At 70.8% G+C, this 98,749-nt stretch carries 98 protein-coding genes and 1 tRNA gene; 43 read left to right on the top strand and 56 right to left on the bottom strand.

The window, feature by feature from the left end:
- On the top strand, positions 1-285 hold a 285-nt coding region (locus AC3RX1_RS16185), incomplete at its 5' end, for an HNH endonuclease signature motif containing protein (protein ID WP_491502300.1).
- A gap of 35 nt (positions 286-320) precedes the next feature.
- On the opposite strand, the gene AC3RX1_RS16180 is transcribed toward AC3RX1_RS16185, so the two are convergent.
- The 5 genes from AC3RX1_RS16180 to AC3RX1_RS16160 form a co-directional block, all read right to left on the bottom strand.
- On the bottom strand, positions 321-1,019 hold the full coding sequence (locus AC3RX1_RS16180; protein ID WP_491502299.1) for an O-methyltransferase: 699 nt from the start codon (positions 1,017-1,019) through the stop codon (positions 321-323).
- Positions 1,019-1,456: a YdeI/OmpD-associated family protein gene (locus tag AC3RX1_RS16175; protein ID WP_491502298.1), complete on the bottom strand. Its 438-nt coding sequence runs from the start codon at positions 1,454-1,456 to the stop codon at positions 1,019-1,021. The genes AC3RX1_RS16180 and AC3RX1_RS16175 overlap by 1 nt, the downstream gene beginning before the upstream one ends.
- A gap of 70 nt (positions 1,457-1,526) precedes the next feature.
- A complete protein-coding gene (locus AC3RX1_RS16170; RefSeq protein WP_491502297.1) occupies positions 1,527-2,492 on the bottom strand; it encodes a CPBP family intramembrane glutamic endopeptidase in 966 nt (321 codons plus the stop codon).
- A gap of 107 nt (positions 2,493-2,599) precedes the next feature.
- A complete protein-coding gene (locus AC3RX1_RS16165; RefSeq protein WP_491502296.1) occupies positions 2,600-3,655 on the bottom strand; it encodes a DUF1648 domain-containing protein in 1,056 nt (351 codons plus the stop codon).
- The gene (locus AC3RX1_RS16160) at positions 3,652-4,035 is read right to left on the bottom strand and encodes a GntR family transcriptional regulator (protein ID WP_491502295.1); all 384 of its coding nucleotides are present in this window, start codon (positions 4,033-4,035) and stop codon (positions 3,652-3,654) included. Before AC3RX1_RS16160 ends, AC3RX1_RS16165 begins: the two co-directional genes overlap by 4 nt.
- Positions 4,036-4,153: 118 nt before the next feature.
- Here AC3RX1_RS16160 and AC3RX1_RS16155 point away from each other — a divergent pair, with 118 nt between their 5' ends.
- Positions 4,154-4,654 (top strand): DUF4442 domain-containing protein, encoded by a 501-nt coding sequence (locus AC3RX1_RS16155; RefSeq protein WP_491502294.1) that lies wholly within the window; start codon positions 4,154-4,156, stop codon positions 4,652-4,654.
- Here AC3RX1_RS16155 and AC3RX1_RS16150 read toward each other — a convergent pair.
- Positions 4,618-5,400 carry an AraC family transcriptional regulator gene (locus AC3RX1_RS16150; protein ID WP_491502293.1) on the bottom strand — a complete coding sequence of 261 codons (783 nt, stop codon included), beginning with the start codon at positions 5,398-5,400 and terminating at the stop codon, positions 4,618-4,620. The two genes, AC3RX1_RS16155 and AC3RX1_RS16150, sit on opposite strands and share 37 nt — an antisense overlap.
- A gap of 71 nt (positions 5,401-5,471) precedes the next feature.
- On the opposite strand from AC3RX1_RS16150, the gene AC3RX1_RS16145 reads away from it, so the two are divergent.
- Positions 5,472-5,978 carry a VOC family protein gene (locus AC3RX1_RS16145; RefSeq protein ID WP_491502292.1) on the top strand — a complete coding sequence of 169 codons (507 nt, stop codon included), beginning with the start codon at positions 5,472-5,474 and terminating at the stop codon, positions 5,976-5,978.
- A gap of 49 nt (positions 5,979-6,027) precedes the next feature.
- Here AC3RX1_RS16145 and AC3RX1_RS16140 read toward each other — a convergent pair whose 3' ends face one another.
- Genes AC3RX1_RS16140 through AC3RX1_RS16130 form a run of 3 tightly spaced genes read right to left on the bottom strand, consistent with a single transcriptional unit; the run spans position 6,028 to position 9,117 of the window.
- Positions 6,028-7,290 carry a histidine--tRNA ligase gene (locus AC3RX1_RS16140; protein WP_491502302.1) on the bottom strand — a complete coding sequence of 421 codons (1,263 nt, stop codon included), beginning with the start codon at positions 7,288-7,290 and terminating at the stop codon, positions 6,028-6,030.
- Positions 7,291-7,321: 31 nt separating this feature from the next.
- Positions 7,322-7,978, bottom strand: a complete 657-nt coding sequence (locus AC3RX1_RS16135) for a nucleoside triphosphate pyrophosphohydrolase (RefSeq protein ID WP_491502291.1) — start codon at positions 7,976-7,978, stop codon at positions 7,322-7,324.
- Positions 7,975-9,117: a Na+/H+ antiporter NhaA gene (locus tag AC3RX1_RS16130; protein ID WP_491502290.1), complete on the bottom strand. Its 1,143-nt coding sequence runs from the start codon at positions 9,115-9,117 to the stop codon at positions 7,975-7,977. Before AC3RX1_RS16130 ends, AC3RX1_RS16135 begins: the two co-directional genes overlap by 4 nt.
- Before the next feature lie 135 nt (positions 9,118-9,252).
- Here AC3RX1_RS16130 and AC3RX1_RS16125 point away from each other — a divergent pair, with 135 nt between their 5' ends.
- Together AC3RX1_RS16125 and gdhA are read left to right on the top strand one after the other, a co-directional pair.
- Entirely contained in the window at positions 9,253-11,928 is a 2,676-nt protein-coding gene (locus tag AC3RX1_RS16125; protein WP_491502289.1) for a phosphoenolpyruvate carboxylase, read from the top strand.
- Between the two features lie 111 nt (positions 11,929-12,039).
- Positions 12,040-13,416, top strand: coding sequence for an NADP-specific glutamate dehydrogenase (gene gdhA, locus AC3RX1_RS16120; protein WP_491502288.1), 1,377 nt, complete (start codon positions 12,040-12,042; stop codon positions 13,414-13,416).
- A gap of 52 nt (positions 13,417-13,468) precedes the next feature.
- Here gdhA and AC3RX1_RS16115 read toward each other — a convergent pair whose 3' ends face one another.
- From AC3RX1_RS16115 to AC3RX1_RS16090, 6 genes are all read right to left on the bottom strand, one after another.
- On the bottom strand, positions 13,469-14,068 hold the full coding sequence (locus tag AC3RX1_RS16115) for a gamma carbonic anhydrase family protein (protein WP_491502287.1): 600 nt from the start codon (positions 14,066-14,068) through the stop codon (positions 13,469-13,471).
- 40 nt (positions 14,069-14,108) lie between these two features.
- The gene (locus tag AC3RX1_RS16110) at positions 14,109-16,601 is read right to left on the bottom strand and encodes a bifunctional lysylphosphatidylglycerol flippase/synthetase MprF (RefSeq protein ID WP_491502286.1); all 2,493 of its coding nucleotides are present in this window, start codon (positions 16,599-16,601) and stop codon (positions 14,109-14,111) included.
- Positions 16,601-17,920, bottom strand: a complete 1,320-nt coding sequence (locus tag AC3RX1_RS16105; protein WP_491502285.1) for an alpha/beta hydrolase — start codon at positions 17,918-17,920, stop codon at positions 16,601-16,603. The genes AC3RX1_RS16110 and AC3RX1_RS16105 overlap by 1 nt, the downstream gene beginning before the upstream one ends.
- A 112-nt stretch (positions 17,921-18,032) precedes the next feature.
- Positions 18,033-21,662 (bottom strand): transcription-repair coupling factor, encoded by a 3,630-nt coding sequence (gene mfd, locus AC3RX1_RS16100; protein WP_491502284.1) that lies wholly within the window; start codon positions 21,660-21,662, stop codon positions 18,033-18,035.
- A 44-nt stretch (positions 21,663-21,706) separates the two neighbouring features.
- Positions 21,707-22,291, bottom strand: coding sequence for an aminoacyl-tRNA hydrolase (gene pth, locus AC3RX1_RS16095; protein WP_491502283.1), 585 nt, complete (start codon positions 22,289-22,291; stop codon positions 21,707-21,709).
- A 71-nt stretch (positions 22,292-22,362) separates the two neighbouring features.
- Entirely contained in the window at positions 22,363-22,971 is a 609-nt protein-coding gene (locus AC3RX1_RS16090; protein ID WP_491502282.1) for a 50S ribosomal protein L25/general stress protein Ctc, read from the bottom strand.
- 218 nt (positions 22,972-23,189) lie between these two features.
- Here AC3RX1_RS16090 and AC3RX1_RS16085 point away from each other — a divergent pair, with 218 nt between their 5' ends.
- The 5 genes from AC3RX1_RS16085 (at position 23,190) to AC3RX1_RS16065 (ending at position 27,686) form a co-directional block, all read left to right on the top strand.
- On the top strand, positions 23,190-23,312 hold the full coding sequence (locus AC3RX1_RS16085) for a hypothetical protein (protein WP_491502281.1): 123 nt from the start codon (positions 23,190-23,192) through the stop codon (positions 23,310-23,312).
- Positions 23,313-23,410: 98 nt separating this feature from the next.
- On the top strand, positions 23,411-24,865 hold the full coding sequence (gene gnd, locus AC3RX1_RS16080; RefSeq protein ID WP_491502280.1) for an NADP-dependent phosphogluconate dehydrogenase: 1,455 nt from the start codon (positions 23,411-23,413) through the stop codon (positions 24,863-24,865).
- A gap of 2 nt (positions 24,866-24,867) precedes the next feature.
- Entirely contained in the window at positions 24,868-25,338 is a 471-nt protein-coding gene (locus AC3RX1_RS16075; protein ID WP_491502279.1) for a VanZ family protein, read from the top strand.
- Between the two features lie 93 nt (positions 25,339-25,431).
- Positions 25,432-26,160 carry a response regulator transcription factor gene (locus tag AC3RX1_RS16070; protein WP_491502301.1) on the top strand — a complete coding sequence of 243 codons (729 nt, stop codon included), beginning with the start codon at positions 25,432-25,434 and terminating at the stop codon, positions 26,158-26,160.
- A complete protein-coding gene (locus AC3RX1_RS16065) occupies positions 26,157-27,686 on the top strand; it encodes a sensor histidine kinase (RefSeq protein ID WP_491502278.1) in 1,530 nt (509 codons plus the stop codon). The genes AC3RX1_RS16070 and AC3RX1_RS16065 overlap by 4 nt, the downstream gene beginning before the upstream one ends.
- Here AC3RX1_RS16065 and AC3RX1_RS16060 read toward each other — a convergent pair.
- From AC3RX1_RS16060 to AC3RX1_RS16045, 4 genes are all read right to left on the bottom strand, one after another.
- Positions 27,680-29,245 carry a ferredoxin--NADP reductase gene (locus tag AC3RX1_RS16060; protein WP_491502277.1) on the bottom strand — a complete coding sequence of 522 codons (1,566 nt, stop codon included), beginning with the start codon at positions 29,243-29,245 and terminating at the stop codon, positions 27,680-27,682. The two genes, AC3RX1_RS16065 and AC3RX1_RS16060, sit on opposite strands and share 7 nt — an antisense overlap.
- Before the next feature lie 6 nt (positions 29,246-29,251).
- Entirely contained in the window at positions 29,252-30,286 is a 1,035-nt protein-coding gene (locus AC3RX1_RS16055) for a ribose-phosphate diphosphokinase (RefSeq protein WP_491502276.1), read from the bottom strand.
- Complete coding sequence (gene glmU / locus AC3RX1_RS16050; protein WP_491502275.1) at positions 30,261-31,733, bottom strand: bifunctional UDP-N-acetylglucosamine diphosphorylase/glucosamine-1-phosphate N-acetyltransferase GlmU; 1,473 nt, start codon at positions 31,731-31,733, stop codon at positions 30,261-30,263. The genes AC3RX1_RS16055 and glmU overlap by 26 nt, the downstream gene beginning before the upstream one ends.
- Position 31,734: 1 nt before the next feature.
- Positions 31,735-31,806: transfer RNA gene (locus tag AC3RX1_RS16045), tRNA-Gln, on the bottom strand.
- Positions 31,807-31,872: 66 nt separating this feature from the next.
- Between AC3RX1_RS16045 and AC3RX1_RS16040 the strand changes: the two genes are divergently transcribed.
- On the top strand, positions 31,873-32,370 hold the full coding sequence (locus AC3RX1_RS16040) for a MarR family winged helix-turn-helix transcriptional regulator (RefSeq protein WP_491502274.1): 498 nt from the start codon (positions 31,873-31,875) through the stop codon (positions 32,368-32,370).
- Between the two features lie 21 nt (positions 32,371-32,391).
- Here the strand turns inward: AC3RX1_RS16040 and AC3RX1_RS16035 are convergent, their stop codons facing one another.
- Positions 32,392-33,018 carry a flavin reductase family protein gene (locus tag AC3RX1_RS16035; protein WP_491502273.1) on the bottom strand — a complete coding sequence of 209 codons (627 nt, stop codon included), beginning with the start codon at positions 33,016-33,018 and terminating at the stop codon, positions 32,392-32,394.
- A 61-nt stretch (positions 33,019-33,079) separates the two neighbouring features.
- Here AC3RX1_RS16035 and AC3RX1_RS16030 point away from each other — a divergent pair, with 61 nt between their 5' ends.
- Together AC3RX1_RS16030 and AC3RX1_RS16025 are read left to right on the top strand one after the other, a co-directional pair.
- Positions 33,080-33,253 (top strand): hypothetical protein, encoded by a 174-nt coding sequence (locus AC3RX1_RS16030; protein WP_491502272.1) that lies wholly within the window; start codon positions 33,080-33,082, stop codon positions 33,251-33,253.
- Positions 33,254-33,505: 252 nt separating this feature from the next.
- Complete coding sequence (locus AC3RX1_RS16025) at positions 33,506-33,847, top strand: DUF1905 domain-containing protein (RefSeq protein ID WP_491502271.1); 342 nt, start codon at positions 33,506-33,508, stop codon at positions 33,845-33,847.
- A gap of 9 nt (positions 33,848-33,856) precedes the next feature.
- On the opposite strand, the gene AC3RX1_RS16020 is transcribed toward AC3RX1_RS16025, so the two are convergent.
- Complete coding sequence (locus AC3RX1_RS16020) at positions 33,857-34,720, bottom strand: DUF4037 domain-containing protein (protein ID WP_491502270.1); 864 nt, start codon at positions 34,718-34,720, stop codon at positions 33,857-33,859.
- A 44-nt stretch (positions 34,721-34,764) separates the two neighbouring features.
- Here AC3RX1_RS16020 and AC3RX1_RS16015 point away from each other — a divergent pair, with 44 nt between their 5' ends.
- Entirely contained in the window at positions 34,765-36,582 is a 1,818-nt protein-coding gene (locus AC3RX1_RS16015) for an ABC-F family ATP-binding cassette domain-containing protein (RefSeq protein ID WP_491502269.1), read from the top strand.
- Between the two features lie 37 nt (positions 36,583-36,619).
- Here AC3RX1_RS16015 and AC3RX1_RS16010 read toward each other — a convergent pair whose 3' ends face one another.
- The 9 genes from AC3RX1_RS16010 to rsmA form a co-directional block, all read right to left on the bottom strand.
- Positions 36,620-37,528, bottom strand: a complete 909-nt coding sequence (locus AC3RX1_RS16010; RefSeq protein ID WP_491502268.1) for an ABC transporter substrate-binding protein — start codon at positions 37,526-37,528, stop codon at positions 36,620-36,622.
- A 21-nt stretch (positions 37,529-37,549) separates the two neighbouring features.
- On the bottom strand, positions 37,550-38,266 hold the full coding sequence (locus tag AC3RX1_RS16005; protein ID WP_491502267.1) for an ABC transporter permease: 717 nt from the start codon (positions 38,264-38,266) through the stop codon (positions 37,550-37,552).
- Positions 38,263-38,943, bottom strand: coding sequence for an ABC transporter permease (locus tag AC3RX1_RS16000; protein ID WP_491502266.1), 681 nt, complete (start codon positions 38,941-38,943; stop codon positions 38,263-38,265). The genes AC3RX1_RS16005 and AC3RX1_RS16000 overlap by 4 nt, the downstream gene beginning before the upstream one ends.
- Positions 38,940-39,764, bottom strand: a complete 825-nt coding sequence (locus AC3RX1_RS15995; RefSeq protein WP_491502265.1) for an ABC transporter ATP-binding protein — start codon at positions 39,762-39,764, stop codon at positions 38,940-38,942. The genes AC3RX1_RS16000 and AC3RX1_RS15995 overlap by 4 nt, the downstream gene beginning before the upstream one ends.
- A gap of 28 nt (positions 39,765-39,792) precedes the next feature.
- Positions 39,793-40,095, bottom strand: a complete 303-nt coding sequence (locus AC3RX1_RS15990; RefSeq protein ID WP_491502264.1) for a DUF427 domain-containing protein — start codon at positions 40,093-40,095, stop codon at positions 39,793-39,795.
- A gap of 92 nt (positions 40,096-40,187) precedes the next feature.
- Positions 40,188-41,507, bottom strand: coding sequence for a GNAT family N-acetyltransferase (locus AC3RX1_RS15985; RefSeq protein WP_491502263.1), 1,320 nt, complete (start codon positions 41,505-41,507; stop codon positions 40,188-40,190).
- A gap of 45 nt (positions 41,508-41,552) precedes the next feature.
- Positions 41,553-42,482: a 4-(cytidine 5'-diphospho)-2-C-methyl-D-erythritol kinase gene (locus AC3RX1_RS15980; RefSeq protein WP_491502262.1), complete on the bottom strand. Its 930-nt coding sequence runs from the start codon at positions 42,480-42,482 to the stop codon at positions 41,553-41,555.
- A complete protein-coding gene (locus AC3RX1_RS15975; RefSeq protein ID WP_491502261.1) occupies positions 42,479-43,546 on the bottom strand; it encodes an aldo/keto reductase in 1,068 nt (355 codons plus the stop codon). Before AC3RX1_RS15975 ends, AC3RX1_RS15980 begins: the two co-directional genes overlap by 4 nt.
- 96 nt (positions 43,547-43,642) lie before the next feature.
- Positions 43,643-44,497: a 16S rRNA (adenine(1518)-N(6)/adenine(1519)-N(6))-dimethyltransferase RsmA gene (rsmA, locus tag AC3RX1_RS15970; protein WP_491502260.1), complete on the bottom strand. Its 855-nt coding sequence runs from the start codon at positions 44,495-44,497 to the stop codon at positions 43,643-43,645.
- Between the two features lie 68 nt (positions 44,498-44,565).
- Between rsmA and AC3RX1_RS15965 the strand changes: the two genes are divergently transcribed.
- Together AC3RX1_RS15965 and AC3RX1_RS15960 are read left to right on the top strand one after the other, a co-directional pair.
- A complete protein-coding gene (locus tag AC3RX1_RS15965; RefSeq protein ID WP_491502259.1) occupies positions 44,566-46,026 on the top strand; it encodes a sugar porter family MFS transporter in 1,461 nt (486 codons plus the stop codon).
- Between the two features lie 91 nt (positions 46,027-46,117).
- Positions 46,118-46,426, top strand: coding sequence for a DUF2171 domain-containing protein (locus tag AC3RX1_RS15960; protein WP_491502258.1), 309 nt, complete (start codon positions 46,118-46,120; stop codon positions 46,424-46,426).
- 33 nt (positions 46,427-46,459) lie between these two features.
- Here AC3RX1_RS15960 and AC3RX1_RS15955 read toward each other — a convergent pair whose 3' ends face one another.
- Both AC3RX1_RS15955 and metG read right to left on the bottom strand, forming a co-directional pair.
- Positions 46,460-47,347 carry a TatD family hydrolase gene (locus AC3RX1_RS15955; RefSeq protein ID WP_491502257.1) on the bottom strand — a complete coding sequence of 296 codons (888 nt, stop codon included), beginning with the start codon at positions 47,345-47,347 and terminating at the stop codon, positions 46,460-46,462.
- A 41-nt stretch (positions 47,348-47,388) separates the two neighbouring features.
- Positions 47,389-48,963, bottom strand: coding sequence for a methionine--tRNA ligase (gene metG, locus AC3RX1_RS15950; RefSeq protein WP_491502256.1), 1,575 nt, complete (start codon positions 48,961-48,963; stop codon positions 47,389-47,391).
- A gap of 63 nt (positions 48,964-49,026) precedes the next feature.
- On the opposite strand from metG, the gene AC3RX1_RS15945 reads away from it, so the two are divergent.
- From AC3RX1_RS15945 to AC3RX1_RS15935, 3 genes are read left to right on the top strand one after another with little or no spacing between them, the layout of a single operon-like run.
- A complete protein-coding gene (locus tag AC3RX1_RS15945) occupies positions 49,027-49,713 on the top strand; it encodes a FadR/GntR family transcriptional regulator (protein WP_491502255.1) in 687 nt (228 codons plus the stop codon).
- Positions 49,710-50,039, top strand: a complete 330-nt coding sequence (locus tag AC3RX1_RS15940; protein ID WP_491502254.1) for an L-rhamnose mutarotase — start codon at positions 49,710-49,712, stop codon at positions 50,037-50,039. The genes AC3RX1_RS15945 and AC3RX1_RS15940 overlap by 4 nt, the downstream gene beginning before the upstream one ends.
- On the top strand, positions 50,036-50,941 hold the full coding sequence (locus AC3RX1_RS15935; RefSeq protein WP_491502253.1) for an amidohydrolase family protein: 906 nt from the start codon (positions 50,036-50,038) through the stop codon (positions 50,939-50,941). Before AC3RX1_RS15940 ends, AC3RX1_RS15935 begins: the two co-directional genes overlap by 4 nt.
- Here AC3RX1_RS15935 and AC3RX1_RS15930 read toward each other — a convergent pair.
- Positions 50,916-51,884, bottom strand: coding sequence for an aldo/keto reductase (locus AC3RX1_RS15930; protein WP_491502252.1), 969 nt, complete (start codon positions 51,882-51,884; stop codon positions 50,916-50,918). The two genes, AC3RX1_RS15935 and AC3RX1_RS15930, sit on opposite strands and share 26 nt — an antisense overlap.
- A complete protein-coding gene (locus AC3RX1_RS15925; protein WP_491502251.1) occupies positions 51,881-53,176 on the bottom strand; it encodes an L-fuconate dehydratase in 1,296 nt (431 codons plus the stop codon). Before AC3RX1_RS15925 ends, AC3RX1_RS15930 begins: the two co-directional genes overlap by 4 nt.
- Before the next feature lie 155 nt (positions 53,177-53,331).
- Here AC3RX1_RS15925 and AC3RX1_RS15920 point away from each other — a divergent pair, with 155 nt between their 5' ends.
- Positions 53,332-54,195 (top strand): fumarylacetoacetate hydrolase family protein, encoded by an 864-nt coding sequence (locus AC3RX1_RS15920; RefSeq protein ID WP_491502250.1) that lies wholly within the window; start codon positions 53,332-53,334, stop codon positions 54,193-54,195.
- A gap of 1 nt (position 54,196) precedes the next feature.
- Positions 54,197-54,955 (top strand): SDR family NAD(P)-dependent oxidoreductase, encoded by a 759-nt coding sequence (locus AC3RX1_RS15915; RefSeq protein ID WP_491502249.1) that lies wholly within the window; start codon positions 54,197-54,199, stop codon positions 54,953-54,955.
- A 90-nt stretch (positions 54,956-55,045) separates the two neighbouring features.
- Here the strand turns inward: AC3RX1_RS15915 and AC3RX1_RS15910 are convergent, their stop codons facing one another.
- Positions 55,046-56,434: an MFS transporter gene (locus AC3RX1_RS15910; protein WP_491502248.1), complete on the bottom strand. Its 1,389-nt coding sequence runs from the start codon at positions 56,432-56,434 to the stop codon at positions 55,046-55,048.
- Positions 56,435-56,566: 132 nt separating this feature from the next.
- Positions 56,567-57,388, bottom strand: coding sequence for a 16S rRNA (cytidine(1402)-2'-O)-methyltransferase (gene rsmI, locus AC3RX1_RS15905; protein WP_491502247.1), 822 nt, complete (start codon positions 57,386-57,388; stop codon positions 56,567-56,569).
- A gap of 22 nt (positions 57,389-57,410) precedes the next feature.
- On the opposite strand from rsmI, the gene AC3RX1_RS15900 reads away from it, so the two are divergent.
- Genes AC3RX1_RS15900 through AC3RX1_RS15890 form a run of 3 tightly spaced genes read left to right on the top strand, consistent with a single transcriptional unit; the run spans position 57,411 to position 60,759 of the window.
- On the top strand, positions 57,411-59,015 hold the full coding sequence (locus AC3RX1_RS15900) for a dolichyl-phosphate-mannose--protein mannosyltransferase (protein WP_491502246.1): 1,605 nt from the start codon (positions 57,411-57,413) through the stop codon (positions 59,013-59,015).
- 33 nt (positions 59,016-59,048) lie between these two features.
- Positions 59,049-59,543 (top strand): cation:proton antiporter regulatory subunit, encoded by a 495-nt coding sequence (locus tag AC3RX1_RS15895; protein ID WP_491502245.1) that lies wholly within the window; start codon positions 59,049-59,051, stop codon positions 59,541-59,543.
- A gap of 16 nt (positions 59,544-59,559) precedes the next feature.
- Positions 59,560-60,759 (top strand): cation:proton antiporter, encoded by a 1,200-nt coding sequence (locus AC3RX1_RS15890; RefSeq protein WP_491502244.1) that lies wholly within the window; start codon positions 59,560-59,562, stop codon positions 60,757-60,759.
- On the opposite strand, the gene AC3RX1_RS15885 is transcribed toward AC3RX1_RS15890, so the two are convergent.
- From AC3RX1_RS15885 to AC3RX1_RS15875, 3 genes are read right to left on the bottom strand one after another with little or no spacing between them, the layout of a single operon-like run.
- On the bottom strand, positions 60,749-62,608 hold the full coding sequence (locus AC3RX1_RS15885; RefSeq protein ID WP_491502243.1) for a thioredoxin domain-containing protein: 1,860 nt from the start codon (positions 62,606-62,608) through the stop codon (positions 60,749-60,751). The two genes, AC3RX1_RS15890 and AC3RX1_RS15885, sit on opposite strands and share 11 nt — an antisense overlap.
- 44 nt (positions 62,609-62,652) lie before the next feature.
- Positions 62,653-63,489: an aldo/keto reductase gene (locus tag AC3RX1_RS15880; protein WP_491502242.1), complete on the bottom strand. Its 837-nt coding sequence runs from the start codon at positions 63,487-63,489 to the stop codon at positions 62,653-62,655.
- Complete coding sequence (locus AC3RX1_RS15875; protein ID WP_491502241.1) at positions 63,486-64,043, bottom strand: ArsR/SmtB family transcription factor; 558 nt, start codon at positions 64,041-64,043, stop codon at positions 63,486-63,488. Before AC3RX1_RS15875 ends, AC3RX1_RS15880 begins: the two co-directional genes overlap by 4 nt.
- A gap of 453 nt (positions 64,044-64,496) precedes the next feature.
- On the opposite strand from AC3RX1_RS15875, the gene hrpA reads away from it, so the two are divergent.
- From hrpA to AC3RX1_RS15855, 4 genes are all read left to right on the top strand, one after another.
- Positions 64,497-68,504: an ATP-dependent RNA helicase HrpA gene (hrpA, locus tag AC3RX1_RS15870; protein WP_491502240.1), complete on the top strand. Its 4,008-nt coding sequence runs from the start codon at positions 64,497-64,499 to the stop codon at positions 68,502-68,504.
- A 78-nt stretch (positions 68,505-68,582) separates the two neighbouring features.
- Positions 68,583-68,861: a DUF3311 domain-containing protein gene (locus tag AC3RX1_RS15865; protein WP_491502239.1), complete on the top strand. Its 279-nt coding sequence runs from the start codon at positions 68,583-68,585 to the stop codon at positions 68,859-68,861.
- A complete protein-coding gene (gene mctP / locus AC3RX1_RS15860; protein WP_491502238.1) occupies positions 68,858-70,573 on the top strand; it encodes a monocarboxylate uptake permease MctP in 1,716 nt (571 codons plus the stop codon). The genes AC3RX1_RS15865 and mctP overlap by 4 nt, the downstream gene beginning before the upstream one ends.
- A 12-nt stretch (positions 70,574-70,585) precedes the next feature.
- Positions 70,586-71,530 (top strand): quinone oxidoreductase family protein, encoded by a 945-nt coding sequence (locus AC3RX1_RS15855; protein WP_491502237.1) that lies wholly within the window; start codon positions 70,586-70,588, stop codon positions 71,528-71,530.
- On the opposite strand, the gene AC3RX1_RS15850 is transcribed toward AC3RX1_RS15855, so the two are convergent.
- Complete coding sequence (locus AC3RX1_RS15850) at positions 71,514-72,359, bottom strand: sulfurtransferase (RefSeq protein ID WP_491502236.1); 846 nt, start codon at positions 72,357-72,359, stop codon at positions 71,514-71,516. The genes AC3RX1_RS15855 and AC3RX1_RS15850 overlap by 17 nt on opposite strands.
- Before the next feature lie 78 nt (positions 72,360-72,437).
- Here AC3RX1_RS15850 and AC3RX1_RS15845 point away from each other — a divergent pair, with 78 nt between their 5' ends.
- Positions 72,438-73,760, top strand: a complete 1,323-nt coding sequence (locus AC3RX1_RS15845; protein ID WP_491502235.1) for an O-acetylhomoserine aminocarboxypropyltransferase/cysteine synthase family protein — start codon at positions 72,438-72,440, stop codon at positions 73,758-73,760.
- A 38-nt stretch (positions 73,761-73,798) separates the two neighbouring features.
- Entirely contained in the window at positions 73,799-74,830 is a 1,032-nt protein-coding gene (locus AC3RX1_RS15840) for a Gfo/Idh/MocA family protein (RefSeq protein WP_491502234.1), read from the top strand.
- On the opposite strand, the gene AC3RX1_RS15835 is transcribed toward AC3RX1_RS15840, so the two are convergent.
- Positions 74,827-75,198, bottom strand: coding sequence for a PLD nuclease N-terminal domain-containing protein (locus AC3RX1_RS15835; RefSeq protein ID WP_491502233.1), 372 nt, complete (start codon positions 75,196-75,198; stop codon positions 74,827-74,829). The two genes, AC3RX1_RS15840 and AC3RX1_RS15835, sit on opposite strands and share 4 nt — an antisense overlap.
- A 22-nt stretch (positions 75,199-75,220) precedes the next feature.
- On the opposite strand from AC3RX1_RS15835, the gene AC3RX1_RS15830 reads away from it, so the two are divergent.
- Positions 75,221-76,093 (top strand): NYN domain-containing protein, encoded by an 873-nt coding sequence (locus AC3RX1_RS15830; protein ID WP_491502232.1) that lies wholly within the window; start codon positions 75,221-75,223, stop codon positions 76,091-76,093.
- 36 nt (positions 76,094-76,129) lie between these two features.
- On the opposite strand, the gene AC3RX1_RS15825 is transcribed toward AC3RX1_RS15830, so the two are convergent.
- From AC3RX1_RS15825 to AC3RX1_RS15805, 5 genes are all read right to left on the bottom strand, one after another.
- Positions 76,130-77,662, bottom strand: coding sequence for an ATP-dependent DNA ligase (locus AC3RX1_RS15825; protein ID WP_491502231.1), 1,533 nt, complete (start codon positions 77,660-77,662; stop codon positions 76,130-76,132).
- A 66-nt stretch (positions 77,663-77,728) separates the two neighbouring features.
- Complete coding sequence (locus AC3RX1_RS15820; RefSeq protein ID WP_491502230.1) at positions 77,729-78,700, bottom strand: epimerase; 972 nt, start codon at positions 78,698-78,700, stop codon at positions 77,729-77,731.
- Positions 78,700-79,560, bottom strand: a complete 861-nt coding sequence (locus AC3RX1_RS15815; protein ID WP_491502229.1) for an LLM class flavin-dependent oxidoreductase — start codon at positions 79,558-79,560, stop codon at positions 78,700-78,702. Before AC3RX1_RS15815 ends, AC3RX1_RS15820 begins: the two co-directional genes overlap by 1 nt.
- Positions 79,557-80,324 (bottom strand): LLM class flavin-dependent oxidoreductase, encoded by a 768-nt coding sequence (locus AC3RX1_RS15810; protein WP_491502228.1) that lies wholly within the window; start codon positions 80,322-80,324, stop codon positions 79,557-79,559. The genes AC3RX1_RS15815 and AC3RX1_RS15810 overlap by 4 nt, the downstream gene beginning before the upstream one ends.
- Positions 80,325-80,371: 47 nt before the next feature.
- Positions 80,372-82,921: an ATP-dependent Clp protease ATP-binding subunit gene (locus AC3RX1_RS15805; protein ID WP_491502227.1), complete on the bottom strand. Its 2,550-nt coding sequence runs from the start codon at positions 82,919-82,921 to the stop codon at positions 80,372-80,374.
- Between the two features lie 142 nt (positions 82,922-83,063).
- On the opposite strand from AC3RX1_RS15805, the gene AC3RX1_RS15800 reads away from it, so the two are divergent.
- Positions 83,064-83,432 carry a VOC family protein gene (locus AC3RX1_RS15800; RefSeq protein WP_491502226.1) on the top strand — a complete coding sequence of 123 codons (369 nt, stop codon included), beginning with the start codon at positions 83,064-83,066 and terminating at the stop codon, positions 83,430-83,432.
- Between the two features lie 61 nt (positions 83,433-83,493).
- Here AC3RX1_RS15800 and AC3RX1_RS15795 read toward each other — a convergent pair whose 3' ends face one another.
- Complete coding sequence (locus AC3RX1_RS15795; RefSeq protein ID WP_491502225.1) at positions 83,494-84,360, bottom strand: hypothetical protein; 867 nt, start codon at positions 84,358-84,360, stop codon at positions 83,494-83,496.
- Positions 84,361-84,412: 52 nt separating this feature from the next.
- Here AC3RX1_RS15795 and AC3RX1_RS15790 point away from each other — a divergent pair, with 52 nt between their 5' ends.
- A complete protein-coding gene (locus tag AC3RX1_RS15790) occupies positions 84,413-85,507 on the top strand; it encodes a tellurite resistance/C4-dicarboxylate transporter family protein (protein WP_491502224.1) in 1,095 nt (364 codons plus the stop codon).
- Here the strand turns inward: AC3RX1_RS15790 and AC3RX1_RS15785 are convergent.
- Both AC3RX1_RS15785 and AC3RX1_RS15780 read right to left on the bottom strand, forming a co-directional pair.
- Entirely contained in the window at positions 85,464-85,928 is a 465-nt protein-coding gene (locus tag AC3RX1_RS15785) for a DUF3817 domain-containing protein (RefSeq protein ID WP_491502223.1), read from the bottom strand. The genes AC3RX1_RS15790 and AC3RX1_RS15785 overlap by 44 nt on opposite strands.
- A 45-nt stretch (positions 85,929-85,973) precedes the next feature.
- Positions 85,974-86,381: a MarR family winged helix-turn-helix transcriptional regulator gene (locus AC3RX1_RS15780; RefSeq protein ID WP_491502222.1), complete on the bottom strand. Its 408-nt coding sequence runs from the start codon at positions 86,379-86,381 to the stop codon at positions 85,974-85,976.
- Between the two features lie 158 nt (positions 86,382-86,539).
- On the opposite strand from AC3RX1_RS15780, the gene AC3RX1_RS15775 reads away from it, so the two are divergent.
- Both AC3RX1_RS15775 and AC3RX1_RS15770 read left to right on the top strand, forming a co-directional pair.
- A complete protein-coding gene (locus AC3RX1_RS15775; RefSeq protein WP_491502221.1) occupies positions 86,540-87,022 on the top strand; it encodes a pyridoxamine 5'-phosphate oxidase family protein in 483 nt (160 codons plus the stop codon).
- Positions 87,023-87,089: 67 nt separating this feature from the next.
- A complete protein-coding gene (locus AC3RX1_RS15770; RefSeq protein ID WP_491502220.1) occupies positions 87,090-87,989 on the top strand; it encodes an NmrA family NAD(P)-binding protein in 900 nt (299 codons plus the stop codon).
- On the opposite strand, the gene nrdF is transcribed toward AC3RX1_RS15770, so the two are convergent.
- The 4 genes from nrdF to nrdH form a co-directional block, all read right to left on the bottom strand.
- Positions 87,986-88,963, bottom strand: coding sequence for a class 1b ribonucleoside-diphosphate reductase subunit beta (nrdF, locus tag AC3RX1_RS15765; RefSeq protein ID WP_491502219.1), 978 nt, complete (start codon positions 88,961-88,963; stop codon positions 87,986-87,988). The two genes, AC3RX1_RS15770 and nrdF, sit on opposite strands and share 4 nt — an antisense overlap.
- 91 nt (positions 88,964-89,054) lie before the next feature.
- On the bottom strand, positions 89,055-91,214 hold the full coding sequence (nrdE, locus tag AC3RX1_RS15760; RefSeq protein WP_491502218.1) for a class 1b ribonucleoside-diphosphate reductase subunit alpha: 2,160 nt from the start codon (positions 91,212-91,214) through the stop codon (positions 89,055-89,057).
- The gene (nrdI, locus tag AC3RX1_RS15755; protein ID WP_491502217.1) at positions 91,196-91,636 is read right to left on the bottom strand and encodes a class Ib ribonucleoside-diphosphate reductase assembly flavoprotein NrdI; all 441 of its coding nucleotides are present in this window, start codon (positions 91,634-91,636) and stop codon (positions 91,196-91,198) included. Before nrdI ends, nrdE begins: the two co-directional genes overlap by 19 nt.
- Positions 91,637-91,667: 31 nt before the next feature.
- On the bottom strand, positions 91,668-91,901 hold the full coding sequence (gene nrdH, locus AC3RX1_RS15750) for a glutaredoxin-like protein NrdH (RefSeq protein WP_491502216.1): 234 nt from the start codon (positions 91,899-91,901) through the stop codon (positions 91,668-91,670).
- A gap of 390 nt (positions 91,902-92,291) precedes the next feature.
- Here nrdH and AC3RX1_RS15745 point away from each other — a divergent pair, with 390 nt between their 5' ends.
- From AC3RX1_RS15745 to AC3RX1_RS15730, 4 genes are all read left to right on the top strand, one after another.
- Positions 92,292-93,500: an MFS transporter gene (locus tag AC3RX1_RS15745; protein ID WP_491502215.1), complete on the top strand. Its 1,209-nt coding sequence runs from the start codon at positions 92,292-92,294 to the stop codon at positions 93,498-93,500.
- Positions 93,501-93,703: 203 nt separating this feature from the next.
- Positions 93,704-94,006, top strand: coding sequence for a hypothetical protein (locus tag AC3RX1_RS15740; RefSeq protein ID WP_491502214.1), 303 nt, complete (start codon positions 93,704-93,706; stop codon positions 94,004-94,006).
- Entirely contained in the window at positions 93,988-94,494 is a 507-nt protein-coding gene (locus AC3RX1_RS15735) for a MarR family winged helix-turn-helix transcriptional regulator (protein WP_491502213.1), read from the top strand. Before AC3RX1_RS15740 ends, AC3RX1_RS15735 begins: the two co-directional genes overlap by 19 nt.
- An 87-nt stretch (positions 94,495-94,581) precedes the next feature.
- Complete coding sequence (locus AC3RX1_RS15730) at positions 94,582-94,980, top strand: low affinity iron permease family protein (RefSeq protein ID WP_491502212.1); 399 nt, start codon at positions 94,582-94,584, stop codon at positions 94,978-94,980.
- 79 nt (positions 94,981-95,059) lie between these two features.
- Here AC3RX1_RS15730 and AC3RX1_RS15725 read toward each other — a convergent pair whose 3' ends face one another.
- Both AC3RX1_RS15725 and AC3RX1_RS15720 read right to left on the bottom strand, forming a co-directional pair.
- Positions 95,060-95,467 (bottom strand): pilus assembly protein CpaE, encoded by a 408-nt coding sequence (locus AC3RX1_RS15725; RefSeq protein ID WP_491502211.1) that lies wholly within the window; start codon positions 95,465-95,467, stop codon positions 95,060-95,062.
- Complete coding sequence (locus tag AC3RX1_RS15720) at positions 95,464-95,736, bottom strand: metal-sensitive transcriptional regulator (protein ID WP_491502210.1); 273 nt, start codon at positions 95,734-95,736, stop codon at positions 95,464-95,466. Before AC3RX1_RS15720 ends, AC3RX1_RS15725 begins: the two co-directional genes overlap by 4 nt.
- A 49-nt stretch (positions 95,737-95,785) precedes the next feature.
- Here AC3RX1_RS15720 and AC3RX1_RS15715 point away from each other — a divergent pair, with 49 nt between their 5' ends.
- Positions 95,786-97,057 (top strand): DUF445 domain-containing protein, encoded by a 1,272-nt coding sequence (locus tag AC3RX1_RS15715; protein WP_491502209.1) that lies wholly within the window; start codon positions 95,786-95,788, stop codon positions 97,055-97,057.
- Positions 97,058-97,091: 34 nt separating this feature from the next.
- Positions 97,092-97,562 (top strand): SixA phosphatase family protein, encoded by a 471-nt coding sequence (locus AC3RX1_RS15710; RefSeq protein ID WP_491502208.1) that lies wholly within the window; start codon positions 97,092-97,094, stop codon positions 97,560-97,562.
- A gap of 76 nt (positions 97,563-97,638) precedes the next feature.
- On the opposite strand, the gene AC3RX1_RS15705 is transcribed toward AC3RX1_RS15710, so the two are convergent.
- Complete coding sequence (locus AC3RX1_RS15705; RefSeq protein ID WP_491502207.1) at positions 97,639-97,926, bottom strand: hypothetical protein; 288 nt, start codon at positions 97,924-97,926, stop codon at positions 97,639-97,641.
- A gap of 53 nt (positions 97,927-97,979) precedes the next feature.
- Here AC3RX1_RS15705 and AC3RX1_RS15700 point away from each other — a divergent pair, with 53 nt between their 5' ends.
- Both AC3RX1_RS15700 and AC3RX1_RS15695 read left to right on the top strand, forming a co-directional pair.
- The gene (locus tag AC3RX1_RS15700; RefSeq protein WP_491502206.1) at positions 97,980-98,204 is read left to right on the top strand and encodes a FitA-like ribbon-helix-helix domain-containing protein; all 225 of its coding nucleotides are present in this window, start codon (positions 97,980-97,982) and stop codon (positions 98,202-98,204) included.
- A complete protein-coding gene (locus AC3RX1_RS15695) occupies positions 98,201-98,617 on the top strand; it encodes a type II toxin-antitoxin system VapC family toxin (RefSeq protein WP_491502205.1) in 417 nt (138 codons plus the stop codon). The genes AC3RX1_RS15700 and AC3RX1_RS15695 overlap by 4 nt, the downstream gene beginning before the upstream one ends.
- Positions 98,618-98,749 lie beyond the last annotated feature (132 nt).

Genomic DNA, 98,749 nt, shown 5'->3' with positions numbered 1-98,749 from the left:
ACCACCTACCGGGTCCCCAACGCCCTGCGCCGCTGGCTGGGCGCCCGCGACCCGGTGTGCACCTTCCCCGGCTGCGGGCGCCTCGTCCGGGACTGCGAGATCGACCACCGCATCGAATGGCACCAAGGCGGCACCACCGACGCCGACAACACCGCACCCCTCTGCAAACCCCACCACCGTGTGAAGACCCAAACACGGTGGAACATCACCACCACAGCTGACGGCGCCGCCAGGTTCCGTTCACCCACCGGCATCACCACCGACACCGACCCACCACCCTGGTAACCCGTGGCGGAACCCCGGCCCAGGCGGGTCCGTCGTCACGGCTCGATCAGGTCGTCACCGGCGTCGGCCACGTCGGTGAGCACGGCGATCGCGACGCCGTCCCAGCCCTTGCGATCGAGGGTCTGCAGCGCCGTGGCGTCGAAGCGCGGGTCGCTGCCCAGCATGGCGAGACCCTCGCGTGTGCCCACGACGTTCGACGCCGTCTCGGCGTCGTCGGCGACCCGGCCGCCGCGCCCGACGTTGTCCACCACGACGACGGTGCCCGGATGGCCCAGGCGCGCCGCCCAGTCGAGGTACAGCGGGTTCGACTCCTTGTCGGCGTCGATGAAGACGAGATCGAAGGCCCCCAGAAGAGTGAACAGGACATCCGCGGCCCGCCCTACGTGGATCTGCACCCGGCCACCGACTCCGGCGCGATCGAGGTTCGCCCGCGCGACGTCGGCATGCCGCTGCTCGACCTCGATCGTCACCACCTCGCCGTCGGCGGGAATGCCGCGCGCCAGCCACATCGTCGAGTAGCCGCCGAGGGTTCCGATCTCGAGCACCCGCCGGGCGCCCGAGATCCGTGCCAGCAGGTACAGCAGCTTTCCCGCCAGCGGTGTGACCTCGATCGACGGGAGGCCAGCGGCCTCCTGGTCGCGCACCGCCGCCTCGAGAGCCTCGTCGTGCCCGACGAGCGTTCCGCTGAGATACGCGTCGAGCCGACGCCATCCATCCGGAGTCGGATCCGTCATCACGCCAGCTCTGCGAGCACGGCCGCGATCCGGCGCTGGCGGGTGGCATCCTGCTTGGCGTCCGCGACGCCGCGCGCAAGCTCCTTCCGGCGCGTGTACGTGAGCGCATCGAAGGAGTCGCGCGCACCGGCGGTCGCCTTCAGCGCGGCTGCGAGGTCGTCGGGGACCTCCACGACACGGTCTGCCGTGTCGAGCTCGACCTCCGCCTCGACGATGTCGCCGATCTCGACTCCCAGATCGCTGCGCGCCGCCTTCGACAGCCCGATGAGGTTCCGTCCGCCCATCACAGCCAGGCGCAGCCGCGCCGTGCGGTCTCCGATCGTCACGCGCACCGCGGCGCGCTTGCCGCCGCCGAGCTGCGCCACCTGGTCGTCGGTCAGTTCGATCGCCGTCGCAGGTCCCTGCGGTTCCAGCACGGCGCGGATCGTGAGGCCCATGCTCCGATCATGCTCGTCATCCCAGACGATGTCACGCGCCCAAGCCACCACCCCGGGCAGAACCGGGCGGTCACGCCCTCGACGACGCCTCCCGTGCGGGCAGAGGCGCCGGCTGCCGGCGGAACTGCCCCGTCAGGGCGAGGACGACCACGACGACCGCGATCACCGCCCACGCCACCATCCCGAGCGGTCCCACCACGGCCATGTCGACCGGCGCATCCGCCGCGCGCAGCACCATCACGAGACCCGCTGTCGCGTTGAGAGCGCCGTGCGCCAGCACCGCCGGCCACACGGATGCGCTGCGCAGACGCAGCCAGCCCAGCAGCAGGCCCCAGGCGACGCATCCACCCACCATGAACAGCACACCCGTGACGTCGGGCCGATCGAAGTTGTACCCGAGCAGGATGATCGGCGCGTGCCACAGACCCCACACCACTCCGGTGAGAAGCAGCGCCGGCCAGGTGCCGAGCGGTCGCAGCGCCGACAGCAGCCAACCGCGCCAGCCGAGCTCCTCGCCGGCGGCGAGCACGCCGTTGAACACCGCCGCGATCGGGATCATCCCCAGCTGCACGGCGACGAGCAGCCCCACGGGAGGCAGCGCCACACCGGCCGGCGTGGCGGCCCGCAGCTGCTCGGCGAACCCCGAGAACCCGGTCAGGTCAAGCTGCACGAGTCCGAGGGCACCGGCGACGAACACGGTGACGCCCACGATCACGATCGGCCCGAACAGTCCGACCAGCAGCATGCCGACGAACCGCCCCGCAGGCCGCAGCGGCCACATTCCGAGGAACCGCAGACGCGACGTCGGCGGCGTCCGCATCCCGAACACCACGATCAGCATCGCAACCGTCGGGGTCAGCATCATCACGGTCAGCGCGACGCCCGCGTAGGGCGACGCGAGGCCCTCGCCCGACAGCCACAGCGGCAGCGCGACGAGCCACGCGAGCCCTCCGGCGAGGAGCAGGAAGGCGATCACGGCACGCCACGGCACTGTGGTGATGGGCGCTGTGTTGACGGGCACTGCGTTGATGGGCACAGGGCTCCCGGGCACTGCGCTCCCGGGCACTGTGCTCCCGGGAACTGTGCTCCCCGACTCCGTGCTGCCGGGCGCCGCGTTCCCGGCCGCGCCGGACGATGATTCGCTCATCGGTTCTTCCGCCTCTCTTCGGTGGTCGGGGTGGCCGCGTCGCCTCCGCGGGTGCGGAATGTGCTCAGCAGCGCGGCACCCGTGGCCGCGTCGTCGACCGTGACGACGAACGGCCGGCGCCCGCGCCGCGACACCTCGATCCCGTCGCCCGTGCGCAGCACGACGCCGAAGCGGCCGTCGACCGCGAGCCGCAGGCCCCAGCCGCCGAACTCGGCGAACGGATTCACCTGCACGGCCCGCACCGACTCCACCTCGCCGATCGGCACACGGACCAGCGGCCATCCGGCGGCGGAGCGCACCGTCAGCCCGTCGGCGTCGACCCGCACCCGGAACGTCAGCATCGTCATCGAGAGCGCGAGCAGCGCGACGGCCAGCACCGCGCAGATCCAGCCGGCCGCTTCGCCGAGCGCGAGGAGCAGCGCGGCGAGCCCCGCCATGACGAAGATCAACCCGGCGATCACGAAGCGGCCGACCGTCGCGGTCGTGGCCGTGGCGGTCCACACCGCACGCTCCCCCGGTGCGAGCGCCAGCGGCGCCGCATCCGTCGCCGCCTCCGTGCGACCCGCGACCGCCGGCTGCAGGAACCATCCGGCGACGCCGAGCACGACCATCACGCCGAAACCCGCGAACACCCACCCCGTGACGTCGGGAGCGTCGGCAGCGTCGGCGAGGCCCCGCTGCGCTCCCACGCTCGTCACCGTGGTCGTGGCCATCATCCCCGGGAAGCCGAGGTTCGCCGCGCCGAGGAACCGTGCGGTCGGCGACCACTCCGGGCCGCCCGGCGCCGACGGCGGGAGGCGGTGGGAGACGAACGCAAGACCGGAGAACAGCGCGATCACCACGGCCGGAACGCCGAGGCCGAGCACGAGGTACGTCCATCGTGGGCCGAAGCCGTCAGGCCCGCCGCCGCCCGACCAGTGCGTGGCGGCAGGCTCCGGGATCTGCGGCAGCCAGACCGCCACGACGATCGTCGCGAGCAGCGTGATCGCCGCCGGGGCCAGCACCCCCACCCACAGGAAGGCACGGCGGGCACGGCGCACATCGGGTCTCATTCGGCTCTCTCCTCGATCGTCGTCCGCATGTCCGCCGCCGCGTTCGTCACGAGCGCTGCCAGCGTCGCCGGTGAGACGCCGAGCGCCGCGCCGTGGACGACGAGCGCGCGGACCTCCTCCACGAGCTCGGCGAGCGGCCCCGCCGCCTCCGTCACGACGACACCGCGCCCGCGGCGCATGTCCACGAGTCCCTCGTCGCGCAGCTCCTGATACGCGCGCAGCACCGTGTGCACGTTGACGCGCAGCGACGCCGCGACCTCCCGTGCGGCCGGGAGCCGTGATCCGCTCGTGAGCCGCCCGGCGGCGATATCGGCGCGCACCGACGCCGCGACCTGCCCGAACAGGGGCACCTCGCTCGCGGGGTCGATGCGGATCAGCATGGCGCCACTCTATCACTTGTTCTAGTGTCGCTAGAACAATCGCACAAACCGTGCCCTGGTTTGTCGAGCGTCCACAGCCGCCGTCGCGCTCCCCGGCGGCATCCGGCACACTGCCACCATGCGCGTCACTCCCCGCCGTCTCGCCGTCGGCATGAGCCTGTGGCTCCCGAATCTCTTCAGCGGCATCCGCGTGAAGCGGTTCGCCGACGACTGGACGAGCGCGACGGTCGAGCTCCACGTCAACCTCCTCACGCGCAACTACGTCAAGACGGCGTTCGGCGGCTCGATGTCGGCCATGACCGACCCCTACTTCTTCATGCTCGTGATGCATCAGCTCGGCCGCGACTACGTCGTGTGGGACACCCGCGGCGAGATCGAGTTCCGCAAACCGGGGCGCGGCGTGCTCACGGCGCACTTCGAGGTCACGCCGTCCCAGGCGGCCGAGCTGCGGGAGCGCGCACGCGGCGGAGCCAAGGTGCTCGAGTGGTTCGAGACCGACATCACGGATGCGTCGGGCGACGTGGTCGCGCACGTGCGGCGGGAAGTCTACGTGCGCGAGAAGAAGCGGGTCACCGCCGCCGCTCAGTCCGCGCCGGGATCGGATGCCGCCCGCCGGTAGTCGGTGGGCGTGAACCCGAGCACCGTGCGGAAGTCGTTCGCGAGGTGCGCCTGGTCGGCGTAGCCGAGCTGCGCCGCGACATCGGCGAGCGGCACTTCCGGATGCTCGCGCACGCGCTGCGCGGCCTCCTGCAGACGGCGGCGCCGGATGATCGCCGCCGGCGGCAGGCCGACGGTGCGGTGGGCGAGCCGCTGCAGCGTCCGGGACGACATCGCGAGGCGCGCGGCAGCATCCTCGACCCGCAGCACCGCGGGGTACGTCATGAGCACCTCCGCCATCGCGTTCGCCTGCCGCGCTTCGTGCGTGCGGGACCTGACCCTGCCGTCGATCCACTCCCCCAGGATCGTCGCGGCTCGTTCCTCGTCCGCCGGCATGGCGTCGACGACGGCGTCAGCCAACTCCGGAGCGTCGAGCTCCTCCGCGTCGTCGACCAGTCGCGCCGGATGCGCACACAGGGCGGCGAAGGCGGCAGGCCGCAGCAGCGCGCCCACGGCCCAGCCGCGCCCCGCGAGCACGCGCTCGGTCATCCGCGTCGTCGCGCCCACGAGGGTCACCGCGCCGCCTTCGACGACGAGGTTCGCCGCCGGGTACGAGAGCACCTGCTGCCGGGATTCCCGCCCGCGCGGGAGGTCCCATCGGGGAATCCAGTACCAGGCGACGAGGTCGGCGACGGCGGGAGCGGGCGGCAGCCGGCGGAGCACCGGCAGGCGCCGCGGGTGGAGGGTCCCGCGCGTGGGATCGATCACCGGCTCAGGGTAGAGCGGATGTGTCGCGAATGTCCAAGCCGCCCGCCCGGCCCCCGGCCTACCGTCGGAGCATGACCACGACAGAGAACACGACCGGCGTCACCGGCGAGCACACCACTGACGGCCGGCCGAACAGCGCCACGAGCCTCACCCCGTTCCTGGCCATCCCGAACGCGAAGGGCGCCCTCGACTTCTACCGCGACGTCTTCGGCGCTCGTCCCATCGACGTCACCGAGTTCGACGGCGTCGTCGTGCACGCGACCCTCGATTTCGGCCTCGGCTGCCTGCAGATCGGCGACCCGGTCCCCGACTACGGGCTCGTCGCTCCGCCGGCCGGCGACGACGACTGCTACTCCATGGGCCTGTACCTGCCCGACGTCGACGCGGCGACCGAGCGCGCCGTCGCGGCGGGCGCCACCGTCCGCGAGGCGCCGTCGACCTTCGTCTCCGGCGACCGGTTCGCCAGCATCCGCGATCCGTTCGGCGTGCGCTGGTCGCTCATGACCCGTGTCGAGGACCTCAGCGAGGACGAGTCCGCGGCGCGTGTGGCGGAGTGGGCGGCGGCGCAGCAGGGGTGAACCGGACGGTGCCCCGCGGAGACTCGGCGCTGCCCGGGCCGGCCGCCGATCAGCCGAGCGGCTTGAGCTCGAGGTCGGTCTGCCCGGCGGAGACCGTCGCGAACGCGGTGTAGCCGTCCGCGGCGGCGCGCTCCAGCAGCCCCTTGAGGTTCTTCGTGCGGGTCTCCAGCCGCACGCGCGCCCCGTCGGCGACGAGCCGCGCCTTGTGACCGACGAGTTCGACCACGGGCACATCCCGGTCGTGCACGACGACGACGGCACGGGCCGCGGCATCCTCGTCCTGGCCCACGAGATCCACGATCCGCTCGAATCCGATCGAGAATCCCACCGCGGGAACGTCCTGGCCGAGGAACCGGCCGATCATGCCGTCGTAGCGTCCGCCGCCGCCGAGCGAGTACGAGACGCTGGGGTGTGCGAGCTCGAAGATCGTGCCCGTGTAATAGCCCATCCCCCGCACGAGGAACGGATCGAACACGAGCGGCACGCCGCCCGTCTCGTCGCGAGCAGGAAGCGCCGCCGCGACGGCGTCGCCGATGCCGACGAGGTGGGCGACCACGTCGGCGGGTGCACCCTCGGGCAGCGCCGCGCGGATCTGCTCCTCGCCGTAGGGGGCGGAGTCCGAGGTCTCGGGGCGGCGCAGGAACGCCTCGAACGCGTCCACGGCACCGGGGGTCGCGCCCCGCTCGCGGAGCTCGCCCGCCACGCCCTCGACCCCGACCTTGTCGAGCTTGTCGATCGTGATGAGCACTCCCGGGCGCTCGTCGGCGGTGAAGCCGAACGCGTCGAGCATCCACTCCAGCAGCCGCCGGTCATTCATCCGGATGCTGCCGCCGTCGAGCCCGAGCGCGTCGAGGGTGTCGAGGGTCGCCGCCGCAAGCTCGGCCTCGGCGCGGGCCGAGGCATCCCCGATGATGTCGATGTCGCACTGCACGAACTGGCGGTAGCGGCCCTTCTGCGGCCGCTCGGCGCGCCAGACCGGTGCGATCTGGATGCTGCGGAACACCGCGGGAAGCTCGGCCCGGTGGCTCGCGTAGAACCGCGCCAGCGGCACCGTGAGGTCGTAGCGCAGCCCGAGGTCGGTGAGCGCGGACTGGTCGTCGGCCGCGCTGCGGATCGCGTCGGCGTCGAGCCCGCGGCGCAGGATGTTGTACGCGAGCTTCTCGTTGTCGCCGCCGATGCCGGCGTGCAGCCGGGAGTACTCCTCCATCACCGGCGTCTCGATCTCATCGAAGCCATGCGCCCGGTAGCGCTCGCGGATCACGGCGAGCACGCGCTCACGTCGGGTCTTGTCGGCGGGGAGGAAATCGCGCATGCCGCGCGGCGGATTGACGGATGCCACGCCTCTATCCTTGCAGGTCGTCTCCGGCCGCTTCGGCGGAACGGACGTCGGACTGAAGTCGCCGCAGACGCTCGCGCAGCGCGCGCTCGGCGTCCCAGCCGCGGTCGCGCGCGAGCGCGACGAGACCCAGCAGCGCCTCCCCCAGGTCGGCCTCGGTGTCGACGTCGGAGGGGGCCTCCGGCCGCTCGGTCCCGGCGACGCCGGCGGCCCGTCCGAGGAGCTTCTGCGCGAGCGCGAGCGACGGCATCCGTTCACTCACACCCTCGAGCACGCTCGTGCGCGTCCGCTTCTCGACGGCCTTCGCCGCGTTCCACAGCACGAGGACCTCCTCCGGGGTCGTGGCGGTCTCGTCGCCGAACACATGCGGATGCCGGCGCACCATCTTGTCGACGAGTCCGGCCGCGACATCATCGATGTCGAACGGCTCCTCGGCGTCGCGGGAGGCGATCTCGGCGTGGAAGAGCACCTGCCAGAGCAGGTCGCCGAGCTCCTCCCGCAGGTCGGCGCGCGAGCCGTCCTCGACGGCGTCGACGAGCTCGGCGCTCTCCTCGACGAGGTACGGCACGAGGTCGCGGTGGGTGATCTGCTGCGTCCACACGCACCGATCGCGCACGGCGCGCATGATCTCGGCCGCCTCCCGCAGTGGATCACTCGTGCTCATGCCGCCCGCTTCCTGTGATGCCGTGCACGCCACGATACGACGATCGCCGCGAGCACGAGCGAGGCCACGGAGCCGCACAGCACGCCGAGGACCGCTTCGTCGCGCAGTGCGGCGTCGCCGGCGAAGGCGAGGTTCGCGAGCAGCAGCGACACCGTGAAGCCGATTCCGCCGAGAGCCCCCGCGGCGATGAGGTCCGGGAATCGCAGCCGAGCCGCCCGCGGCACCCGCAGAGCGTGCTGGCCGAGCCATCCCGCCCCCGCGATGCCTACGAGCTTCCCGATCGGCAGCGCCACGAGCACGCCCCAGAACACCGGCGACAGTCCGGCTCCCACGTGCGGGATGGCCACGAGCGCGGCCGACAGCGCGAACAGCGGCAGGATGAAGCCGTTGACCCACGGCTCGAGGACATGCCGGGCGCGCAGGCCGGGCTGCTGCGCCACCGCGAGACCGAGCAGCACACCGGCGATCGTCGCGTGCACGCCCGACGCGAGCATCGCGGCCCACGCAGCGACCCCGACGACGACCATCGCCCCCGCCACGAGGTGGGTCCCCCGGCTGCGGCTGAGCACACCGAAGACCACCACGAGCGCGACCGCGAGCACGATCATCCCGATGCTCACGTCGTGCGCGAACAGCACGGCGATGAACACGATTCCGACGATGTCGTCGAGGATCGCGAGGGCGAGCAGGAACACCCGGAGACCGGCCGGCAGTCCGCGGCCGAACACCGCGAGGACACCGAGGGCGAACGCGATGTCGGTCGCGGTCGGCACCGGCCATCCCGCACCGAGGCCCACCGGAGCCGCGATCGCCAGGTACACCGCGATCGGCAGCAGCACGCCGCCCGCGGCCGCGACCGCGGGCAGCGCCGCGCGCCGGGCCGACCGCAGCTCGCCCGCCGTCAGCTCCAGCTGCAGCTCCACCGCGACGGTGAAGAAGAACACCGCAAGCAGCCCGTCGGCGACCCAGTCGCCCACGCTCAGGAAGAACGGCGTGCCGGACACGCCGACATGCCAGTCCTGCACCGCGAGGGCGGCGCCGGCCGCCGGGGAGTTCGCGAGCAGGATGCCGCAGGCCGCCGCCACGAGCAGCAGGACGGCGGGGAACCGGGCAGAGCGCAGGATGGATCGCTTCGTCATGGCACCTCCGTGAGTCGCACCACCGCGGCTCCGGTGGCGGCCGACCAGACTTCCCGGCTCACCGCCGCCCATGCTACCGAGTCGCCGGCGGTAACGCGGTCGGGCACCCGTGCCGGCCGGGGCTAGCGTAAAAGGATGCGCGAGCCCACGCCCACCGAAGCGATCACCCTCGTCGGACGAGACGAGTCGGAGGACGACATCCCGGAGCGGATGCGCGCCGATGTGCGCCTGCTCGGCGAACTGCTCGGCCAGGTGCTGCGCGAGAGCGGTTCCCCGGGCCTGTTCGACGACGTGGAGGCCCTGCGGGTCGCGACGATCCATGCCAAGGCCACCGGGAGCGCCGACGCGTTCGAGAAGGCGGCGGCGATCGCCGACTCGTTCAGCGTGCAGCGCGCCGACGAGGTGGCGCGCGCCTTCACCTGCTACTTCCACCTCGCGAACCTCGCCGAGGAGCATCAGCGGGTCCGGGTGCTGCGCGAGCGTGACGGGCGCCCCGACCGGGAGGACGCCGGCGACTCCGTCGCCGCGGCGTTCGTGCGTCTCGCCGCCGAGATCGGGGACGAGGCGGCCCGCACGCGGCTGGCGGGGCTGCGCTTCCATCCCGTCTTCACCGCCCACCCGACCGAGGCGCGCCGCCGCGCCGTCTCGACGAGCATCCGCCGGCTCGCGGCGCTGCTCGACACGCACGACGCGTCGATCCCCGACGGCGCCGATCAGCGCCGTGCCCGCCGCCGACTGCTCGAAGAGGTCGACACGCTGTGGCGCACGGCGCCGCTGCGCCCCGAGAAGCCCTCGCCGGTCGACGAGGTCACGACGGTGACGAGCGTGTTCGACCAGACGCTGTTCACCGCCGTGCCGCACGTCTACCGACGCGCCGACGACGCGCTGCAGGGCGCGGACGCCGGCCGCTCGGCGCCGGTCGTCACGCCGTTCGTGCGCCTGGGCACGTGGGTCGGCGGCGATCGCGACGGGAACCCGTTCGTGACCGCTGCCGTCACCCGCCGAGCTGCGGCGGTGGCCGCCGACCACGCGCTGGCGGCGCTGCGGGCCGCCGCCGAGCGGATCGGGCGCACGCTCACGCTGGACGGGGCAGGAACTCCGCCGAGCGACGAGCTCACGGCGCTGTGGCAGCGCTACCGCGACGCCGACGACCATGCCGCCGACGAGATCGCCCAGCGCTCCCCCGACGAGCCGCACCGTCGGGTGATGCTCATGATCGCGCGCCGCATCGCGGCGACGGCCGCCCGCGACGCCGACCTGGGATACGCCGGCCCCGAGCGCCTCCTCGACGACCTGCGCGTCGTGCAGTCGTCGCTCGCCGCCGCCGGGGCCTCCCGCGCCGCGTACGGCCATCTGCAGCAGCTCATCTGGCAGGTCTCCAGCTTCGGCTTCCATCTCGCCGAGCTCGAGGTCCGCCAGCACTCGGCGGTGCACGAGAAGGTCCTCGCCGAGCTCGAGGCGGGGGGCGAGCGCAGCGCGCAGACCGAGGAGGTGCTCGCCGTCTTCCGTGCGATCGCGCACATCCAGCAGCGCCACGGCATCCGTGCCGCCGGCCGCTACATCGTGTCGTTCACACGCTCGGCCGACGACCTCGACGCCGTGCATCGTCTCGCCGCGTATGCGGCGCAGGACGGGTCTGGCGCCCCGGTGCTCGACGTCATCCCCCTGTTCGAGACCTTCGCCGACCTGCAGGCCGCTCCCGCGGTCCTCGCCGAGGTCGTGACGCGACCCTCGTTCCGCGCACGCCTCGAGCAGACCGGCAACCGGCTCGAGGTCATGCTCGGCTACTCCGACTCCTCGAAGGACGTCGGTCCGGTCGCCGCGACGCTCGCGCTGTACGAGGCGCAGGAGCGCATCGCCGCCTGGGCCCGCGATGCGGGCGTCGAGCTCACCCTGTTCCACGGCCGCGGCGGCGCGCTCGGCCGCGGCGGCGGCCCCGCCAACAGCGCGATCCTCGCCCAGCCGCCGCACTCGGTCGAGGGCCGGTTCAAGCTCACCGAGCAGGGCGAGGTGATCTTCGCCCGGTACGGCGAGCCGGCGATCGCGATGCGGCACATCGACCAGGTCGCCGCCGCCACCCTGCTCGCCTCGGCGCCCTCCGTCGAGAAGCGCAACAGCGACGCCGCGGCGCGGTTCGCCGACGTCGCGGCGGTGATGGATGCGTCGTCCCGCGCACGCTTCTTCGAGCTCGTGCGCGCCGACGGATTCGCCCCGTGGTTCGCCACCGTGACCCCGATGGAGGAGATCGGCCGCCTCGCGCTCGGCTCGCGTCCCGCCCGCCGCGGACTCTCGGTGGAGTCGCTCGAGGACCTTCGCGCCATCCCGTGGGTGTTCTCCTGGGCCCAGGCGCGCATCAACCTCGCCGGCTGGTACGGCCTCGGCACCGCACTGCGCGCCGTGGGCGACATCCCCCGCCTGCGGCAGGCGTACGCCGACTGGCCGCTGCTGCGGACCATGATCGACAACGTGGCGATGAGCATGGCGAAGACCGACGAGCGCATCGCGCGGCGGTATCTGGCCCTCGGCGACCGCGACGACCTCGCCGCGCTGGTCCTCGACGAGCTCGCCCTCACCCGCGAATGGATCGCGAAGATCAAGGGCGTCGACGACCTGCTGGCCGACAAGCCGATCCTGCAGCGTGCGGTGACGCTGCGCAGCCCCTATGTGGACGCCCTCTCGCTGCTGCAGCTGCGCGCGCTCCGCGCACTGCGTGCGCAGCCGGAGGACGCGCCCGAGCCCGACCCGGATCAGGAGCGCCTGCTGCTGCTGGCCGTCAGCGGCGTGGCCGCGGGCCTGCAGAACACCGGCTGAGAGCCGCTCCTCACGGGCCGCGGTACAGTGAGATCCGCCGCATCCGGCCCGACTTCCCTGCGCGACACGACCGCGCCGCCCCGAACCGTCTGTCAGAGAGTCCCCTTCCGCGTGTTCCAGTCTGCCGAGCCCACCACCGACTTCCACCCCCTCGCCGCCTCCGTCCAGCCCGTGTTCGACACGGTGCGCAGCCGCAGCCCGCACGAGCCGGAATTCCACCAGGCAGTGCACGAGGTGCTGCACTCGATCTCGCCCGTGATCGAGCAGCACCCGGAGTACGTCGAGGCGGGGGTCCTCGAGCGGATCGTCGAGCCGGAGCGCCAGATCATGTTCCGGGTGCCGTGGATCGATGACAGCGGCCGGCTGCAGGTGAACCGCGGCTACCGCATCCAGTTCTCCTCCGTGCTCGGCCCGTACAAGGGCGGACTCCGCTTCCACCCCTCCGTGAACCTGTCGATCATCAAGTTCCTCGGCTTCGAGCAGATCTTCAAGAACGCGCTCACCGGTCAGGGAATCGGCGGCGCCAAGGGCGGCAGCGACTTCGACCCGCACGGCCGCTCCGACGCCGAGGTCATGCGCTTCTGCCAGTCGTTCATGAACGAGCTGTACCGCCATCTCGGCGAGCACACCGACGTTCCCGCGGGCGACATCGGCGTGGGCGGCCGTGAGATCGGCTATCTGTTCGGCCAGTACCGCAAGGTGACGAACCGCCACGAGTCGGGGATGTTCACCGGAAAGGGCACCGGCTGGGGCGGCGCCGAGGTGCGCACCGAGGCCACGGGTTACGGCGCGGTGTTCTTCGCGCAGGAGATGCTGGCGGTGCACGGCGAGTCGATGGACGGCAAGCGCGTCGTCGTGTCGGGCTCGGGCAACGTGGCGATCTACGCGATCCAGAAGGCGCAGCAGCTGGGCGCGACGGCGGTCACGGCATCCGATTCGTCCGGCTACGTCATCGACGACGCCGGGATCGACGTGGCGCTGCTGCGTCAGATCAAGGAGAACGAGCGCGGCCGCATCGTCGAGTACGCGAACCGTCGCCCCGGCGCCCGCTTCGTCGAGGGCGGCCGGGTGTGGGAGGTCGCGGGCGACGTGGCCGTCCCCTCGGCGACCCAGAACGAGGTCACGGGAGCGGATGCCGAGGCGCTGATCGCGAACGGCGTGCGTGCGGTGTCGGAGGGCGCGAACATGCCCTGCGTGCCGGAGGCCGTCGACGCGTTCCAGAAGGCCGGCGTCCTGTTCGCCCCGGGCAAGGCGGCGAACGCGGGAGGCGTGGCCACCTCCGCCCTGGAGATGAGCCAGAACGCCTCGCGTCAGCGCTGGAGCTTCGGCGACAGCGAGAACAAGCTGCGCGAGATCATGGCCGACATCCACGATGCCGCGTTCGACGCGGCCGAGCGCTACGGCGTGCCCGGCGACTACGTCGCGGGGGCGAACATCGCCGGATTCGAGCGCGTCGCCGGGGCGATGATCGCGCAGGGCGTCATCTGAGCCGTCTGGGCTCCGGTCTGAGCCGCTACGCTCCTCGGCTGGGCCGCTGCGCTCAGACGACCGGCCGGTCGTCGGCGTGCCGGGCGAGCGAACGCCCGTAGCGCTCGGTGAGCTGCACCATGAGGTCGGGGGTGTCGCGGTCGAGGCCGAACACGTATCCGGGGAAGTCCAGCTCCTGCTGCAGCTCCCAGATGCGCTCGTGCTCGGTCGTCGGCAGGATCTGCACGGGATCGCCGACGGCGACCCAGCCGATCGGCACGACGGTGCACTCCGGCAGATGCGTGCGCAGGTGCACGACGGCGTTGATGCGCACCTCGCATTCGGCGTCGATGTGCGCGCCATTGAAGATGCGGGTGCCCGTGGCGAGGAAGACCTCCGGGCCGATCGTCGCACCGGAGATGCTCGCCATCGGCCCCACGAGGGTGTGAGCGCCGATGTGCACGGCGTCGGCGGCTGTCGCCCGCACGAGGGCGTTCTCCATGACGATCACGTTCTCGCCGAGCCGGATCGGCCCGCCCTCCGCCGTGATCACCGCGCCGTGCAGCACCTGGCATCCCGGCCCCACTTCGACATCGCCGGAGATCACGGCGGACGGGGCAATGACGGCGGTGTCGTGGATGCGGGGCCGAGCCCCGAGGTGCTCGTACAGCATGTGCCCAGCGTAGCGGTGGCTCCCGCCGCGCGCGCGGAGGTCAGGACCGCGGCGCGAGCCGCCGCAGCAGCCGCACCACCGCGCGCGCCGAAGCCGCCGGCAGGTAGGCGCGCAGGATCGCCCGCGCCCCAGCGGGAAGGCTCGCGGCGTCGGCGTATGCGAGATACAGCGTGCGCAGCTCGGGGTGGAACTTCCGCTTGAACTCGAACAGTGAGCGGAAGCCGTACGCGGGCTCCAGGACCTCCGCGAGCCACGCGAGCTGCCGGGCGAGCAGGGACGACGACGCCGGCTCCGGCTCGAGGTCGCCGTCTTCCGTGGGCTGCGGCTTGGTCGCGAGGGGCGCCCCGGACAGGCTCATCACCGACAGTCCCGCATCCCGCATCCGCAGCGCGGCAGAGGCGATGAGGAACACCATGATGTCGGCCATCGCACCGTCGTCGCGCCGCATGAAGTCCAGCGTCCAGCCGACCTCGGCATGGCCCCGCCACACCGGCATCCAGCTCGTCACGGCATGGAGCCTCTCGTCGGCGTCGACCGCGAGCAGCAGCGCGACGTCGGGGTCGCGCAGCTCGGCGAGTCCGCCGAGCGTGAAGCCCAGCTCCGGCAGCGCCTTCTCCGCCACCCACTGCTCGCTCAGCACCTCGATCTGCCTCGCCAGCGCCGCCGGCAGGTCGTCCCAGCGCGTCCACACCGCGCGGATCTCCGCGCGGTCGGCCTTGGCGAGCGCCTGCCGCACCCGCTTCCACCGCCCGCCCGCGAACACAAGGCCCGGCAGCCGCACGACGGTCTCCTCCGCGACCGGCACTCCCCGCCAGCCGCGGGCGCGCAGGGCCGCGAACGCCGGCTCATGGACGCTGTAGAAGACCGGCGTGAGCCCGCGGCGGTCGCAGTGCCGAGTGAAGCCGTCGATCGCCTCGCCCTCGCGCCCCGGCGCGCAGATCGGGTCGCCGATGGTCAGCGCGATGCCGGAATCGCGTCGGTAGGCGACGGCGGCGCTCTCGTCGGCGGCGATCCAATGCTGCATCCCCGCCCACGTGCCCATCATCCCCATCGTGCCGCCGCCGAATTCGCGCAGCAGGTCACGGTAGCGGCGGGCGTCGCGATCGTCGTGCTCGTCCGGCGCCCGGAGGAGCTGCACGAGAGCCACGGTCGTCGTGAGCCAGAACGCGACACCGGTCCACGCGCTCACGAACGACAGGATGCCGTGCATGTGCGCGGCCGCACCCGGCAGCGCACGACCGATGCCCGGCGGCAGCAGCACCCCGAGGAACCGGTCGGCGATGACCCGGAACCCGAGCGGCAGTCCGAACTGTCCCGTCGCGAGGCCCGCAGCGGCCCACACGGCCATGGCGGCGGCGAGCGCCACGCCGACGGTCCACGCGAAGCGGCGCGCGGCGCCGGCCGTGGTGCGCAGCGCGAACCGCCGTCTCGTGAGCACGAGCACCACGATCACCGCGGCCGGCACCCCCACGGCCAGCACGGCGGCGAGGGCGAACCGCTCCCCCATCCGGGCGGCGCCCGGGCTCAGCACGCCGACAATCCCGACGGCGGCAGCCGTCACGATGATGCTCACGCCGTTCGCGGCGAGCGCCGTCACCCAGGCCGCGCGCCGTCCGGTACGCAGGCCCCACGCCGCGACGAGAGCCACCGCCACCGGGGCGAGGCTCAGCAGCACCGCGCTCGCGGTGCGCGCCACGGCATGCACCGGGTCGGCGTCGCATCCGGCGCGGAACGCGATGGCACAGCGGCCGTACGCCGAGTGCGGCTCGATCCGCGCGTATCCCGACACCACGAGGGCGAGCGGGCCGTTCAGGGTGCCGTCGAGGAGGGCGATCACCGGGCCGATGCCGGTGACGGCGACGAGCGCCGCGACGATCGTGCGCGCCTCGCCGAACGACATCCGGCGCCACGTGCGCCGCGCCGGTCGGGCACGCGGCTGCACCGGCATCCCGCGCCGGAGCAGGCCGCCGAGCCCGAGACCCACCAGCGCGGCGATCAGCCGGTAGACGCTGTCCTGATCGCCGCCGTACAGTGCGAACACCAGCACCACAGCGAATCCCACGATCCTGATGCGTCGGCGGAACAGCGTGGGAGCGAAGGCGCTTCCCGTCATCAGCACGGCGAACACGCCGATCGCCGGGTCGAGCGTGAGGGCCGGACGTGATCCGATGAGGACCGGCGCTCCGGCGCTGATGAGCAGCAGGTGGAGGCCGATGCCGGCGAGAATCGCGATGACGCCGACGCCGATGTACGCCAACACCGTGCGCGTGGTGCCGATGATCCGCTCGATGTACGCCATCACGGTCAGCGCCGCCGCGGCGGTGAGAGCCGCCTCCAGAAGGGAGCTCGGCACGACGAGGGCGGTGAACGGGGTCCACCAGCGGTGCTCTTCGCCGGTCGTGACCGGACCGGCGGCGAGCAGCCGGGTCGCGGCGGTACGCGGCGCTGCCCACACCACCCCGGTGGCGAGGATCGCCGCGGCGATCGCGACGGAGAACGGATGATCGCGCGCGTAGCGCGCCGACGCGCGCATCAGCCGACGAACGGTGCGAGGCCGAGCACCGCGTACAGCTGGGTGAACGCGGCGTGCAGGCCACCGCTGAGCGCCGTGCCCACGTGCGTGGCACCGGGGATCTCCTGGAGCGACACGGTGAAGCCGGCATCGTGGAGCATCTGCGCGTTCTTCACTGCGTACCGCGAGAACCGGGGGTCGAGGGCCCCGGCCGTGAAGTACGCGTGGTGCCCGCGATAGCGCCCCTTCTCGTGCGCGAGGAAGACGGCCGGGCGCTGCGATGCCTCGAGCGCGCGGTCGCCGCGGAAGCCCGTGCGCAGCGCGTCGGCGGCATCGGACGCGCCGGGGTACTCGTCGCCGGAGATGCTGATCATGTTCCCCCAGATCGCGGGGTACTCGCTCGCCCATTTCAGCGAACAGGCGCCGCCGTCGGAATAGCCGGCGATGGTCCAGTACCGCGGATCGTGGATGATGTCGAGCCGCGTGAGCGCGTAGTGCACGATGTCGGTGTTGAAGTACCGCGACACGTTTCCGTAGGTCGAGTACGGCGAGCAGGCCGGCTGCTGGCTCGGCGAGCCGAGCTGGTCGGCGATGATCACGATGGGCGCAAGGCCTTGATGCGCCGCCGCGAGACGGTTGAGCGCCGCGGCGACGAAGTCGGGGTTCGGCCGGCCCGGCTTCCCGTTCATCATCACGACGAGCGGCAGGGCGGGCGGGTGCGCGACGAGCGCGGCGGGTGGGAGGTAGATCGTGGCGTCCCGCGGTGCGAACCCACCCGTCGACGGGATGCGGTCGGCGCCGGAGAGGGTGCCGACCCGTCCGGTCCTGGGCATGCCGGCCGGGGCCCGCCAGGTGCGATACAGCGGCCCTGCGGGGTCGGCCGACGCGGTGCTGGTGGGATGGGCTGTCGGCAGGGCACCGGCCTGCGGGAGCGTGTTGATGCCCAGCACGTCGGCGATCGTCGGGGTGAGCCCGAAGCCGGCGTTGATGCCCATCCCCGCCGAGAGCGGGGCCAGCACGATCAGCGCACCGGCGAGCACCTTGCGCCACACGGGCGTGTGCCACATGCTGGCGACGCCGAGACCGACTCCCCCGCCCGCGGCAGCCATCCACCAGCCGGTGCCGGCGGGCAGGTCGATGCCGAACGTCTTCGTCGCATCGCAGACCGCGACGATGGCAGCCCCGAGCACCGCGCCGCATGCCGTCGCGGGCAGGGCACGCGCGACCCAGCCCCGCGCATGATCGCGCACGAGGAGCACGAGTGCCGCGGCCGCGGTGACGACCCACAGCGCGACGGGGATGGTGCCCGACATGACGTTGAGATTCAGGAACCAATCCATCGGCGTCACCTCTCTGCCCGCGACGCTCGGCCGCTGCGGTGCGCGCGTCAGCATATGAGCGTGCGCTCGCCGTCTGCTTCGAGGCGGCTATGCGTCTGCCGCGACCGCCGGGTCAGGATGCGGCGGGTGCCGGTGCCTGCTCGACGGGCTCGGGCGCCGGCCACAGCTGGTCGATGAGCTGCCGGGTCCAGGCGATGAGGTCGGCGTCGGCCACCGGCTCGCCGCCCGCGTTCGGAAGCGGCACCACGAGCGCGTCGCCGCCCGCCACGACCTTCGCCTTCGGATGCAGCCGCATAAGCCGCACGCGCATCGAGTCGGGCAGGTCGGCGGGCGCGATCCGCAGGTTCGGCCCCATCGCGACGACGTCGGCGAGCCCGGCCTGGGCCGCGCGGCGGCGCAGCCGGGCGATCGCGACGAGTCCCTCGCCCTCGGGCGGCAGCTCGCCGTACCGGTCGCGCAGCTCGTCGACGACGAGATCGATCATGTCGTCCTTCGCCGTCGCGGCGGCCGCTGCCGACAGCTTCTGGTACGCCTCGAGCCGCAGCCGCTCGCTGTCGATGTACGACTCGGGGATCCGTGCCTGCACGGGGAGCTCGAGCCGCAGCTCGGTCGGCCCCTCGTCCTGCTCGCCGCGGAACGTCGCCACCGCCTCACCGATCATCCGCAGGTAGAGGTCGAAGCCCACGCCGGCGATGTGCCCGGCTTGCTCCGCGCCCAGCATGTTGCCGGCGCCGCGCAGCTCGAGGTCCTTGAGGGCGACCTGCATGCCCGAGCCGAGGTCGTTGTTCACCGCGATCGTCTCGAGCCGGTCGGCGGCGGTCTCGCTCAGCGGCTTCATCTCGTCGTAGAGGAAGTACGCGTACGCCCGCTCCCGGCCGCGGCCGACGCGTCCGCGCAGCTGATGCAGCTGACTCAGCCCGTATTTGTCTGCCCGGTCGATGATGATGGTGTTCGCGTTCTGGATGTCCAGGCCCGTCTCGATGATCGTGGTCGATACGAGCACGTCGGCCCGGCGCTCCCAGAAGTCGTCGACGACCTGCTCGAGCTGGTGCTCGCCCATCTGGCCGTGTGCGACGACGATGCGCGCCTCCGGCACGAGTTCGGCGAGGTGCGCCGCGACCCGCTGGATCGACTGCACGCGGTTGTGCACGTAGAAGACCTGTCCTTCGCGCAGCAGCTCGCGCCGGATCGCCGCGGCGACCTGCTTGTCGTTGCGGGGCCCGACATACGACAGGATCGGATGCCGATCCTCCGGCGGCGTCGCAAGCGTCGACATCTCGCGGATGCCGGTCACCGCCATCTCGAGCGTGCGCGGGATGGGCGTCGCACTCATCGCGAGGATGTCCACGTTGGTCTTCAGCTTCTTCAGCTGATCCTTGTGCTCGACGCCGAAGCGCTGCTCCTCATCGATCACGAGCAGTCCGAGGTCCTTGAAGACCACCTTCTCGGTGAGGATGCGGTGCGTGCCGATCACCATGTCGACGCTCCCGTCGGCGAGCCCGTCGATCGTCGCCTTCGCCTCCTTGTCGGTCTGGAACCGCGACAGCGGCCGCACCTTCACGGGGAACCCGGCGAACCGCTCGCCGAACGTCTCGAGGTGCTGCTTGACGAGCAGCGTGGTGGGGACCAGCATCGCGACCTGCTTGCCGTCCTGGATCGCCTTGAACGCCGCGCGCACCGCCACTTCGGTCTTGCCGAAGCCGACGTCGCCCGACAGGAGTCGGTCCATGGGGATCGGCCGCTCCATGTCGGCCTTGATCTCGTCGATCGTCTGCAGCTGGTCAGGCGTCTCGGCGAACGGGAACGCCTCTTCCAGCTCGCGCTGCCAGGGGGTGTCGGGTGCGAACGCGTGACCGCTCGACGCCATCCGCGCCGAGTAGAGCTTCACGAGCTCGACCGCGATGTCGCGCACCGCCCGGCGGGCCCTGCCCTTCGCCTGCGCCCAATCGCTGCCGCCCATCTTCGACAGCGTCGGCGCCTCGCCGCCGACGTAGCGCGACAGGAGGTCGAGCTGATCGGTGGGCACGTACAGCTTGTCGCCGGGGTACCCGCGCTTGCTGGGCGCGTACTCGAGCACGAGATACTCGCGCTTGCTCTTCACGGCGTTCCTGCCTCCGCTGGAGACCTCGCGCTGGGTGAGCTCGACGAAGCGCCCGATGCCGTGTGTGACGTGCACGACGTAGTCGCCGGGATGCAGCTGCAGCGGATCGACGACGTTCCGCCGGCGGGAGGCGAGCTTGCGCACGACGCGGCTGTCGGAGCCGATCGTGCGGCCGTAGAACTCGGTCTCGGTGAGCACGGCGAGCTTCGCCGCCTCCGACACGAAGCCGCGCTCGAGCCCCGCGACGACGATGTGGGCGACGCCGGGCTCGGGCGGCTCGAGCACCTCGTCGACGCGGCGCGCGGCGAGCCCGCGCTCGGCGAGCACATCGCGCGCCCGGTCGGCCAGGCCCGCACCCGACGCCGTCACCACGACGCGGTAGCCGTCGGCCAGCAGCTGCGCCACGTGCCCGGTCGCGCCGTCGATGTTGCCCTGGAACGACGGGATGGATCGGCCGTCGATCCGCACGGCGTCGGTGTCGTCGTCGGAGGTGTCGGCGAGTCCCTCGGCCGCGGCATCCGCCGCCCCCGAGTCGAAGGCGCTGAGGGTCCACCAGACGCCGTCGTGCGCGTGCGCCGCCTCGCGCAGCTCGGGCAGCGACACGAAGTCGCCGGCGCCGAGATCGATCGGGACCTCGCCACCCGCCGTCGCGACGCTCCACGCCGCCTCGAGGAACTCCCGGTTCGTCTCCGACAGCGTCAGTGCGCGCGCCACGGCCCGCTCCGGATCGACGAGCGCGACGGCGGTGCCCGCGGGCAGATAGTCGATGAGGGTCACGAGATCGTCGACGAGCGCCGGGGTGAGGGATTCCATTCCCTCCGCGGGGATGCCCTCGGCCATCTTCTCGAGCATTCCGCGCAGGCCCGGCGAACGCTCTGCGAGGGCGGCGGCGCGCGCACGCACCGCGTCGGTCAGCAGCAGCTCGCGGCTCGGCAGCAGTTCGACCTCGTGCACCTCGCCGGGGAGGCTGCGCTGGTCGGCCACCGAGAACGCGCGGATCTGGTCGACCTCGTCGCCGAAGAACTCGATGCGGAAGGGGTGGTCGGCCGTCGGCGGGAACACGTCGAGGATGCCGCCGCGCACGGCGAACTCCCCGCGTCGCGACACCATGTCCACACGGTGATAGGCGCGTTCCACCAGCAGCGCGCTCACGTCGGTGAGCTCGAAGGTGCGCGCGCCCACCGCGAGCACGATGGGGGCGGCCGCGTCGAGCCCGGCGGCGAGCGGCTGCAGTGCGGAGCGGACGGAGGCGGTGACCACGAGCGGCCCGCGCGTCGCCGGGTCGCTCTCGCCCCACTCCCGCATGCGGCGCAGCGCGTCCAGCCGGCGGCCGACGGTCTCGGCGCTCGGGCTCAGACGCTCGTGGGGCAGCGTCTCCCAGGCGGGGAAGTGCAGCATCACAGCGCCCGGCATCAGCTCGGCGAGCGCGGGGCCGATGGCATCGGCTCGGCGACCCGTGGGCGTGATGACAAGGAGGGCGGCAGGACGATCGGCGAGACGACGACGCTCGACGAGCGCGGCCAGCACCGGGGCGTCGAGTCCCTCGACGAGCGAGAGGTCGGCGTCGACGGATGCGGCAGCGAGCGCGTCCCGCACGGTATCGGCCTGCGCGAGGGCGCGCGCGATCCCGGGAACTGTCACCCCAGGAGTCTACGGCGTGCCTCCCCCACCCGGCCGCCGGCCGCTCAGGCCTTCGGTGCGTGGTGCTTCTGCTGGGCGGCGACGAGCCCCGAGCCGATGAGCTGCTCGACAGCGTCGGCGGCGTCCGAGAGCACGAGCGGCAGCGCCTTCCGATCGGCCGTACCGAACGGTGCGAGCACCCAGTCGGCCGGGTCCTGCCGGCCGGGCGGGCGGCCGATGCCGACCCGCACCCGGGGGAAGTCGGGGGTGCCGAGCGCCTTCGCGATGTCGCGGACGCCGTTGTGGCCGCCGTGCCCGCCACCGGTCTTGAGCCGCAGCGCGTCGAACGGGATGTCGAGCTCGTCGTGGACCACGACGACGTGCGCCGGATCGACGCAGTAGAAGCGAGCGAGGTTCGCGGTGGGGCCGCCTGACACGTTCATGAAGGAGTTCAGCTTCGCGAGGACGATCTTGTCGCCGCCGGGCCGCAGCCAGGTCTCCACCACCCGAGCGCCGGCCTTGTGCGCCTTGAACCGCTCGCCACGACGCTCGGCGAGCTCGTCGACCACCAGCTGGCCGACGTTGTGCCGGGTCAGTTCGTACTGGGGGCCGGGATTGCCGAGCCCCACCACGAGCCACGTCTGCGACATCCTTCTCACTCCCATTCATGCATGAAGGGGGCGCGCCCGGCGCACCCCCTTCATGATCGTTCAGACGCGGATCACTCCGCGGCGGCCTCCTCGGCCGGCTCGGTCTCAGCCTCACCCTCGGCGGCCTCTTCGGCCTCCACGGCGGCGGGCACCGAGATCGCGACGATGAGCAGTTCGGCGTCGTCGACGAGCGAGGCGCCCTTGGGCAGCGCGATGTCGCCGGCGGTGATGTGGTCGCCCTCCTCGCGGCCCTCGACGCTCACCTCGATGTGCTCGGGGATGTGCGTGGCTTCGACCTGCAGACGCAGGGTCGCGGTGTCGAGGTTCGCCATGGTGCCGGGAGCCGACTCGCCGACGACGACGACGGGGACCTCGACGTCGACCTTCTCGCCCTTCTTCACGACCAGAAGGTCGATGTGCTCGATGATCTGACGCACCGGGTCGCGCTGCACGTCCTTGACGAGCGTGAGCTGCTCGGTGCCGCCGAGGTCGAGCTCGAGCACCGCGTTGGCGCGGCGGATGAGCAGCGACATCTGGTGGCCGGGAAGCGCGACGTGTACCGGGTCGGTGCCGTGGCCGTAGATGACGGCGGGGATCTTGCCGGCAGCGCGCAGGCGGCGGGCGAAGCCCTTGCCGAAGTTCTCACGCAGTTCGGCGTGGACCTTGGTGTCCTCAGACATGTGTCTCTCCTTCGGACCGTGCAGGTCCTGTGTCGTGGTCTGTGTTCGACTCGAACGCGAGCGCGTGAGGAAAGCCGCAGGGCCTGCATCACCGCGTCGATCACGGATGCGTCGCTGTGCGCGACGTCCCTCGCCGAAGTATCGGTCCCGAGTCTACCAGGCGGCCCGGTACCATGAAGACGTCGCCTTCCCTCACCCGGCCGCCCAGGAGGACCCACATGGACGCCCAGCTCGCTTCGGATCTCGTGCTCGCCTTCGTGGGCCTCGTGGTCGTTCTCGGCGTCGTCGGCGTGGTCGCCTCGTTCTTCTTCCTCGGACGCCAGAACTACCGCAAGCACTGACCTCCGGGCGCGGCTGCGCTCCCGCAACACGGCGGGGCCGATCCGCTGCACGCTTTAGGCTGGGACCGAACCTGAACCCTTCCCGGCAAGGAGTGCGCGTGAGCGACGGCAACCCCACAGCGAACATCGGCGTGATCGGCCTGGCGGTGATGGGCTCGAACCTCGCCCGCAACCTCGCCAGCCGCGAGGGGAACACCGTCGCGGTCTACAACCGCAGCACGGCGAAGACCGACAAGCTCATCAGCGACTACGCGACCGCCGGCTTCGTCCCGACCTCGACGTACGAAGAGTTCGCCGCGAGCCTGCAGAAGCCGCGCACCGCGATCATCATGGTCAAGGCCGGGCCGGCGACCGACGCCGTGATCGACGAGCTCCTGAAGGTCTTCGAGCCCGGCGACATCATCGTCGACGGCGGCAACGCCCTCTTCGGCGACACGATCCGCCGCGAGCAGGCGGTGCGCGCCACCGGCATCAACTTCGTCGGCATGGGAGTCTCGGGCGGCGAGGAGGGCGCCCTGCTCGGCCCCTCGCTCATGCCCGGCGGCTCCGACGAGTCCTGGGTGACGCTCGGCCCGATCCTGCGCTCGATCGCCGCCGTCGCCGAGGGCGAGCCGTGCGTCACGCACGTCGGCCACGACGGCGCCGGGCACTTCGTGAAGATGGTGCACAACGGCATCGAGTACGCCGACATGCAGCTCATCGCGGAGGCCTACGACCTGATCCGCCGCGGCACGGGCAGGACGCCCGCCGAGATCGCCGACGTGTTCGCCCAGTGGAACGACGGCGAGCTGAACTCCTACCTCATCGAGATCACGGCCGAGGTGCTGCGCCAGACGGATGCGTCCACCGGCGGCGCCCTCGTCGATGTCATCGTCGACCAGGCCGGAGCCAAGGGCACCGGTGGCTGGACCGTGCAGACCGCGATCGACCTCGGGGTCCCCGTCTCCGGAATCGCGGAGGCGGTGTTCGCGCGCTCGCTGTCGAGCCACCCCGAGCAGCGGCGCGTGGCGGGCGACCTCCCCGGCCCCGACCAGACGCTGCACGTCGACGACCCCGATCGCTTCATCGAAGATGTCCGCCTGGCGCTGTTCGCCTCGAAGATCGTCGCGTATTCGCAGGGCTTCGACGAGATCCGCGCGGGCGCCGCGCAGTACGGCTGGCGCATCGACCTCGGCGCCGTCGCGAAGATCTGGCGCGGCGGCTGCATCATCCGTGCGCAGTTCCTCAACCGGATCGCCGACGCCTACGCCGAGGACCCTGACCTGCAGGTGCTGCTCACCGCGCCGTACTTCGTCGCCGCCCTGGAGCGTGCGCAGGACGCGTGGCGCCGCATCGTCGCGCAGGCGGCGAGCTCCGGCATCCCGTCGCCCGCGTTCTCGTCGTCGCTCGCGTACTACGACGGTCTGCGCGCCGACCGGCTCCCCGCCGCCCTCATCCAGGGGCAGCGCGACTTCTTCGGCGCACACACGTATCGCCGCACCGACCGCCCCGGAACCTTCCACACGCTGTGGTCGGGCGACCGGTCGGAGATCGCCGCACAGGACACGCACTGACGATGGCGGTCGGCAGCATGCGGGTCACCGCGGGGATGCGCGTGCAGCGCACCGCGGCCCGCATCGTGCTGACCGCCCTGTCGGCCGGCTATCTCTGGGCCGTCGCGTGGATGACGCTGCGCGCCCGCCCGTACGGCGACGAGATCGCAGCCGGCCTCGACCGGCTGCTGCAGTGGTTCGCGGCGCACCCGTCGACGGCGTGGATCACGTTCGACCGCGTCGAGTTCGCGGCGAACGTCGCGATGTTCATGCCCCTCGGCATCCTCGCGGTGCTGTGGTTCGGCGTGCGCGGCTGGTGGACCGCCCCCGTGATCGGAGCACTCATCAGCGCCGCGATCGAGACGGCCCAGGCGATGCTGCTGAGCACGCGCGTGCCCGACCTGCGCGACATCGTCGCGAACACGCTCGGCGCGACCGTCGGGATGCTGCTGATGCTGCTGCTCGCGTTCCTGCTCGCTCCCCGGCGGTCCTGAGACAGCAGCGACCACCCTTCCCGGATTCACAGATGCGACATAGGCTGTGCCAAAGGGACCTCACAGTCTTCGGACGAGAATCGGGGCATGACCATGACCGAAGCCGGCACCTCGCTCCACCGCGCTGACGGCGCTTCGCCCCGGATCCTCGTCGTCGACGACGAGCAGATGCTGACGGATCTGCTCTCGATGGCGCTGCGCATGGAGGGATGGGAGGTCCGCACGGCGGCGAGCGGATTCGAGGCCCTGCAGGCCGCCCGCGACTTCGCGCCCGACGCCATGGTCCTCGACATCATGATGCCCGACCTCGACGGCATGAGCGTGCTGCAGCGGCTGCGCCACAGCGGCAACAACGTGCCGGTCCTCTTCCTCACGGCCAAGGACTCGGTCAGCGACCGGGTCAGCGGTCTCACCGCGGGCGGCGACGACTACGTCACGAAGCCGTTCAGCCTGGAAGAGGTCGTCGCGCGGCTCCGGGGGCTCATGCGCCGGGCGGGGACCGCCCGCGCCGTCGAGGCGGAGTCGATCCTGCGCGTCGGCGAGCTCTCCCTCAACGAGGACAGCCACGAGGTCGAGCGCGCAGGGCGCGAGATCGAGCTCACCGCCACCGAGTTCGAGCTGCTGCGCTACCTCATGCGCAATCAGCGTCGAGTGGTCTCGAAGGCGCAGATCCTCGACCGGGTGTGGAACTACGACTTCGGCGGCCGCTCGAGCGTCGTGGAACTGTACATCTCCTACCTGCGCAAGAAGATCGATCAGGGCGAGGAGCCGCTGATCCACACCGTGCGCGGCGTCGGCTACATGATCAAAGCCCCTCAGTGACACAGACCGCTCCACGGGTGCGGCTCACGCGACGGCGATTCAGCCTGCAGACCCGCCTCATGGCGACCGTCATCGGCATCGTCGCGCTCATCCTCGCCGTGATCGCGGGTGGCACGAGCGCGATCCTCGGCACCATCCTGCAGCAGAACCTCGACAACAAGGTGCAGGGGGCCACGACCTTCGTGCTGCAGAGCCTTCCGCGCCCGTCGATCACGAACGACGGGATGCTCGCCTACCACACCCTCGACGGCTCGCCGAAGCGGACCGCGGGCTTCCTGCTCGTCGTGGTGCCCGCCGGAGGCCTTCCCGACGGGGCCTACGTCGACGACGACGGCAACGTCCGCCAGCTGAGCGCCGAGCAGGTGGAGAACGTCGTCACCGGCCTGCAGCACAGCGCCGACCCCGTGACCGTCGACGTCGACGCTCTCGGGGCTTACCGCATGCGGTCGGGACGGATCGGCGACTCGTTCGCGGTCGCGGGCGGGCTTCCGCTGTCGGAAGTGAACCAGACGATCGCGCAGATCCTCACCACCGTGCTGCTGGTGACCCTCGGCGGTCTGCTCCTGCTGTCGGCCGCGATCGCGGTCGTCGTCCGCCGCGCGCTCCAGCCGCTGCGCGCCGTCGCCGACACGGCGACCCGCGTGGCGGCGCTGCCGATGGCCGAGGGCGACGTGTCGATCTCCGAGCGCGTGCCCGCCTCGCAGATCGACGAGCACACAGAGATCGGGCAGGTGGGGGCTGCGCTGAACACGCTGCTCGACCACGTCGGCACGTCTCTGCAGGCGCGGCAGCGCAACGAGCAGCGGATGCGCTCGTTCGTCGCCGACGCCAGTCACGAGCTGCGCACCCCGCTCGCGTCGATCCGCGGCTACTCGGAGCTCTCGCTGCGGGATGCGTCGCTGAGCGACACCACCACGCAATCGCTCGAGCGCATCCAGGCGCAGTCGCTGCGCATGACGGCGCTCGTCGAGGACCTGCTGCTCCTGGCACGCCTCGACGAAGGGCAGGAGCTCGTGGTCGGGGCCGTCGACCTCAGCCGCCTCGCCGTCGAGGCTGTCGGCGACGCCCGTGCCGCGGGGCCCGACCACCGGTGGGTGGTGGACGTGTCGGAGGATCCGGTGACGATCGCGGGCGACGCCCCGCGCCTGCACCAGGTCGCGGCGAACCTGCTGGCGAACGCCCGCACCCACACACCGGCGGGCACCCGGGTGACGACGAGTGTCCTGCAGGAGGGCTCGGAGGCCGTGCTGCGCGTGCACGACAACGGACCGGGCGTCGATCCGTCGGTCGCACCGGAGCTCTTCGAGCGCTTCGCGCGGGCCGATCGCTCGCGCGCCCGCAACACGGGCGGCACCGGACTCGGACTGTCCATCGTCCGGGCGATCGTCGCCGCGCACAAGGGCACGATCACGGTCCACAGCGTGCCCGGCGACACGACGTTCGAGGTGCGGCTGCCGGCCCGGCCCGAGGCCCCGGACGCGGGCACCGCGCGACCCACGGGCGAAGAGGCGGCCGTCGATCAGTAGCCGCTGAACGCGTCGGTCGTGATCGACCGTGCCTTCTCCAGCGCCGGCGCGAGATCGGCGATGAGCGCCGCCGGGCCCGAGACGTACGCGTGCCGTTCGGCGATGTCGGGCACCCAGCGCTGCAGCCCCGCGGCGTCGAGGCGCACGCCGTGCGCCCATTCCCAGCCCGGCGCGAGGTCTTCCGGACGGTCGCGGGTGAAGACGACGACGCGAACGCCGGCGGCCTCGAGGTCGTCACGGAACGCGAGCTCCGACGCATCCGACGCCACATACACGAGGACGATGTCGCGCTCCTGTCCGGAGCCCGCCAGGTGCCTGAGATGGGAGACGAACGGCGTCACGCCGATGCCGGCGGCGACCATCAGCAGGCGGCTGCCGCGATGCCGGGGCAGCACGAAGTCGCCCCACACGCCGGTCACCGCGAGGGCGTCGCCCGGCTGCACGGCGGCGAGGGCCTTCTTGTAGCTCGACTGGGCGCCGCCGCCTTCGCGGAACGCGATGCGCACCTGCGGAAGGTCCTCCGGCGCCGAGACGATGCTGAACTCACGGCGGGTGCCCCGCGCATCGGGATGCCGGTGCGGCACGTCGAGCTCGAGGAACTGCCCCGCGGTGAACGAGAATCCGCGGCTCGCGCGGAAGTTCAGGACGCGCACCGTCGGGGTGAGGACGGTGCGCCCCTCGAACACGAGACGGACGGCAGCGCGCACGGAGAACGCGAACGCCACGACATTGCCGATCAGCACGGCGCGTTCCTGGCCGAGGCTAACCTCCCCGATCATCGGCGCCCACCCGACGAGCACGCCGACGACCGCCGCGACCACGAGCTGCTGCCAGCGACGGGGCGGCAGGGTCAGCGGCTCCGACAGCATGAAGGCGCCGAGGAACAGGATGGGCGACGACCACAGCTGCTGACTCACGACGTCCCACACGCCGAGGTCGATCCCCTGCTGGCGGTACTGCAGGGCGACGCTGATCGTTCCGACCACGAGCGCGACGACCCAGAACAGCGCGATCACCCGGAGCTTCTCGGTGCGCCACAGCACGATGACGCCCAGCAGCAGCACGAGCGGGCCGAGGACGGGCGAGCCGACCCACCACGACGATGCGCCGAGACCGTACGCGCCGGTGAGCACGGTGATGAGCGTGAGCACCGTCGCACCCACGGCGGCGGGGTTGAACACGTGCCGGCCACGCCAGGCGAGGACGTACTTCGACGCCGACGCGACGGCGCCGGCGATCGCGATGCCGGCGAGCCCCAGCGGATCCAGCGACGGACGCAGCACGAACAGGAGGATGCCGGCGGTGATGAGCGACGACTCGACGCGCCACGGCAGCTTCAGGAGGCGCTGCGCCAGCGCATCCACCACGGCGCTCACCACCACGAGCACGGCGGCAGTCGCGAGGATCTCCCCCCAGCCGGGGCCGACGAGGTCGAGCAGCGACAGCAGGAACGCGACGCCGGCGAGCACTCCCAGCGCGAGCAGCGCGAGCCGGTACATCGAGATCCGCCCGAGGAGGGCGAACCCGCGATTCCAGACCGCTGTGATCGAGGCGAGCACGACGCGTCAGGCGGCGCCGTCGAACATGCTCGTGACCGAGCCGTCGACGAACACCTCGTGGATCGCGCGTGCCAGAAGCGGCGCGATCGGCAGGACCCGCAGTCCGGGGAACAGCTTGTCTTCGGGCAGCGGGATCGTGTCGGTCACGACGACCTCGTCGATCGCGTCGCTCTGCATGCGCTCGACGGCCGGATCGCTGAACACCGCGTGCGTGGCCGCCACGATGACCCGCTCCGCCCCGTTCTCCTTGAGCGCCTGCGCCGCCTTCAGGATCGTGCCGCCGGTGTCGATCATGTCGTCGACGAGCAGACAGACACGGCCGCGCACGCGGCCGACGATCTCGTTCACCGTCACCTGGTTCGCGACGTTCGGGTCGCGGCGCTTGTGGATGATGGCGAGGGGGGCGCCCAGGGAGTCGGACCACTGGTCGGCCACCCGCACGCGGCCCGTGTCGGGCGAGACGACGGTGAGGTTCTCACGGTCGGCGGCGCTCAGGGTCCGCTTGAAGTAGTCGAGCAGGACCGGCTGGGCGAACAGGTGGTCGACGGGGCCGTCGAAGAAGCCCTGGATCTGCGCGGCGTGCAGGTCGACGCTCATGACGCGGTCGGCGCCGGCGGTCTTCAGCAGGTCGGCGACGAGGCGGGCGCTGATCGGCTCGCGGCCGCGGCCCTTCTTGTCCTGCCGGGAGTACGGATAGTACGGCGCGACGACGGTGATGCGCTTCGCCGAGGCGCGCTTGGCCGCGTCGAGCATGATGAGCAGCTCCATGAGCCACTCGTTCACCGGCGGACCGAACGACTGCAGGAGGAAGACGTCGCAGCCGCGCACCGACACCTCGAACCGGGTGAGGATCTCGCCCGACGCGAACGTGCGGTACTCGGTCGGCACGAGCTCGGTGCCGAGCGCCTGTGCCACCTCGCTCGCCAGGGCCCGGTGCGAGCGGCCCGACGCGACGACGAGGCGCTTCTTGGTCTTGGCGACCAGTCCCGGTGCTATGCCGCGTTCGCGATCGAGATCAACCTTCTTGTCCTTGTGGCCCATCGCCGGCTTTCTCTGCGGACCGGGCGCGGACCGCGGCATCCGCCGCCTTCGTGCCCGATCGGTTCTTCTCGACCCACCCCTCGACATTGCGCTGGGGTGCCACGCTGAGGGCCAGGGCTCCGGCGGGCACATCCTTGCGGATGACGGCACCCGCCCCGGTCTTCGCGCCATCTCCGATCCTAACGGGCGCGACGAAGACGTTGTGCGAGCCGGTGTGGACCTCGTCGCCGATCTCCGTGCGGTGCTTCGCGATGTCGTCGTAGTTCGCCGTGATGGCGCCGGCGCCGAGGTTCACGCCCGTGCCGATCGTGGTGTCGCCGATGTAGGAGAGGTGCGGAACCTTGCTGCCGGCGCCGATCGTGGAGTTCTTCGTCTCGACGAACGTGCCGATCTTGCCGCCGTCGTTCAGGTACGTGCCGGCGCGCAGGTAGGCGAACGGGCCGACGTTCGTGTCGGCGCCGATCACCGCGAGCGTCGCGTCGGCGCGGCGCACCACGGCGCGCTCCCCCACCTCGCAGTCGACGAGGCTCGTGTCGGGACCGATCACGGCCCCGGTCGCGACGGTCGTGGCACCGAGCACCTGCGTGCCGGGAAGGAGAGTGACATCGGGAGCGAGCGTGGCCGTGACGTCGATCCACGTCGTGGCGGGGTCGACGACGGTGACGCCCTCGAGCTGCCAGCGGCGCACGGTGCGCGCGTTGAGGAGCCGCCCGACCTCGGCCAGCTGTGCGCGGTCGTTGACGCCGTAGGTGAGGGTGACGTCGGCGACGACGGATGCGGCGACGAGGTCGCCGGCCCGGCGGGTGAGGCCCGCGACGTCGGTGAGGTACTTCTCGCCCTGGGCGTTCGCGGTGCCGATCGTCGGCAGGTGCGTGCGGAGGGCATCGGCCCGGAAGACATACACGCCGGCATTGATCTCGCGCACCGCCGCCTCGTCGGGCGTCGCGTCCTTCTGCTCGACGATGCGGTCGACGGCCCCTGCTGCGTCGCGGATGACGCGTCCGTAGCCGTTCGGATCGTCGACGACGGCGGTCATGAGCGTGACCGCGGCCCCCGCGCTGCGGTGCCCGGCGACGAACGCGGTGAGGGTGTCGACATCGAGCAGCGGCACGTCGCCGCTGAGCACGAGCACATCGCCGGCGAAGCCGGTGAGCGCGTCGAGGGCGACCTCGACGGCACGGCCGGTGCCCGGCACCTCGTCCTGGTCGACGATGCGTGCGCTCGGGGCGTTCTCGGCGATCGCCTCGGCGACCCGGTCGCGCTCGTGGCGCACGACCACGACGACGTCGGCGGGGTTCAGCCCGTACGCGCTGTGCAGCACGTGCGCGACGAGGGGCCGGCCGCCGATCGTGTGCAGCACCTTCGGGAGCGCCGACTTCATCCGCGTGCCCTGGCCGGCCGCGAGGATGACGACGGCGAGGCCCTGGTCGATGATGTTCTCTGCCATGCTCCGCCGCCAGGACTCGAACCTGGACCTCACAGCTCCAAAGGCTGTCGTGCTGCCATTACACCACGGCGGACCGCCGCGTGCCGCGGCCTCGTCAAGTCTGCCAGATCGTCACCGGGCGCCCCGCGATAATGGACCCATGCCCCAGCAGACCGACGAAGTCGACCGGATCGTCGAGGCGTGGGACCGGCAGCGGCCCGATCTCGACTTCTCGCCGCTCGAGGTGCTGTCGCGCGTCGACCGGCTCTCCCGGCATCTCGACCGGGCGCGGCGTGAGGCGTTCCGCCGGAGCGAGCTGGAACCGTGGGAGTGGGACGTGCTGTCGGCGCTGCGCCGCGCCGGGGAGCCGTTCCGGCTGACCCCGAAGCAGCTTCTGCAGCAGACCCTCGTGTCGTCGGGCACGATGACGAACCGCATCGACCGTCTCGTCGGCCGCCGCCTGGTGCGCCGGGAGGCGGACCCCGCCGACGGTCGCAGCATCCTCGTGGTCCTCACCCCCGACGGGAGGATCCGGGTGGACGCGGCGATCACGCGCCTCGTCGACGCGGAGGCGGTGCTCCTGTCGCAGATCTCGCGCGGCGATCGCGAGAAGCTCGCCGCGCTGCTGCGAAAGCTCAGCCTGGGTTTCGACGTCTGACGATCAGTCGACGTGTGACGATCAGTCGATCGACGGAGGGCCGGCGGCGATGCGGCTCGAGGGCAGCCACCCCACCTCGACACCGCGATCGAAGAAGTGCCGGAACGCGTACACGAGCGGGTGCCACTGCCGGGGATCGATCTCGTCGGTCCCGGCTTGCACGATCGCGGGGTCGGCGTGCACGCGCACCACTTCCGCCTCGACCATGAAGTAGCCGGTGTCGACGCCGGGTGTCATCCGCCGGACGAACGCCTCGAACTGCAGCGCGCACTCGGCGACGCGCGGCGCCGCCACGAGGTCGGACTCCTGCGGGGTGAGGCGTGCGGCGGCGAACTTGTCGGCGACGTAACGGTACTTCTCCGATTTCGACTCGGGCACTGGGTCGCGCCCCGTGAGGTGCGCCAGCCGCACCAGGGCCGGCCACAGCTGCGACGACGGGAAGTTCACGGTGATGTCGGCCCGGGCCGCCATGTTGTGCGCCGTCTGACCGTCGGCCTCGATGCCGAGGCACAGCATGCTCCCGAGCGCCCAGTGGGAGCTCGCCGCGGCAAGGTTCGCGGTGCCGTCGGCGTTGACGGATGCGACCAGGTAGGCGGGAGTGCCGACGTAGAGCACGTGCGGGTGGGCGACGACGTGCGCGGCGGTCATACGCCGAACGTATCAGCCGCAATCCGCACCGCCGCCCGAGATGACGCGGCATGATGGGCACATGGGGCAGGACGACGGCGAGGTGCCGTCCGACCGGGCGAGCGCGAGCGAGCCGACCGGCGGCGACGCGGCGTGCTGGCTCCCGCGCCTGTGCGCAGACTGCGGGGCGATGATCGAGGGACCGGCGGGCACCGCGTGCTGGCGCTGCGGCGGCACACGACGCGAGGGCGACTGAACCGGTCGTGAACCTCGCCGCAGGCTGGACGCGATCCCACGCTTGGCCGGTGCGAACCGAAGGATCACGTCCACTCAGTGACGAGGCATCCGATCGCGCCGCGCCGCGCGCACCTTCGGTGAGCGCATCGACCTGGCCCGATTGCACAGGAAGCACGCTCCCGGTGTGCAATTGGGACAGGTCGATCGCCGCGGCGAGACCCTGCGCTCCCTCACCGAGGGCGAAGTCAGCATCCACGCTTAAGGTGGTGCCATGGCCGGCATCCGCTACGAGTTCTCCGCCACGCTCGCGCGGTGGACGGCACGCCGAGAACTGTGGGTGTTCGCCCCGCTGCCCGCCGACGTCTCGGCCGAGATCGCCGACATGCCCCATCCGCCGGCCGGCTTCAACTCCGTGAAGGTGCAGGCGACGCTCGGCTCGTCGCGCTGGTCGACCTCGATCTTTCCGGGCTCGGACGGCGTCTACTCCCTCGTCGTGTCGCGCACGATCCGGGAGCACGAGAACGTGGGCCTGGGCGACACCGTGCGCATCGGCATCGAGACGCTGCTGTCGCCGGCCGACGACGAGGCGGCCGACGCCGGCTTCTCCGCGTGACGACGCGGCTCAGCCTGCGGCGACCATCGCGCGGCGAGCGCGGGCATCCATCAGCGGCCGAACGGCGTCACTGCGCTGCTCGGCACTTCCGACTCCCGGGTGCAGAGCGCGCACGGCGGGATCGCGCACGCTGCCGCGCAGCTGGTCGACGATGAGCGGATTCGGGTGACGGTAGGGGCGATCCCAGAACGGCACTGTCGCGGGGCTTACGGAGGTGAGCCCCACTGCGTGCTGTCGCCTCAGGACGAGCTCCAGCGCATCGCTGAGAGCACCCTGTCGCTGCCGCCAGGAGCGGCGTGCCAGCGTGTCGTGAAGCGGACGGGCGATCGCCTCCGCCGCCGGCAGCCTCACGAAGGCGGTTCCCAGCCATTTCGCATACGGAGGCCATTGCCGTTCGAGCAGGAACGTCAGATGCATGACCTGGTGCACGATGCGACCGGCGATGACAGCCGAGCCCAGCTCGTCCCCCGCCTCCCCCGCCCGCGCCATGAGCGGAAGCTCCTCGGCGATCTGCTCCCAGTCGCACGCCACCGCGTGGCGCCACACGTCGTCGGGGTACCACTCGAGATCGCGCCGCACCCGCGCCATCTCGCCGGTGTCGGCGAAGACCGGACCGGCGGTGACCTCGAGCACAGCCTGTCCCGTGAGGGAGAGCCAGTCGACCGGACGCAGTCCCCGGCGTGGGTCGCAGCCCAGCGTCGCTGCAAGAAAATTCTCGAGCGAGCCGACATCGATGTGGTGCCTGATCGCCCGCTCACCCGAGAACGCGAATCGGGTGGGCAGGCCCTCGAACTCGTCGGGGAGCCCGTCGTCGAGCGCCGCCGTCACCTCGGCCGACCGTCGCGAGATGTCGGAGCCGTGTGCTGCGCGCATGACCCCACAATCTGCCAAAGATCCTCGCCTACGCTGGGAGGGATATGGCACATCTTCTCGGCGCCCAGTCCCTGCACCTGGAGTACCCGACCCGGGTCGTGTTCGACTCCGTGACGATCGGCGTCGACGAGGGCGACCGCATCGGCATCGTCGGCCGCAACGGCGACGGGAAGTCGAGCCTGCTCGGCATGCTCACGGGACGCGTCGAGCCCGACGCCGGCAAGGTCACCGTGCGCGGCGGCGTGCGCATCGGCGTGCTCGACCAGCAGGACACCCTCGACGACGCCGAGACGGTCGGGCACGCGATCACCGGCGACACTCCCGAGCACGTGTGGGCGGGGGATGCGCGGGTCCGCGATGTCATCGCCGGGCTCGTCGCCGACCTGCCGTGGGACGGCCGGATCGGGATGCTGTCGGGCGGCCAACGCCGTCGGGTGGCGCTGGCCGCGCTCCTGGCGCAGGATCTCGACGTAATCGCGCTCGACGAGCCGACGAACCACCTCGACGTCGAGGCCATCGCGTGGCTCGCCCGCCATGTGAAGAACCGCTGGCCGGCGAACTCGGGTGCGCTGCTCGTCGTGACCCACGACCGGTGGTTCCTCGACGAGGTCTGCACCGACACGTGGGAGGTGCACGACCGTCTCGTCGAGCCGTTCGAGGGCGGATATGCCGCGTACATCCTGCAGCGCGTAGAGCGCGACCGGCAGGCGGCCGCGTCAGAGGCGAGGCGCCAGAACCTCGCGCGCCGCGAGCTCGCCTGGCTGCGCCGCGGAGCGCCGGCCCGCACCTCGAAGCCGAAGTTCCGCACCGACGCCGCCAACGCGCTCATCGCCGACGTGCCGCCGCTGCGCGACACCGTCGCGCTGCAGTCGCTCGCGACGGCCCGGCTCGGAAAGGACGTCGTCGACCTCCTCGACGCATCCGTCTCGTACCCCGATCCCGACACAGACGCCGCCCGCGAGGTGCTGCACGAGGTCGAGTGGCGCATCGCCCCCGGTGAGCGCACCGGGATCCTCGGCGTGAACGGCGCCGGAAAGTCGACGCTCCTCGGCCTCGTCGACGGCACCGTCTCCCCCACGTCGGGCCGCGTCAAGCGCGGCAAGACGGTGCAGGTGGCAGCCCTCTCGCAGCGCATGGACGAGCTCGACGAGCACCTGCACAAGCCGGTTCGGCTCGTGCTGGAAGGGTTGCGCACCAGCTACACGTTCGGCTCCGGCTCGAAGGCGACCGAGCTCACGCCGGGGCAGCTGCTCGAGCGGATGGGGTTTGCGAGCGCGCAGCTCTCGACGCCGGTGAAGGACCTCTCGGGCGGCCAGAAGCGGCGCCTGCAACTGCTGCTGGTCCTGCTCAGCCAGCCGAACGTGCTGATCCTCGACGAGCCGACGAACGACCTCGACACCGACATGCTCGCCGCGATGGAGGAGCTGCTCGACTCGTGGCCCGGCACGCTGCTCGTCGTCTCGCACGACCGGTACTTCCTCGAGCGCGTGACCGACCAGCAGTACGCGATCCTCGCGGGCCGCTTCCGCCACCTTCCCGGCGGTGTCGACGAGTACCTGCGCCTGCGCGACGATCAGAGGCGGGGGTCGAACGCAGAGGCCACACGACCGAACGCGTCGCAGGCCGAGACATCCGCGCTCTCCGGCGCCGAGCGGCGGAGCGCACAGAAGGAACTGAACGCGATCGACCGCCGGCTGCAGAAGCTCGAGGGCGAGATCGCCCGCGTCGACGAGCGGCTCGCCGACGCTCACGACGATTACTCCGCCCTCGTCTCGCTGCAGGCCGAGCGGGACGCGATGACGGCCGAAAGCGCTCAGCTCGAGGAGCGCTGGCTGGAACTCAGCGAACAGTTCGAAGGCTGAACCGGGACGGGGTTCGGCGCCCCGGTTCAGCACCCGATCACTTCAGGCCGTTGTCGGCGAGAAACTTCTTCGCGATGTCGGCCGGCGACTTCTGATCGACGGTGTTCTGCACGTTCATGTCGACGAGTGCCTCGGGCGTGAGCTTGGCCTGCACGGCGTCGATGACGCCCTCGACCTTGTCGGCGACGCTCTTGGAGACGACCGGCACGACGTTCGAAGCGAGGATCATCCCCTTCGGGTCCTGCAGCACGACGAGGTTCTTCGTCTTGATGCGCGGGTCCGACGTGTAGACGTCGGCGACGTTCACCGTTCCGGCCACGAGGTCTTCCACCGTCGTGTCGCCGGTGCCCTGGAAGCCGATGTCGATGCCGTAGACGGTCTTGAGGCCCTTCGGCCCGTAGGGACGGTCGGCGAGCTCGGGATTGCCGCCCAGCGTGAGCTTCTCCTTCACGTTCGCCAGATCGGCGATCGTGACGAGGTGGTACTTGTCGGCGAACGCCTTCGTGACCGTGTAGGAGTCCTGGTCGGTCGCGGTCGCCATGTCGAGCACCGTCAGCCCGTCGGGCATGGCCTTCTGCAGTGCGGTGTACACGTCGTCCGGCGCAGTGGCGGTCGCCTTCTTGTCGAGCCACTGCAGCAGGTTCCCGGTGTACTCGGGGAACACCTGGATCTTGCCGCTCTCGATCGACGGCATGTATGCATCGCGCTGCCCGATGTTGAACTGCCGGTCCACGGTCATCCCCGCGCCCTCCAGCGCCTGGGCGTAGATCTCGGCGATGATCTCGTTCGAGGCGTACGCCTGCGAGCCGACGACGATCGTCGAGAAGTCGGCGCTCGTCGATCCCGACGGCTGGTCCAGGGGATTGCTCGACGCGCAGCCGCCGAGCGCGAGCGCGGCGCCGACGACAGCGGCCGCCACGGCGAGGGTCTTGCGTGCGTGCATCATGTGATTCTCTTTCTCTGGGGGTCAGGTGGTCGCGGCCTTCAGCCGCGCGGAGGAGGGACGCCGCCGCTTCGTCGCACCGCGCACACCGCGCGGCGTCACGAGACGCTGCAGCAGCGCGAAGACGCCATCGAGCACGAGGGCGAGCGCGGCGACGAGGATCGCCCCGCCCAGCACCATGTCGAGCTGGCGCAGCGGCAGTCCGGTCAGGATGTACTCGCCGAGGCCGCCGATGCCGACGTACGCGGCGATCGTGACGGTGGCGACGACCTGCAGCGCGGCCGAGCGGATGCCGGCCACGAGCAGCGGGAGCCCGAGCGGCACCTCGATGCGCCACAGCACCTGCCACGGCGTCATGCCCATCGCACGACCGGCGTCGACCACGGACCGGTCGATCGCCTCGAAGCCGGAGTACGCGCCGGCGAGGATCGACGGGATGCCGAGGACCACGAACGTCACGACCGCCGCTTCCGGCTTGTGGATCACGCCCATCAGCAGCACGAGGAGGATGAACAGCCCGAACGACGGGATGGCGCGTGCCGCGCCGGAGATCGCGACGGCGACATCCCTCCCCCGGCCGGTGTGCCCGATCGCCCAGCCCACCGGGATCGCGATGACGGCCGCGATGAGCACGGACACCGCCGTGTAGAGAAGATGCACGCCGAGTGCGACCGGGATCGGCGCGGTTCCGGAGAGGTCGCCGGAGAAGATCCAGCGGATGGCGTCGAGGAAGAAGTTCATGCCAGCGCCTCCGTGATCGCCGGCGCCGCGACGCGCGGCCGGCGCGGCGCGCGCGCCCACGGCAGCAGGGCCCTCCCCGCGAGCACGAGCACGACGTCGACGATGAGCGCGATGACGATCACCGCGACGATCCCCGAGAACACTTCGACGAGGATGCGGCGCTGCAGGCCGTTCGTGAAGAGGTAGCCGAGGTTCTGCACCCCCACGAGGATGCCCACCGTCGCGAGGCCGATCGTGCTCGACGCCATGACGCGGAGCCCGGCGAGGACGACAGGGCCCGACAGCGGGAGGTCGACGGTGAAGAACCGGCGCCACGGCCCGTATCCCATCGCGACGGCGGCGAGCCGGACGTCCTCATCGACGGATTCCAGTCCGTCGGCGACGGCCCGCACCATGAGCGCGATGCCATAGATCGTGAGGGTGATCACGAGGTTCAGATCGCTGAACACCGTGATCCCGAGGACGACCGGGATGAAGACCAGCAGCGCCAGCGACGGGATCGTGTAGAGCAGCCCCGTGACCAGCAGCATCGGGCCGTGCAGCAGCCGGTACCGCCAGGCCACCCAGCCGAGCGGCACGGAGATCACGAAGCCGAGCACGATCGCGATGACGCTCTGCCGCACATGGATGAGCGACAGCCCCAGGATCGTTCCGATGTTGTCGGCGATCCAGCTCATCCGGACTCCCCGTCGACGAGCGCCCCCTGTGCACGTCCGCTCCCGTCGACCACGACGGTGCCGTGCGGCGTCTGCTTGAGGCGCAGCGCGCGCTTGCCGCGGTCGGCGCCGATGAAGCTCGCGACGAAATCGGACGCCGGGTTCTCGATGATCTCGTCGGGCGTGCCGACCTGCGCGATCTGCGCGCCGATCTCGAGGATCACGACCTGGTCGCCGAGCAGGAACGCCTCGTCGATGTCGTGCGTCACGAACACGATCGTCTTGCCGATCTCGCGCTGCAGACGCAGCAGCTCGGACTGCAGCTCGGTGCGCACGATCGGATCGACGGCCCCGAACGGCTCGTCCATCAGGAGGATGTTGGGATCGGCCGCGAGTCCTCGCGCCACTCCCACGCGCTGCTGCTGGCCACCGGAGAGCTGCCCGGGGTAGCGACGAGCCATCGCCTCGTCGAGTCCGACGGTGTGCATGAGCTCCCGGGCGCGGGCACGCGCATCCTTCTTCTTGACTCCCTGCAGCACCGGGACGGTGGCGATGTTGTCCTCCACCGTGAGGTGCGGCAGGAGCCCGGAGTTCTGCATGACGTAGCCGATGCCGCGGCGCAGCGACACCGCCGGGCGGGCGGCGATGTCGTCGCCGTCGATCTCGATGACCCCGGCCGTCGGCTCGACCATCCGGTTGATCATGCGCAGCAGGGTGGTCTTGCCGCATCCGCTCGATCCGACGAACACGGTGGTCTTGTGCGCGGGGATGACGAGGTCGAAGTCCCGCACGGCGCGCGTGCCGTCGGGGAACTGCTTCTCCACGGCGCGGAACTCGATCATGCGATGCTCCGCCCGCCGTGCGCGCCGCTCAGTCGGCGACCTCGACATCCTTGTCGAACGCGACGTAGCCCGAGAAGTCGGTGCCCACCTTCTCGATCGCGCTGGGATACGGGGTGGGATAGGCCCAGGCCCGATCCTTCAGGATCTCGTTGCCGATCTTGACCGAGTAGTACTGACACTCGCCCTTCCACGGGCACGTGTAGGGCGTGTCGCTCGTCTGGAGCAGGTGGAAATCGACGGACTCCGGCGGAAAGTACCAGTTCCCCTCGATGCGGACGAGGTCGCCCTCGTCGGCTTCTGCGATCGTGATGTCTCCGAGTCGTGCTCTCATGGTTCCCTCCATGCCGCTCGTTTCTCGCGTGCGTAAGACACTAGTGCAGCCCTCAGACACCGGCGCCGGTGCGGCCGCAGTCCTGCCCCATGTCAGTACCAGAAGCTCAACCGCGGGGGCACGTGCCAGGCGAACATCCGTGTCGCGGCTCCCGCATCCGTCGCATCGACGCGTCCGGCGGCAGCGAGCGTCGCCGGCGACACACCGCCGAGGCAGATCGCGGACAGCTCGGTCGTGCCGAGGGTCAGCACAGGCACGTCCCCGTGTCCGCCGGCGGCGGCGGCGCTCACGTGGGCCGTGCCGTCGGGGCCGACCTCGAGAAACCAGCGTCCCTCGCTGAGGCCGAGCGGATCCGTCACGCTGACGACGAGTCGCCCTTCGGCGCCGTAGCGCCGTGCGCCGAGGACGGCCGGAACGTCGAGGACGCGCACGTAGTGGTGGTCGTTGACGGTGATGCGTGCGGCGCGCTGGTCGGCGATCATCCACAGCAGCGGCTCGTCCGTCGACAGCTCGGTCGCCGTGATCGTCCCGATCAGCGGGAGCTCGAGCAGGAAGCGCCAGAGCCCCGCGTACGCCTCGTCGTCGGCGGCGAGCAGGTATTCCACGCGGATGCTCGACTTCGTGTAGTCGTCGTGGTTCTCGGTGACGGTGTACAGCGCGACGCCCTGCACGTCGCCGGATGCGTCGGCGTACTGCACGGCGCGGACGGCCGCCGGCTTCTTCGCATCCGGATCCGTTCCCGTGAACCGGCCCCAGTGCGCGTCGGGCATCGCGAGCTCGCCGGGGCGGGAACGGCGGATGCGCTCGTGCAGCCCGGGTGCGAGCGCGCGTGCCTGGTCTCGCGTGATGAAGTCCACGCGGCCCGGCGCAGCGGGCCCGACCCATCCGGCCCGTTTCGCCTCGATCGTCCAGGTCGCCGCCGCAGCCGCCGGCGCGAAGCCGTACCGTCCGTAGAGGGTCGATTCGCTGGCGGTGAGTGCGGCGAGCGGGATGCCGAGGCCCGCCGCGTGGCGGAGCTCGCCCTCCATCATGGCGCGTGCGATCCCCCGGCCGGCGTGGGTCGGCGAGACGGTGACGGCGCTCACCGCGAGAGCGGGCAGAACGGTGTCGCCGGGGAGACTGAGCTCGCTCACCCAGGTCGCGAACGTGCCGACCGGGATGTCCTGCTGCGGCGCGGCGGTGTCGTACACGCCGATCACCCGACGGTAGCCGCTGCGGTCGAACGAGCCGGCGATCTGCTCCTCGGTGCGCTCCGGATCGAGGAATCCGCGAGCCGTCGCCTGCAGCCACCCGTCGAACGCGGGGCGCTCGTGCGGCACGGCGCGCAGGGTGAGCCCGAGGGCCTCCAGGCGCGCGGCCGATGCGGCATCGACGTCGCCGTCGCGGTGGCGGTCGGTCAGTGCGGTGTCCATGGGTGTCCTCCCGTGGTCGTCGGAATGAGTCGGCGGTGTGATGAGTCAGAGCACGACACGCGCGCCGGGCACCGGTCCGTGCACGTGCAGCGTCTGATGACCGGCCGCGCTCAACGTGATCTGCAGGGCGATCGCCGAGCGCTCGTCCTCCGCCAGGAACGCGACGGTGGGGCCCGAGCCTGACACGATACCGGTGAGCGCGCCCTCGTCGAGCCCGAGCTGGATGAGGTCGTCGAGAGCCGGCCTCAGCCGCACGGCCGCCGGCTGAAGGTCGTTGTGCGCCAGCCGGCCGAGCAGCTCGGCATCCCCCTGCCGCAGCGCCTGCAGCACCGGGGGGAAGACGGCCGGACGGCCCGGCGCGACGACGCGCGGTCCCGCGTCGATGCGGTACTCGTCGAGTTCCGCGTACACGGCGGGGGTCGACATCCCGTCGTCACTCGTGGCGAGCACCCAGTCGAATCTGCCGCGCGCGAGCGCCGGGCTGAGCTGGTCGCCGCGCCCGGTGCCGACGGCGGTTCCGCCCATGAGTGCGAACGGCACATCGGCGCCGAGCCGCGCGCCCAGGTGCAGCAGATCGGACGTCGAAAGGCCCGCGCCCCACAGCGCGTCGCACGCGACGAGGGCGGCCGCCGCATCCGCCGACCCACCCCCCATGCCGCCCGCGACGGGCACCGCCTTGTGCACATCGAGGTGCACCCCGCCGTCGTGGCCGATCTCCGTCGCGAGCAGTCGCGCGGCGCGCAGCGCGAGGTTCGACTCGTCGAGCGGCACGCCGCTCACGTCGACGCTGCCCGCCACGGTGATGGTGAAGTCGGCCGACGGGCTCGCCCACACGTCCTCATAGGCGGAGACCGCCTGATAGGCCGACGCGACCTCGTGGTAGCCGTCGGGGCCGGGCGCACCGACCTCGAAGAAGACGTTGATCTTCCCCGGGGCGCGCACGCGCACGCGGTCGACGACGGCGGCTTCGCTCACAGTCGGGCCGACACCGCCCACAGGTCGACATCGATGGAATCGCTCAACCGGTCGATCTGCTCGAGCTCGGCGGTGTCGAAGGCGGGGCCGCCGAGGGCGCCGAGATTCTCGTCGAGCTGCGCCGGCCGGGATGCGCCGATGAGCGCGGAGGCCACCACCCCATCGCGCAGAACCCACTGCAGCGCCATCTGGGCGAGCGTCTGGCCGCGCTCCTTCGCGATCACGTCGAGGCTGCGCAGGGCCGCGAGGCCCTTGTCGGAGAGGCGTCCCTCGGGCAGGGACGAGCGCTGCTGCGCCCGTTCCGCGGTGCCGTCGCCGAGGTACTTGCTCGTCAGGAGGCCCTGCGCGAGCGGGGTGAACGCGATCGCGCCCATCCCCTCCTGGCGCAGCACTCCGGTGAGGCCGTCTTCGACCCAGCGGTTCAGGATCGAATAGGCCGGCTGGTGGATCACGAGCGGCGTGCCCAGGCTGCGCGCGACGGCCTTGGCCGCGGCGGTGCGCTCGGCGCTGTACGACGAGATGCCGACATACAGGGCCTTGCCCTGGCGCACGAGCGTGTCGAGGGCGCCGACCGTCTCCTCCACGGGGGTGTCGGGGTCGACTCGGTGCGAGTAGAAGATGTCGACGTAGTCGAGCCCCATGCGGGTGAGCGACTGCTCGGCGCTCGCGAGGATGTACTTGCGGCTGCCGAGATCGCCGTACGGCCCGGGCCACATGTCCCACCCGGCCTTCGACGAGATGATGAGCTCGTCACGGTACGGGCGGAAGTCTTCGCGCAGCATGCGGCCGAAGTTGGTCTCGGCCGACCCGTACGGCGGGCCGTAGTTGTTCGCGAGGTCGAAGTGCGTGACGCCGGCGTCGAACGCGTGGCGCAGCAGCTCGCGCTGCCGGTCGAACGGGATGTTGTCGCCGAAGTTCCACCACAGGCCGAGCGAGATCGGCGGGAGGTACAGGCCGGAATCGCCGACCTGGCGGTAGTCGAACGCGCCGTAGCGGCCTGCCGCGGCGGTGTAGGGGCGATGGATGTCGGGGATGTCGGCGCGGAACCGCTGCTGCTCGCTCACCTCACCAGGCTACCGATTGCGCGGTGCGCGTGCAGGGTGGGAGCGAGTGCGACAGGATGGAGGCGATGCCCCACCGCCCCCGAGTCGCGCAATGTGCTACGAGTGCTCGCCTCGCGCGCGGGCGATCGCGATGAAGTCGTCGATCGTGAGCTGCTCACCGCGTGCCGTCGGGGCGACGCCGGCACGCTCGAGGACGAGGGATGCCTCGGCGGCGGTGCCCCCGAGGACGCTGGAGAGGGCCCGCCGGAGCATCTTGCGGCGCTGGCCGAATGCGGCATCCACGATCTCGAACGTGCTCAGCCGCTCGTCCTCCGTGCCGCGCGGCTCCGCGTCGCGCACGAACGAGACCAGCACACTGTCGACGTTCGGCACGGGCCAGAACACCTGACGCGACACGGTTCCTGCCAACCGCCAGCTCCCGTACCAGGCGGCCTTCACGCTGGGGCTGCCGTACGTCTTCGATCCCGGCGGCGCCGCAAGGCGCTCCCCCACCTCGGCCTGCACCATCACGACGCCGCGCCGCAGCTGGCCGAACGTTTCGAGGAAGTGCAGCAGCACCGGGACGGACACGTTGTAGGGAAGATTCGCCACGAGCACCGTCGGCTCTCCGGGAAGCTCGGTCACCCGCAGCGCATCGGCATCCACCACCGTGAGTGCTCCATCGGCCACCCCGTGCGACGCCGCGGTGACTGGCAGCAGGGCTGCCAGGCGGTGGTCGATCTCCACCGCGGTGACGCGCGCACCCGCCTCGAGGATCGCCAGCGTCAGCGACCCGAGTCCCGGCCCCACTTCGACCACACTCTCGCCGGCGCGCACGTCGGCGGTCTGCACGATCTTGCGCACGGTGTTGGCGTCGACCACGAAGTTCTGCCCGAGCTTCTTCGTCGGGGTCACGTCGATCTCGGCGGCGAGGGCGCGGATCTCGGCCGCACCGAGGAGTGTCACGGGCACCCCTTCACTGTATCGGCGCACGGTGCAACCCCCTGACGCCGTGATCGACTCGCCGCTATCGTCGGGGCATGAGTCCGACGGAATCCCTCTCCACGAGTACCTTCACGTTGCGCGGCCCTTACGGGCGGCGGGCCATCGGCCTCTCCATCGCCGCGGCCGTCGGCGGGTTCCTCTTCGGATTCGACTCCTCGGTCATCAACGGCGCTGTCAACTCGATCGAGCACGACTTCGCGCTGAACGCGTTCGTCACCGGTTTCATCGTGGCGATCGCCCTGCTCGGCTGCGCCGTCGGCGCGGTGATCGCCGGGCAGCTCGCCGACCGGTGGGGGCGGCTGCGGGTCATGCTGCTCGGCGCCGTGATGTTCTTCGCCAGCTCGATCGGCGCGGGGCTGTGCGTGACGGTGTGGGACCTCGGGTTCTGGCGCGTCGTCGGCGGACTCGGCATCGGCATCGCGTCGGTCGTGGCACCGGCGTACATCTCGGAGATCGCCCCCCGGCAGATCCGCGGCGGGCTGGCATCTCTGCAGCAGCTGGCGATCACGCTCGGCATCTTCGTCGCCCTGCTGTCCGATGCGCTGCTCGCATGGTCGGCCGGAAGCGCGAACGATCCCCTCTGGTTCGGGATGGACGCGTGGCGCTGGATGTTCATCGTCGGCGCGATCCCCGCGCTGGTCTACGGCATCCTGTCGTTCACGGTCCCGGAATCCCCGCGCTACCTGCTCGCCCAGGGGCGGCACGAAGAGGCACGGGAGATCTTCGCGCGTCTCGTGCCCGAGGTCGACCTCGACAAGACCGTCAACGACCTGCGCAGTGCGATCGAGGCCGATCGCAAGAACGCCGGCGTCTCGCTGCGGGGGCCGGCGCTCGGCCTGCAGCCGATCGTCTGGGTGGGCATCATCCTCAGCGTGTTCCAGCAGTTCGTGGGGATCAACGTGATCTTCTACTACTCCACGACGCTGTGGCGCTCGGTCGGCTTCCCGGAGAGCGCGTCCCTCGGCATCAGCGTCGTGACCTCGATCACCAACGTGCTGGTCACCCTGGTCGCGATCTTCCTCGTGGACCGGGTGGGACGAAAGCCCATCCTGCTCACCGGCTCCGTGCTGATGACGCTGTCCCTCGCCCTCATGGCGGTCGCGTTCATGTTCGCCACGACGGACGCGAAGGGCGAGGTGTCGCTGGGCGCTCCGTGGGGGCCGATCGCCCTGGTCGCCGCGAACGTCTTCGTGATCGGGTTCGGCGCGTCGTGGGGGCCGCTCGTCTGGGTGCTCCTGGGCGAGATCTTCCCGAGCCGCATCCGCGGCAAGGCGCTCGGCGTCGCGGCCGGCGCACAGTGGCTCGCGAACTTCGCGATCACCGTGAGCTTCCCGGCGATGTCGAGCTGGTCGCTGCCGATCACCTACGGGATGTACGCGCTGTTCGCCGCTCTGTCGTTCGTCTTCGTGCTCTGGCGCGTGCCCGAGACCAAGGGCATGGAGCTCGAGCAGACGGAGACGCTCTTCGTCCGCAAGGAGCGGGCGACGGCATCCTGACCCGGGCGGGACTGTGCGCCGCTCGGTACCTCGTGAGGCGGGAACCGTCAAGGGGCGTGCCCGTCTGCGGGGCGGTTCGTACCGTGGCGCCATGAGTACCAACGGTGACACCAATGCCTCGGGCGACTCCGCCCGGTTCGACGCCGACTCCGCCGGGCAGGTGGACGATCGCATCCGCGACGACCTCATGCAGCGCCTCCAGAGCGAGGGGCACGACATGGAGGTCAAGGACTCGAACGGTGATTTCGTCGGCACGGTCGATCACCTCGACGGTGACCGGCTCAAGCTCACGAAGAACGCGAGCCCGGATGGGCAGCATCACTATGTGCCGCTCTCGTCCGTCGGGAGCATGGACGACGTCGCCGTCTATCTGAACATCACCGCCGACCAGGTGCAGTGATCACCCGGCGGCGGCCCCGGCGCCGCCGCCGGATCAGCTCTCGAAGTTCCCGTACACCTCGCGCGTGTTCGCCGCGAGCTGGGCGCACAGCTCATCGACGTCGAGCGCGAGTTCGGCTGCCATGAACCGCACCGTCACGGGCACCAGGTACGGAGCGTTCGGCCGGCCGCGGTACGGCGTCGGCGTCAGGAACGGGGCATCGGTCTCGACGAGGATGCGCTCCCGCGGCGTGACAGCGAGTGCGTCACGGAGGTTCTGCGCGTTGCGGAACGTGATGTTCCCGGCGAACGAGAGCCAGTAGCCGCGCTCCGCGGCGACCCGGGCCATCGCCGCGTCGCCCGAGAAGCAGTGGAACACCGTCCGTTCCGGCGCGCCCACCCGCTCCAGCGTCTCGAGCACCGCGTCATGCGCGTCGCGATCGTGGATCTGCATCGCGATGTCGTGCTTCTTCGCCAGGGCGATGTGCGCCTCGAAGCTGGAGAACTGCGCGGGCCGTCCCTCCTCGCCGGTGCGGAAGAAGTCGAGACCGGTCTCGCCGATCGCGCGCACGCGGGTCTGCCCCGCGAGCTCGTCGATCACGCCGATCGCCTCGTCCAGCCGGCCGGCCTCGGCATACGCCGGTGCCTCATTGGGGTGGATCGCCACCGCCGCCAGAACACGCGGGTGCCGGGATGCCGCATCCGCCGACCAGCGACTCGACTCGATGTCGCCGCCGGCCTGCACCACGCCGACGATCCCGACCTCCCCCGCACGCTCGAGCTGTTCGTCGAGGGTGAGCCCTCCCCCGTCGCCGTCGGCGATCTCGAGATGGCAGTGGTTGTCGTACACCGGCACGGCGAGCGGCTCCGGCGGCGCGGGATAGCTGACGTCGCGCCCGCCCTTCTCGCGGTGGCGGACGTAGTTCGACGGATCGTCAGGCATGTCGTTTCGTCTCGCTTCGCTCGCGGGGCGACCGGCCGAGGTCAGTTCTGCTCGACCCGCGGGAACAGCGGTGCGAGCCCGTTCACCGACGTGCCGGGCTTCAGGATGCCCCAGCCGCCGGCTTCCCGGATCGGCTGGTCGGCCAGCGTACCGAGCGACTCCGCCGCCCCCAGTGCGATCCACAGCTTCTCGGTCGCGATCGGCATCACGGGCGACAGCAGCACCGCGAGCGCGCGCAATCCTTCGGCGGCCGTGTAGAGCACCGTGCCGAGCCGCTCCCGCTGCGCATCGTCCTTCGCCAGCGCCCACGGCGCGTTGTCGGTGATGTAGCCGTTCAGCTCGTCGACGATCGTCCAGACCGCGGCAATCGCCTCGTCGATGCGGAACCGCTCGATCGCTGCATCCGCGGCGGTCGCCGCATCCGCCACCGTCTTCTGCACCGCACGGTCGCGCTCGCTGTACTCCGCGGGCGCCGGCACGATCCCCTCGAAGTAGCGCTCGATCATCGCCGTCGTGCGCGACGCGAGGTTGCCGAACCCGTTCGCCAGCTCCGCCTGATACCGCGCTGACAGGTCCTCCCAGGAGAACGAGCCGTCGTGGCCGAACGGGATCGCGGAGAGGAAGTAGAAGCGGTACGCGTCCGATCCGAACACGTCGGTGATCTCGGTCGGCGCGATGCCGGTGAGCTTCGACTTCGACATCTTCTCGCCGCCCACGAGGAGCCAGCCGTGCGCGAAGACTCCGCGCGGCACCTCGAGCCCCGCCGCCATCAGCAGCGCCGGCCAGATGACCGCGTGGAATCGCAGGATGTCCTTGCCCACGACGTGGTAGCCCGGCCACCGCCGGTCGAAGTTCTCCTCATCGGTGCCGTAGCCGACGGCCGTGACGTAGTTCAGCAGCGCGTCGACCCACACGTAGATCACGTGGGATTCGTCCCACGGCACCTTGATGCCCCAATCGAACGTCGACCGCGAGATGGAGAGGTCCTTGAGGCCCTGCTTGACGAACGAGACGACCTCGTTGCGCGCCGAGTCGGGGCGCACGAAGTCGGGCTCGGTCTTGTACAGCTCGAGCAGCCGGTCCTGGAATTCGCTGAGCTTGAAGAAGTAGTTCTTCTCCTGCAGCAGCTCCAGCGGCTTCGAGTGGATCGCGCACACCTTGAGCCCCTCGAACGGGCCGGTGCCGTCGACGATCTCGGACTCGGGCTTGAACTCCTCGCAGCCCACGCAGTACAGCGCCTCGTACTCGCCGGCGTAGATGTAGCCGCGGTCGTACAGCGCCTGGAAGAACTTCTGCACCGCCTCTTCGTGGCGGGGCTGCGTCGTGCGGATGAAGTCGTCGTTCGCGACGTCGAGCGTCTCCAGGAGCGGGAACCAGCTCTCACTCACGAGCTTGTCGACCCACTGCTGCGGGGTGACGCCGTTCGCCGCCGCGGCGCGGAGCATCTTCTGACCGTGCTCGTCCGTGCCGGTCAGCATCCACGCGTCGTCCCCCGCCTGGCGGTGCCAGCGCGCGAGCGTGTCGACCGCCACCGACGTGTACCCGTGTCCGATGTGGGGAAGATCGCTCGGGTAGTAGATCGGGGTCGTGATGTAGAAAGAGCCGCCGGAAGTCACGCTGAGAGTCTAGTTTGCGAAAGACATCCGATGTCTGCCCGTTTCACTGGCTACGATGTGCTCATGGCCGTGACCGACGACGCGATTCTGCGCATCAAGGAGATGATCGTCTCGGGGCAACTGCGCCCGGGTGATCGCCTGCCGCCCGAGAAGGAGCTCGGCGAACGCCTCGGCGTCTCGCGCAGCTCGCTGCGGGAGGCGGTGAAGGCGCTCGAGGTCATCCGCGTGCTCGACGTGCGCCGCGGCGACGGCACCTACGTCACGAGTCTCGAGCCGCGCCTGCTCATGGAGGCGCTCACCTTCGTCGTCGACCTGCACAGCGATCGCTCCGTGCTCGAGATCTTCGGCGTGCGACGCATCCTCGAACCGGCCGCCACCGGCATGGCCGCGACGCGTCTCACCGAGGAGCAGCTCGCCGAGATCGCCCGCCTTGTCGACGACGCCGACTTCGACGGTTCGATCGAAGACCTCGTCGCCCACGATCTCACGTTCCACCAGACGATCGTGGGCGCCGCCGGCAACGAGTACCTCAGCCGGCTCATCGAGTCGATGCAGTCCGGCACGCAGCGCGCCCGCATCTGGCGCGGCCTCACTCAGCACGGCGCCGCCCACCGCACGATCGCCGAGCACCGGGGCATCCTCGACGCCCTCCGGCAGCGCGACGCCGAGCTCGCATCGGCCCTCGCCCTGACCCACATCGCCGGTACCGAGCAATGGCTGCGGGATGCGTCGGAAGCGGGCGTCCGATGAGGGTGGCGCTGCATTCCGTGCTCGCCCCGGGGGCGGCCGACGATTACCGCCGGGAGCACGCGCGGGTGCCCGACGAGCTCGCGGCGCTGTTCGAGCGGGCCGGCATCCGCGATTGGTCGATCTGGCGCAGCGGTGACCGGCTGTTCCACCTCGTCGACTGCGACGACTGGGAGCAGGCGATGCGGGTCGTCAAGGGCGACGCCGCCGACGACCGCTGGCAGGCGCACATCGGCCGGTTCGTCGCCGGCTTCCACGGACCCGACGGCGAGGACGCGTACGCGCCCCTCGAGCAGGTCTGGTCGCTCGCGGGCCAGGCCGAGGGATGACGCTGCTCGACGCGCACGTGCACGTGTGGGACACCGGGGCGCTCGACTATCCGTGGCTCGGCGGCGAGACGACGCTCGCCCAGCGATACCTCCCGTCCGACACCGATCGCGCCGAGGGCGCGGCGACCCGCGCGGTGTTCGTCGAAGCCGACGGACTCTCCGACCGGGGCGTCGACGAGGCGCGCTGGGTGGCAGGGCTCGACTGGCCGGAGCTCGTGGGGATCGTCGCGCGGGCCGACCTCGGCATGGGCGACGGTCCGGAGCTCGCCGCCACACTCGACGCCCTCGATGGGATCGACCTCGTCGTGGGAGTGCGGTGGCTGCTGCAGGGGATCCCGGAAGAGGAGTGGCCGGTCGCGGCCCTCGCCGAAGGGCTGCGCGCGCTCGCGCCGCGCTCGCTGACGTTCGACGCCTGTGTGCGCGCCGGGCAGCTGCCGGCCCTCGCTGCTCTCCTCGAACTCGCACCCGAGACGGACGTCGTGCTCGACCACCTCGGCAAGCCCCCGGTCGACGCGGGACTGGAGAGCGACGCCGGGCGCGCGTGGCGTGCCGCGCTCGACCGCGTCGCTGCGCTCCCCCGCGTCCACGTCAAACTGTCAGGCCTCGCGGCCGAGTCGCAGGACGCCGCCGCGTACGGCGCGCACGTCGACGCGTTCCTCGCCGCCGGCATCGAGGCGTTCGGACCGCGGCGCTGCATGATCGGCAGCGACTGGCCCGTGTCGGCCCACACCGGCGTCGGCACGACGCTGCGCACGTGGGCAGACCGCGTCCGTCGCCATGTCGGCGACGGCGGCCGGGATTGGGACGATGTGGCGGGCCGCACCGCCGAGCGCTTCTACCGCCTGGCCACGACGCGTCCCGCCGATCGAAGAGGCGTCAGCGCGACGGCTCACCCTGAATGAGGGCGAGCTCTTCCCACAGCTCGGCCGGAATCGGCTCGGCCATGCGCGCGAGGTTCTCGCGCACCTGCTCGGCCCGAGCGCTGCCCACCACGACCGACACGACGCCCGGTGTGCGTAGCGGGAACTGGAGCGCCGCCGCCGGCAGCTCCACGCCGTGCGCCTCACACGCGTCGGCCATGCGCCGCACCCGGGCCAGCAGCGGCTCGGGCGCCGGCCTGTAGTCGAACAGCGCGCCGGCACGAGGACGCGGGCTGGCCAGCAGCCCCGAGTTGAACGGCGACGCGGCGACGATGCGTGTGCCCCGCGCGGCGCAGAGCGGCGCGAGCTCGTCGAACCCCTGCGGCCGCAGCAGCGACTGCCGGCCGGCGACCATCACGACGTCCAGATGGGCCTCGCGCACGGCGCGCGCCGCGACTGCGGCGTCGTTCACACCCACGCCGATCCCGCCGACGATGCCCTCGTCGCGCAGCTGAGCCAGCGCGGGCAATCCCTCGCCGAGCCCGCGCTCGAGGTCGTACACATCGGGGTCGTGAAGATAGGCGATGTCGATGCGGTCGAGGCCGAGCCGTTCCAGGGACTCCTCGACGCTGCGGCGAATCCCGGACGCCGACGGGTCGAAGACGCGCATGAGGTCGTCGGGCACATCGAAGTCGTGCGCCATGTCGCGGCCGCCGGCGAAGTCGGGGTTGGGCACGAGCAGCCGCCCGACCTTCGTCGACAGCACGAATTCGTCGCGTGGTCGATTGCGCAGGAACGCGCCGAGCCGCTTCTCGCTCAGCCCGAGGCCGTAGTGCGGCGCCGTGTCGAAGTACCGGATGCCGCCGTCCCACGCGGCGGCGAGCGCGGCCTCGGCCTGCTCCGGCGCGACCTCGCGGTAGAGGTTGCCGATCGAGGCGGCACCGAACCCGAGCGGATTCAGCGCCTCCCACGCCGGCGTCGTCATGCCACCACCCGCTCAGCCTTCCACGAGTACTCGGCGATCGAAGCGGGCAGCATCTGGGTGCCGGCCCCCGGGGCCTCGGGAGCGCGGTACCGGCCGCCGGTCACGGCGGTGGGGACGACGAAGTGCTCGTGCAGGTGGTCGACGTACTCGATCATGCGACCGTCCATCGTGCCCGACACTGCGACGTAGTCGAACATCGACAGGTGCTGCACCGCCTCGCACAGCCCGACACCGCCGGCGTGCGGGCACACCGGCACGCCGAACTTCGCCGCCAGCAGCAGATGCGCGATGTTCTCGTTCACGCCGCCGACGCGCGTCGCGTCGATCTGCATCACGCCGATCGCCTCGGCCTGCAGCAGCTGCTTGAAGATCACCCGGTTCTGCGCGTGCTCTCCCGTCGCGACACGGATCGGCGCGACCCCGCGTGCGATGGCAGCGTGACCCAGCACGTCGTCGGGGCTCGTCGGCTCTTCGATCCACGCGGGATCGAACTCAGCGAGCGCGTTCACCCACTCCACCGCGTCCGACACGTCCCACCGCTGGTTCGCGTCGATCGCGATCGGGAACCGGTCGCCGACGCACTCCCGGGCGATGCGCATGCGACGGATGTCGTCGCCGAGGTCGGCGCCGACCTTGAGCTTGATCTGGCCGAAGCCGTCGGCCACCGCCTCCCGACACAGCCGCGCGAGCTTCTCGTCGGAGTAGCCCAGCCAGCCGGGCGATGTCGTGTAGGCGGGATAGCCCTCCTCCCGGAGGTGCGCGACGCGCTCCGCCCGCCCCGGCTCGGCAGCGCGGAGGATCTGCAGCGCCTCATCGGGCGTGAGCGCATCCGTGAGGTAGCGGAAGTCGACGAGCGACACGATCTCCTCCGGCGACAGCCCGGCCAGGTGCAGCCACAGCGGCTGGCCGGCGCGCTTCGCCCGGAGATCCCAGAGCGCGTTGAGCACCGCGCCGATCGCCATGTGCATGACGCCCTTCTCCGGGCCCAGCCACCGCAGCTGCGAGTCGCCGATGAGCAGCTGCGACGTCGCCCCCATATCGGCCAGCAGCGCGTCGACATCCTCGCCGACGAGGTACGGCATGAGCGCCCGCAGCGCCGACGTCTGCACGTCGTTGCCGCGCCCGATCGTGAAGACGAAGCCATGCCCTTCGAGCCCGTCACCGGCGTCGGTGCGGATCACGAGATACGCCGCCGAGTAGTCGGGGTCGGGGTTCATCGCGTCGGAGCCGTCGAGGCTCAACGAAGTGGGGAACCGGATGTCGTAGGTGTCGACGGCGGTGATGACGGCCATGGCGTCCTTTCGGGCTTGCAGTCCGACAATAAAGGTCTGATGTCTCCTCGTCAAGCATGGCGGAATGTGCGAGAATGGCGCCATCGCCCCGTGCCAGACGGCCGAGAGTTCTGACCTTCTGCCGCCCCGCCGACCCGAACCATCGAAAGAGTGCCATGCGATTTGCCCGTCTCGGTCCCCTCGGCGCCGAGGTGCCCGTCGTCATCGCCGATGACCGCGCCCTCGACCTCTCCCCCGTCACCGCTGACATCGACGGCGACTTCCTCGCGTCCGGCGGCGTCGAGCGCGCGCGCCGGGCCGTCGCATCCGGCGCTCTCAGCGAGCTGCCCGAGGCGGCGCACCAGCGCGTGGGTGCTCCGGTCGCACGTCCGTCGGCGGTCTACTGCATCGGCATGAACTACGCCGCGCACGCCGCCGAGAGCGGCAGCGAGCCGCCGGCGCACATGGTGATGTTCATGAAGTCGCCGAACACCGTCGTCGGCCCCGACGACGACATCGAGATCCCCCGCGGCAGCACCAAGACCGACTGGGAGGTGGAGCTCGCGATCGTCATCGGCGCGCGCGCCACCCGCCTAGCATCCCTCGAGGCGTCGGCGGAGCACATCGCCGGCTACGCCGTGGGCAACGACCTCTCCGAGCGGGACTGGCAGATGGCGGTCTCGGGCGGCCAGTGGTCGAAGGGAAAGTCGGCCCCCGGCTTCCTGCCGCTCGGCCCGTGGCTCGTCACTCCCGATGAGGTCGACGCATCCGATCTGCGCCTGCGCTCCTGGGTGAACGGCGAACCGCGCCAGGACTCGCGCACCTCGGACCTCATCTTCCCGATCGCGCACATCGTCTGGGAGCTCAGCCACTACCTCACACTCGAGCCCGGCGACGTCATCCTCACCGGCACACCCGAGGGCGTCGCCCTGTCGGGCCGGTTCCCCTACCTGCGCGAGGGAGACGTCGTCGACCTCGAAATCGAGGGCCTCGGGCACCAGCGCCAGCAGTACGTCGCCGTGCGAGAAGGAGAGAACTGAGATGACCGGTCCCCTGAACGACCTCGTCGCCGTCGTCACCGGCGGCGCTTCCGGCCTCGGCGCCGCGATCGCCGCGCGTCTGCGGGCGGATGGCGCCCGGGTGGCGGTGTTCGATGTGAGCCCGGATGCCGCCGCCGACGTCGACCTCGCCGTCGCGGTGGACGTCACCGACGACGCGTCGGTCGTGGCGGGGGTGCAGCGCGTGGTGGACGAGCTCGGCGGGATCGACATCCTCGTGAACAACGCCGGCATCGGCGCACAGGGCGATGTGACCGCGAACGACGACGCCGAATGGCACCGCGTGTGGGACATCAACGTCGTCGGCATGGCACGCGTGAGCCGTGCGGCGCTCCCCCACCTGCGGGCGTCGAGCGCCGCGGCCATCTGCAACACGTCCTCGATCGCCGCCACCGCCGGGCTCCCGCAGCGCGTGCTGTACAGCGCCACGAAGGGCGCCGTGCTGTCGATGACGAAGGCGATGGCCGCCGACCATCTGCGCGAGGGCATCCGCGTCAACGCCGTGAACCCTGGCACCGCCGACACCCCGTGGATCGGGCGCCTGCTCAGCAGGGAGGAGGATCCGGCTGCCGAGCGCGCCGCCCTCGAGGCCCGGCAGCCGCACGGCCGGCTCGTCTCGCCCGACGAGGTCGCGGGCGCCGTGGCCTACCTCGTCAGCCCGTCCGCCGGGTCGACGACCGGCGTGGGCCTCGCCGTCGACGGCGGGATGCAGGAGCTGCGGCTGCGACCCGCCGGTCGTTGAGCGAGGAGCGAAGCGACGAGTCGAAACGACGTCCGACGGGGGCGTCGTTTCGACTCGCTGCGCTCGCTCAACGACCGGCGGGATCGCCGGTCACGCCTCCTCGACGCTCCCGGGCACGGGCACGGCGCCGGTCTCGGCGCGGGTGCGCTCGCGGTCGATGCGGTCGACCTCGTGCAGCGACGAGCCGCGGGTCTCGCGCAGCGAGATCACGGCGACGAGCGTGATGGCCGCCGCGATCGCGAGGTAGACGGCGATCGGGATGTACGAGCCGAAGTGCGACAGCAGGGCCGTCGCGATGATCGGCGCGAGCGATCCGGCGACGATCGAGGTCACCTGGTATCCGACGGAGACGCCCGAGTACCGCATGCGGGTCGGGAACATCTCCGACATGATCGCCGGCTGCGGCGCGTACATGAACGAGTGGATGACGAGGCCCAGCACGATCGCGAGGACGATGATCACCGGATTCTGCGTGTCGAACATCGGGAACGCGACGAAGCCCCACACGGCGGCGGCCACGGCGCCCACACCGTAGACCGGCTTGCGGCCCCAGCGGTCGGCCAGGCCGCCGACGAGCGGGATGACGATCATGTGCACGACGTGGGCGATCGCGATCATGCCGAGCACCTCGGTCGTCTCCATCTTCAGGGCGACGGCGAGATACGTGATCGAGAACGTCACGACGAGGTAGTACATGATGTTCTCCGCGAAGCGCAGGCCCATCGCGGTGATGACGCCGCGCGGGTAGCGCTTGAGCACCTCGAGGACGCCGTAGCGCTGCGATGCGCGCTGCTCGTCGATCTCCTTGGCCTCGATGAAGATCGGCGCATCGGTGATGCGGCTGCGGATGTAGTAGCCGAGCGCGACGATCACGACCGAGAGCCAGAAGCCGATGCGCCAGCCCCAGGCGAGGAACGCCTCGTTCGAGAGCGTGCTGGAGAGGATGAGGAGCACGACGGTGGCGAGCAGGTTTCCGACCGGCACGGCGGCCTGCGGGAACGAGGCCCAGAACCCGCGCGAACGGTCGGGCGAGTGCTCGGCGACCAGGAGCACGCCGCCGCCCCACTCGCCGCCGACGGCGAAGCCCTGCCCGAAGCGCAGCAGCACGAGGAGCGCCGGCGCCCAGTAGCCGACGGCGTCGAAGGTCGGCAGGCATCCCATGAGGAACGTCGTGACGCCGACGAGCACGATCGCGAACTGGAGCAGCTTCTTGCGGCCGTACTTGTCGCCGAAGTGCCCGAACACGATGCCGCCGAGCGGGCGCGCGATGAAGCCCACCGCGTAGGTCACGAACGCCGCGATGATCCCCGCATACGGGTCGTCCGACGGCGGGAACATGATGTGGTTGAACACGAGCGTCGCGGCGGTGGCGTACAGGAAGAACTCGTACCACTCGACCACGGTGCCGGCCATCGCGGCGGCGACGACCTTGCCGAGCCTCGACGACGCCGGGGCCTGGGGCGAAACGGATGATGCCATTGCGCAGATACCTCCTTGTTCACACGCATGATGCGACGGTGCACCGCGGCCGAGAGTACCTGAACCGTCCCTCAGGTTCGAGCGCGAAAATCGCACATCGGTGTGTGCGCCCATGCACACGGCGCTTCAGGTTCAGGCGTCCTTGGCTACGAGCGCCGCCTGATACAGCTCACGGCGCGAGTGCCCCGTGAGTTCGGCGACCTCGTCGGCCGCGGCCTTCAGCCGGGTACCCGCCCGCCGCAGCTCGAGCACCTGGGCCACGGCGTCGGAGAACGCCGTCCGGCGCGGAGCGGCACCGCCGACGACCACGACGAGTTCCCCGCGCACCCCCGCGTCGGCCCACTCCGCGAGCGCGCCGAGCGGCGCGCGCACGATCTCTTCGTGCAGCTTCGTCAGCTCCCGGCACACGGCGGCCGGGCGATCGGCGGCGAAGGCGACGGCCATGTCGCGCAGGGTCTGCCCGATGCGCGACGGCGCCTCGAAGAAGACCATCGTGCGCACCTCAGCCGCCAGGGCGGCGAGCGCCTGCGTGCGCTCCCCCGGTCTGCGCGGCAGGAACCCCTCGAACGTGAAGCGGTCGGTCGGCAGGCCCGCGACGGCGAGTGCGGTGACGACGGCGCTCGGGCCGGGGAGTGCCGTCACCTCGACGCCGGCGGCGGCAGCGGCCGCGACGAGGCCGTAGCCCGGGTCGCTCACCGTCGGCATCCCGGCGTCGCTGAGCACGAGCAGGTCCTCGTCGCGCGCGAGCTCGACGAGCTCGGCCGCACGGTCCTTCTCATTGTGGTCGTGGAGGGCTATGAGCCGCGGCCTGTTCTCGACGCCGAGCGCGGCCAGCAGGCGCTGCGTCGTGCGGGTGTCCTCGGCGGCGACGACCCGTGCCTCGGCGAGCGCCTCGACGAGCCGCCGGGATGCGTCCCCGAGGTTGCCGATGGGCGTGGCCGCGAGGATGATCACCGCCCCAGCATAGGCTGAACGGGTGACTGCGCCGGTGGATGCCCTCGTGCCCGACGCGCCCGGCTCGCCGTTCGATCGGTGGCGGACGCGGGTGCGCGCCTCCGCGGCGCTGCGGCGCCGGTTCGACGTGCTGGCACCGCTCGCGGTGACCCTGCTCGCGGCGCTGCCGCGGCTGTGGAACCTCGGGCACCCGCACGCCCTCGTGTTCGACGAGACGTACTACGTGAAGGATGCGTGGAGTCAGTGGGTGCTCGGCTACCCCGCCGAGTGGCCCTCCGACGCCGACGCCGGCTTCGTCGCCGGCCGCACCGACACGTTCACCGCCACCGGGAGCTTCGTCGTCCATCCGCCGCTCGGAAAGTGGATCATCGGGCTCGGGATGTGGGTCTTCGGCGCCGACTCCTCGGTCGGCTGGCGGGTCGCCGCCGCGGTGTTCGGCACGGCCACGGTGCTCGTGACGTACCTGATCGCCCGGCGGCTCACGCGCTCGACGGTGTTCGCCACCGTCGCGGGCCTGCTCATCGCGATCGACGGGCTCGGCATCGTGCTCAGCCGCGTGTCGCTCCTCGACATCTTCCTCACGTTCTTCATCGCACTGGCGTTCCTGTTCGCCGTGCTCGACCACGAGGCCCACGGCACCCGACTCGCGCGCGCCCTCTCCGCGCGCGCGGCGGCGGGCCTTCCCGGCGATCTGGGCCCGGTGGTGTGGGCGCGGCCGTGGTTGCTCGCCGCCGGGGCGGCCGCGGGCGCCGCGACCGCCGTGAAGTGGTCGGGACTCTACGCGCTCGCGGCGATCGGCATCTACGCGGTCGTCAGCGACGCGCTCGCGCGACGGCGCGCCGGAGTGCCCGTATCCGGAGCGTCGCTGTGGCCGTGGGGGGCGCTGCGGCAGGCCGCGGCATCCTTCCTCCTCCTCGTGCCGATCGCGGTCGTCGTCTACCTCGCGTCGTGGACGGGGTGGCTCGCGACCGACGGCGGCTACGACCGGCATGCCGCCGACGCGCGCCCGGCGACCGGGCTGTTCTCGTGGGTGCCCCTCCCGCTGCAGAGCCTGTGGATCTACCACCAGGCGATCTACCAGTTCCATGTGGGGCTCACGACTCCGCACGGCTACGCGAGCCCGGCGTGGCAGTGGCCGCTGCTCGTGCGTCCCACCTCGATGTACTGGCACCAGGATGCCCTCGGCACGGCGGGGTGCACGTGGACGGGCAGCTGCGTGCAGGCGATCTCGTCGATCCCCAACCCGTTCATCTGGTGGGCGGGGATCGCGGCGACCGTGTACCTCGTGATCGCCTTCGTGCTGCGCCGCGACTGGCGGCACGCCGTGGTCCTCACCGGCGTCGCGTGCACGTATGTGCCGTGGCTGCTGTTCCCCGAGCGCACGATCTTCCAGTTCTACACGATCGCGATGCTGCCGTTCCTCGTCATCGTGCTCACCTTCGCGCTGCGCGACATCGCGGGACGACGCACGGCCCCTGCACGGCGGCGCCTGGTCGGCCAGCGCCTGGTGTGGGTGTTCCTCGGCGTCGTGGTGCTGCTGTCCGCGTTCTGGTATCCGGTCTGGGTGGGCATGCGGGTGCCGTACGCGTTCTGGCTGCTGCACAACTGGATCCCCACCTGGATCTGAGCCCGACGGCGTGCAGACGAGTAGCCTCATGGTGTGACTGTCCGCATCGAGAAGGTCGACCTCCCGGGCATCGGCGTGCGCCACGATCTCGTCACCGAGAGCGGGCGGCGCCTGGCCGTCGTGCGCTACCGCGACGGCGAGCGCGAGCTGGGGCTGTACGACGACGACGACCCCGACTCGTGCCGCGAGTCGCTGCGCATCTCGGACGACGAGGCCGAGGCCCTCGCCGAGCTGTTCAGCGCGTCCCTCGCCGTGAGCCGGCTCACGAAGCTCACCGAGGAGACCGACGGCCTGTACACCGAGAAGATCGCGCTGCCGCCGGGCTCCCCGTTCGTCGACCGCACGCTCGGCGACACGAAGACCCGCACCCGCACTCACGTGTCGGTGGTCGCGATCATCCGCGACCGGCGCATCATCCCCTCCCCGACGCCCGATGAGATGCTCCGCGAAGGAGATGTGATCGTCACCGTCGGCACCCGGGCAGGGCTGGATGCCGCGGCCCGACTCATCACCGACGGCCCCGAGTGATCCCCGGGCGCCGCCGATGAACGACACCACCATCGTCCTGATCGAAGTCGGCGCCCTGCTGTTGAGCATGAGCCTGCTGGGGCGGCTCGCCGCACGCCTCGGCATCTCGCCCATCCCGCTGTACCTCGTCGTCGGGCTCGCGTTCGGCACCGGCGGGATCTTCCCGCTCGACGCGAGCGAGAGCTTCTTCGCCGTCGGCTCGGAGATCGGCGTGATCCTGCTTCTGGCCCTCCTCGGCCTCGAGTACTCCGCCGACGAGCTGCTGCACGGCCTGCGGCGCTCGAAGGCGGCAGGACTGCTCGACGCCGTGCTGAACGCCCTCCCGGGTGCGGCGTTCGCGCTCATCCTCGGCTGGGGCCCGGCCGCCGCCGTCGCCGTCGCGGGGATCTGCTGGGTCACCTCGTCGGGCGTCACGGCGAAGCTCCTGCGCGACCTCGGCCGCATCTCCAACCGGGAGACCCCCACCATCCTGTCGGTCCTCGTCATCGAGGACCTGGCCATGGCGTTCTACCTGCCGACGGTCTCCGCGCTCGTGATCGGCGTCAGCCTCGTGCAGGGCGCGGTGCGCGTCGCCGTCGCCGTCGGCGTGGTGCTCGTGATCCTCCTGGTCGCGCTGCGGTTCGGGTCGTTCGTCTCACGCCTGTTCACCCCCGACCACGCCGAGCCGCTGCTGCTCGGCGTGCTGGGGCTCACGATGCTCGTCGCGGGTCTCGCCGAAGAGGTGAGCGTGTCGGCGGCGGTGGGCGCGTTCCTCGTCGGCATCGCCCTGTCGGGACGGGTCGCTCAGTCGGCCCGCGAGGTGCTGACGCCCCTGCGCGACCTGTTCGCCGCGGTGTTCTTCGTGTTCTTCGGTCTGGCGACGGATGCGTCGGGCCTGCCGGCGATGATCGTCCCGGGTCTGATCCTCGCCGCCGTGACGATGGCGACGAAGATCCTCACCGGCTACATCGCGGCCCGGCGCGCGGGCATCGGACGTCCGGGCCGCTGGCGTGCGGGCATCGCCCTCACCCCGCGCGGCGAGTTCTCGATCGTGATCGCGGGGATCGCGGCCGGCACGGCGCCGATGCTCGCTCCCCTCGCCGCCGTCTACGTGTTCGTCACGGTGATCGGGGCGACGCTGCTCGCGCGGCTGAGCGACACCGCCTGGTTCAAGCGCGCGACCGGGCGCAAGCCGGCACCGCCGCCCGGCGCCGACCGGACGATCGTCACTCCGTGAGCGCGGCCGGGTCGGTCACCGGCAGCCGGCACGCGAAGTCGCGGCAGTCGTAGACCGTCGGCACCGCGGCGCTCTTGCCCTCGAACAGCGCGAAGCCGGCGGCCGCGAACGCCTCCGCCTGCTGCGCCGTGGCGACCGCGACGACGTCGGCGTCGAGCGCGCACGCCGCCCGGACGACCGGGTCGTCCACGGTGCCGAGGGCGACCACCTGCCGCACGGCGCCGGCGAGCTGCGCCGCCACGCGCAGCAGCGCCCCGTGCGCGAGCGGTTCCGACAGTGCCCGTGCGGAGTGCGCGGCGACGACGGATGCCGCGGCCGACCGGTAGCGCTCGCCCGCTCCGAGCTGCCAGAGCGTGCAGGCGGCCTCGGCGAGCGCGGACGGGCCCGAGGGATGATCGGTGTCGGCGGGCGCGGGGTCGCCGGGCACCCCGCGCGCGGCGAGCACCGGGTCGGCGGGGCCGGACGAGAACGCGGGCGCGTCCATGCCGGTGCTCGCACCGGAGCGCGGGAGGCACTCATCGACGAGCGACCGTGCCCGCTCCGCGTAGGCCACCTCTCCGGTCGCCTCGGCCAGGCGCAGCAGGCCCGTGGCGAGCAGCCCGTAATCCTCCTCGGTGGCGGCGGCCGGCGACACCGTCTCGTCGAGCGTCGCCCGCCGGAGGGTGCCGTCGGGAGCGACGGCCGTCTCGAGCACGGCGTCGGCCGCCCAGCGTGCGGCGGCGATGTACTCGGACGCGCCGAGGCGCACCCCGGCACGGGCGAGCGCCCCGATCGCCATCCCGTTCCAGCCGGTGACGATCTTGCCGTCGATCGCGGGCGGCTCGAGGGCCGCGCGGCCATCGGCGTCTCGGGCGTAGTAGCCGCCCTCGCTGCGCTCGCCGTCGATCCACGACTCCGAGTCCTGCGCGGCGGCGAAGCCCCCCGACGGCTGCTGCAGCACGTCGAGGAGGAACCGGGCGATGTCGCGAGCGGTCGGCTCGTCGCCTGCGTCGAGCGCGACGTCGAGCAGACCCGCGTTGTCGGTGAGCATGCGCTCGTAGTGCGGGACAGTCCAGTCGCGGCGCGTCGCGTAGCGGAAGAAGCCGCCGTCGACGGCATCGTGCAGGGGCGAACCCGCCATCGCCGTCAGCGCACGCGCGGCGCCGGCCGCCGCCTGCGGTGCCCCGGCGGCCAGCAGCGGGCTCTGCAGGAACCCGAGCACCGGGACCGTCGGGAACTTCGGGGTGTGCATGGGAGAGGCGGCGGCCGCGAATCCGCCGTACTCGGTGTCCTCCACCCGCAGGACGCGGTCGGCGGCGGCCTCGAGCTGCGCGCGCGTCGGGGTGTCGTCGGCGCCGGCCGCGGCATCCCGCGCCTTCGTCAGCGCCTGGACGACCGCCGCCGCCGTCTGCCGCACCTCATCGCGCCGGTGCTTCCAGGCGTCGCGAACGGCGCCGAGCACCTGACGGAACGACGGCATCCCGCCCCTCGGCGCGGGCGGGAAGTACGTCCCGGCGTAGAACGCATGCCCGTCGGGTGTGGTGAACACGGTGAGGGGCCAGCCGAGCCCCTGGGTGAAGGCGGATGCGGCGGCCATGTACGCCGCGTCCACCTCGGGATGCTCCTCCCGGTCGACCTTGATCGCGACGAAGCCGTCGTTCAACTCCGCCGCGGTTTCGGGGTCCTGGAACGACTCCCGCGCCATGACGTGGCACCAGTGGCAGGTGGAGTAGCCGATCGAGACGAGCACCGGCACATCCCGGCGCGCGGCCTCGGCGAACGCCTCCGCGCTCCACGGGAACCACGCCACCGGATTGTCGGCGTGGGCGCGCAGATAGGGGCTGGCCGAAGCTGCGAGACGGGAGGTCATGGGCTCGCCGGTCCGTTCCTGTCGCGGGCGGTCGCGCGCCGCGGCTAGTTGACCTCGTCGGGGTGCGAGCTGACCCGGCCCGAACCGTCGCCGGGATCGAGGGCATCGATCGCGGAGACCTCCGCGTCGGTCAGCGTGAAGTCGAAGACGTCGAGGTTCTCGGCCAGGCGCTCGCGGTGCACCGACTTCGGGAACACGATGAAGCCGTGCTGCAGGTGCCAGCGCAGCACGACCTGCGCGGGCGACTTCCCGTGCGCGGCAGCCGCGTCGGCGACCGCGGGAGTGTCGAACAGGTCGTACTTGCCCTGTCCGAGCGGGCCCCACGACTCGATGTGCACGCCGTGCGCGGCGGCCCAGTCGGTGATGTCGCGCTGCTGGTACGCGGGGTGCAGCTCGATCTGGTCGACGGCCGGGGTGACGCCGGTCGCCGCGACGATCTTCTCCAGGTGCGGCACGAGGAAGTTCGAGACGCCGATGCTCGTGGCGCCGCCCTCGTCGCGGATCTCGATGAGCTTCTCCCACGCGTGCAGGTAGTCGTCCTTCGCCGGAGTGGGCCAGTGCACGAGGTAGAGGTCGACCCGGTCGAGGCCGAGCATGCCGAGGCTCTCGGCGATGGCGGCGCGGGGCTCGTCGTCGTGGTGGCGGTCGTTCCACAGCTTGGTCGTGACGAACAGCTCGTCGCGTGCGATGCCGCTCGCGGCGATCGCACGCCCGACGCCCTGCTCGTTGCCGTAGATCGCGGCGGTGTCGATGTGGCGGTAGCCGAGTTCGAGGGCTTCGGAGACGGCGCGCTCGGTGTCTGCCGGCGGCACCTTGAACGTGCCGTAGCCGAGCTGCGGGATGGAGTTGCCGTCGTTGAGCGTGATCTGGGGAACGGTCATGATCCCAGCCTACGAGGCACCACGTCGAACGGGACGAGGTCGTCGACCTCCCACGACTCGGGCGGCGGAACCTCGAGCGGCTGCGGATCACTCCATGCCAGCGTGCGGGACGGGATCTCGGCGTCGGGATCCGACCCGCGAACGGGCACCGTCTGCCGCCCGCGCGTGCCTGCCCGCTGTGGTCGGCCGAGGCCCTTCCGCGCGGGGCGGAACGGGGCGAGCGGATCGTACTTTCGTCGGTGCTCGGCGTCCCAGCCGATAGCACCGTCGACCTTGGACCGAAGGTCAAGCAGTGCGTGCTCGAGCATGCCCACGCCCCGGGAGTCGAGACGGTACCAGCGCCATTGCAGTTCGGCGCGCACGTCGACGAGACCCGCGTCGCGCAGGATCCGAAGGTGCTTCGACGTCGCCGTGCGGCTGAGGTGGAACTCGGTGCAGATGAGATCGGCGATCTGTCCTGCGGTCTGTTCTCCGCTTGCGAGAACGTCGATGATCCGGCGCCGGACCGGATCGCCGAGCGCCTGAAACGGATGCACGTCGTGGTACCTCTCCATGCGTCAAGCATGGCCGAGTGCCACGCGGCCGGACCCCCGGGGCGCTCACTGGTGGATGGAGGACGGATCTCAACGGGTGGACGGGGTCTGGGGAGAAGCCGACGAGGTGCGGGACGGCCGGTCGCCCGGGCGCAGTGTCCTCGTTCTCGGCCCGTTCCCGTTCCCTTCCTCGTTCTCGTTCCCGTTCCCGTTCTCACCACACCCCACCGCACCTGTTCGCTGTCCGAGCACCGACATCCGGATAGTTCTGATTTCGGTGATGAACCTCCGGTGCACACAGCCCACGGCGGGGGCCCCGGCCGTGAACCGGAAGTTCAATACGGTTTTGGAGATACATCAACATCCGCGGACGGCGCTCTCAGCGACAGGAACGCAACATCGGGTGTGAGGGGCTCGCCGTGGGCCGCCCCGATGTGCCCGCGCCGGGCGGTGCGCGCGATACGATGGCAGGCTGTGTCTGCGCCCGAACCCGTCATCGCCTACCCGCCCGAGCTGCCCGTCAGCGCGGCGCGGGACGAGATCGCGCGCGCCATCGCCGAGCACCAGGTCGTCATCGTCGCCGGTGCCACCGGCTCGGGCAAGACCACGCAGCTGCCGAAGATCTGCCTCGAGCTCGGCCGCACCTCCATCGCGCACACGCAGCCGCGCCGCATCGCCGCACGCAGCATCGCCGAGCGCGTCGCCGACGAGCTGCAGGTGCCCCTGGGCACCACTGTCGGATACAAGGTGCGCTTCACCGACAAGGTCTCCGCCGACACGGCCATCGCGCTGATGACCGACGGCATCCTGCTGAACGAGATCCATCGCGACCGGCTTCTGCGCCGTTACGACACGATCATCGTCGACGAGGCGCACGAACGCTCCCTCAACGTCGACTTCCTCATCGGGTACCTGCGCCGCATCCTGCGCCGCAGGCCCGACCTCAAGGTCATCATCACGTCGGCGACGATCGATCCCTTCAGCTTCGCGCGGCACTTCGCCGAACCCGACGGCACGCCCGCACCCATCGTCGAGGTGTCGGGCCGGACGTATCCCATCGAGATCCGCTACCGGCCGCCGCTCGAGGCCGACGACGACATCGAGCCGCTCACCGCGGCGCTGCGGGAGCTCGATCGCGAGCCGCCCGGAGACGTCCTGGTCTTCCTGCCCGGGGAGGCCGAGATCCGGGATGCCATGGATGCGGTGCGCGGCATGTACGCGAAGGATGCCGCGCCCACCGAGGTGCTTCCCCTGTACGGGCGACTGTCGGCGGCCGACCAGCACCGCGTGTTCGAGCGCTCGGCAGTCGCGGGCCTGCGTCGGCGGGTCATCCTCGCGACGAACGTCGCCGAGACGAGCCTCACGGTCCCCGGCATCCGCTACGTCGTGGACGCCGGAACCGCCCGCATCTCGCGCTACAGCAGCCGCAGCAAGATCCAGCGCCTGCCGATCGAGGCGATCTCGCAGGCCTCGGCACAGCAACGGTCGGGGCGCGCGGGCCGCACCGCCCCCGGCATCGCGATCCGTCTGTACGCCGAGGACGACTTCGCGTCGCGGCCCGAGTTCACCGAGCCGGAGATCCTGCGCACGAGCCTCGCCTCGGTCGTGCTGCAGATGCTCTCGCTCGGCTTCGGCGACATCACGGAGTTCCCGTTCCTCACCCCGCCCGACTCACGCGGCGTGAAGGCCGCGTTCGACCTGCTCGTGGAGCTCGGCGCCGTGCGCTCCGGCGCGCTGACCGAGCTCGGCCGGGAGCTCGCCCGGCTCCCGATCGACCCCCGATTCGCGCGCATGCTCATCGAGGCGCGACACACCGGCGCGCTGGCCGAGGTGCGCGCGATCGTCGCCGGACTCTCGATCCCCGACGTGCGCGAACGCCCGGAAGCCGAACGCGAGCAGGCCGATCGGCTGCACGCCCGGTTCACCGACCCCACGAGCGATTTCCTCAGCCTGCTGAATCTCTGGAACCATCTGCAGCAGCTGCAGAACGACCTCGGTTCGAGCGCCTTCCGGCGCACCTGCCGTGCCGAGCACCTGAACTACGTGCGCGTGCGGGAGTGGTTCGATGTGCACCGCCAGCTCGGCTCGCTCCTCCGCTCGGGATCGGCCGCCGCCCAGAGCGCCGAGCCCGACGCGATCCACAAGGCGATCCTGTCGGGACTGCTGTCGCAGATCGGCATGCTCGACGAGCGCTCGACGGCCCCCGCCGGCGATCACCGCAAGGCCGGTGCGAAGCCGAAGAAGCCCCGGGCCGAATACGTCGGAGCGCGCGGCGCCCGCTTCTCCATCTTCCCGGGTTCGGGGCTGCGCAAGAAGAGCCCGCAGGCCGTGATGGCCGGCGAACTCGTCGAGACGAGCCGTCTGTTCGCCCGGACCGTCGCGGCGATCGACCCCGCCTGGGCCGAGCCGCTCGCCGGCGACCTCGCGAAGCGGCAGCTCTCCGACCCGCACTGGTCGAAAGATGCCGGCGCCGCGGTCGCGAGCGAGAAGGTCACCCTCTACGGCGTGCCCATCATCCCGCGCCGCCGCGTGCAGCTCGCCCGCATCGACCGGCCCCTGGCCCGCGAGCTGTTCCTCCGTCATGCGCTCGTCGACGGCGAGTGGGACCACTCCGCGCTCGACAAGCGGCTCACGGCGTTCGCGCGCCGCAATCACGAGCTGCGCCGGCGACTCGAGAAGGTCGAGGAGAGGGAGCGACGCCGCGACATCCTCGCCGGCGACGAGGCGGTGCTCGCGTTCTACGAATCGCGGGTTCCGCGCGACGTGTTCGACGTGCGGTCGTTCACGACGTGGTGGCGCGAGACCGTCGTACGCACGCCGCACCTGCTCGACATGAGCGAGGCCGACCTCGTCGACGAGGCGTCGCGCGCCGACGAGCGCGACTTCCCGATGCGGTGGCGACAGGGCGACCAGGTGCTCGGTCTCGCCTACCGCTTCGAACCCGGCGCACCCGACGACGGCGTGACGGCGGTGGTGCCGCTGGCGCTGCTCGCACAGCTGCGCCCCGACGGCTTCGACTGGCAGGTGCCGGGGATGCGCGATGAGCTGATCGCGGCTCTCATCCGCGCGCTGCCCAAGGCGATCCGCCGGCACGTCGTGCCCGCCGCGGACTGGGCCGCCCGGTTCGGCGAGGAGCTCGCCGGCGCAGGGCCGGAGTCGCTCGAGGGACTTCCGGCCACCGGCCTGCGCGCAGCACTCGCCGACCGCATCCGCCGGGTCGCGAACCAACCGGTGTCGGCGGACGACTTCGACATGAGCCGGGTGCCCGGGCATCTCCAGGTCTCGTTCCGCGTGGTCGACGAACGCGGCCGCGCCATCGGATCCGACCGGGACCTCGGCGCCTTGCAGCACAGGCTCGCCGCGAAGTCGCGGGACGCCGTCAGCCGGTCGTTGAGCCGTGGCAGGTCCCTGAGCGAGGATGCGAAGCGACCGAGTCGAAGGGCCGGCGGGCCCGACGTCGATCGCGCCCTTCGACTCGCTGCGCGGTTCCTGAGCGAGGACGCGAAGCCGCGGGACGCGGTCAGCGGGTCCTTGAGCGGAGACAGGTCCCTGAGCGAGGACGCGAAGCGACCGAGTCGAAGGGCCGGGGGCGGAGCGCTCGCCACGCAGTTCGCCGAGCGCACCGGCATCACCGCGTGGGACTTCGACGCCCTGCCCGAAGTAGTGGACACCAAGGTCGCGGGCGGCGTGGTGCGCGGCTACCCCGCGATCGTCGACGACGGCTCGTCGGTCTCGCTCCGCATCGAGGCGACCCCGGAGCGCGCAGCCGATCAGACGCGCGCGGGGGTGCGCCGGCTCGTGCTGCTCTCGGGCCCGAGCCCGGCCGACTACGTGCTCGACCACCTCACCGCGCCCGAGAAGCTGGCACTCGCCTCGTCGCCCTACCCTTCGGCCCGCGCGGCGATCGAGGACTGTCGCGTCGCGGTCGCCGACGCCGTCATCGCGCGCACCCACCCCGACGGGGTCGTGCGCACCCGCCTCGAGTTCGAACGCACGCGCGACGCGTTCGCCGGCGCCGTGGTGGACGAGCTGTTCGCCGCCGTGTCGCTGCTCAGCCGCATCCTGATCGCCGCCCGCGAGGTCGAGAAGACCATCCGCTCGACGAACGCGCTGACGCTGCTGGCGGCGCTCGGCGACATCAAGGCCCAGCTCGCCGGACTCGTGTTCGGCGGGTTCGTCTCGCGCACCGGGATGTCGCAGCTGGCGCATCTCCCCCGCTATCTCCAGGGCGCTCTGCTGCGGCTGAAGGCCCTTCCCGACAACCCCGGACGCGACCGTCAGCGGCAGTCGGAGTATGAGCGCGCCGCCCTCGTCTACAGCGAGGCCGGCGGCACGATCCCGCCCGCCTCCGACGCTCCGGCGCGCCTGGTGGCGACGCGGTGGCTGCTCGAGGAGTACCGGATCAGCCTGTTCGCGCAGGCCCTCGGCACCGCCGTCCCGGTGTCGCTTCCGCGCATCACGAAGGCGCTCACGGGGTCTTGACGCCGCTCCCGTCCCGGGTGAAAAGTGTTGTCGCGGCCTGAAAGGGTCCGCACAACAACTGAATCCGGAAGGAAGACGATGAGCTCCCCCGACACACCGACGCGCGGACCGGCTCGCCCCGGCCCGTATGTCATCGCCGGCATCCTGATCGTGATCGCGATCGTGATGCCGCTGCTCGTTCCGATGTACGCGCGGCACGATCCCGTCCTCTGGGGCCTGCCGTTCTTCTACTGGTACCAGCTGCTGTGGGTGTTCATCGCCTCGGCGCTGCTGTTCATCGCGTACCTCATCATGCGCAAGGAAGACCGTCGCCGCCGCGCCGAGGTGCGCGGCGCCCGGATCGGGGAGGCGTCATGATCCTCGCTGCGACCACGGCCGCCGCGGCCGCTGCCGCCGCCCCGCCGAACCGCCCGGTCGACTGGGTTCCGCTGATCATCGTCATCATCCTGTTCGTCGTCGTGGCCGTGATCGGCTTCCTCGCCTCCCGCTGGCGCACCGCTCCCGCCGACCGCGGCATGAAGACGCTCGACGAATGGGGCCTGGGCGGCCGCGGGTTCGGCACCTGGGTGACCTGGTTCCTGCTCGGCGGCGATCTCTACACGGCCTACACGTTCGTCGCGGTGCCCGCGGCGATGTGGGCGTCCGGCGCGGTGAGCGGCTTCTTCGCGGTGCCGTACACGATCGTGCTGTACCCGATCGTGTTCGTCCTGATGTCGCGCCTGTGGTCGGTGTCGCACCGGCACGGCTACGTCACCCCGGCAGACTTCATCGGCGGCCGCTACGGCAGCCGCACGCTGTCGCTCGCGGTGGCGCTGACCGGCATCATCGCGACGATGCCGTACATCGCGCTCCAGCTCGTCGGCATCAAGTCGGTCCTCACCGTGCTGGGCCTCGGCTCGAACACGAACTGGTTCATGGCCGATCTGCCGCTCATCATCGCGTTCGTCGTGCTCGCCGCGTACACGTACACGGCGGGGCTGCGCGCCCCGGCGCTCATCGCGGTGGTCAAGGACATCCTGATCTACGCGGCGATCATCGTGGCGATCATCTACCTGCCGAGCAAGTTCGGCGGGTGGGAGGCGATCTTCTCCGCCGCCGACACGAAGCTCAGCGCCACGAACCCCGCCACCGGCAACCCGTTCGGCGCGGTGATCCCGGGCGCGGCGAGCTTCAACGCGTACTGGACGCTGGCGCTCGGCTCGGCGATGGCCCTGTTCATGTACCCGCACTCGATCACGGGCGTGCTCGCGACGAAGAGCCGCAACACGATCCGGCGCAACGCGATGATCCTGCCGCTGTACTCGCTCATGCTCGGCGGCCTCGCGCTGCTGGGCTATGTGGCGATCAAGGCCGGCACGCAGCCGATCGACGTGAACGGCTCGGTCAACGCGCAGCTCGTGGTGCCCCAGCTGTTCACCGACGCGTTCCCGAAGTGGTTCGCGGGTATCGCGCTCGCGGCGATCGCGATCGGCGCGCTCGTGCCGGCGGCGATCATGTCGATCGCCGCATCGAACCTGTTCACGCGGAACATCTACAAGGACTTCTTCAAGAAGGACGCGACGCCGCAGCAGGAGGCGAAGGTCTCCAAGCTCGTCTCGCTGATCGTCAAGCTCGGCGCCCTCGTGTTCGTGCTCGGCATGGATCAGACCTCGGCGATCAACCTGCAGCTGCTCGGCGGGATCTGGATCCTCCAGACGTTCCCGGCGATCGTCGCGGGACTGTACACGCGCTGGTTCAACAAGTGGGCGCTGTTCGTCGGATGGGCCGCCGGGATCCTCTACGGCACGATCGCGGCGTACAACGTCGTGAACCCGGCGACGCACAACCACTTCGGCGGGTCGATCGCGAACTTCCCGTTCACCGACATCCCTGTCTACATCGGGGTCTCGGCGTTCTGCCTCAACGCGGTCGTCTCGGTCGTGCTCACCCTCATACTGCGGGCGGTCAAGGTCAAGGACACCACCGACAGCACGCGCGCGAGTGACTACGGGGCCGACGAGAACGACCCGAAGGTCGTGCAGATCGAGAAGGAGGCGGCCCTCGAGCCCGACAACCCGCTCGCACCGTGACATCCTGGTGAGATGGCACAGGCGATCCAGTACGTCGAGTTCGGTGGACCCGAGGTCCTGACGCTGCAGGAGACGACCTCCCCGGCACCGCACGCCGGGGAGGTCGTCGTCCGTGTGGCGGCGGCCGGCGTGAACCCGATCGATGCGAAGATCCGCTCGGGACTGCGTCCCACGGGTGAGATCACGACGCCGCGGCGGGTGGGTTCGGATGCCGCGGGCACCGTCATCGCGACGGGTCCCGATGTCGAGGGGTTCGGAGTCGGCGACGACGTCGTCGTGTTCGGCGCCGACGGCGTCTACGCGACGGAGATCACCGTGCCGTACCGCTGCGTCCAGCCCCGGCCGCCGCAGGTGTCCGCCGCGGAGGGGGCGGCGCTGGGCGTCCCGGCCGGCAGCGCGTACCAGACGCTGCGCTCGCTCGATGTGCGGGCCGGCGACACGCTGCTCGTGCACGGCGGGTCGGGCGCGGTCGGCCAGGCCGTCGTGCAGTTCGCCGTGCTGTGGGGCGCCGCGGTGATCGCGACGGCGTCACCGCGTCGTCATGAGCGGCTGCGAGCTCTCGGCGCGATCCCCGTCGCGTACGGCGAGGGCCTCGAGAAGCGCGTGCGCGCTGCGGCCGGCCAGCGCCCGATCACGGCCGTGATCGACATCGCCGGGACGGACGAGGCGATCGACGTGTCGCTGGCGCTGTGCGCCGACCGTTCCCGCATCGCGACACTCACACGCGGGAAGGATGCCGCGGCCCTCGGCATCCGGGCGTTCCTGGGCGGCTCCCCCGACCCGCTCACCGCACGTCAGCTCGAGCTTCGAGCCGAGGCGATGCCGGTGGTGCTCGCGCTCATGGCGGCGGGGCGGTTCAGCGTGGAGCTCGGTCCGTCCTTCCCCCTGGCCGAAGCGGCCGAGGCGCACCGCGTCCTCGATCAGGGAGTGGACGGGAAGATCACGCTGGTCCCGTAGCCACCGGCCGCCCGGGCGTGTTCGTCCACTGGCTCCAGGAGCCGGGGTAGACGGTGACGTCGATCCCGGCGACGGCGCCCGCGAGCGCGGTGTGCGCGGCGGTGACGCCCGATCCGCAGTACGCCGCCACGTCGACGCCGTCGGTGGCGCCGACGCCGGCGAATGCCGCGCGGATGTCCGCGGCATCCCGGAACCGGCCGTCGTCCAGATGGGTGAGGCTCGGCAGGTTGACCGCGCCGGGGATGTGGCCGGCGACGGGATCCATCGGCTCGGTCTCGCCCCGGAACCGCTCCGGGGCGCGGACGTCGAGGAGCACTCCGTGCTCGGGCCAGGCGGCGGCGTCGCCGATCGTCGCGACGCCGTCCGTGCGCTCGCGCAGCGTCACGGTGCCGGGAGCCGGCTGCTCCTCGCCGTCCTGCACCGGGAGTCCCGCGCGGATCCACGCGCGGTATCCCCCGTCGAGCACGCGCACGTCGGTCATTCCCGCCCCGGTCAGAAGCCACCACGCGCGGGCGGCTCCCATGCCGTTGAAGTCGTCGTACGCCACGACGAGATCTCCGTCGTTGAGTCCCCACCGGCGCGCCGCCGCCTGGAGGTCGGCGAGCGCCGGGAGCGGATGACGGCCGTCCTCGGGCCGGTCGATGTGCGCGAGCTCGTGATCCATGTCGACGTAGACGGCTCCGGGGATGTGCCCGTCGAGGTACTCCAGGCTTCCGTCGGGCCTGTCGAGCCGGTAGCGCACATCGAGCAGGCGCACCGGCCGGTCCGGACCGCGCGAGAAGGACACCAGCAGCTCGGACAACTCGTCGACGGTGATGAGAGGACCCATGAGACCATCGTGCACCCTCTCGCAACAGTTCGACACACGGCCCCGCGGCGGCATCCGGCGGCGGGGACAATGGAGGGCATGCCCGACTCCGCCGACTGTCCCCCCGTGTCCTTCGCCACCGCGCAGGTGCAGGCGGGGTATTCGACGGCGGCGGCTCCGGCCGCGGCGGTCCCGCCCGTGTACCAGTCGAACGCGTTCGTGCTCCCCTCGCTGAGCCACGCCCGGGATCTCTTCGCGCACCGCGTCGAGGGCGACGTCTACGCGCGCATCGGCAATCCGACGTCGGTGGTCCTCGAGCAGCGCCTCACCGCCCTCGAAGACGGTGTCGCCGCGGCCGTCGTGGCGTCGGGGCAGGCGGCGGTGGCGCTGACGATCCTCGCGCTCGCCGGCCGGGGCGGGCATGTCGTCGCGGCGGCGCAGCTGTACGGCGGAACCGTCGATCTCCTCGTGGAGACGCTCCCCGACTGGGGCATCACGACGACGTTCGTCGACCAGGACGACATCGCGGCGTGGCGTGCCGCCGTGCGACCGGAGACGAGGCTGTTCTTCGCCGAGACCGTCGCCAACCCGATCGCGCAGGTGCTCGACGTCCGCGCCGTCGCCGACGCCGCCCACGATGCGGGGGTGCCCCTCGTGGTCGACAACACCGTCGCCACCCCGTACCTGCAGCGGCCGAAGGAGTTCGGGGCAGACCTCAGCGTGCACTCCGCCACGAAGTTCATCGGCGGGCACGGCGCCGTGCTCGGCGGCGCCGTCGTCGACCTCGGCACGTTCGACTTCGGCGCCGCGCCGGAGAAGTGGCCCGCGCTCACGGCGCCGAGCCGGCGCATCCCGAGCGGTGCGAGCCTGCTCGAGCACTATGCGGGGGCGTCCCCGTTCATCGCGCTCGTCAAGGCGAAGCTCATCCACGACCTCGGGCCGACGCTGTCGGCGTCGAGCGCCTTCCAGCTGTTGCAGGGGCTCGAGACCCTCGACATCCGGATGCAGCGGCACGCCGCCTCCGCCCAGCGCATCGCCGAGCACCTCGCGGCGCATCCCGCCGTGACCCGTGTGCACCACCCGGGCATCGCCGGCAACCCGTGGCACGATGCGGCAGCGACGTACCTGACCCGCGGGGTCCCCTCCGTCTTCTCGATCGACCTGCACTCCGCAGGCGACGACGAGGCCGACTTCGCCCGCGCCGAGGCGTTCGTGGCCGGCCTGCGCGTCGTGCGGCTGCTGGCCAACATCGGCGACGCGCGCAGCATCGTCACGCACCCCGCGTCGATGACGCACAGCCACCTGTCGGCGCAGCAGCTGGCCGACGCGGGCATCTCCTGGTCCACGCTGCGCCTGTCGATCGGCCTCGAGGACCCCGCCGACATCATCGCCGACCTCGACCGGGCGCTCTCCGCGATCTGACGCGAATCCGACGACGGGAATCTGGCTACGCTGACAGGATGACTGCACCTGCGCCGCGTCTTCGCTGGGGAATCCTCGCCACCGGCGGCATCGCCCACGCCTTCGCCTCCGACCTGCGCACGGCCGGACTCGACATCCGCGCCGTCGGCTCCCGTCGACCCGACGCCGCAGCTGCGTTCGCCGAGCAGTTCGACATCCCCCGCGCGCACGGCTCGTACGCGCAGCTCGCCGCCGACCCCGACGTCGACATCGTCTACGTCGCCACGCCGCATCCGATGCACGCCGAAGACGCCCTCCTGTGCCTGGAGCAGGGCAAGCACGTCCTGGTCGAGAAGTCGTTCACCGTGAACGCGCGGGAGGCCGCGGCCGTCCGCGATGCGGCCGCCGCACGCGGCCTGCTGGCGATGGAGGCGATGTGGACCCGGTACCTGCCGCACATGCGACGCATCCGGGAACTCATCGCCGACGGTGCGGTCGGCGAGGTGCGCGCCCTCTCCGCCGATCACACGCAGTCGCTGCCGACCGACCCGGGCCACCGGATCAACGACCGCGCCCTCGGCGGCGGCGCGCTCCTCGATCTCGGCATCTACCCCATCTCGTTCGCCTGGGACATCCTCGGCGCGCCCGTCGACATCGCCGCCCGCGGACGCCTTTCGGACACCGGGGCCGACACCGAGGTCGCCACGATCTTCACGCACGCGTCGGGAGCGGTGTCGACGACGCTCTCGTCGTCGCGCGCCGCCGGACCGAACGTCGCCGCGATCGCCGGCACCGAGGGGCGCATCGAGATCGACCGGGTCTGGTACACCCCCACGTCGTTCCGGCTCACCACCCCCGACGGCACCGTGCGCGAGGAGTACTCGTCGCAGGTGGAGGGGCGCGGAATGCAGTTCCAGGCGCTCGCGGCCGAAGAGATCATCGCCGGCGGACGCCGCGACAGCGATGAGCTGCCGATCGACGAGTCGGTCGGGATCATGGCCTGCCTCGACGAGATCCGCACGCAGATCGGCGTGCGCTACTCCGCGGATGAGTCGGGCGAGTCGAGCTCGCCCGGCTACTCCGCGGACTAGTCCCGAGAGCCGGCCTCGCCGGCCGCGCGGCGGCGCTGCTCGGCGCGCAGCCGGTCCTGCTCGATCTCGCGCTCGAGGTCGGCCAGCTGCTGTTCCGTCGTGCGGGTGTCGCGGGGACGCATCGGTGCGGCGGGCGGGGCGGATGCCGCCGGTCGCGGCCGCGGGATCCGCACCGGCCGCGACTCGTCCTCTCCGCGCTCGCGCCCGATCGTGAACCACAGGATGGCGCCGAGCGCCGGCAGCAGGATCACGAGGATGAGCCACAGGGCCTTGGGCATGTGCTTGATCAGCGCGTCGTCGCGCATGATGATGTCGACGACGGCGAACACCATCGCCGCGAGCACCAGGAGCGAGAACACGTACATCATGACTCGAGCATAGGGTGGGGTCATGCCCACCGCACAGGATGCCCGCGTCGCCGTCTACCTCGACTTCGACAACATCGTGATGTCCTGGTACGACCGCGTGCACGGCCGCAACTCGTACTCCCGCGACCGCCAGCGCATCATCGCCGACGTCTCCGAGCCCGAGATCGCGCAGCGGCTCACCGAGGCCAGGATCGACGTGGGTGCGATCATCGACTACGCCGCGTCGTTCGGCACCCTCGTGCTCACCCGGGCCTACGCCGACTGGTCCAACCCCGTCAACGCCGAGTATCAGGCGCAGCTCGTCGCACGGGCCGTCGACCTCGTGCAGCTGTTCCCCGCCGCGGCCTACGCGAAGAACGGCGCCGACATCCGGCTCGCGGTCGATGCCGTCGAGGACATGTTCCGTCTCCCCGACCTCACCCACGTCGTGATCGTCGGGGGCGACTCCGATTATGTGCCGCTCGCGCAGCGCTGCAAGCGCCTCGGGCGCGTCGTGGTGGGGGTCGGGGTCGCCGGCTCCACGGCGAAGTCGCTCGCGGCCGCGTGCGACCAGTTCGACAGCTACGACTCCCTCCCCGGGATCGCGGTGCCGGAGCCGCCGAAGAAGGATGAGAAGACGGATGCGGCTCCCACACGCAAGCGCAAGAAGAAGGAGCCGGATGTCTCGGGCGAACTGCTCGAGCGGGCGCTCACGCTCGAGCACGTGCGCACCGACGACGAGTGGATGCACCTGTCGGCCGTGAAGAACCTGCTCAAGCGGATGGATCCGTCGTTCAGCGAGAAGGCGCTCGGGCACCGTTCGTTCTCCGATTTCGTCAAGGCGCACCCCGAAGTGGCCGAGATCGACGAGTCGACGAACATCGTGACGGTGCGCCTGAAGCCCGCGGGGGCGTGACGCCAGGGCGGCGCCGTGCGGCGTGCGCGCCGACTCTCACCCCGGCGGCAGCAGCGCGCGGAGCGTGGAGATCGTGTCTGCCTCGTCCGGACGCTTGTCGGGGCGGTAGCCCTTCACGCGTGCGAAACGCAGCGCCACTCCCCCGGGATATCGCGGCGAGCGCTGCACGCCGTCGATCGCGATCTCGACGACGGTGACGGGTGAGACGAAGACGGTGGATGCCGTACGCCGGGTCTCGATCGACGGGAAGTGCGCCGTCTGCCAGCGCAGGAGCTCGTCGGTGAGTCCCTTGAACGTCTTCCCCACCATGACGAATCCGCCCGGCTCGCCGAACTCCCCCTCCGGGTCGCGGGCACCGAGGTGCAGATTCGAGAGCCAACCGCGGCGCCGGCCCGACCCCCACTCGCACGCGAGGACGACGAGATCGTACGTGAGCACGGGCTTGACCTTGATCCACGACTTGCCCCGGCGACCCGCGGCATACGGTGCGTCGATCGCCTTCACGACGACTCCCTCGTGCCCCGCGGCAAGCGCCTCGGCCGAAAGGCGCTCCGCCGCATCCGGATCCTCCGTCACCACTCCCGGCATCCGCCAGGCGCCGGCGACGCGGTGGAGCTCCGCCCTCCGCACGTGCAGCGGCTCGTCGATGAGATCGCGGCCGTCGAGATGCAGGATGTCGAAGAACCACGGCCGCAGCGCGATCTGCGCCGCATCGTCGCCGGCGGCCGCCGTGCCGAATCGGGCCATCGTGTCCTGGAACGGTCGCGGGGCGCCGTCCTCGTCCAGCGCCAGCGTCTCGCCGTCGAGGATCGCGTCGTACAGGGGAAGCGCGCGCGTGGCGGCGACGATCTCAGGCACGCGCGCCGTGATGTCGGCGAGGCTGCGGGTGTAGACACGCACGTCGTCGCCGTGCCGGTGCACCTGGATCCGCGCGCCGTCGAGCTTGTACTCCACGGCGGACGGGCCGGCCGTCGCGATCGCCTCGGCGACGGTGGCAGCCGACGACGCGAGCATGGGCAGCACCGGGCGCCCCACCTGCAGGCCCACCTCGGCCAGGTCACCACCGCCGAGGGCGAGAACAGCGGTCTCGCCGAGGTCTCCGGCGAGCATCGCGGCGCGCCGCACCGCTCCCGGCTCGGCGGCGGACGCGCGGGCGATCGCATCGAGGAGCACTCCCTGGAGGGCGCCAGTGCGCAGCTCGCCGAGCATCGCGCGGGCGAGGAAGTCCCACTCCGCGTCCGTCGCCCGAGCGGCGAGCTGCCGCAGAGCGCCGCTGCGAACCGTGTCGGAGCCCGAGCCGGATGCCGACGCCAGCGTGTCGAGGGCGGCATCGACGTCGGCGATCGTGAGGGTCGCCTCGTCCGCATGCGCGGTCTTCAGCCCGGCGATCCCCCGCCACCCGACTCCCAGCCGGCCCTGCCGCGGGGTTCCGGTGAGAAGGCCCACGGCGGCCCTCGTCTCATCGGGCGCGAGGCGGGCGAGCACACCGGCGAGCGCCTCCGTCTTGCTCAGTCGCGACCGGGTCGCGGCGACGGTGGCCGCGACCCGCACGAGTTCCGACAGCAGCATGACGGGATTCTCCCATCCCGCTCCGACACCGCGGCCGTCCGACACCGCGCGGCGGGGCCGGAGGGATCAGCGCCGGCGCCAGACGTCCCGCAGGGCCGGGCCGAGTTCGGGATGGGCGAACGAGTACCCGGCTTCGATCAGGCGCTGCGGGACGACCCAGCGACTCTTGAGCACGAGTTCCGGCTCCGTGCGCAGCGCCCACATCGCCGGCTCGAGCACGGCGCGTGGCGCGGGAACGCCGATCGGCATCCCCACCGTGCGCCGCAGCAGCGCCATCAGCGTGCGGTTGTCGCTCGGGCTCGGCGCAGCGAGGTTCACCGGTCCTTCCAGCGACGGGCTGTCGCGGATGAACCGCGCAGCGCCGACGACGTCGTCGATGTGGATCCAGCTGAACCGCTGCCGGCCGCGCGACCGGTGCCACGGCGCCGTCCCGTCACCGGAGGCATGCGGCCCGATCCCCCGATACCGCCGGTGCGGGAACCACCATCCGTCATACTGCGGTCCGCCGAGCCCGAGCCGGGCGAGACGGAACAGCAGGTTCGACGCCGGCCCGTCGCCGAGCACGATCGCCATGCGCAGCGACGCGCGGCGGGTGCCGGGCAGCTCACCGGCGAAGAGCTCGCTCTCCCAGTCGCGCGCGACATCGACGGAGAATCCCGCTCCGAGCTCGCCGTCGTCCTCGGTCTGCGGCCGGTCCAGAGCGTAGCCGTAGATGGTCGCCGTGCTCGCGTTCAGCCACACCGCAGGGGGAACGGATGCCGCGGCCACCGCCTCGCGCAGCTGACGCGTGGTCGCGATGCGCGACCGGTGGATCTCGTCACGATTGCGATCCGTGTAGCGGCAGTCGACCGACTTCCCGGCGAGGTTCACGAGGAGATCGGCGCCGTCGACCGCGCGGCGCACGGCCGCGTCATCATCCCAAGCGGCGTCGGGACCGTTCCGGCCGATGCGGCGCACGGCGTACCCGTCCGCGCGCAGCGCATCCACGACGGCTCCGCCGACGAAACCCGATGCCCCCGCGACCGCGGCGACGCGCATCACGCCGTCGCTCGCACGAGGCGCCCCACCTCAGCGGCCTGCGCGTAGTACTCGGCCAGGCCGGCGCCATCCGGCGGCATGAGGACGACATGGTCGGCGCCGGCGTCCGCGTACCGGCGCACACCGTCGGCCACATCCTCGACGGATCCCGCCAGCACCCTCTCGGTCGCGTCCTCCGGCACGTCGTCGCCCATCTGGCCGACGGCATCGGACGCCGCATCCGACCCGAACGCCGCGATGACGTAGGCCACGACGTCACGTGCGTGGCCTCCCGCCCGCACGCGCGCCACGGCCGCCGCGGTCTCGGCCACGGTGTGCTTCATGTCGAAGACCACTCCGTCGGCCACCTCTCCGACCAGGGCCAGCGTCTTCGGTCCCTCCGCGGCGGCGTACACGAGCGGCGGCGCGGCCGGCGGCCAGTCGAGGCGCACGCCGTCGAGCCGGACATAGCGACCGTCGACGGTGACCTCCTCCCCGGCGAGCAGGGCGCGCAGCGCCGGCACGTACTCGCGCATGAGCGTGAGCGGCGAGGCGACGCGCGCATCCGCCCGTCCCATCCACGACTGCACGCCGTGGCCGACGCCCGGCAGAAGGCGGCCCGGGAACATCCGCTCGATCGTCGCGATCTCCATCGCCGTGGCTGCGACGTTGCGCAGCGGCATGGGCGCGATCCCGATGCCGATGCGCAGGCGCTGCGTCCACGCGAGGGCGGCGGATGCGGCAGAGAACGCCCCGGTGCGGAAGCAGTCCTCCCACACCCACAGCTCGTCGAGCCCGACCTCCGCCGCAGCGGCGACCGCGGTGCGGAACGTCTCGGGTGCGTTCGGATACGGGCTGAACATCGCCCCGACACTCGTCATGCCGCCATTGTGCCCGCTCGCCGGACGAACCGCAGATACGACGCCGGCTCGTCATCGGGCGTCATCGCCCGCAGGACGACTTCGTCGACGGCGCCGCGGTACTGCGCGAGCCGCCCGACGGCGTCATCCGGAGTGAGCACCGTGTCGGCGGCCTCGACGCCGAGCCGCGCGAAATTGGCGGCGTACTTGGGGAAGCCCGCGTAGCGATGCGTCTCGGCGCGCAGTCGCGGCATCCCGTCATCGCCCAGCGCCGACCGCACGTAGAGGGCGACGTGGGCGCCCGCGTCGGTCTCGTGTGCGGCGGCGGCCTGATCCGCGGCGACCTGGGGCGGAAGCCAGTTCAGCAACATCCCGTCGGCTTCCGCCACGGCGAGCGTGCGCATCTTGGGACCGAGCGCGCCGACGACGATCGAGGCGGCGGTCCGCTCACGAAGCGTGTGCACGGCGTTGCGCACGGCGGCCAGCACGGGTCCCGAGGCCTGGCCCGATCCGATCCCGAGCATCACCCGTCCGGCCGGAAGCCCGTCGGCCCCCGCGGCGATCTCGTCGGGCGTGTAGCGGTCGAGCGGCACGACGCCGGTGGCCAGCACGAGCCTTTCGGTCACGTCGGCGGCGGCACGCAGGGCGGAGAGCGCGTCTCCCCCCGGGGTGTCGTTGACCCACAGCGCATGAAGACCGGCCTCCTCGGCCGCCGCCGCGATCCTCGCGATCGCGGCGGGGCCGAGGGTGCCGGCCACTCCGATCGAGACGGGAGCTTCACTCATACCCCGAGTGTGCCACTCCCGTGCGACGCCGTGGGCTGCGGCTCGTGTCAGGCCGCGTGCGCCGCCTGCTCGGCGGCCCGCACCACGAGGCTGTCGCCTGCTGCGTCCACCGTCACCGCTCCCCCATCGACGAGCGCACCCGACACGAACAGGTCGGCGATGCTGTCATCGACCTCGCGCTGGATGAGCCGGCGCAGCGGGCGGGCCCCGTATTCGGGCTCGTAGCCGTGCTCGGCCAGCCACGCCACGGCGGCGTCGGTGACCTCGAACCGCACGTCACGGCCGTGCAGGCGACGAGCCGTCGCGCCCAGCAGCAGACGCACGATCTCGCCCAGCTGGGCGCGGTCGAGCTTACGGAACAGCACGATCTCGTCGATGCGGTTCAGGAACTCGGGCCGCATCGCCTCGCGCAGCTTCGCGAAGACGCGGTCACGCAGATCCTTCTCCGACCCGAATCCGGTCTCGCCTCCGCCGTCGGCGAGGAACCCGATGGCTCCGCCGCGCGACGCGAGGAACTCGCTGCCGAGGTTCGAGGTCATCACGATCACCGTGTTCCGGAAGTCGACGGTGCGCCCCTGGCCGTCGGTGAGACGGCCGTCGTCGAGCACCTGCAGCAGCAGGTTGAACACGTCGGGATGCGCCTTCTCGATCTCGTCGAACAGCACGACGGCATACGGGTTGCGGCGCACGCGCTCGGTGAGCTGACCCGCCTCGTCGTAGCCGACGTATCCGGGAGGGGCGCCCACCAGGCGTGCGACGGTGTGCCGCTCGCCGAACTCGCTCATATCGAACCGGATGACGGCGCTGGAGTCGTCGAACAGCGACTGCGCGAGCGCCTTGGCCAGCTCGGTCTTGCCGACGCCGGTCGGTCCGAGAAACAGGAACGAGCCGATCGGACGGCGCGCATCGCCCATTCCGGTGCGGTTGCGGCGCACCGCCTTCGCGACGGAGGTCACCGCGTCGTCCTGCCCGACGACGCGGGCGTGCAGCTCCTGCTCGAGAGACGCGAGACGGTCGCGCTCGGTCTCGGTGAGACGGCTCACCGGGATGCCGGTGGCGCGGCTGATCACCGCCGCGATCTCGGGCTCGTCGACGATCGCCTCGGCGTCCGCCGGGTGGCTGCCTGCGGCGACCTCGTCGAGGCCGCGCTGCACCGCGGTGATCTCGTCGCGCAGCCGCGACGCGTCCTCGTACTGCTCGGCCGACACCGCCGCGTTCTTGGCGGCCTCCAGATCGGCCAGGCGCTGCATCAGCGTCGCGGCGTCGTCGCGAACACCGAGCCGAAGGCGCAGCCGTGCACCGGCCTGATCGATGAGGTCGATCGCCTTGTCCGGCAGCACGCGCTCGGTGAGGTAGCGGTCGCTGAGCTGGACGGCGGCGCGCAGCGCGTCGTCGGTGTAGGCGACACGGTGGTGCCGTTCGTACGCGCTCTTCAGCCCCTGGAGGATCTCGACGGCTTCCTCGACGCTCGGCTCGCCGACCTTGACGGGCTGGAAGCGGCGCTCGAGGGCCGCATCCTTCTCGATGCGGCGGTACTCGTCGAGCGTCGTGGCCCCCACCAGGTGCAGATCGCCACGTGCGAGACGGGGCTTGAGGATATTGCCCGCGTCCATGCCGCCCTCGCCGTTGCCGCCAGCGCCCACGACGGTGTGCACCTCGTCGATGAAGACGACGAGGTCGCCCTTGCGGGCGGCGATCTCGTCCATCGTCGCGGTGAGGCGCTCTTCGAAGTCACCGCGGTACCGGGTGCCGGCGAGCATCGCCGGCAGGTCGAGCGCGATGACGCGCACGCCGCGCAGCTGCTCGGGCACCTCGTCCGCCACGATCGCACGGGCGAGGCCCTCGACGATCGCGGTCTTGCCCACGCCGGCCTCGCCCACGAGCACGGGGTTGTTCTTCGTCCGGCGGCTGAGGATCTCGATGGTCTGCTCGATCTCGTCGGCACGGCCGATCACCGGGTCGAGCTCGCCCGCCTCGGCGAGAGCCGTGAGGTCGGTGCCGAACTTGTCGAGCATCGAGCCGGAGGACGGCTGCTGCTGCGGAGCCGGGGCGCCTCCGGGCGCGACGGTCTCGCCAGGCTGGGTCAGCGCCTCGGCGGTCACACCGGCGTGGGCGAGCACCTGGCCGGCCGGGGAGTCCTGCGCGAGCACGAGCGCGAAGAACAGGTGCTCCGGGTCGATGTAGGTCGAGCCCGACGAGCGGGCGACCTGGAACGCGTGGAACAGGGTGCGCTGCAGCGCCGGCGTGACGACGGCGCCGTCGGGATCGGCGGATGTCGCGCTCGGCGCGGGCAGCCGCTGCTCCGCGCCCTGCGCGATCGCCGTGGGCTCGGCGCCCGCGCGCCGCACGGCGTGCTGCACCGGATCGACGTCCATCAGCACGCGCAGGACGTGCAGGGTGTCGACCTCGCGCTGCCCGCGGGCGAGGGCGAACTGCGCCGCCTGCTGCAGGATCTCCTGCGTACGGGCTGTCATGAAGCGGCTCAGGTCGATGGACCGCTGCTGACGCGCACGCTCACCGGCGAGGTAGCGCGCGAGGAAATCGTCGAATGCGCGCGCGCCATCCGCGGCGCCCTCGAACGGGGTGTCGTCTGACATTCACTGGCTCCTTGAGAAGTGCTTCCCGCACATCAACGTCAACTTGAGTGCGGTCGTATCAAGTTTAACGCGTACGCCCGCTGAGTATTCCCGATGTCGGACGTCGGCCCTACCGTGGGAGCTCCCGAGCAAAGGAGCAGGTATGGACTGGCGGATCGAGCTGATCTTCGTCCCGGTGACCGATGTCGACGCGGCGAAGGAGTTCTACACGCGGATCGGGTTCCACCCCGACCACGATCAGACCCCGTTCGAGGGGCTGCGGTTCGTGCAGATGACCCCGCCCGGGTCTGCCTGCTCGATCGCGTTCGGCACGAACCTCGGCATCGATCTCGAGCCGGGCCGGCAGAACACGATCCAGGTCGTGGTGCCGGATGCCGATGAGGCGCTCGCGCATCTGCGCGACGTCGGAGTCGAGGCCGACGGGGTCGATGAGCAGGCGTGGGGGCGGTTCGTGACGTTCCGCGACCCCGACGGAAACCGCTGGACCCTGCAGCAGCTTCCGCCCCGGTAGCGGTGGGACGCCCCAAGGGCCTCCCGCCCGGCAGCGGCGGACCGCGCGGCGCGTCCGGCTCTCAGAGGGGCGCGAGGAGCGACGGGTCGGTCTCATCCCACTTCTGCGCGGTCTGCGCGAGCCAGAAGATGGCGAAGAGGCAGATGAGACCGACCTCGCCGACGAGCACCCACGGCTGGCCGTGCTGGTCGGCGCCGGCGAGACGGGCCGCGAACACGACCGCGAGGTAGCAGAGCGCGCCGACCATGCCGACCGCGACGACCACGTACACGCCGCGCCACGGCGCACGGGCCGTGCGCGCCGACACGATGGCGACGGCGACCATGAGGCCGAAGAAGACCCCGGTCGCGATGAAGTGCCCGAAGGCCAGGAGCGTGTCCGGCGAGGCGGTCAGCCAGACGAGGAGCGCGACGGCGACCGCAGCGACGACCACGGCCGGAACCCACACGCCGGGCGCGATCATGGGCGCCTTCGGCGCGCGGGGTCGTGTCACGGCCAGGACGACAGCGGCGGCAGCGGCGGCGAGGGTCGTCACGACGAGTACGGTGACGCCCACCTGCATCGCGAGCGCCTCAGAGGCCGGCACGCACTCCACGTCGGGCGGACACAGCTCGCCGGCGTCGCGCGTGTCGCCGGCGATGACCGGTGTGGGTACGAGCGCGATCAGCACGGCGAAGGGGGCTGCGACATCCAGCAGCACCTGTTCCACACTGTGTCCCGACAGGGCGACGAGAGCGAGCGCGATGGCGAACAGCGCGCCGGTGAAGACCGTGCGGCCGGGCGTGTAGTACAGAGCGCTGAGACTTGTGACCGGCCCCGTGGCGGCGGTGCCGACGAGGAGGGCGACGAGCATCATGACGGCGGCGCCGACGATCGCGAGGCGCAGGTGGCGGTACGTCCGCTGGGTGGAGGTGCTCGACAGCCGCATACTCACGATCCTGCACCACGGCGCGCCTCCCGCCGGGCGATACCCTGATGCCGTGTCAGCACCGTCCTCACTCGCGCAGCGGGTCGACGCCGCCATCGGGCAGCTCACGCCGGGCTACTTCGCCCTGGTGATGGCGACCGGCATCGTGTCGATCGGCATGCGGACGAACGGATGGCTCGCCGTGTCCGCCGTGCTGCTGGCGATCGCGGCGGTGGCGTATGTCCTGCTGGTCGCGCTCAACGGTGTGCGGATCGTGCGGCATCCGGCCGAGATGGCCGATGACTTCGCGGATCCCGGCCGCGCATTCGGGTTCTTCACGTTCGTCGCGGCGACGTGCGTGCTCGGGAGTCGGCTGAGTCAGGAGGACGGGTATCACGGCGTCGCGGTGGTCCTGCTGCTCGTCGCGTCGATCGCATGGATCGTGTTCGGGTACACCGTGCCGTGGACGGCCGTGCTCGGCAAACGCCGGGTTGCGCCGATCACGACGGCGAACGGCACCTGGTTCATCTGGGCGGTGGCGAGTCAGTCGATCGCGGTGCTCGCGGCGACGCTGGAGGTCGAACTCGTCGAGTGGCGACCGGCGCTCGCGCTGCTGGCGGTGTTCTCCTGGTCGGTGGGGACGTTCCTGTACTGCGCCGTGGGCGTGTTCGTCGGGGTGCGGATGCTGACGGTGCCGTTCCGTCCCCAGGACCTCACTCCCCCGTACTGGGTGGCGATGGGAGCGACGGCGATCACCGTCGTCGCCGGGGCGCGCATCGTGCAGATGGCCGACGCGCCGACCGTGGATGCGACGCGCGGACTCATCGCCGGGGCTGCCGTGTTCTTCTGGGCGTTCGGGACGTGGCTCATCCCGCCGCTGATCATGGCCGGGTGGTGGCGTCACGTGCGCCACCGCATCCCGTTCCGCTACGAGGCGACGCTGTGGAGCATCATCTTCCCGCTCGGCATGTACGGCGTCGGGTCGCAGTTCCTCGGCGACGTGGACGACCTGCCTTTCGTGCACGCGATCGGTTTCGGCGAGAGCTGGGTCGCGTTCGCGGCGTGGGTCGCGACATTCGTGTGGATGCTCGTGAGCATCTGGCGCGGCGTCCTGCGCCCGCCGGTCACGCCCGTCCGCCGGGAGGGCCGATCACGAGCAGAGCCGTGAACAGCGCCGCCACCGCGACGATACCGAGCCCGCCGAGGAGCACGGGGCGTACGAGGAAGAAGCGCAGCAGCCGGTCGTGCCACGTGCCGTCGCGGGGGTCGTCCGTCGCTTCGACGCGCCAGACGCCGGCGAGGCGGCCGGTGCGGTGCAGCCAGATCTCGGCGGGGATGGTGGCGTACGGCACGATGGCCGAGCCGACGGCGACGATCACCGGCCACGGCCGCCAGCGATTGTTCTTGGCGACGAGGATGGCCGTGGCGCCGTAGCAGAGGAAGACGAAGCCGTGGATGCTTCCGGCGACGAGGACCGCGGCGGCAAGGCCGGCGGTCGCGCGCAGGATGAGACCGGCGATGAGGAGGGTCCAGGTGATCGCCTCGGCGACGGCGAAGACGCGGAACAGCCGAGAAGGGGTGCGGAACATGCCTTCAGTGTAGCTGAAAGCCCTTCAGTATCTCTGAAGGATGCCTCAGAACGGCTCCTCGTGCAGCCCTTGCAGTGCCGCGGTCAGGGCGGGAGCGGCGTCGGCGAACGAGGCGTCCATGCGTGCGAGGCGCGCGTCGGCATCGGCGAGCGCGGCCGCGCCCTTGTCGGTGACACGCAGGTTGGACGCAGAGCCGGCGTGAGCCATGGCGTCGGCGACGAGCCCGTCGTCGACGAGGGTGCGCACGGCGGTGTGCGCCGTCTGCACCGTGATCTGCGAGCGTCGCGCCAGTTCGCTGAACGAGATGCCCGGTGTGCCCTGGATGTGGGCCAAGAGGGCGTACTTTCTCGTCGTGAGTCCGAGCGGCTTGAGCTGCTGATTGAGGCGGCTGTCCCACACGCTGCCGACCGTCAGCAGCGAGATCACGGGGCTGAACGGCGGGCGCTGGGGCATGGATCCATCGTAGTCACGGGTGCTCGTCGGGTACGGAGGGGTTGCCGCGCACATCCCTGTAGCTTGCGATCATCCGGCGCTCAACCCCCTCTGCGCATCCGCCGGAGAAGGGCACCGTTGATCGACCCACTGAGTCGGGCAGAAAGGTACGAGAGATCATGAACGACACCGCCGACGAGCGCAAGAAGGTCGCCGAGCTCATCAAGGAGTTCAGGGTGGCGATGTTCGTCACCCGCAACAGGGACGCCCGGATGGTCGCCCGTCCGCTCACCATGCAGGAAGCAGAGTTCGACGGCGACCTGTGGTTCCTGGTGGCGAAGGACTCCTCCCCCGTGGCCGATCTGGCAGCCGACTCCGAGGCGACGGTCGCGCTCAGCTCGGACGACTCCTGGGTCTCGCTCTCCGGGACCGCCGCACTCGTGGAGGACCGCCGCAAAGTCGATGAACTGTGGAACCCCTTCGTCGAAGCATTCTTCCCCGAGGGCCCAGATGACCCGAGCGTGGGGCTGCTGAAGTTCACCACCGAACGCGCCGAATATTGGGACAGCCCCGGAAAGATCGCCACGGCGTTCAACTTCGTCAAAGCGAAGGTCACCGGGGACAGATTCCACGAGGGCGAGAGCGGCACGGTCGACCTCTGAGAACCACGCCCCCGACCGAGACGCGCATGAGGCGAGCGATGTCGGTGGGCAGGGCCACGGTGGAGGTATGACAATCGCCATCACCACCCCCACCGGGCACGTCGGGCGTCACGCTCTGCGGCTTGTCGCACAGGCCGGTGCACGGCCTCGCGCTCTCCTGCGGGATCCCGCGAAGCTCCCGCCAGGCTCGACCGAGTTCGTGGATCCGGTGCCCGTTGACCAGTTCGATGCGCGTTCGGTGACGGACGCGACGGTCGACGTCGACACGCTGTACTGGGTGGCCCCTCCGACGGATCGGCCGGATCCACTCGAGGGCTACCGGCTGGCGACGCGGGCGCTGCTCGCCGCCATTCATGAGAACGGCATCCGCCGGGTGGTGTTTCAATCCAGCCGTGGAGCGGAGCGCCGCCACGGCGTCGGTGAGATCGACGGACTCGCCGCCACCGAGGAGGCGCTGGATGCGGCAGGTATCCACGTGACTCACCTGCGTTGCGGCTACTTCTTCAGCAATCTCCTGTTCGACCTCGACGCGCTTCAGGAAGGCGTGCTGCCCACCGCGTTCCACGTCGACGCCCCGATGCCGTGGGTCGCACCCGAGGACATCGCCGCCGTCGCGGCCGTGCGCCTCCTCGACGAGCATTGGACCGGAAGACACGTCGTGGCCGTCCACGGTCCGACGGATCTCTCCTTCGCCGACGTCGCCGACACCCTCTCCGCCCTGCGGGGACGCCGCATCCGGCCTGTTCAGCTCAGCGACGACGACGTTCGCGCCCACCTCCGGGCGGCCGGCATGCCGGCTCCCCGAATTGAGGCGATGGTCGGCATGACCGCGGGAATCCGCGACGGGTACACACCCGAGAATCGCCGGGACTACACGACCACCACGCCGACGACGCTCGCCGCATGGGCCGCCGAGCACCTGCTTCCGCTACTGCGGCGCGAAGAAGCAGAGGCTCACAACTCCTAGAAGTCCCAGTCGTCGTCTTCCGTGGCCTCGGCCTTGCCCATGACGTACGAGGAGCCCGAGCCGCTGAAGAAGTCGTGGTTCTCGTCAGCGTTGGGCGACAGCGCTGAGAGGATCGCCGGGCTCACGTCGGTGACAGTGGCCGGGAACATCGCCTCGTAGCCCAGGTTCATCAGCGCCTTGTTGGCGTTGTAGTGCAGGAACTTCTTGACGTCCTCCGTCAAGCCGACTCCGTCGTACAGGTCCTGCGTGTACTGCACCTCGTTGTCGTAGAGCTCGTAGAGCAGCGAGAACGTGTAGTCCTTCAGCTCGTCGCGGCGCGCCTGATCGACGCGCTCGAGGCCCTTCTGGAACTTGTAGCCGATGTAGTACCCGTGCACCGCCTCGTCACGGATGATGAGCCGGATGATGTCAGCGGTGTTCGTGAGCTTCGCCTTCGACGACCAGTACATCGGCAGGTAGAAGCCCGAGTAGAACAGGAACGACTCCAGCAGGGTCGATGCGACCTTGCGCTTGAGCGGGTCGTCGCCACGGTAGTAGTCCATGACGATGCGTGCCTTGCGCTGCAGGTTCTCGTTCTCGCTCGACCAGCGGAACGCCTCGTCGATGTCCTTCGTCGAGCACAGCGTCGAGAAGATGGACGAGTAGCTCTTCGCGTGAACGGACTCCATGAACGCGATGTTCGTGTACACCGCCTCCTCGTGCGGCGTCAGCGCATCCGGGATCAGCGACACCGCGCCGACCGTCCCCTGGATCGTGTCGAGGAGCGTGAGCCCGGTGAACACCCGCATCGTCAGCACCTGCTCCTCGGGCGTCAGCGTGTTCCACGACTGCACGTCGTTCGACAGCGGCACCTTCTCGGGCAGCCAGAAGTTCCCCGTGAGGCGGTGCCAGACCTCGAGGTCCTTCTCGTCCTCGATGCGGTTCCAGTTGATCGCCTGGACGCTGGCCAGGAGCTTGAGCGGTTCGGGTGTCATTTCAGTTCTCTTTCACGGATGCGGAAGTCGTTTCGTCTCGCTGCGCTCGCTCAACGACCGGGGGTCGCTGCGCGCCATCAGCGACCGGCGGTCAGAGCATGCAGCTGACGCAACCGTCTACCTCGGTGCCCTCGAGGGCCATCTGGCGCACGCGGATGTAGTAGAGCGTCTTGATGCCCTTGCGCCACGCGTAGATCTGCGCGCGGTTCACATTACGCGTCGTCGCAGTGTCCTTGAAGAACAGCGTGAGGCTCAGCCCCTGGTCGACGTGCTGGGTCGCCGCCGCGTACGTGTCGATGATCTTCTCGGGGCCGATCTCGTACGCATCCTGGTAATACTCCAGGTTCTCGTTCGTCATGAACGGCGCCGGGTAGTAGACGCGACCGAGCTTGCCTTCCTTGCGGATCTCGATCTTCGACACGATCGGGTGGATCGAGCTCGTCGAGTTGTTGATGTACGAGATCGAGCCGGTCGGCGGCACCGCCTGCAGGTTCTGGTTGTAGATCCCGTGCTCCTGCACCGACGCCTTCAGCGCGACCCAGTCCTCGCGGGTCGGGATGTGGTGCCCGGCGAACAGCTCGGCCACCCGTGCCGTCGCCGGCGCCCACTCCTGGTCGATGTACTTGTCGAAGAACTCCCCCGACGCGTAGGTCGAGTCGGGGAAGCCGTCGAACGCCTGCCCCCGCTCGATCGCGAGCTTGTTCGACGCGCGCAGCGCGTGGAACAGCACCGTGTAGAAGTAGATGTTCGTGAAGTCGAGGCCCTCTTCCGAGCCGTAGTGCACGTGCTCGCGCGCGAGGTACCCGTGCAGGTTCATCTGCCCCAGGCCGATCGCGTGCGAACGGTCGTTGCCGTCCTCGATCGAGCGCACCGACGAGATGTGGCTCTGGTTGCTCACCGCTGTCAGTCCCCGGATCGCCGTCTCGACGCTCTTGGAGAGGTCTCCGCCGTCCATCGCCAGCGCGATGTTCATCGACCCGAGGTTGCAGGAGATGTCCTTGCCGATCTGGTCGTACGACAGGTCGTCGTGGTACGTGGTCGGCGTGTTCACCTGCAGGATCTCGCTGCACAGGTTGGACATGTTGATCCGGCCCTTGATCGGGTTGGCCTTGTTCACCGTGTCCTCGAACATGATGTACGGGTAGCCCGACTCGAACTGGATCTCGGCGAGGGTCTGGAAGAACTCGCGCGCGTTGATCTTCGTCTTCTTGATGCGCGCATCGTCGACCATCTCGCGGTACTTCTCGGTCACCGAGATGTCGCCGAACGGCACACCGTAGACGCGCTCGACGTCGTACGGGCTGAACAGGTACATGTCCTCGCCGGTCTTCGCCAGCTCGAACGTGATGTCGGGCACGACGACACCCAGCGACAGGGTCTTGATGCGGATCTTCTCGTCGGCGTTCTCGCGCTTGGTGTCGAGGAACCGCATGATGTCGGGGTGGTGCGCGTTCAGGTACACCGCACCCGCCCCCTGACGCGCGCCCAGCTGGTTCGCGTAGCTGAAGCTGTCTTCGAGCAGCTTCATGACCGGGATGATGCCGCTCGACTGGTTCTCGATCTGCTTGATCGGCGCACCCGACTCGCGGATGTTGCTCAGCAGCAGCGCGACGCCACCGCCGCGCTTGCTCAGCTGCAGCGCGGAGTTGATGCCGCGGGCGATCGACTCCATGTTGTCCTCGATCCGCAGCAGGAAGCAGCTCACGAGCTCGCCGCGCTGCGCCTTGCCCGTGTTCAGGAACGTCGGCGTCGCCGGCTGGAAGCGCCCGGAGATGATCTCGTCGACGAGTGCCTTCGCGAGCTCCCGATCGCCGTCGGCCAGTCCCAGCGCCGTCATGACGACCCGGTCCTCGAAGCGCTCCAGGTACCGCTTGCCGTCGAACGTCTTCAGCGTGTAGCTCGTGTAGTACTTGAACGCGCCGAGGAACGTCTCGAACCGGAACTTCGCGGCGTACGCCCGGTCGTTGAGCTCCTGGATGAACTCGAACGGGTACTTCGCGAGCACGTCGCCCTCGTAGTACTCCTTCTCGACGAGGTAGTCGAGCCGCTCCTTGAGGGAGTGGAAGAACACGGTGTTCTGGTTCACGTGCTGCAGGAAGTACTCCCGCGCCGCGCGCTTGTCGGCGTCGAACTGGATCTTGCCGTCGGCACCGTACAGATTCAGCATCGCGTTCAGGGCGTGATAGTCCATGCCCTCGAAGCGCGTGTCGTGCTTGAAGTCGGTCGTGTCGGTCACTGCAGCTTCCACCATCGTTCCAATCCGTCGCTCACTCGCGCGACGTCCTCGGGCGTGCCGAACAGTTCAAGCCGGTACAGGTGCGGCACGTTGCACTTGCGGCTGATGATCTCGCCGGCCAGGCAGTACGCCGGGCCGAAGTTCGTGTTCCCCGCGGAGATGACTCCGCGGATCCATTTGCGGTTGTTCTCGTCGTTGAGAAACCGGATGACCTGCTTGGGGACTGCTCCCCGCTCTTCACCGCGTCCCTGACCGCCGCCGTACGTGGGGGTCACGAGCACATACGGCTCGTTCACGTGCAGCGGCGGCTCGGCGCTGCGCGGTCCGGAATGCACCGGGATGCGCTCGGCCCGAAGGCCCAGCTTCTCCACGAACCGCGCCGTGTTCTCCGAAACGCTGGAGAAGTAGACGAGAAGCGGCGCATCGGTCGCCAGCATGATCCGCCTCGGTTCCGAGCGATCCCGCCGGTCAGGAAAGACGGGCGGCGAGCTCGTCGATCTTGTCGGGACGGAAGCCCGACCAGTGGTCCTCGTCGGTGATCACGACGGGCGCCTGCAGGTAGCCGAGAGCCTTGACCTGCTCGAGTGCCGTCGGGTCCTCAGTGAGGTCGTGCACTTCGTATTCGATGCCCTTCGAGTCCAGCGCGCGGTAGGTCGCGTTGCACTGCACGCAGGAAGGCTTCGTGTAGACCGTGATCGCCATGTTCGACCACTTCTCCCCTCATCCGATTCTTCGTTTTCCAGTCCGTCTGCCGGCAGGCCCCCCGCCGGAGCTCCAATACTACATATGGGTGCCGACATCAGGAAGCACCACAAGGGATAGTAGTTACATCCGTGTAGTTTTCCACTGCTCTCCCCATGTACAACACAGGTTGTCCACCGTTTCATCCACAGCCCGACGGCGTGTCGTGAGGCGCGCGAATCGCGAGATCCCGCGGGTCACGACGGCACCGATCGGAACTGTCCACACCCGGCACGCTAGGTCCGGGCTCCGACATCCGATCCGCTGTGGATAAGCACCGTCGGCGTGTCGCGGCGTGTCGCGCCGGGGGCCGGATGCGTCAGCCTCCGCCGGGGCCGTAACGTGGACGTCGTGGCGGGATACCGGGATCTTCTGCGCACTCCGGGCGTGGGGCGCATCATCGCAGCACAGCTGACGGCGCGGTTCCCCTCCGGCATGACGAGTCTCGCGGTCCTCATGCACATCGAGCACCTCACCGGCTCGTACGGCGCGGCGGGCCTCGTGCTCGCCGCCGCCTCCGTCGGCCAGGCGGTCGCCGGCCCGGTCACGAGCCGCTGGATGGGCATCTGGGGCATGCGTCGCGTGCTCACCCTCACGATGCTCGTGTGCGCCGCGTCGCTCGCCGCGATGGCCACCCTCGCGCTGCCGCTGCCCGGCTACATGGCCCTCGGGCTCATATCGGGCCTGTCCACTCCGCCGGTCCAGTCGGCGGTGCGCACGATCTACCCGAAGATGGTGAACTCGCGCCAGCTGACGCCGCTGTTCTCCCTCGACGCATCCCTGCAGGAGATCATCTGGATCATCGCGCCGGTGGTCATCACCCTCGTCGCGACGCAGATCGGCACCGTCGTCGGGCTGCTGCTCATCGTCGTGATCCTCCTCGGCGGCGGCTCCTGGTTCATCGCCTCGCCCGAGCTCGGCCGCGTGCGCATCCCCCGCAGCCGGCGGCGGTTCGGCAAGGTGCTCACCCGTCCGCCGGTGGTGCTCGCCACCGTCATCGGGTTCCTGCTCATCGGGGCGTGCTCGGCGGTCGAGACCGGTGTGATCGCCACGTTCGGCAAGGGCGGGCTGCAGGCCGGCATCGTGCTCGCCGTGTTCTCGATCGGCAGCCTCGGCGGCGGGCTGCTGTCCGGCAGCATCCCCATCGGCCGCTGGGCGATGGCGCGGCGCATGGCGATCGTCACCGTCGGGCTCGTCGTTGCGACATTCTCCCTCAACTTCTGGTGGCTGGGCGGTTCGCTGCTGGTCGCCGGCATCGGTGTCGCGCCGGCCCTCGCCGTGATGTTCGCGATGACGACGGCGAGCGTGAAGTTCAGCGACACCGCCGAGGCGTTCGGCTGGGTCGGCACCGGGCAGCTCATCGGCGCCGCCGCGGGATCGGCGGTCGCCGGCTTCCTCATCGACGCCCAGGGCCCGTCCGGCGCCTATCTCACCGCCGCCGGATTCGCCGCCCTCGGCCTGCTCGCGTCGGTGCTGTTCGTGCGCGGCTTCCCCGACCTGCGACACCGCGACGCCAGCCCCATCCCCGACACTGAGCCGGTGCAGACGGTCACCTCCTGACCGCCCGCCGCAGCGACGCATCCGCCCCGGGACGCCCCCGCGGCCGCCCGCGAACGGAGAACCATACGACGGTTCTCGGCGGAAGACAAGACCCAGGTCGTTCACTTTGTGAACTTTTCGATCCGTGGCACGCTGTCGGCTACCCGCTGGTCGGCAGCGTCCGCTGCGACCAGCGACCTGCCGGACTCATGCAAGGAGAGACGATGTCACTCACGCTCGAACAGCACACCACCGCCGCTGCGAACGACGCGGCGATGACCTGGGTCGAAGCCGACGCGGGTTTCTGGGTGGGCAACATCGACGGCGCCTTCGGAGGATCCGTGGACCGCGTCGGCCGCACGTATCGCGCGACGGACGCCCGGGGCGGCCATCGCGGCGACTTCCCCCGGCTGCGCGACGCGCAGCGCTGCCTCGAATCGTTCATGGCGCACCCCGCCCTGGCCCGGCTCCGCCGTCCGCAGGAGGCGGATCGTCGAGAGGCCGAGACATGGTCGGCCGCGTCGTAGAACGAGAGGCGACGCACCTGTACGCCCGGCGCCCGGACGGCGCCGGCGACGATCTGGTCCGCGCGCTGCTGCGGGTCCATCGGGTGGAGGGCGACGCCGTCGAGGCCGCCCGCCGCGCGACGGGCCTGGGGCGCAGCGAGTTCCAGGCCCTGCGGTACCTTCTGCAGGCGGCGCGCGACGGGCGCCCGGTCGGCCCCAAGGACCTCCACGTCATGGTGGGCCTCTCGCACGCCGCGGTGACGAAGGTCACCGACGGCCTCGAACAGGCCGGCCTCGTCGAGCGGCGCCAGCATCCGTCCGACCGTCGCGCGCAGCTGCTGACCGCCACGCCGAAGGCCGAGGACATCATCGCGGCCGGCTACCACCGATTCCACGCCGCGCTCGTGGCGGCTGTCGAGCGACAGGATGGGTCGACCGCGCGCCTGTGCGCCGCGGCGCTCCACGACATCGCCGATGAGCTCGCACGCCACGTCGCCGAGCAGCCCTGACCTGCTGCCGCCGAGACCCGCCACCGAGACCCGCGGCGTGCGCCGCACCACCCCGCGGCGCCCGCCGCATGAGGAAATGAGGAAGACATGAGTGAGAAGAAGCCCGTGATGCCGAGCGACGTGTCCGACCGCGTCGGATTCTTCGATCGCTTCGCCGAAGGCGCGTCGCGGCTCGCGAGCCGCGCCTGGTTCTTCTGCTTCTGCGTGATCCTCGTGGTGCTGTGGGCGCCGTCGATCATCGTGCTCAAGAGCATCGACACATGGCAGCTCATCATCAACACCATCACGACGATCGTCACGTTCCTGATGGTGGCGCTGCTGCAGAACAGCCAGACCCGCGCCGACCACGCGGTGCAGCACAAGCTCAACGCGATCGCCGACGCCCTCAGCGACCTGATGGCCGACGACCATGAGCAGGATGCGCGCGAGCTGCGCGACGCCGTCGGGCTCGAGGAGCGCGAGAGCACGAGCAAGAACTCCGCCTGACGAGTCTCGGATCGGGCCGGACGCGTTCAGCGCGCGCCGGCCCGATCCGCGTCACCGCGAGCGCCGCACCGCGACGGCGTCAGCCGCGGGCGCGCCGCAGCAGCTCGAGCAGTGCCAGGGCGTACGCATCCGAGGGCTCCGGATGCTCGAAGCTCAGCGCCTCCGCCTGGATCTCGACGTCCACGACGTACGCGTCGGGGAGGCGCCGCAGCCCGCGGAACGTGCCGCGCAGCAGCTCGCGCAGCTGCTCCTCGCTCGGCAGCCAGAGGGCGTCCTCGAGAGCGACGGAGTCGAGCGCCCACTCGGTGGTGCCGTTGAACGCGAGGATGCTGCCGGTGGGAAAGCTGCGCGCCTCGATCGTCATGTCGCTGACGGTGAACACGTCGGCCTCGAACTCGGGCTCGTCGAGCTGGAACCGGTCGCCGGAGCGCGGGTGCCACACCAGGCCGGCATCCCGCAGGGAACGGGCCAGATCGGCGGAGATCATCGGCTGCCGACGTCGTAGGCCTTCAGCAGCTCCGCGACGGCCTGTTCGCGGTCGTCGCCTCCCTGCTCGAACATGTGCGTCACATGCGTGCGCAGGTGATTCTCCAGCAGCATCTTGTCCAGGGACGCGAGCGCCTTCTGGATCGCCCGCGACTGCCCGATGATGTCCATGCAGTAGTCCTCGTTCTCGATCATCTTCGCGAGGCCCCGCACCTGCCCCTCCAGGATCGCCGTGCGGTGGAGGGCGCGCTTCTTGATGTCGTCGATCACGCCGCAAGAGTACCCGGACGCGCCCAGTGCCGCGTGAGAGGATGCCGCCATGGCGCGCACTCCCACGGCTCTGCTCAGCCCCGCCGACCAGGAGCGGCGGCGCGCGCTGCGCCGGATGAAGGCCATCGCGCTCGGCGCTCTCGTCTTCCTCGCGATCGTGTTCGTCGTCGCGTTCACACAGGAGGAGCGCCTGCCGTGGCTCTCCTACGTCCGCGCGGCGGCCGAGGGCGGCATGGTCGGTGCCCTGGCCGACTGGTTCGCCGTGACGGCCCTGTTCCGACACCCCCTCGGCCTTCCCATTCCTCACACCGCGATCATCCCGACCCGGAAGGACGAGATCGGACGCACTCTCGGCGAGTTCGTCGAGACGAACTTCCTGTCCGCGCCGGTCGTCCGCACCAAGCTCGAGGGCACGTCGATCGCGGCACGGCTGGGCGCCTGGCTGTCGGAGCGCACGCATGCCGAGCGGGTCACCGCCGAGGGCGCGGCGATGGCATCGGGCGTCCTGCGCGCCCTGTCCGACGCCGACGTGCAGGAGGTCATCGAGTCGCTCGCGCGGGAGCACCTCCTCGCGCCCGAGTGGGGGCCGCCGGCAGGCGCGTGGCTGGCACGGGTGACGGATGCCGGCGCCCACCACGGTGCCGTCGACCTCGCCGCCGACAGCATCGCCGGATGGCTGGAGGCGAACCGTCCCGCGTTCGAGGGGCTCGTCTCGCGCCGTCTTCCCTCGTGGCTCCCGCGCATCGCGCACCGCCTCGTCGACGACACCGTGTACCACGAGGCGGTGAAGTTCGCCGCCGCCGTGCGCGGCGACCCCGACCACCCGGCGCGTCGCGCGCTCGACGACTACCTCGGCCGGCTCGCGGATCGCCTGCAGCACGACCCGGCGATGATCGGGCGGTTCGAGGACGCGAAGGCCGCGCTGTTCGACAGCCCGCGCGTGCGTGAGCTCGCCGTGCAGGCGTGGAACACGGCGAAGTCCGGGCTGCTCGCGGCGCTCGCCGACCCCGAAAGCGGGCTGCGCCGCCGGGCCGCGGCGGCGATCGCCGAGATCGGCGAGCGCCTGTGTGCTGAGCCGGCTCTGCAGCGGCGGGTGGACACCTGGGTGACCGACGCCGCGGTGTTCCTCGTCGACCGGTACCGGCACGACATCGCGTCGATCATCACCGACACCGTAGAGCGCTGGGATGCCGCCGAGACCACCGAGAAGATCGAGCTCATGGTCGGCCGCGACCTGCAGTACATCCGGCTCAACGGCACCGTGGTCGGAGCACTCGCGGGCGTGGCGATCTACACCGTCGCACAGTTGACGCTCCTCTGAGCCGGGGCGCCCACGGCGGCGGCATGATGGAGGCATGGTCACACTCGCGCTCGTGCGTCATGCGAAATCCGACTGGGGCGATCCCGACCTGGCCGATCATGATCGGCCGCTCAACGCCCGCGGGCTGCGCGATGCCCCCATCATGGCCCAGCGAATCGCGGCGGCCGGATTCCGCCCCGACGTGATCGTGTCGAGCACGGCGGTGCGGGCGCGTACGACCGCCGAAGCGTTCGGGGCCGCACTGGGGGTCGCGGTGGGCCTCGACGAGGAGTTGTACGGGGCTCCGGCCGAGACGATCCTCGCCCGGGCGGCGCGCACCGGCGCCGACGCGGTGATGATCGTCGCCCACGACCCGGGCATGAGCGCACTCGCGGAGCGGCTGTCGGACGGCGAGATCGCCCGGATGCCCACGTGCGCCGTCGCGGTCTTCACCTGGGACGACGACTGGGATGTCGCGACCGCCGTGGACCCGGCATTCTTCACCTTCGACGCGCCGCGTGCGTGAGCGAGGTGCCCGCGAACGCGCTCGGACTGGTCGGTGCCGTCCCGCAGAAAGCTGTAGCTTGCTGCAGATGCGCCAGTTATTCACCGAGCGCTGCACGTTCCTGCTGATGCGACAGGAAAAAACAGGCGCAATAGCAGGAAAGTGCAGCGCGAGTGCCACTCGCGGGCATCTGCATCGCGGTGATGAGCACGTGCGGATCAGCCATGCGTGCGGCGACCCAGGCGCGCGCAGCGGCGAAGACGACGTATGCCACGGCCGGAACGATCGCGTGCAGCAGCATCCGTTCACGATCCGCGGTGCCGTAGAGCGCCGCGGTTGCGACCGACGACGCGGCGGTGCGCAAGCCCGTCGCCCACACGCCCACCGCGAGTACAGTCGCTCAGCCTGACACTTGCCGGGAGTGCTAGCATTGCTGTCATGGCCACCCTGACCGTCCGCAATTTGCCCGAAGAGACGCGACGGGCGCTCAAGTCGCGCGCGGCCGCGCACAACAGGTCAATGGAAGCCGAGGTGCGCGACATCCTCGTCGACGCAGTCGCACCGACGGCCTTCATCACGGGCTGGCTGTCATCGACGGTGGCCGTGCGAGGAGAGTTCGATGTACCTGAGCGCTCCGCTCCCCGAAGGTTCGACCTTGCATGATCGTCGCCGACACGAACGTGTTGTCTGAGCCGCTGCGCCGCGACCCAGATCCTCGCGTGCTGGCTTGGCTCGATGCCCACGCCCAGGACCTCGCCATCGCCGCGATCTCGGTCGGCGAACTCTCCTACGGCGCCGCCCGTCTGCCGGCAGGTCGTCGTCAGGACATGCTCGTCGAGGCGATCGACAAGCTCGTCACGGGCGCCGCCGACAGACTGCTGCCCTACGATGCTGCTGCAGCCCGGACCTATGCTGCGCTTCGCGCTCGACGAGAGGCCTCCGGTCATGCGATCAGCGTTGAGGACGGGATGATCGCCGGAATCTGCATTGCAGGCGACCATGCCCTGGCCACCCGCAACACGCGCGACTTCGCAGACACGGGGATCGTGCTGCACGATCCGTGGACGGCCGACTGAGGCTTATCCGACCTCCATCGCCCGACGTGAGGGCCGCCCGAGCTTTGCGCTCAGGCCCTATGAGGGTGGGGTTCTGAAGTTGGTCTTGTTGGCCCAGGGCCTCACGGTGCAGATTCGTGGATCATCTCGAGA

It is taken from the genome of Microbacterium altimontanum (assembly GCF_058349865.2).
The sequence above is the reverse complement of the archived record's forward strand: the minus strand, read 5'-3'. Positions and strand labels throughout refer to the sequence as shown.

Excerpts from the sequence above, each read along its gene's own strand:
- AC3RX1_RS16180 (WP_491502299.1), bottom strand. The coding sequence starts at position 1,019 with ATGACGGATCCGACTCCGGATGGATGGCGTCGGCTCGACGCGTATCTC.
- AC3RX1_RS16175 (WP_491502298.1), bottom strand. The coding sequence starts at position 1,456 with ATGGGCCTCACGATCCGCGCCGTGCTGGAACCGCAGGGACCTGCGACG.
- AC3RX1_RS16165 (WP_491502296.1), bottom strand. The coding sequence starts at position 3,655 with ATGAGACCCGATGTGCGCCGTGCCCGCCGTGCCTTCCTGTGGGTGGGG.
- AC3RX1_RS16160 (WP_491502295.1), bottom strand. The coding sequence starts at position 4,035 with ATGCTGATCCGCATCGACCCCGCGAGCGAGGTGCCCCTGTTCGGGCAG.
- AC3RX1_RS16155 (WP_491502294.1), top strand. The coding sequence starts at position 4,154 with ATGCGCGTCACTCCCCGCCGTCTCGCCGTCGGCATGAGCCTGTGGCTC.
- AC3RX1_RS16145 (WP_491502292.1), top strand. The coding sequence starts at position 5,472 with ATGACCACGACAGAGAACACGACCGGCGTCACCGGCGAGCACACCACT.
- AC3RX1_RS16140 (WP_491502302.1), bottom strand. The coding sequence starts at position 7,290 with ATGCGCGATTTCCTCCCCGCCGACAAGACCCGACGTGAGCGCGTGCTC.
- AC3RX1_RS16135 (WP_491502291.1), bottom strand. The coding sequence starts at position 7,978 with ATGAGCACGAGTGATCCACTGCGGGAGGCGGCCGAGATCATGCGCGCC.
- AC3RX1_RS16130 (WP_491502290.1), bottom strand. The coding sequence starts at position 9,117 with ATGACGAAGCGATCCATCCTGCGCTCTGCCCGGTTCCCCGCCGTCCTG.
- AC3RX1_RS16125 (WP_491502289.1), top strand. The coding sequence starts at position 9,253 with ATGCGCGAGCCCACGCCCACCGAAGCGATCACCCTCGTCGGACGAGAC.
- AC3RX1_RS16115 (WP_491502287.1), bottom strand. The coding sequence starts at position 14,068 with ATGCTGTACGAGCACCTCGGGGCTCGGCCCCGCATCCACGACACCGCC.
- AC3RX1_RS16110 (WP_491502286.1), bottom strand. The coding sequence starts at position 16,601 with ATGCGCGCGTCGGCGCGCTACGCGCGCGATCATCCGTTCTCCGTCGCG.
- AC3RX1_RS16105 (WP_491502285.1), bottom strand. The coding sequence starts at position 17,920 with ATGGATTGGTTCCTGAATCTCAACGTCATGTCGGGCACCATCCCCGTC.
- pth (WP_491502283.1), bottom strand. The coding sequence starts at position 22,291 with ATGTCGCAGACGTGGCTCGTGGTGGGGCTCGGCAATCCCGGCCCCCAG.
- AC3RX1_RS16090 (WP_491502282.1), bottom strand. The coding sequence starts at position 22,971 with ATGTCTGAGGACACCAAGGTCCACGCCGAACTGCGTGAGAACTTCGGC.
- AC3RX1_RS16085 (WP_491502281.1), top strand. The coding sequence starts at position 23,190 with ATGGACGCCCAGCTCGCTTCGGATCTCGTGCTCGCCTTCGTGGGCCTC.
- AC3RX1_RS16075 (WP_491502279.1), top strand. The coding sequence starts at position 24,868 with ATGGCGGTCGGCAGCATGCGGGTCACCGCGGGGATGCGCGTGCAGCGC.
- AC3RX1_RS16070 (WP_491502301.1), top strand. The coding sequence starts at position 25,432 with ATGACCGAAGCCGGCACCTCGCTCCACCGCGCTGACGGCGCTTCGCCC.
- AC3RX1_RS16055 (WP_491502276.1), bottom strand. The coding sequence starts at position 30,286 with ATGGGCCACAAGGACAAGAAGGTTGATCTCGATCGCGAACGCGGCATA.
- glmU (WP_491502275.1), bottom strand. The coding sequence starts at position 31,733 with ATGGCAGAGAACATCATCGACCAGGGCCTCGCCGTCGTCATCCTCGCG.
- AC3RX1_RS16040 (WP_491502274.1), top strand. The coding sequence starts at position 31,873 with ATGCCCCAGCAGACCGACGAAGTCGACCGGATCGTCGAGGCGTGGGAC.
- AC3RX1_RS16035 (WP_491502273.1), bottom strand. The coding sequence starts at position 33,018 with ATGACCGCCGCGCACGTCGTCGCCCACCCGCACGTGCTCTACGTCGGC.
- AC3RX1_RS16030 (WP_491502272.1), top strand. The coding sequence starts at position 33,080 with ATGGGGCAGGACGACGGCGAGGTGCCGTCCGACCGGGCGAGCGCGAGC.
- AC3RX1_RS16025 (WP_491502271.1), top strand. The coding sequence starts at position 33,506 with ATGGCCGGCATCCGCTACGAGTTCTCCGCCACGCTCGCGCGGTGGACG.
- AC3RX1_RS16020 (WP_491502270.1), bottom strand. The coding sequence starts at position 34,720 with ATGCGCGCAGCACACGGCTCCGACATCTCGCGACGGTCGGCCGAGGTG.
- AC3RX1_RS16015 (WP_491502269.1), top strand. The coding sequence starts at position 34,765 with ATGGCACATCTTCTCGGCGCCCAGTCCCTGCACCTGGAGTACCCGACC.
- AC3RX1_RS16010 (WP_491502268.1), bottom strand. The coding sequence starts at position 37,528 with ATGATGCACGCACGCAAGACCCTCGCCGTGGCGGCCGCTGTCGTCGGC.
- AC3RX1_RS16005 (WP_491502267.1), bottom strand. The coding sequence starts at position 38,266 with ATGAACTTCTTCCTCGACGCCATCCGCTGGATCTTCTCCGGCGACCTC.
- AC3RX1_RS16000 (WP_491502266.1), bottom strand. The coding sequence starts at position 38,943 with ATGAGCTGGATCGCCGACAACATCGGAACGATCCTGGGGCTGTCGCTC.
- AC3RX1_RS15995 (WP_491502265.1), bottom strand. The coding sequence starts at position 39,764 with ATGATCGAGTTCCGCGCCGTGGAGAAGCAGTTCCCCGACGGCACGCGC.
- AC3RX1_RS15990 (WP_491502264.1), bottom strand. The coding sequence starts at position 40,095 with ATGAGAGCACGACTCGGAGACATCACGATCGCAGAAGCCGACGAGGGC.
- AC3RX1_RS15985 (WP_491502263.1), bottom strand. The coding sequence starts at position 41,507 with ATGGACACCGCACTGACCGACCGCCACCGCGACGGCGACGTCGATGCC.
- AC3RX1_RS15965 (WP_491502259.1), top strand. The coding sequence starts at position 44,566 with ATGAGTCCGACGGAATCCCTCTCCACGAGTACCTTCACGTTGCGCGGC.
- AC3RX1_RS15960 (WP_491502258.1), top strand. The coding sequence starts at position 46,118 with ATGAGTACCAACGGTGACACCAATGCCTCGGGCGACTCCGCCCGGTTC.
- AC3RX1_RS15955 (WP_491502257.1), bottom strand. The coding sequence starts at position 47,347 with ATGCCTGACGATCCGTCGAACTACGTCCGCCACCGCGAGAAGGGCGGG.
- AC3RX1_RS15945 (WP_491502255.1), top strand. The coding sequence starts at position 49,027 with ATGGCCGTGACCGACGACGCGATTCTGCGCATCAAGGAGATGATCGTC.
- AC3RX1_RS15940 (WP_491502254.1), top strand. The coding sequence starts at position 49,710 with ATGAGGGTGGCGCTGCATTCCGTGCTCGCCCCGGGGGCGGCCGACGAT.
- AC3RX1_RS15935 (WP_491502253.1), top strand. The coding sequence starts at position 50,036 with ATGACGCTGCTCGACGCGCACGTGCACGTGTGGGACACCGGGGCGCTC.
- AC3RX1_RS15930 (WP_491502252.1), bottom strand. The coding sequence starts at position 51,884 with ATGACGACGCCGGCGTGGGAGGCGCTGAATCCGCTCGGGTTCGGTGCC.
- AC3RX1_RS15925 (WP_491502251.1), bottom strand. The coding sequence starts at position 53,176 with ATGGCCGTCATCACCGCCGTCGACACCTACGACATCCGGTTCCCCACT.
- AC3RX1_RS15920 (WP_491502250.1), top strand. The coding sequence starts at position 53,332 with ATGCGATTTGCCCGTCTCGGTCCCCTCGGCGCCGAGGTGCCCGTCGTC.
- AC3RX1_RS15915 (WP_491502249.1), top strand. The coding sequence starts at position 54,197 with ATGACCGGTCCCCTGAACGACCTCGTCGCCGTCGTCACCGGCGGCGCT.
- AC3RX1_RS15910 (WP_491502248.1), bottom strand. The coding sequence starts at position 56,434 with ATGGCATCATCCGTTTCGCCCCAGGCCCCGGCGTCGTCGAGGCTCGGC.
- AC3RX1_RS15890 (WP_491502244.1), top strand. The coding sequence starts at position 59,560 with ATGAACGACACCACCATCGTCCTGATCGAAGTCGGCGCCCTGCTGTTG.
- AC3RX1_RS15885 (WP_491502243.1), bottom strand. The coding sequence starts at position 62,608 with ATGACCTCCCGTCTCGCAGCTTCGGCCAGCCCCTATCTGCGCGCCCAC.
- AC3RX1_RS15880 (WP_491502242.1), bottom strand. The coding sequence starts at position 63,489 with ATGACCGTTCCCCAGATCACGCTCAACGACGGCAACTCCATCCCGCAG.
- AC3RX1_RS15875 (WP_491502241.1), bottom strand. The coding sequence starts at position 64,043 with ATGGAGAGGTACCACGACGTGCATCCGTTTCAGGCGCTCGGCGATCCG.
- AC3RX1_RS15865 (WP_491502239.1), top strand. The coding sequence starts at position 68,583 with ATGAGCTCCCCCGACACACCGACGCGCGGACCGGCTCGCCCCGGCCCG.
- mctP (WP_491502238.1), top strand. The coding sequence starts at position 68,858 with ATGATCCTCGCTGCGACCACGGCCGCCGCGGCCGCTGCCGCCGCCCCG.
- AC3RX1_RS15855 (WP_491502237.1), top strand. The coding sequence starts at position 70,586 with ATGGCACAGGCGATCCAGTACGTCGAGTTCGGTGGACCCGAGGTCCTG.
- AC3RX1_RS15850 (WP_491502236.1), bottom strand. The coding sequence starts at position 72,359 with ATGGGTCCTCTCATCACCGTCGACGAGTTGTCCGAGCTGCTGGTGTCC.
- AC3RX1_RS15845 (WP_491502235.1), top strand. The coding sequence starts at position 72,438 with ATGCCCGACTCCGCCGACTGTCCCCCCGTGTCCTTCGCCACCGCGCAG.
- AC3RX1_RS15840 (WP_491502234.1), top strand. The coding sequence starts at position 73,799 with ATGACTGCACCTGCGCCGCGTCTTCGCTGGGGAATCCTCGCCACCGGC.
- AC3RX1_RS15835 (WP_491502233.1), bottom strand. The coding sequence starts at position 75,198 with ATGATGTACGTGTTCTCGCTCCTGGTGCTCGCGGCGATGGTGTTCGCC.
- AC3RX1_RS15830 (WP_491502232.1), top strand. The coding sequence starts at position 75,221 with ATGCCCACCGCACAGGATGCCCGCGTCGCCGTCTACCTCGACTTCGAC.
- AC3RX1_RS15825 (WP_491502231.1), bottom strand. The coding sequence starts at position 77,662 with ATGCTGCTGTCGGAACTCGTGCGGGTCGCGGCCACCGTCGCCGCGACC.
- AC3RX1_RS15820 (WP_491502230.1), bottom strand. The coding sequence starts at position 78,700 with ATGCGCGTCGCCGCGGTCGCGGGGGCATCGGGTTTCGTCGGCGGAGCC.
- AC3RX1_RS15815 (WP_491502229.1), bottom strand. The coding sequence starts at position 79,560 with ATGACGAGTGTCGGGGCGATGTTCAGCCCGTATCCGAACGCACCCGAG.
- AC3RX1_RS15810 (WP_491502228.1), bottom strand. The coding sequence starts at position 80,324 with ATGAGTGAAGCTCCCGTCTCGATCGGAGTGGCCGGCACCCTCGGCCCC.
- AC3RX1_RS15805 (WP_491502227.1), bottom strand. The coding sequence starts at position 82,921 with ATGTCAGACGACACCCCGTTCGAGGGCGCCGCGGATGGCGCGCGCGCA.
- AC3RX1_RS15800 (WP_491502226.1), top strand. The coding sequence starts at position 83,064 with ATGGACTGGCGGATCGAGCTGATCTTCGTCCCGGTGACCGATGTCGAC.
- AC3RX1_RS15795 (WP_491502225.1), bottom strand. The coding sequence starts at position 84,360 with ATGCGGCTGTCGAGCACCTCCACCCAGCGGACGTACCGCCACCTGCGC.
- AC3RX1_RS15785 (WP_491502223.1), bottom strand. The coding sequence starts at position 85,928 with ATGTTCCGCACCCCTTCTCGGCTGTTCCGCGTCTTCGCCGTCGCCGAG.
- AC3RX1_RS15780 (WP_491502222.1), bottom strand. The coding sequence starts at position 86,381 with ATGCCCCAGCGCCCGCCGTTCAGCCCCGTGATCTCGCTGCTGACGGTC.
- AC3RX1_RS15775 (WP_491502221.1), top strand. The coding sequence starts at position 86,540 with ATGAACGACACCGCCGACGAGCGCAAGAAGGTCGCCGAGCTCATCAAG.
- AC3RX1_RS15770 (WP_491502220.1), top strand. The coding sequence starts at position 87,090 with ATGACAATCGCCATCACCACCCCCACCGGGCACGTCGGGCGTCACGCT.
- nrdF (WP_491502219.1), bottom strand. The coding sequence starts at position 88,963 with ATGACACCCGAACCGCTCAAGCTCCTGGCCAGCGTCCAGGCGATCAAC.
- nrdE (WP_491502218.1), bottom strand. The coding sequence starts at position 91,214 with ATGGTGGAAGCTGCAGTGACCGACACGACCGACTTCAAGCACGACACG.
- nrdI (WP_491502217.1), bottom strand. The coding sequence starts at position 91,636 with ATGCTGGCGACCGATGCGCCGCTTCTCGTCTACTTCTCCAGCGTTTCG.
- nrdH (WP_491502216.1), bottom strand. The coding sequence starts at position 91,901 with ATGGCGATCACGGTCTACACGAAGCCTTCCTGCGTGCAGTGCAACGCG.
- AC3RX1_RS15740 (WP_491502214.1), top strand. The coding sequence starts at position 93,704 with ATGTCACTCACGCTCGAACAGCACACCACCGCCGCTGCGAACGACGCG.
- AC3RX1_RS15735 (WP_491502213.1), top strand. The coding sequence starts at position 93,988 with ATGGTCGGCCGCGTCGTAGAACGAGAGGCGACGCACCTGTACGCCCGG.
- AC3RX1_RS15730 (WP_491502212.1), top strand. The coding sequence starts at position 94,582 with ATGAGTGAGAAGAAGCCCGTGATGCCGAGCGACGTGTCCGACCGCGTC.
- AC3RX1_RS15725 (WP_491502211.1), bottom strand. The coding sequence starts at position 95,467 with ATGATCTCCGCCGATCTGGCCCGTTCCCTGCGGGATGCCGGCCTGGTG.
- AC3RX1_RS15715 (WP_491502209.1), top strand. The coding sequence starts at position 95,786 with ATGGCGCGCACTCCCACGGCTCTGCTCAGCCCCGCCGACCAGGAGCGG.
- AC3RX1_RS15710 (WP_491502208.1), top strand. The coding sequence starts at position 97,092 with ATGGTCACACTCGCGCTCGTGCGTCATGCGAAATCCGACTGGGGCGAT.
- AC3RX1_RS15700 (WP_491502206.1), top strand. The coding sequence starts at position 97,980 with ATGGCCACCCTGACCGTCCGCAATTTGCCCGAAGAGACGCGACGGGCG.
- AC3RX1_RS15695 (WP_491502205.1), top strand. The coding sequence starts at position 98,201 with ATGATCGTCGCCGACACGAACGTGTTGTCTGAGCCGCTGCGCCGCGAC.